Source organism: Solidesulfovibrio fructosivorans JJ], assembly GCF_000179555.1.
Classification (GTDB): Bacteria; Desulfobacterota; Desulfovibrionia; order Desulfovibrionales; family Desulfovibrionaceae; genus Solidesulfovibrio; species Solidesulfovibrio fructosivorans.
The window spans coordinates 223,171-315,934 of sequence record NZ_AECZ01000001.1; the positions used below are offsets into that span (position 1 = coordinate 223,171).

General features: G+C 63.9%; 96 protein-coding genes and 1 pseudogene (1 of these 97 cut by a window edge). 32 read left to right on the forward strand and 65 right to left on the reverse strand.

Annotated features, from left to right (window positions below):
- Nucleotides 1-379 carry the final stretch of a nitroreductase family protein gene (locus DESFRDRAFT_RS01045; protein ID WP_005990255.1) on the forward strand. Its footprint begins 443 nt before the window's first position, so the window shows 379 of its 822 coding nt (coding positions 444-822); the start codon falls outside the window, past its left edge; it ends in the stop codon at nt 377-379.
- 203 nt (nt 380-582) lie between these two features.
- On the opposite strand, the gene tgt is transcribed toward DESFRDRAFT_RS01045, so the two are convergent.
- On the reverse strand, nt 583-1,707 hold the full coding sequence (gene tgt / locus DESFRDRAFT_RS01050) for a tRNA guanosine(34) transglycosylase Tgt (protein WP_005990257.1): 1,125 nt from the start codon (nt 1,705-1,707) through the stop codon (nt 583-585).
- Between the two features lie 57 nt (nt 1,708-1,764).
- Here tgt and ade point away from each other — a divergent pair, with 57 nt between their 5' ends.
- A complete protein-coding gene (gene ade, locus DESFRDRAFT_RS01055; protein WP_005990259.1) occupies nt 1,765-3,501 on the forward strand; it encodes an adenine deaminase in 1,737 nt (578 codons plus the stop codon).
- Between the two features lie 348 nt (nt 3,502-3,849).
- Nucleotides 3,850-4,242 carry a hypothetical protein gene (locus DESFRDRAFT_RS23210; protein ID WP_144004877.1) on the forward strand — a complete coding sequence of 131 codons (393 nt, stop codon included), beginning with the start codon at nt 3,850-3,852 and terminating at the stop codon, nt 4,240-4,242.
- A 5-nt stretch (nt 4,243-4,247) separates the two neighbouring features.
- On the opposite strand, the gene typA is transcribed toward DESFRDRAFT_RS23210, so the two are convergent.
- The 5 genes from typA to elbB all read right to left on the reverse strand — a co-directional run bounded on the left by typA (nt 4,248) and on the right by elbB (nt 10,665).
- Nucleotides 4,248-6,089: a translational GTPase TypA gene (gene typA, locus DESFRDRAFT_RS01060; protein ID WP_005990262.1), complete on the reverse strand. Its 1,842-nt coding sequence runs from the start codon at nt 6,087-6,089 to the stop codon at nt 4,248-4,250.
- Between the two features lie 78 nt (nt 6,090-6,167).
- Nucleotides 6,168-7,898: a sensor histidine kinase gene (locus DESFRDRAFT_RS01065; protein WP_005990263.1), complete on the reverse strand. Its 1,731-nt coding sequence runs from the start codon at nt 7,896-7,898 to the stop codon at nt 6,168-6,170.
- The gene (gene ercA, locus DESFRDRAFT_RS01070; protein ID WP_005990264.1) at nt 7,870-9,051 is read right to left on the reverse strand and encodes an alcohol dehydrogenase-like regulatory protein ErcA; all 1,182 of its coding nucleotides are present in this window, start codon (nt 9,049-9,051) and stop codon (nt 7,870-7,872) included. Before ercA ends, DESFRDRAFT_RS01065 begins: the two co-directional genes overlap by 29 nt.
- 122 nt (nt 9,052-9,173) lie before the next feature.
- Complete coding sequence (locus DESFRDRAFT_RS01075) at nt 9,174-9,971, reverse strand: carbohydrate deacetylase (RefSeq protein ID WP_005990265.1); 798 nt, start codon at nt 9,969-9,971, stop codon at nt 9,174-9,176.
- A gap of 37 nt (nt 9,972-10,008) precedes the next feature.
- Nucleotides 10,009-10,665, reverse strand: coding sequence for an isoprenoid biosynthesis glyoxalase ElbB (gene elbB, locus DESFRDRAFT_RS01080; protein WP_005990266.1), 657 nt, complete (start codon nt 10,663-10,665; stop codon nt 10,009-10,011).
- Between the two features lie 158 nt (nt 10,666-10,823).
- On the opposite strand from elbB, the gene DESFRDRAFT_RS01085 reads away from it, so the two are divergent.
- The 7 genes from DESFRDRAFT_RS01085 to DESFRDRAFT_RS20575 all read left to right on the forward strand — a co-directional run bounded on the left by DESFRDRAFT_RS01085 (nt 10,824) and on the right by DESFRDRAFT_RS20575 (nt 17,734).
- Nucleotides 10,824-12,023: a LeuA family protein gene (locus DESFRDRAFT_RS01085; RefSeq protein ID WP_005990267.1), complete on the forward strand. Its 1,200-nt coding sequence runs from the start codon at nt 10,824-10,826 to the stop codon at nt 12,021-12,023.
- The gene (locus DESFRDRAFT_RS01090; protein WP_005990268.1) at nt 12,020-12,748 is read left to right on the forward strand and encodes a hypothetical protein; all 729 of its coding nucleotides are present in this window, start codon (nt 12,020-12,022) and stop codon (nt 12,746-12,748) included. The genes DESFRDRAFT_RS01085 and DESFRDRAFT_RS01090 overlap by 4 nt, the downstream gene beginning before the upstream one ends.
- On the forward strand, nt 12,745-14,571 hold the full coding sequence (locus DESFRDRAFT_RS01095; RefSeq protein ID WP_005990269.1) for an ABC transporter ATP-binding protein: 1,827 nt from the start codon (nt 12,745-12,747) through the stop codon (nt 14,569-14,571). Before DESFRDRAFT_RS01090 ends, DESFRDRAFT_RS01095 begins: the two co-directional genes overlap by 4 nt.
- Before the next feature lie 315 nt (nt 14,572-14,886).
- Nucleotides 14,887-15,129, forward strand: coding sequence for a hypothetical protein (locus DESFRDRAFT_RS01100; protein ID WP_005990270.1), 243 nt, complete (start codon nt 14,887-14,889; stop codon nt 15,127-15,129).
- Nucleotides 15,126-16,169 carry a selenide, water dikinase SelD gene (gene selD, locus DESFRDRAFT_RS01105; RefSeq protein ID WP_081458391.1) on the forward strand — a complete coding sequence of 348 codons (1,044 nt, stop codon included), beginning with the start codon at nt 15,126-15,128 and terminating at the stop codon, nt 16,167-16,169. Before DESFRDRAFT_RS01100 ends, selD begins: the two co-directional genes overlap by 4 nt.
- A 29-nt stretch (nt 16,170-16,198) precedes the next feature.
- On the forward strand, nt 16,199-16,540 hold the full coding sequence (locus DESFRDRAFT_RS01110; protein WP_005990272.1) for a DsrE family protein: 342 nt from the start codon (nt 16,199-16,201) through the stop codon (nt 16,538-16,540).
- A 15-nt stretch (nt 16,541-16,555) separates the two neighbouring features.
- Complete coding sequence (locus tag DESFRDRAFT_RS20575) at nt 16,556-17,734, forward strand: glycosyltransferase family 2 protein (RefSeq protein WP_005990273.1); 1,179 nt, start codon at nt 16,556-16,558, stop codon at nt 17,732-17,734.
- A 113-nt stretch (nt 17,735-17,847) separates the two neighbouring features.
- Here the strand turns inward: DESFRDRAFT_RS20575 and rpsT are convergent, their stop codons facing one another.
- The 11 genes from rpsT to DESFRDRAFT_RS01170 all read right to left on the reverse strand — a co-directional run bounded on the left by rpsT (nt 17,848) and on the right by DESFRDRAFT_RS01170 (nt 32,656).
- Nucleotides 17,848-18,117, reverse strand: a complete 270-nt coding sequence (gene rpsT / locus DESFRDRAFT_RS01120) for a 30S ribosomal protein S20 (protein WP_005990275.1) — start codon at nt 18,115-18,117, stop codon at nt 17,848-17,850.
- A 257-nt stretch (nt 18,118-18,374) separates the two neighbouring features.
- On the reverse strand, nt 18,375-20,468 hold the full coding sequence (glyS, locus tag DESFRDRAFT_RS01125) for a glycine--tRNA ligase subunit beta (protein ID WP_005990277.1): 2,094 nt from the start codon (nt 20,466-20,468) through the stop codon (nt 18,375-18,377).
- A gap of 13 nt (nt 20,469-20,481) precedes the next feature.
- Nucleotides 20,482-21,357, reverse strand: a complete 876-nt coding sequence (locus DESFRDRAFT_RS01130; protein WP_005990280.1) for a glycine--tRNA ligase subunit alpha — start codon at nt 21,355-21,357, stop codon at nt 20,482-20,484.
- Between the two features lie 96 nt (nt 21,358-21,453).
- Nucleotides 21,454-22,203: a DNA repair protein RecO gene (gene recO, locus DESFRDRAFT_RS01135; RefSeq protein WP_005990284.1), complete on the reverse strand. Its 750-nt coding sequence runs from the start codon at nt 22,201-22,203 to the stop codon at nt 21,454-21,456.
- Nucleotides 22,204-22,280: 77 nt separating this feature from the next.
- A complete protein-coding gene (locus tag DESFRDRAFT_RS01140) occupies nt 22,281-23,639 on the reverse strand; it encodes a RodZ domain-containing protein (protein ID WP_233489529.1) in 1,359 nt (452 codons plus the stop codon).
- Between the two features lie 90 nt (nt 23,640-23,729).
- On the reverse strand, nt 23,730-24,719 hold the full coding sequence (locus DESFRDRAFT_RS01145) for a SurA N-terminal domain-containing protein (RefSeq protein ID WP_043793569.1): 990 nt from the start codon (nt 24,717-24,719) through the stop codon (nt 23,730-23,732).
- A gap of 186 nt (nt 24,720-24,905) precedes the next feature.
- Nucleotides 24,906-26,636 (reverse strand): peptidyl-prolyl cis-trans isomerase, encoded by a 1,731-nt coding sequence (locus DESFRDRAFT_RS01150; protein WP_005990290.1) that lies wholly within the window; start codon nt 26,634-26,636, stop codon nt 24,906-24,908.
- Nucleotides 26,636-30,088, reverse strand: a complete 3,453-nt coding sequence (gene mfd, locus DESFRDRAFT_RS01155; protein WP_005990291.1) for a transcription-repair coupling factor — start codon at nt 30,086-30,088, stop codon at nt 26,636-26,638. Before mfd ends, DESFRDRAFT_RS01150 begins: the two co-directional genes overlap by 1 nt.
- Before the next feature lie 208 nt (nt 30,089-30,296).
- On the reverse strand, nt 30,297-30,773 hold the full coding sequence (locus DESFRDRAFT_RS01160) for a chemotaxis protein CheW (protein ID WP_005990293.1): 477 nt from the start codon (nt 30,771-30,773) through the stop codon (nt 30,297-30,299).
- Nucleotides 30,774-30,889: 116 nt separating this feature from the next.
- A complete protein-coding gene (locus tag DESFRDRAFT_RS01165) occupies nt 30,890-31,375 on the reverse strand; it encodes a hypothetical protein (RefSeq protein WP_005990295.1) in 486 nt (161 codons plus the stop codon).
- 81 nt (nt 31,376-31,456) lie between these two features.
- Complete coding sequence (locus tag DESFRDRAFT_RS01170; protein ID WP_005990297.1) at nt 31,457-32,656, reverse strand: aminopeptidase; 1,200 nt, start codon at nt 32,654-32,656, stop codon at nt 31,457-31,459.
- A 186-nt stretch (nt 32,657-32,842) separates the two neighbouring features.
- Between DESFRDRAFT_RS01170 and infA the strand changes: the two genes are divergently transcribed.
- The gene (gene infA / locus DESFRDRAFT_RS01175; RefSeq protein ID WP_005990299.1) at nt 32,843-33,061 is read left to right on the forward strand and encodes a translation initiation factor IF-1; all 219 of its coding nucleotides are present in this window, start codon (nt 32,843-32,845) and stop codon (nt 33,059-33,061) included.
- Nucleotides 33,062-33,312: 251 nt separating this feature from the next.
- Here infA and DESFRDRAFT_RS01180 read toward each other — a convergent pair whose 3' ends face one another.
- Nucleotides 33,313-34,920 carry an MBL fold metallo-hydrolase RNA specificity domain-containing protein gene (locus DESFRDRAFT_RS01180; RefSeq protein ID WP_005990301.1) on the reverse strand — a complete coding sequence of 536 codons (1,608 nt, stop codon included), beginning with the start codon at nt 34,918-34,920 and terminating at the stop codon, nt 33,313-33,315.
- Nucleotides 34,921-35,066: 146 nt separating this feature from the next.
- On the opposite strand from DESFRDRAFT_RS01180, the gene DESFRDRAFT_RS01185 reads away from it, so the two are divergent.
- The 3 genes and pseudogenes from DESFRDRAFT_RS01185 to DESFRDRAFT_RS20980 form a co-directional block, all read left to right on the forward strand.
- Nucleotides 35,067-35,723: an LOG family protein gene (locus tag DESFRDRAFT_RS01185; protein WP_005990303.1), complete on the forward strand. Its 657-nt coding sequence runs from the start codon at nt 35,067-35,069 to the stop codon at nt 35,721-35,723.
- Nucleotides 35,724-35,845: 122 nt separating this feature from the next.
- Entirely contained in the window at nt 35,846-36,337 is a 492-nt protein-coding gene (locus DESFRDRAFT_RS01190) for a GNAT family N-acetyltransferase (RefSeq protein WP_005990305.1), read from the forward strand.
- Nucleotides 36,338-36,512: 175 nt separating this feature from the next.
- Nucleotides 36,513-36,900 (forward strand): annotated as a pseudogene (locus DESFRDRAFT_RS20980) (transposase); the annotation flags it as partial.
- Here DESFRDRAFT_RS20980 and DESFRDRAFT_RS01195 read toward each other — a convergent pair.
- From DESFRDRAFT_RS01195 to DESFRDRAFT_RS01265, 15 genes are all read right to left on the reverse strand, one after another.
- Complete coding sequence (locus DESFRDRAFT_RS01195) at nt 36,893-37,645, reverse strand: hypothetical protein (RefSeq protein ID WP_005990307.1); 753 nt, start codon at nt 37,643-37,645, stop codon at nt 36,893-36,895. The pseudogene DESFRDRAFT_RS20980 and the gene DESFRDRAFT_RS01195 overlap by 8 nt on opposite strands.
- Nucleotides 37,646-37,693: 48 nt before the next feature.
- Nucleotides 37,694-39,244 carry a nitrilase-related carbon-nitrogen hydrolase gene (locus DESFRDRAFT_RS01200; protein WP_005990310.1) on the reverse strand — a complete coding sequence of 517 codons (1,551 nt, stop codon included), beginning with the start codon at nt 39,242-39,244 and terminating at the stop codon, nt 37,694-37,696.
- 461 nt (nt 39,245-39,705) lie between these two features.
- Entirely contained in the window at nt 39,706-40,689 is a 984-nt protein-coding gene (locus DESFRDRAFT_RS01205) for an SAM-dependent methyltransferase (RefSeq protein WP_043793572.1), read from the reverse strand.
- A 191-nt stretch (nt 40,690-40,880) separates the two neighbouring features.
- A complete protein-coding gene (locus DESFRDRAFT_RS01210) occupies nt 40,881-41,168 on the reverse strand; it encodes a hypothetical protein (RefSeq protein ID WP_005990313.1) in 288 nt (95 codons plus the stop codon).
- A gap of 95 nt (nt 41,169-41,263) precedes the next feature.
- A complete protein-coding gene (locus DESFRDRAFT_RS01215) occupies nt 41,264-41,806 on the reverse strand; it encodes a hypothetical protein (protein ID WP_233489531.1) in 543 nt (180 codons plus the stop codon).
- Between the two features lie 78 nt (nt 41,807-41,884).
- Entirely contained in the window at nt 41,885-42,421 is a 537-nt protein-coding gene (locus tag DESFRDRAFT_RS01220) for an SEL1-like repeat protein (RefSeq protein WP_005990317.1), read from the reverse strand.
- 62 nt (nt 42,422-42,483) lie between these two features.
- A complete protein-coding gene (gene ilvC, locus DESFRDRAFT_RS01225) occupies nt 42,484-43,473 on the reverse strand; it encodes a ketol-acid reductoisomerase (RefSeq protein ID WP_005990319.1) in 990 nt (329 codons plus the stop codon).
- 13 nt (nt 43,474-43,486) lie between these two features.
- Nucleotides 43,487-43,969 carry an acetolactate synthase small subunit gene (gene ilvN, locus DESFRDRAFT_RS01230; protein ID WP_005990321.1) on the reverse strand — a complete coding sequence of 161 codons (483 nt, stop codon included), beginning with the start codon at nt 43,967-43,969 and terminating at the stop codon, nt 43,487-43,489.
- 9 nt (nt 43,970-43,978) lie between these two features.
- Complete coding sequence (ilvB, locus tag DESFRDRAFT_RS01235; protein ID WP_005990323.1) at nt 43,979-45,667, reverse strand: biosynthetic-type acetolactate synthase large subunit; 1,689 nt, start codon at nt 45,665-45,667, stop codon at nt 43,979-43,981.
- 2 nt (nt 45,668-45,669) lie between these two features.
- Nucleotides 45,670-45,903, reverse strand: coding sequence for a DUF465 domain-containing protein (locus DESFRDRAFT_RS01240; protein ID WP_005990324.1), 234 nt, complete (start codon nt 45,901-45,903; stop codon nt 45,670-45,672).
- A gap of 24 nt (nt 45,904-45,927) precedes the next feature.
- Entirely contained in the window at nt 45,928-46,269 is a 342-nt protein-coding gene (locus tag DESFRDRAFT_RS01245; protein WP_005990326.1) for a DUF167 domain-containing protein, read from the reverse strand.
- Between the two features lie 242 nt (nt 46,270-46,511).
- The gene (locus DESFRDRAFT_RS01250) at nt 46,512-46,823 is read right to left on the reverse strand and encodes a YggT family protein (protein WP_005990328.1); all 312 of its coding nucleotides are present in this window, start codon (nt 46,821-46,823) and stop codon (nt 46,512-46,514) included.
- Between the two features lie 154 nt (nt 46,824-46,977).
- Nucleotides 46,978-47,655 (reverse strand): HAD family hydrolase, encoded by a 678-nt coding sequence (locus DESFRDRAFT_RS01255; protein ID WP_005990330.1) that lies wholly within the window; start codon nt 47,653-47,655, stop codon nt 46,978-46,980.
- Nucleotides 47,656-47,665: 10 nt separating this feature from the next.
- A complete protein-coding gene (locus tag DESFRDRAFT_RS01260; RefSeq protein WP_005990332.1) occupies nt 47,666-48,472 on the reverse strand; it encodes a hypothetical protein in 807 nt (268 codons plus the stop codon).
- Nucleotides 48,473-48,494: 22 nt separating this feature from the next.
- Complete coding sequence (locus DESFRDRAFT_RS01265; protein ID WP_005990334.1) at nt 48,495-48,869, reverse strand: hypothetical protein; 375 nt, start codon at nt 48,867-48,869, stop codon at nt 48,495-48,497.
- 87 nt (nt 48,870-48,956) lie between these two features.
- On the opposite strand from DESFRDRAFT_RS01265, the gene DESFRDRAFT_RS01270 reads away from it, so the two are divergent.
- Nucleotides 48,957-49,145 (forward strand): twin-arginine translocase TatA/TatE family subunit, encoded by a 189-nt coding sequence (locus DESFRDRAFT_RS01270; protein WP_005990336.1) that lies wholly within the window; start codon nt 48,957-48,959, stop codon nt 49,143-49,145.
- A 52-nt stretch (nt 49,146-49,197) separates the two neighbouring features.
- Here DESFRDRAFT_RS01270 and DESFRDRAFT_RS01275 read toward each other — a convergent pair whose 3' ends face one another.
- The 19 genes from DESFRDRAFT_RS01275 to DESFRDRAFT_RS01365 form a co-directional block, all read right to left on the reverse strand.
- A complete protein-coding gene (locus DESFRDRAFT_RS01275; RefSeq protein WP_005990338.1) occupies nt 49,198-50,349 on the reverse strand; it encodes an N-acetylmuramoyl-L-alanine amidase in 1,152 nt (383 codons plus the stop codon).
- Entirely contained in the window at nt 50,346-51,272 is a 927-nt protein-coding gene (miaA, locus tag DESFRDRAFT_RS01280; protein ID WP_005990340.1) for a tRNA (adenosine(37)-N6)-dimethylallyltransferase MiaA, read from the reverse strand. Before miaA ends, DESFRDRAFT_RS01275 begins: the two co-directional genes overlap by 4 nt.
- A gap of 2 nt (nt 51,273-51,274) precedes the next feature.
- A complete protein-coding gene (gene coaD, locus DESFRDRAFT_RS01285) occupies nt 51,275-51,790 on the reverse strand; it encodes a pantetheine-phosphate adenylyltransferase (protein WP_005990342.1) in 516 nt (171 codons plus the stop codon).
- Nucleotides 51,736-52,338, reverse strand: coding sequence for a 16S rRNA (guanine(966)-N(2))-methyltransferase RsmD (gene rsmD / locus DESFRDRAFT_RS01290; RefSeq protein WP_043793574.1), 603 nt, complete (start codon nt 52,336-52,338; stop codon nt 51,736-51,738). Before rsmD ends, coaD begins: the two co-directional genes overlap by 55 nt.
- A 2-nt stretch (nt 52,339-52,340) precedes the next feature.
- Nucleotides 52,341-53,354, reverse strand: a complete 1,014-nt coding sequence (locus tag DESFRDRAFT_RS01295; protein ID WP_233489532.1) for an acyltransferase family protein — start codon at nt 53,352-53,354, stop codon at nt 52,341-52,343.
- Between the two features lie 66 nt (nt 53,355-53,420).
- Nucleotides 53,421-55,472 carry an elongation factor G gene (fusA, locus tag DESFRDRAFT_RS01300; protein ID WP_005990348.1) on the reverse strand — a complete coding sequence of 684 codons (2,052 nt, stop codon included), beginning with the start codon at nt 55,470-55,472 and terminating at the stop codon, nt 53,421-53,423.
- 39 nt (nt 55,473-55,511) lie between these two features.
- Nucleotides 55,512-56,423: a hypothetical protein gene (locus DESFRDRAFT_RS01305; RefSeq protein WP_005990350.1), complete on the reverse strand. Its 912-nt coding sequence runs from the start codon at nt 56,421-56,423 to the stop codon at nt 55,512-55,514.
- A gap of 76 nt (nt 56,424-56,499) precedes the next feature.
- Complete coding sequence (locus DESFRDRAFT_RS01310; RefSeq protein ID WP_005990352.1) at nt 56,500-57,237, reverse strand: outer membrane protein assembly factor BamD; 738 nt, start codon at nt 57,235-57,237, stop codon at nt 56,500-56,502.
- A 188-nt stretch (nt 57,238-57,425) separates the two neighbouring features.
- Nucleotides 57,426-58,355, reverse strand: a complete 930-nt coding sequence (gene trxB / locus DESFRDRAFT_RS01315) for a thioredoxin-disulfide reductase (RefSeq protein ID WP_005990354.1) — start codon at nt 58,353-58,355, stop codon at nt 57,426-57,428.
- A 3-nt stretch (nt 58,356-58,358) separates the two neighbouring features.
- Nucleotides 58,359-58,679: a thioredoxin gene (gene trxA, locus DESFRDRAFT_RS01320; protein ID WP_005990356.1), complete on the reverse strand. Its 321-nt coding sequence runs from the start codon at nt 58,677-58,679 to the stop codon at nt 58,359-58,361.
- A gap of 118 nt (nt 58,680-58,797) precedes the next feature.
- Entirely contained in the window at nt 58,798-59,916 is a 1,119-nt protein-coding gene (tsaD, locus tag DESFRDRAFT_RS01325) for a tRNA (adenosine(37)-N6)-threonylcarbamoyltransferase complex transferase subunit TsaD (protein ID WP_005990358.1), read from the reverse strand.
- Nucleotides 59,917-59,922: 6 nt separating this feature from the next.
- Nucleotides 59,923-60,936, reverse strand: coding sequence for a class 1 fructose-bisphosphatase (gene fbp / locus DESFRDRAFT_RS01330; RefSeq protein ID WP_005990360.1), 1,014 nt, complete (start codon nt 60,934-60,936; stop codon nt 59,923-59,925).
- Nucleotides 60,937-61,108: 172 nt separating this feature from the next.
- On the reverse strand, nt 61,109-62,035 hold the full coding sequence (locus tag DESFRDRAFT_RS01335) for a hypothetical protein (RefSeq protein ID WP_005990362.1): 927 nt from the start codon (nt 62,033-62,035) through the stop codon (nt 61,109-61,111).
- 71 nt (nt 62,036-62,106) lie between these two features.
- A complete protein-coding gene (locus DESFRDRAFT_RS01340; protein ID WP_005990364.1) occupies nt 62,107-63,087 on the reverse strand; it encodes a hypothetical protein in 981 nt (326 codons plus the stop codon).
- Nucleotides 63,077-63,403 carry an FtsB family cell division protein gene (locus tag DESFRDRAFT_RS01345; protein ID WP_005990366.1) on the reverse strand — a complete coding sequence of 109 codons (327 nt, stop codon included), beginning with the start codon at nt 63,401-63,403 and terminating at the stop codon, nt 63,077-63,079. Before DESFRDRAFT_RS01345 ends, DESFRDRAFT_RS01340 begins: the two co-directional genes overlap by 11 nt.
- A gap of 1 nt (nt 63,404) precedes the next feature.
- Nucleotides 63,405-63,758: a hypothetical protein gene (locus DESFRDRAFT_RS01350; RefSeq protein ID WP_005990368.1), complete on the reverse strand. Its 354-nt coding sequence runs from the start codon at nt 63,756-63,758 to the stop codon at nt 63,405-63,407.
- Nucleotides 63,759-63,798: 40 nt separating this feature from the next.
- On the reverse strand, nt 63,799-64,356 hold the full coding sequence (gene pgsA / locus DESFRDRAFT_RS01355) for a CDP-diacylglycerol--glycerol-3-phosphate 3-phosphatidyltransferase (RefSeq protein WP_005990370.1): 558 nt from the start codon (nt 64,354-64,356) through the stop codon (nt 63,799-63,801).
- A 143-nt stretch (nt 64,357-64,499) separates the two neighbouring features.
- A complete protein-coding gene (locus DESFRDRAFT_RS01360; protein ID WP_005990372.1) occupies nt 64,500-65,384 on the reverse strand; it encodes an Mrp/NBP35 family ATP-binding protein in 885 nt (294 codons plus the stop codon).
- 17 nt (nt 65,385-65,401) lie between these two features.
- Entirely contained in the window at nt 65,402-66,061 is a 660-nt protein-coding gene (locus DESFRDRAFT_RS01365) for a protein-L-isoaspartate(D-aspartate) O-methyltransferase (RefSeq protein WP_005990373.1), read from the reverse strand.
- A 147-nt stretch (nt 66,062-66,208) separates the two neighbouring features.
- Here DESFRDRAFT_RS01365 and DESFRDRAFT_RS01370 point away from each other — a divergent pair, with 147 nt between their 5' ends.
- From DESFRDRAFT_RS01370 to DESFRDRAFT_RS01405, 8 genes are all read left to right on the forward strand, one after another.
- Complete coding sequence (locus tag DESFRDRAFT_RS01370) at nt 66,209-66,667, forward strand: CBS domain-containing protein (RefSeq protein WP_005990375.1); 459 nt, start codon at nt 66,209-66,211, stop codon at nt 66,665-66,667.
- Between the two features lie 226 nt (nt 66,668-66,893).
- Nucleotides 66,894-67,364 (forward strand): cytochrome c3 family protein, encoded by a 471-nt coding sequence (locus DESFRDRAFT_RS01375; protein WP_005990377.1) that lies wholly within the window; start codon nt 66,894-66,896, stop codon nt 67,362-67,364.
- Between the two features lie 195 nt (nt 67,365-67,559).
- On the forward strand, nt 67,560-67,958 hold the full coding sequence (locus DESFRDRAFT_RS01380) for a VOC family protein (protein ID WP_005990379.1): 399 nt from the start codon (nt 67,560-67,562) through the stop codon (nt 67,956-67,958).
- A gap of 54 nt (nt 67,959-68,012) precedes the next feature.
- Nucleotides 68,013-69,203, forward strand: a complete 1,191-nt coding sequence (locus DESFRDRAFT_RS01385) for a glycosyltransferase 87 family protein (RefSeq protein ID WP_005990381.1) — start codon at nt 68,013-68,015, stop codon at nt 69,201-69,203.
- A gap of 134 nt (nt 69,204-69,337) precedes the next feature.
- Nucleotides 69,338-70,435, forward strand: a complete 1,098-nt coding sequence (locus DESFRDRAFT_RS01390) for a FecCD family ABC transporter permease (protein ID WP_233489533.1) — start codon at nt 69,338-69,340, stop codon at nt 70,433-70,435.
- Nucleotides 70,432-71,202: an ABC transporter ATP-binding protein gene (locus DESFRDRAFT_RS01395; protein ID WP_005990385.1), complete on the forward strand. Its 771-nt coding sequence runs from the start codon at nt 70,432-70,434 to the stop codon at nt 71,200-71,202. Before DESFRDRAFT_RS01390 ends, DESFRDRAFT_RS01395 begins: the two co-directional genes overlap by 4 nt.
- Nucleotides 71,203-71,226: 24 nt before the next feature.
- Nucleotides 71,227-72,351, forward strand: coding sequence for an iron ABC transporter substrate-binding protein (locus DESFRDRAFT_RS01400; protein ID WP_005990386.1), 1,125 nt, complete (start codon nt 71,227-71,229; stop codon nt 72,349-72,351).
- Between the two features lie 40 nt (nt 72,352-72,391).
- Entirely contained in the window at nt 72,392-72,988 is a 597-nt protein-coding gene (locus DESFRDRAFT_RS01405) for an FmdE family protein (RefSeq protein WP_233489534.1), read from the forward strand.
- Between the two features lie 122 nt (nt 72,989-73,110).
- Here the strand turns inward: DESFRDRAFT_RS01405 and DESFRDRAFT_RS01410 are convergent, their stop codons facing one another.
- A complete protein-coding gene (locus tag DESFRDRAFT_RS01410; RefSeq protein ID WP_005990390.1) occupies nt 73,111-74,331 on the reverse strand; it encodes a M24 family metallopeptidase in 1,221 nt (406 codons plus the stop codon).
- 127 nt (nt 74,332-74,458) lie between these two features.
- Between DESFRDRAFT_RS01410 and DESFRDRAFT_RS01415 the strand changes: the two genes are divergently transcribed.
- Nucleotides 74,459-75,361 carry a DMT family transporter gene (locus DESFRDRAFT_RS01415; protein ID WP_005990392.1) on the forward strand — a complete coding sequence of 301 codons (903 nt, stop codon included), beginning with the start codon at nt 74,459-74,461 and terminating at the stop codon, nt 75,359-75,361.
- Here DESFRDRAFT_RS01415 and mqnC read toward each other — a convergent pair.
- On the reverse strand, nt 75,340-76,383 hold the full coding sequence (mqnC, locus tag DESFRDRAFT_RS01420) for a cyclic dehypoxanthinyl futalosine synthase (RefSeq protein WP_005990393.1): 1,044 nt from the start codon (nt 76,381-76,383) through the stop codon (nt 75,340-75,342). The two genes, DESFRDRAFT_RS01415 and mqnC, sit on opposite strands and share 22 nt — an antisense overlap.
- 80 nt (nt 76,384-76,463) lie before the next feature.
- Between mqnC and DESFRDRAFT_RS01425 the strand changes: the two genes are divergently transcribed.
- The 5 genes from DESFRDRAFT_RS01425 to DESFRDRAFT_RS21725 all read left to right on the forward strand — a co-directional run bounded on the left by DESFRDRAFT_RS01425 (nt 76,464) and on the right by DESFRDRAFT_RS21725 (nt 79,087).
- Nucleotides 76,464-76,877: a CoA-binding protein gene (locus tag DESFRDRAFT_RS01425; protein WP_005990396.1), complete on the forward strand. Its 414-nt coding sequence runs from the start codon at nt 76,464-76,466 to the stop codon at nt 76,875-76,877.
- A gap of 9 nt (nt 76,878-76,886) precedes the next feature.
- Nucleotides 76,887-77,378: a YkgJ family cysteine cluster protein gene (locus tag DESFRDRAFT_RS01430; RefSeq protein ID WP_043793519.1), complete on the forward strand. Its 492-nt coding sequence runs from the start codon at nt 76,887-76,889 to the stop codon at nt 77,376-77,378.
- Nucleotides 77,350-78,183, forward strand: coding sequence for a J domain-containing protein (locus DESFRDRAFT_RS01435; protein WP_005990400.1), 834 nt, complete (start codon nt 77,350-77,352; stop codon nt 78,181-78,183). The genes DESFRDRAFT_RS01430 and DESFRDRAFT_RS01435 overlap by 29 nt, the downstream gene beginning before the upstream one ends.
- 94 nt (nt 78,184-78,277) lie before the next feature.
- Nucleotides 78,278-78,769 carry a hypothetical protein gene (locus DESFRDRAFT_RS01440; protein WP_005990402.1) on the forward strand — a complete coding sequence of 164 codons (492 nt, stop codon included), beginning with the start codon at nt 78,278-78,280 and terminating at the stop codon, nt 78,767-78,769.
- An 87-nt stretch (nt 78,770-78,856) separates the two neighbouring features.
- The gene (locus DESFRDRAFT_RS21725) at nt 78,857-79,087 is read left to right on the forward strand and encodes a hypothetical protein (RefSeq protein WP_005990403.1); all 231 of its coding nucleotides are present in this window, start codon (nt 78,857-78,859) and stop codon (nt 79,085-79,087) included.
- A 184-nt stretch (nt 79,088-79,271) separates the two neighbouring features.
- Here DESFRDRAFT_RS21725 and DESFRDRAFT_RS01445 read toward each other — a convergent pair whose 3' ends face one another.
- The 10 genes from DESFRDRAFT_RS01445 to DESFRDRAFT_RS01490 all read right to left on the reverse strand — a co-directional run bounded on the left by DESFRDRAFT_RS01445 (nt 79,272) and on the right by DESFRDRAFT_RS01490 (nt 87,333).
- Nucleotides 79,272-80,159 (reverse strand): alpha/beta fold hydrolase, encoded by an 888-nt coding sequence (locus DESFRDRAFT_RS01445; protein WP_005990405.1) that lies wholly within the window; start codon nt 80,157-80,159, stop codon nt 79,272-79,274.
- Nucleotides 80,156-80,746, reverse strand: coding sequence for a DUF2087 domain-containing protein (locus tag DESFRDRAFT_RS01450; protein ID WP_005990407.1), 591 nt, complete (start codon nt 80,744-80,746; stop codon nt 80,156-80,158). Before DESFRDRAFT_RS01450 ends, DESFRDRAFT_RS01445 begins: the two co-directional genes overlap by 4 nt.
- Nucleotides 80,747-81,071: 325 nt before the next feature.
- Nucleotides 81,072-82,229 carry a SufB/SufD family protein gene (locus DESFRDRAFT_RS01455; protein WP_005990408.1) on the reverse strand — a complete coding sequence of 386 codons (1,158 nt, stop codon included), beginning with the start codon at nt 82,227-82,229 and terminating at the stop codon, nt 81,072-81,074.
- A gap of 18 nt (nt 82,230-82,247) precedes the next feature.
- Nucleotides 82,248-83,009 carry an ABC transporter ATP-binding protein gene (locus DESFRDRAFT_RS01460; protein WP_005990409.1) on the reverse strand — a complete coding sequence of 254 codons (762 nt, stop codon included), beginning with the start codon at nt 83,007-83,009 and terminating at the stop codon, nt 82,248-82,250.
- A 188-nt stretch (nt 83,010-83,197) separates the two neighbouring features.
- Nucleotides 83,198-83,566, reverse strand: coding sequence for a response regulator (locus DESFRDRAFT_RS01465; RefSeq protein WP_005990410.1), 369 nt, complete (start codon nt 83,564-83,566; stop codon nt 83,198-83,200).
- A gap of 150 nt (nt 83,567-83,716) precedes the next feature.
- A complete protein-coding gene (locus DESFRDRAFT_RS01470; RefSeq protein ID WP_005990411.1) occupies nt 83,717-84,856 on the reverse strand; it encodes an acyltransferase family protein in 1,140 nt (379 codons plus the stop codon).
- Between the two features lie 339 nt (nt 84,857-85,195).
- Nucleotides 85,196-85,399 (reverse strand): hypothetical protein, encoded by a 204-nt coding sequence (locus tag DESFRDRAFT_RS01475; protein WP_005990412.1) that lies wholly within the window; start codon nt 85,397-85,399, stop codon nt 85,196-85,198.
- A gap of 55 nt (nt 85,400-85,454) precedes the next feature.
- The gene (locus DESFRDRAFT_RS01480; RefSeq protein WP_005990413.1) at nt 85,455-85,748 is read right to left on the reverse strand and encodes a hypothetical protein; all 294 of its coding nucleotides are present in this window, start codon (nt 85,746-85,748) and stop codon (nt 85,455-85,457) included.
- A gap of 139 nt (nt 85,749-85,887) precedes the next feature.
- Nucleotides 85,888-86,799, reverse strand: coding sequence for an ADP-ribosylglycohydrolase family protein (locus DESFRDRAFT_RS01485; protein WP_005990414.1), 912 nt, complete (start codon nt 86,797-86,799; stop codon nt 85,888-85,890).
- Between the two features lie 183 nt (nt 86,800-86,982).
- Nucleotides 86,983-87,333 carry a hypothetical protein gene (locus tag DESFRDRAFT_RS01490; protein WP_005990415.1) on the reverse strand — a complete coding sequence of 117 codons (351 nt, stop codon included), beginning with the start codon at nt 87,331-87,333 and terminating at the stop codon, nt 86,983-86,985.
- A 313-nt stretch (nt 87,334-87,646) separates the two neighbouring features.
- On the opposite strand from DESFRDRAFT_RS01490, the gene acs reads away from it, so the two are divergent.
- From acs to DESFRDRAFT_RS01505, 3 genes are all read left to right on the forward strand, one after another.
- Nucleotides 87,647-89,629 carry an acetate--CoA ligase gene (acs, locus tag DESFRDRAFT_RS01495; RefSeq protein ID WP_005990416.1) on the forward strand — a complete coding sequence of 661 codons (1,983 nt, stop codon included), beginning with the start codon at nt 87,647-87,649 and terminating at the stop codon, nt 89,627-89,629.
- A gap of 951 nt (nt 89,630-90,580) precedes the next feature.
- Nucleotides 90,581-91,210, forward strand: coding sequence for a class I SAM-dependent DNA methyltransferase (locus DESFRDRAFT_RS01500; RefSeq protein ID WP_005990417.1), 630 nt, complete (start codon nt 90,581-90,583; stop codon nt 91,208-91,210).
- 19 nt (nt 91,211-91,229) lie between these two features.
- On the forward strand, nt 91,230-91,880 hold the full coding sequence (locus DESFRDRAFT_RS01505; RefSeq protein ID WP_005990419.1) for a class I SAM-dependent DNA methyltransferase: 651 nt from the start codon (nt 91,230-91,232) through the stop codon (nt 91,878-91,880).
- A 151-nt stretch (nt 91,881-92,031) separates the two neighbouring features.
- Here DESFRDRAFT_RS01505 and aat read toward each other — a convergent pair whose 3' ends face one another.
- Entirely contained in the window at nt 92,032-92,742 is a 711-nt protein-coding gene (aat, locus tag DESFRDRAFT_RS01510; protein ID WP_005990421.1) for a leucyl/phenylalanyl-tRNA--protein transferase, read from the reverse strand.
- Nucleotides 92,743-92,764: the final 22 nt, after the last annotated feature.

Genomic DNA, 92,764 nt, shown 5'->3' on the forward strand with positions numbered 1-92,764 from the left:
GGCCGAGGTCGCGGCCGATACCCAGCGCGCGGCCGATCTGCATCTGGCCGGCGCGGCCCGGGCCGTGGCCAAGGGCAAGGACGTGATCTTTCGCGGCGCGCCCCATGTGGTGGTGGTCCACGCGCCCGACGCCGGCATCACCCCGGCCCTGGACGCGGCCATCGCCGCCGCCTGGCTGGAAATCGCCGCCGCGGCCGGAGGCTACGGGGCTTGCTGGTGCGGCTACCTGATCTTTGGCCTGCACGCGCATCCGCCCCTCGGCGCGCTCCTCGGCATCCCGGAAGGGCACAAGGGCTACGCGGCCCTGCTCCTCGGCCAGGCCGCCATCCGGCCGCTTGCCGTCCCCCCCCGTGACATGCCGCCTGTGACGTTTTTTTGAGGGTGAGGGTGCCTCCGGCGGCCAGGGGGAAACTTTTTTCAAAAAGTTTCCCCCTGGACCCCCTTCAAAAACTTTCAACGGGGATCATTCGATCACCGTGACCAATTTTTTTGCGAAAATAGCCCGTGAGGAGTTTTTGGGGAGGGAGGGGGTCTGGGGGAGGGGACCCTTTTTTGCAAAAAAGGGTCCCCTCCCCCAGCGCCTTACGCATCCGTCTCCGGATACGCCGCTTCCATGGCGGTGCGGAAGGCCTCGAAGCGGCCTTCGCGGATGGCTTGGCGGGCCTGGGCCATGAACCGGGAGAAGAAGGTCAGGTTGTGCAGGGTGTTGAGCCGGTAGGAGAGAAGTTCCCGGGCGACGTAGAGATGGCGCAGGTAGGCCTTGGAGAAGGTGCGGCAGGCGTAGCAGGGGCAGTCGGCTTCCAGGGGGCTGTCGTCCTCGCGGTATTCGGCCCGCTTGATGTTGACCTTGCCCTGGAAGGTGAAAAGGGTTCCGTTCCGGGCGTTTCGCGTGGGCAGCACACAGTCGAACATATCGATGCCGGCGGCCATGCCGGCCAGCAGATCGCGCGGCGCGCCGACGCCCATGAGGTAGCGGGGCTTGTCGGCCGGGAGCAGGGGAGTCGCATCGTAGAGGATGTCGTACATCTCCGCGCGGCTTTCCCCCACGGACAGGCCGCCCAGGGCGTAGCCCTCGAAGGCCAGGTCGATAAGCTGTCGGGCGCTTTCGGCGCGCAGGTCTTTGAAGAACCCGCCCTGGACGATGCCGAAAAGGAGCTGGCCCCGGTCCAGGGGCGCGTGGGCCGCGCGGCAGCGCGTCGCCCAGCGGGTGGTGAGCCCCAGGGATTTTTCGGTGTAGGCCCGGTCCGCGCCGTAGGGCACGCATTCGTCCAGGACCATCATGATGTCCGAGCCGAGGTTGCGCTCGATGGAAATGACCTTTTCCGGGGAAAAGAGGTGCTTGGAGCCGTCGATGTGGGAGGAGAAGGTCACGCCTTCCTCGGTGATGCGGCGAAGCCCGGACAGGCTGAACACCTGAAACCCGCCGGAATCGGTTAAAATGGGCCCATCCCAGGCCATGAACCGGTGCAGGCCGCCCATCTTGGCCACGAGCTCGTCGCCCGGGCGCAGGTAAAGGTGGTAGGTATTGCCAAGGATGATCCGCGCCCCGATGGTGCGGAGATCGTCCGGGCAAAGGCTTTTGACCGTCCCCTGGGTGCCGACGGGCATGAAGACGGGAGTTTCGATTTCGCCGTGGGCGGTGGTCAGCCGGCCGGTGCGGGCACTGCCGTCGCCGGGGCCGAGCGTAAAAGTTCCTGGCAGGTTCATGTGCCATGATATAAGGGATTTCCCGACACCCATCAAGACGACGAGAGGAGCCACCATATGCTCGAGCCCGAGAAACTGGACACCTGGAGACGACGGTTGGCCGTGGCGCGCGGCGACGCGCCGGCGGACCTGCTTATAAAGGGCGCGCGCCTAGTCAACGTGCTTTCCGGGGAGATCCACGAGGCGGACGTGGCCGTGGCCGACGGCGTGGTGGTGGGCTTTTCCGGCCGGGAAGCGGCGCGGGTCGTCGATGCCGACGGCCGCTATCTTTGTCCGGGGCTCATCGACGGCCACATTCACATCGAATCGACGCTTCTATCTCCACCGGTCTTCGCCCGGGCCGTGGCCCCGCACGGCACCTGCGCCGTCATGTGCGATCCTCACGAGATCGCCAACGTCCTGGGACTCGCCGGCATCGAGTACATGCTGGCTTGCAGCCGCGACCTGCCCGTGACCTGCTATTTCATGATGCCGTCGTGCGTGCCGGCAACGGATATGGCCACGTCCGGGGCCAGGATCGGCGCGACGGACGTGGCGGCCATGCTGGCCCGGTATCCGGACCGCATCCTGGGGCTGGCCGAGGTCATGAACTATCCGGGCGTGGTGGCCGGCGACGCCGACATGCTGCGCAAGATACGGGCCGCGCGGGGTAGGGTCGTCGACGGCCACGCCCCGGGGCTCACCGGTCCGGCGCTCGACGCCTACGTCACGGCTGGGCCGGGCTCGGACCACGAATGCACGCATCTGGAGGAAGCCCGCGAAAAGCTGCGCAGGGGCATGCACATCATGATCCGGCAGGGGAGCACCGAGCAGAATCTCGAGGAGCTGATCCCGCTGGTCACGGCCGAAAACGCCGGCCGGTTCTCCCTGGTCAGCGACGACCGCGATCCGGTGGATTTGAGCCGCAAAGGGCACCTCAACGCCCTGGTCGCCCAGGCCATCGCCTGCGGCGTGCCGCCGGTCGCGGCCGTGGCCATGGCCTCGATCAACCCGGCCCGCTATTTCAACCTGCGCCGCAGGGGGGCCGTGGCCCCGGGATACAGGGCGGACTTCGTCCTTGTAAACGATATGGAATCCTTTGATATCACGGATGTTTTCTTGAAAGGGCGGCATATCGCCGACCTGGAATTTTCCGATTATTCGTGCCTGACGCCGCCGCGCGCCATGCATGTGGCCGGGGACGTGACCGAGGCCCGGCTGGCCATTCCGGCCCGGAAGGGCGCCCGGATAAAGGCCATCGGGCTTATTCCCGGGCAGATCGTCACCGAATGCCGCGTCATGGACGCGCTCGTCGAAGATGGGCTGGCCGTGGCCGATCCGTCGCGCGATCTGGCCAAGCTGGCGGTCATCGAGCGCCACAAGGCCACGGGCAACATCGGCCTGGGCTTTGTGGCCGGGCTCAAGCTGCAACACGGGGCCATCGCCGGCACCGTGGCCCACGACGCGCACAACCTGATTGTGGCCGGCACCAATGACGCGGACATGATACTGGCCGCCCAGGCGCTCATGGTCTCGGGCGGTGGCTTCGCCGTGGCCGGGGGCGGCAAGATTCTGGCCCAGGTGCGGTTGCCCGTGGCCGGGCTTATGAGCGACGCGCCGCTTGAGGTGGTCATGGAGGGCCTTGTCGCCTTGCGGGCGGCCTACAGACAGATAGCACGGCCCAAGCCCGAGGCCTTGGACCATCCGTTCATGGCCATGTCGTTCGTGTCCCTGGAAGTCATTGGGGCGTTGCGGCTTACGGACCAGGGGCTGTTCGACGTGACGTCGTTTTCTCGAACGCCGCTTTTCGTCTGAAGGACATCGGTCCAAATGGGGAAACCGCGCCAGCACGTGCTGAGCCCGCACGTGCTGATGACAAGCAGGCCATGTTGTTGATGACGTTTCGTATGACAGGACCGAGTGGGAAGCGGATACGAAACGCTGGCGGAGCCATCCGAAGGCGATCTCTGGAGGGCTCTTGGTCGGAGGGGAGCCCTTTCCGTCTTTTTATATTTGTCTCATAATGTAAATTATGTTAACTTTGGTATGGACAGGAGGGGGATTTCGGGCAAAAACTGCCGCATTCGCTCGTTTCTCCCCCCGTGCATTGTCCTTGGCCAAACGGCCATGTCCCAACCAGACGTTTAAACGGAAACATGGGCCATCGCCGGCACCGTGGCCCACGACGCGCACAACCTGATCGTGGCCGGCACCAACGACGCGAACATGTGCTCAAGCCCCACAAGCGCTTCCAAGGATGCTGCGCTTTGGCCAAGGCCGCCTGTCGGGATGCGTCGGACGCGAAGGCGTATTCTTCAAATATGCGCCGCACGCGGCTGTCGCATCCCGACAGGCGGCCAGCCCAAAGCTGCCTTTTCGTCCAATCGACCAGCTGATCATCATTGTGGGCTTGCCTGGGACCGAACAAACCTCGTCCACAAGCCAAGAGCCCTTCGCACCCCACCCATCCATCTCCAAACAACCTTGCCCAATAAAAAAAAGCCCGGAGATGTCCGGGCTTTTCTAATAATATCAATGATTTTCTGTATGTTTTAAGCGGATTAGCCGCGCTCCTTCTTTTTCGCGCCATCAAGCGTGTGCCGATCCTTGGCCGAAAGCACGCTCTTGCGCAGCCGGATGGACACCGGCGTGATCTCCACCATCTCGTCCTCGCGCACGAAATGCAGCGCCCGCTCCAGAGTCATGGGCAGAACCGGCGACAGGATGACGTTTTCGTCCTTGCCTGAGGCGCGCATGTTCGTCAGCTTCTTTTCCTTGCACGGGTTGACGTTGATGTCGTTATCCCTGTTGTGCTCGCCGACGATCATGCCTTCGTAAACCGGGTCGCCGGGGACGACGAAAAGCCGGCCGCGCGGCTCCAGGTTGAAAAGCGCGTACGGCACGGCCACGCCTTGCCGGTCGCAGACGATGGAACCGGTGAAGCGGCTGGGAAAATCGCCCCGGTATTCCTCATAGCCGTCCAGGGACGAGTTCATGATGCCCGTGCCCTTGGTGTCGGTCAAAAACTCGTCGCGGTAACCGATAAGTCCTCGGGATGGAATGGAAAATTCCACCCGCACCCGGCCCGAACCGTGGTTGACCAGGTTCAGCATGCGTCCCTTGCGGATGGAGAGCTTTTCCGTGACCACGCCCACGAAGGCCTCGTCGCAGTCGATGAAAAGATGCTCGATGGGTTCCTTGCGCACGCCGTCCTCGGTCTTGAAAATGACCTCCGGCCGCCCTACCGACAACTCGAAGCCCTCCCGGCGCATGGTTTCGACCAGGATGGCCATCTGGAACTCGCCCCGGCCCTTGACCGTGAAGCTGTCCTTGTCCTCGGTCTCCTCCACGCGGATGGCCACGTTGCGCAGTGTTTCCTTGTAGAGGCGCTCACGCAGCTTGGCCGACTGGACGAACTTGCCCTCCCGGCCGGCGAACGGCGAGGAGTTGATGGCGAAGCGCATGGCGACGGTCGGCTCGTCCACATGGATGCGCGGCAGGGCCTTGGGCGAATCCGCCGTGCAGATGGTGTCGCCGATGGTGACTTCCTCGACGCCGGAAAGCACGATGATGTCGCCCGACTCGGCCTCGTCGGTCTCGGTCAGGCTCGGGCCTTGATAGACCTGCAGCTTGGAGACGCGAAGGGGATTGGCCGTGCCGTTCTCGTCGATGCGGACCAGGGTTTCGTTGATGCGGGCCGTGCCCGAGATGACCCGGCCGATGGCCAGCCGGCCCAGAAAGTCGGAATAGCCGAGGTCGGAGACCAGCATGCGGAAGGGTTCGTCGGGATCATGGGACGGGGCCGGGATGTCGGCCAGGATGTGCTTGAACAGGGGGGCCAGGTCCTTGCCCTCCTCTTCCAGCGACTCCTTGCACATGCCCTCGCGGCCGATGGCGTAGAGCACCGGGAATTCGAGCTGCTCCTCGGAGGCGTCCAGGTCGATGAACAGGTCGTAGATCTCGTTTAAGACTTCCTCGGTGCGGGCGTCCTTGCGGTCGATCTTGTTGACCGCGACGATGACGGGAAGACCCCGGTCCAGGGTCTTTTTGAGCACGAAACGGGTCTGGGGCAGCGGCCCTTCGGAAGCGTCGACAAGGAGCACCGCGCCGTCGACCATGGACAGCGCCCGCTCGACCTCGCCGCCGAAGTCGGCGTGGCCGGGGGTGTCGATGATGTTGATCTTGACCCCTTCGGAGATCACGGCGCAGTTCTTGGCGGCAATGGTGATGCCGCGTTCGCGCTCCAGGTCCATGCTGTCCATGATGCGGTCGGCCACTTCCTGATTTTGCCGAAAAAGGCCGCTTTGGCGGAACATATGGTCGACCAGCGTGGTCTTGCCGTGGTCGACGTGGGCTATGATGGCGATATTGCGAAGCGATTCGTTGCGAATTTTCTGGCTCATGCGGGGGTCCTTGGAAAAAACGTTCCGACGCGCGGAGTGCCGCGCGCCGGGCTAGGGGGCATACCGTAATGCCCGCGGTTAGGCAATCGGCAGGGCGAAGGTGAATGTGCTGCCCGATCCGAAACGTGATACGTACGAAATGCGACCGCCGTGTGACTCGACGATGTGTTTGCAGATGGCCAGCCCCAGTCCCGTGCCCTTGGGCTTGTTGGTCAGTGTTGCGCCGATCTGGTTGAATTTTTCGAAAACCTTATGCTGCTCGGCTTCCGGAATGCCGATGCCGGTATCGGCCACGTCGATGACGACATAGCCGTCCGCGGTCCTGGCCCGGCAGGTGACGGAGCCCTGCTCGGTGAATTTGAGGGCATTGGAGACCAGGTTGACCAGCACCTGGATCAGCCGGTCGCGGTCGCCGATGACCTCGGGCAGACGGCCCTGGATGCTCGTCTTCAGGGCGACCCTGGGGGTGGCGGCCAGCAATCCTTCCGATGCGCTCATGACATGGCGCACCACCTCGGCCGGGTCCACCCGCTCGTGTTTGAAGGCCATCTTGCCGGCCTCGAGCTTGGCCAGGTCCAGGACGTCGTTGATGAGGTGCTTGAGACGCTCGCCCTCGGAGACGATGATCCCGAGGTTCTCCATGATCTGTTCGGCTTGCCGGCGCTGCCTGGGATCGTCGCCGAGGAGGCGATTAAACAGCTGGTCCAGGCGCTTTTCGATAATGACGGCAAACCCCATGACCGAGGTCAGGGGGGTGCGTATCTCGTGGGAGACCATGGACAGGAATTCGGATTTGGCCCGGTTGGCGGCGTCGGCCGCCTCCTCGGCCCGTTTGCGGATGGTCACTTCGTGGGTGAGGCGCTCGTTGGCGCGGGTCAGTTCCGCCGTGCGTTCGGCCACGCGGCGTTCGAGCTCGTCGTGGTAGCGCAGAAGCGTCTGCTCCGCCTGCTTGCGAATGGTCACGTCCTGGAGCGACCCGTCGAAGCGTTCCGCCTCCCCGGCGGCGTCCCGGATGCGCCGGGCGTTGATGAGGCCCCAGATCAGGTCGCCGGATTTGGTGACAAGCTGGACTTCCAGGTTCTTGACCTGGTCGTAGCGTTCCAGCTCGGCCCGGATGCGCTGACGGTCGTCCTCGCGGGCCACGGTCTGGTCGATGATGCTTTTGACGCGCCGCATCATCTCGCGCGGCGAAGCATAGCCCAAAATGGTGGCCACGGCCGGGTTGGCGCTGATGAGCCGTCCGTCCAGGGAACTTTGGAAAATACCCTCGGCCGCGTTTTCGACGATGCCCCGGTATTTTTCCTCGGCCCGGCGCAAGGCCAGTTCGCTTTTTTTGCGCTCCGAGACGTCCCGGGCCACGATGACGGCAATGGGCCCGTCCTCGCCCTTGGCCATGCGGAACGTCATTTCCACGGCCGGGGTCGTTCCCTTGCCTCCTGGCCTCGTGAGGACCGTTTCCAGGCGTCCGGCGGCGAAATCCCCGGAAAAAAGTCCATGGAGATGCTCCACGGCTTCCATGGGGAGCAGTGCGGCGAAAGGAAGCCCGAGGAGCGCCTCCCGCTCCTGGCGCAGCATGACTCCGGCCGCGCCGGCGGTGTCGGCGATGCGGCCCGTGCGGCCGTCGACCAGGAAAATGGCCTCGCCGGTCTGTTCGAGAAGCGAACGGAAGCGCTCCAACTCCTCGAGACGGCGCTTGAGCTCCGGGTAGTAGCTTTTGCTGACCGAGTGTTCGCCGAAGCCGAGCAGTCTGTCCCGACGGCCGGCGTCGCTGTCTGCGGCGTCAGCCGTTTGTCTGCCTGGCGTCTTCATAAATCGCTTCGATATCGGCTTGGCTCGGCTGCCGGGGGTTGGTCAAAAGGCACAGGTCGTCCAGGGCATTGTGGGCAAGCCGGGTCAGGGCTTCCGGGCCGACGCCGAGGTCGGCCAGGCCGATGGTGACGCCGGCGGCGCGCTTGAAGTCCCGCATGGCGGCGAGCACAGCGTCCTTCTTTTCGTCCGGCCCGGCATCGTCGGCGAAGCGCGCGCCCAAAAGACGTCCGATGTCCGCGTAGCGCTCCGGCGCGGCGCTGAAATTGTAGTCCGCCACGTGATCCAGCAAAATGGCGTTGCAAAGCCCATGGGGCAGGTCGAGCAGCCCGCCCAGGCTGTGGGACATGGCGTGGACCGCGCCGAGGATGGCGTTGGAAAAGGCCATGCCGGCGTACAGGCTGGCCAGGAGCATGCCGCCGCGGGCCTGCATGTCCTTGGGGTTGCGCATGGCCGGAAGCAGATGGGCGGCGATGAGGCGGATGGCCTCGCGGGCGAGCAGATCGGTCATGGGGCTGTTCGCGTTGGAAACGTAGGCCTCCATGGCGTGGGTCAGGGCGTCGAGTCCGGTATGGGCGGTCAGGGTTTCGGACATGGTCACGGTGGTTTCGGGGTCGATCAGGGCCGCGTCCGGGATCAGCGTCTTGCCGGCAATGGCGATCTTGACCCGGCGCTCGCTGTCCGTGATGATGGCGAACTGGGACACCTCGGCCCCGGTGCCGGCCGTGGTCGGCACGCACAAAAGCGGCGGGCCGGGCCGTTCCACGTTGTCCACGCCCTCGAATTCCCGGATGTGGCGCTGGTTGACGCTGACGATGCCGATGGCCTTGGCGCAGTCCATGGCCGAGCCGCCGCCGACGGCCACCAGGGCATCGCAGCCGGCGTCGCCGAAAATGCGCGATCCGGCCATGGACTCGTGATCGCGGGGATTGGAGGAAAAATCGGTAAAAAGGGTCGTTTCGACCCCGGCGGCGTCGAGGCTTTCCTGGACCCGCTGCGGCCAGCCGAAATCCATGAGGCCGGAATCGGCCACGAGCAAGGCATGGCGCACGCCGAGCCCGGCCGCCTGCCGCCCGGCCAGGGCCAGGGCTCCGTTGCCGAAAACAAATTCCGGGGCCACGAATTTGCGCATGGCAAGTAAAATATCGTCCCGCATGCGCCCTCCCCTGCGACGCGACATTGCGCCGGTTATCCCGGAGCCCCGATTGTTTGTCGAATACGGTCGGGCCATGCCGAGAAAACGGCGTCTGGCCCCAAGATACAGCGTTGACCGGGCCCTTACAAGGCTTGACGACGCGGCGCAACCGTCCGGCCGGACAGCTCCGCAGCGGTGACGACTTGGATGCCCCGCTCGGCCATGGCTTCGGCCAGCCCGGGTTCGGTGAGCGCCGCGAGTTCCAGCTCGCGTCCTTCGCTGTAGGTGCTGATCGCGGCCAGTGCGGCGTCGTGGCGGCCAGGGTGGACCATGACCTCCACCGTTCCCGAGCCGCCAAGGGCGGCGAAGGCGGCGTCCACCAGGGACAGAAACGTCGTGGCGCTCAGGTTCTCGCCGTAAAACCGGGTGAGGCACAAATCCGCATGGACCACGCCGGCTTCAGTCAGTGATTCGCGCATGGCGTCGGAAACGGCTCGTCCCGGCACGCCGAGTTCCCGGGCCAGCTCTACAAAGATCGGCATGGCTCCCGGCCGATTGTGGATATGATGATGGGAGTCGAGGTGGCTTGGCGTCAGTCCCGATTGCCTGAACCGGGCCAGCTGGGCCCGCCATTCCCGGCGCACCTCGTTCGGATCGATGTCCACGACCGCTTTCTTTTTACGGGGGAAAAGCCCCTCTTCCGTGACCAGGCTGGGGATTTGCTCCGGCGGCAGGCAGGGACGCCCCCCAGTGAGTTGCAAATGCAACCCGACCCGGCCGGCGATGCGCGGTCCCAGGCGGGTAAGCCGCTCCAGCCCGCCCTCGACGCAGACCATGGCGGTCGTGCCTCCGACGACGCCGGCGGCCATGGCCGTAAGAATCCCGGCGCTCACCCCCTCGGTCAGGCCGAAATCGTCCGCGTTGACGAAAAGCCGACGCATCCCCCCTCCTCTCCGCTCAAACCGCCGCAAGCCCGTCCTACGGATGCACCCGGGCCAGGACTTCGGCCACCAGCTTTTCGATGCCCTTGGCGATGTCCGCGATGCCCGGGCCGAGCATGTAGGCCGGGGTGCTGACGAGATTGTTGGCCGCGTCCACGTGGATTTCGTCCACGGCGCATGTGATGTGTTTCGCCCCGGCCGCTTCCAGGGCCTGGGCCGTGCCGGGATCGTTGCCGATGGTCAGTTCGGGATGAAACCGGCCCAGAGCCAAGGCCAGCACGGCCGGGGCGATGCAGATGGCGCCGATGGGCTTGCCGGCGGCATGCATGGCGTCAAGCAGCGTGGCCACGGAAGGGGAAACTGTTCCTTTCGCGCCTTTCTCGGCAAAATCGCAGAGGTTTTTTGCCGCGCCAAAACCGCCGGGCAAAATCAGCCCGTCCAGGGCGTCGGCCGTCACGGTCGCCACATCGGTCACCGCGCCCCGGGCGATGCGCGCCGCTTCCACGCGTACGTTGCGCGTCTCCCCGCTTGGGACCTTGGCGGCATGGTCCACGGCCGGTGCGGTCATCTCCGGAGCCAGGCACAGAACCTTGGCGCCGGCCTTGTTCAGAAAATAGAGGGCCAGCGTCGCCTCGTGGATTTCCGAGCCGTCCAGCACGCCGCATCCCGAAAGCAAAACGCCGATGGTTGGCATCACATCGCCTCCGTGCCGCAACAGGGTTTTACGCTGCGTTTTCGATCCGTTAAATCTTAGCCCCGGGGCCCGTTTTCGTCAAACCGGACCGGCGCGGTCACGTCTTCGTACAACATCACCCGCGTTGCCTTTGGGGTGAAAAGAGCGCAAAAAGCCCCATGTCCGAACATTTGCCCAATACTTTAACCGACCGCGTCACACCGCTCACCATTTCCGATACCACCCTGCGCGACGGAGCGCAGATGCCCGGGGTGCGCTTTTCCGTCGACGACAAGGTCGCCATCGCCAAGGCCCTGGCCGCGGCTGGCGTGGACGTCATCGAGGCCGGGTTTCCGGCCGTTTCCGACCGGGAAATCGAGGCCGTGCGCCGCATTGCCGCCGAGGTGGCCGGTCCCCGGATCATGGTCCTGTGCCGGGCCTTGACAGCCGATCTTGACGCCGCCTGGGAAGCTCTGCAAGAAGCCGGTCCCGACCGGCGCGGGGTGGGCGTTTTCCTGGCCACAAGCCCCCTGCACCGCCGCGACAAGCTCGGCAAGACCAAGGGCGAGTGCCTGGAGATGATCCGGCAGGCCGTGACGTATGCCCGCAAGCGATTTCTCAAAGTGACCTTCAGCTGCGAGGACGGCAGCCGCACCGAGCCGGCCTTTTTGCGCCAGGCCTATACCGTGGCCATGGACGCCGGGGCCACTGGCATCGGCTTTCCCGACACACTGGGCATCCTGACACCCGAGACGGTCAAGCGGCGGGTGCGCATGCTTACGCAACTCGCCCATCCGCGCGGTGTGCGCCTGCGGGTGCACTTCCACAACGACCTCGGGCTGGCCACGGCCAACACCCTGGCCGCCGCCGGGGCCGGCGCGGATATCGTGCATCTGACCGTGGGCGGCATCGGCGAGCGGGCCGGCAACGCCCCCCTCGAGGAAACGGTCATGGCCCTGCGCCTGCACAGCCGGCAGTACCGCCGAAGCGTCGGCGTCGATCCGATGCGGCTGACCGGACTGTGCCGGCTCGTTTCCGAGCGCTCGGGCGTGCCCATCGCCCCAAACAAGGCCGTGGTCGGGGGCAACATCTTCGCCACGGCGGCCGGGGTGCACCAGGACGGACTGCTCAAAAACCCCGACACCTACCTGCCTTTCCACCCCGAAGCCGTGGGCGCGCACGGCATTCGCCTGCCCCTTTCGCCCATGTCCGGCCGGGCGGCCCTGGCTTTGCGCCTGAAGGAACTGGGCATCGAGCTGACCCCGGACGAACTGGCTGTCGCCGGCCGGCTGGTCAAAAACGCGGACAAGGAAGCCTGGGCCGACGAGGAGGGGCTTGTGCGCCGGGCCGCCGCCAAGGCCAGGGAGCGTGGCGCGTGACCGGTGCCACCGGCATCATGGCCCTTTTCCTGGCGCTGACCCATCTCTACGTCCGCCTGCTCTCCCCGGCCATCGACACGCCACGGAGCCCCTGGCTGTCCCTGGCCGGCGGCGCGGCCACGGCCTACGTCTTCGTCCACATCTTCCCCGATCTGTGCGCGGGCCAGGAAGCGGTGCGGCGGGCCGGCTGGACCGTTTTGCCGGCGCTTGACCACCACGTGTTCCTGGTCGCCCTGGCCGGGCTGCTCGTCTTCTACGGCCTGGAGCGGGCGGCCATCCTGGCCCGGGGCGGCCGCGACGCCCCGCCGGCCGGGCCGGAGAAAAGCGGCGTCTTCTGGTTGCATCTGACCTCGTTTGGTCTGTACAATTTTCTGATCGGCTACCTGCTGGACAACCGGGAGGTGCCGGGACCGGTGAGCCTTGTCACCTACACCGTGGCCATGGCCCTGCACATGGCCGGAACCGACCACGGCCTGCGGCAACATTTCACCGGCGACTACCATCGCCTTGGCCGCAAGGTGCTGGCCGGGACGGTCCTTGGCGGCTGGGCCTTTGGTGTGGTCTTCCGCGTTCACGAGGCACTTTTGGCCGTGCTGTTCGCCTTTCTGGCCGGCGGCGTGGTCATGAACACCATGAAGGATGAAGTCCCGCTCGATGGATCGGGAAATTTCCCGGCCTTTGCCCTGGGCGCGGCCGGCTACGCCGCATTGTTGCTCCTCTTATGACACGAAACCAAGTCTCTCCCCCGAATAAAGACCGCCATGCCTTTCTCGGCCGGCAGGTCTGGCGGCTCTACACCTTCCTGCGTCCGTACAAAAAGGCCATGATCGGCGGCCTGGCCCTGAACATTCTGGCCCGGGCCTTCGACCTGCTTCCCCTGGCCATCGCCGGTCGGGTCATCGACGCCGCCGCGCGCGGCGAGTCCGGTCCCAAGGTCTACCTCTTCTACGGTCTGACCGTACTGGCGAGCTTCATCTTTCTGGCCGTGTTCCAAAGCGGCTCGGATTACATGCTTTCGGCCCTGGCCCAGAAGACCCGCCACGATATCCGGCTGGCGCTTTACGGCCATCTGCAATCCCTGGAGCCGGCCTTTTTCGAGGACCGCCAGACCGGCGACATCATGTCCGTGATCGTGGCCGACGTGGATGCCCTGGAAAGTTTCCTCACCGACTCCACGACCTCGATCATCCGCCTGGTCGTCACTTTCTGCGGCATCTACGGCTACCTGTTTTTCCTGGAATGGCGGTTGGCCCTGCTCCTTTTCGTTCCCCTGCCCCTGGCCATCTTCGCCGTGCGCCGCTTCGTGACCCGGGTCCAGCCCCGCTATCGGCAAACGCGCCGGGCCGTCGGGGCCATTGCCGGCATTCTCGAAAACAATATCAGCGGCATGGGCGTCATCCAGGCCTACACGGCCGAGGACAGGCTTTATGAGGCCGTGTCCGCGCGTTCGGCCAGCTACCGCGACGAGGCCATCGCCGCCGAGGGCGAGCGGGCCCGGTTTCTGCCGGCCATCTATGCCGTGGCCGGGCTGTCCTTCGGCGCGGTCTTCGCCGGTGGCGGCTATCTGGTGGCGGCCGGACTCGGCCCGACCGTCGGCGACTACACCACCTTCGTGCTCTTTGCCGCCCGGCTGGTGCTGCCGCTTTTCGTCTTCGGCATGCTCATTAACCAGATTCAGCGGGCAGAGGCCGCCGCTTCGCGCGTCAGCGAGCTGTTCGCCGTGCGCCCCCGCGTGGCCGATGCGCCCGGGGCCGTAGCCTTGAGAGGGAAGCCCAGCCGCCTGGAATTTAGGGATGTGCGCTTCGCCTACCCGTCGCGCGGACAGGTCATAAACGGTATCAGCTTCAGCCTGGCAAAGGGGCAGGTGTTGGGTGTGGTCGGCCCGACCGGGGCCGGCAAGTCCACTCTGGTCAAACTGCTCCTGCGCTATTTCGAGCCGACCGGCGGGGCCATCACCGTCGATGGCGCATCGCTTGCCGCCTACACGCTCAACAGCTATCGCGGCCACCTCGGCTACGTGTCCCAGGACGCCTTTTTGTTTCACGGCACCGTGGCCGAAAACATCCTGCTCGGCCGCCCGGAGGCGGACATGGCCGCCGTGCGCCATGCCGCGGCCGTTGCCGGAGCCGACGACTTCATCATGAAGCTCCCGTCCGGCTACGACACGGTCATCGGCGAACGCGGGCTCAAGCTCTCCGGCGGCGAACGCCAGCGGGTGTCCCTGGCCCGGGCCATCCTGCGCGATCCGGCCATCCTGATCCTCGACGAGGCCACCTCGGCCGTGGACACCCGCACCGAGGCCATCATTCAGCAGAATCTGTACGCCTTCCGCGAGGACCGGCTCACCCTGGCCGTGGCCCACCGCCTTTCCACCGTGCGCCAGTGTTCGCAGATTCTGGTCGTGGTGGACGGCTATGTGGTCGAGCGCGGCGACCATGAGACGCTCCTTGCCGCCGGCGGGGTCTACGCCGGCATGTGGGCCGTCCAAAGCGGCGCGGAGACTTTGGAGGAGGGGGGAGCCTCCGGCGGCTCGGGGGAAACTTTTTGAAAAAAGTTTCCCCCGAGACCCCCTTCAAAAACTTTCAAAGGGATCGATTAAAAAGTTAAACCATAACATGATGTGTTATTAAAAGTACAAAAATAAATCATAGTTATAGAACAATTGAGGGAATAATCAGGAGCGGTAGGCCAGACGCCGGGCGCTTCCCCGAGTCGGGAAATGCTCCCACAGAGGGACCGGATGATCAGGGCCGGCGGGAGGGGCGCGGACGCGAAGGCGTATTCTTCAACTATGCGCCGCACGTGGCCGCGCCCCCCCCGCCGGCCAAGCAAAAAATAATAATACAATACAAGACAATACAGTATGACAAATCGACAATACGAAAAACCTCCGCCGTTCGACCCGGAGGTCGCGACGGTCCTGGACGTGGTGGCGGCCCATCCGGCCACCCAGGATGTCTTTCGCGGCTACGACGCGGCGGCGGGCTGCTGCCTGCTGTGCCAGGGGCTTTTCGAGACGGTGGGCGGTTTGGCCGCGCGTTTCGGCCTTGACCGCGACGCGCTGGTGCATGATCTTACGATGGCAATCAACAAGGAAAATCCATGAGCATCGAACTGGTCAAGACCGTCACCGCCGCCGGCTGAGCGGCCAAGATCGCTCCAGGGGACCTGGAGGCCGTCTTGCAGGGCTTGCCGCCCGTATCTGATCCTCGCTTGCTGACCGCCTCCGGCGTCAACGAGGATGCGGCGGTGGTGCGCCTTCCGGACGGCCGGGGACTGGTCCAGACCGTGGATTTCTTCACCCCCATCGTCAACGATCCCTTCAAGTTCGGCCGCATCGCGGCGGTCAACGCCCTGTCCGACGTCTACGCCATGGGCGGCACGCCGCTTTCCGCCATGAACATCGTCTGCTTCCCCATAAAGACCATGGAACGGGAGGTGCTGGCAGAAATCCTGCGCGGCGGGCTGGACGCCGTTCTGGAGGCCGGGGCGGTCCCGGCCGGCGGGCATAGCGTGGAGGACCCGGAGGTCAAATACGGCTTGGCCGTGTCCGGGCTGGTCGACGCCGATGCCTTCGCCACCAACACCGGCCTTGCGGAAGGCGACGTGCTCATCCTGACCAAGCCGCTCGGCACGGGCGTCTTGGCCACGGCGCTCAAGGGCGATTTCGGCGATCCTGTAGCACTCGAGAACGAGCTTTTCACCTGGGCCGGGCGGCTCAACACGGCCGGCGGCCGGGTGATCCGGGAACTTTCGCTCAAGGCGGCCACGGACGTGACCGGCTTCGGCCTGGGCGGCCATCTGCTGGAGATGGCTGTCGCTTCGGGCGTTGCCGTGGAAATCCGGCTTGCCGATGTTCCCTTCCTGCCCCAGGCCGTGGAGCTGGCCGGGCTGGGGATGCTCCCGGCCGGCAGCTTCGCCAACCGCAACTACTGCGCCAAGACCGTTTCCGTGGCAAGCGGCCTCGATCCGATCCAGTCCGATCTCGTCTTCGATGCCCAGACCTCGGGCGGCCTCGTGCTGGCCGTGCCCGAGGCGAAGGTCGCGGCGGCGCGACGGATGTTGCTCGATGCCGGCGATCTGGCGGCGGTGGTCGGCCGGGTGGTCGCGGCGCGCCCGGATATGGCGCGGCTGCGCATCGTCTGATAGAGACTTCCGGCAAGGAGAGATCGTTTATGCGCTACGACGTTGTTTTCCATGTCGATGAGGACGCCGCCCATCTCGATGCGGCGCTGACCAATATTCGCAATTATTACGATGCACTGCCCCAGGAGCGTTTCACGGCCGTATTGCTGGTCAACGGTCCGGCCATCAAGCTTATGGGCGCGGACGGCGAACATGCGAAGGCGCTTGCGGAGGTCGCCGCGCTGGGGCTTACGGTCCGGGTTTGCCGTAATGCGCTGCGGCATTTTAGCCTCGCCCCCGAGTGGCTTTGCCCGGTGTGCGAGATCGTGCCGGCCGGCGTGGTGGAGCTGGTTGCGCGCCAGGCCGAGGGATACGCCTACATTAAGCCATAGCCGCCATTGGCCTCCATGGATTACCTGAGCCTGTGCTGCATCGCCAAAGACGAAAACGCGTTTATCGTCGAGTGGGCGGTCTATCATGCCATGCTCGGCGTGGAACGGCTCATCATCTACGACAACGATTCACGCGTCCCCCTGGCCGAAACCCTGGCACCCTACGCCGCCCACATCCCCTGCTCCATCGAGACCATCACCGGCCCGGCCCGGCAGCTCGACGCCTACGCCCATTGCCTGGAAACCCATGGCGCGAGCACCCATTGGCTCGGGTTCATCGATGTGGACGAATTCCTGCTGCCGCGCCGGGAAGACGACCTGCGCCTGCTTCTGACCGACTTCGAGGATCATGCCGGACTTGGGGTCAACTGGGTCATGTTCGGCTCCTCCGGCCATGAGGCCCCACCACTGGGACTTCTCCTCGAAAACTACACCCGGCGTTCGGACTACGCCGCTCCGATCAATCTGCACATCAAAAGCATCGTCAAACCGCGCGCCGTACACCAGCCCCTGTCGCCCCATCATTTCGCCTACAAAGTGGGAAACGGCTGCGTGGGCGAAGGTGGTTTTCCCCTGCCCGGGCCTTACGGACCGCACCACAACGAGCGGATACAGCTCAACCACTACTTTTTCCGGTCACGACAGGATTTTCGGGAAAAAATCGAACGCGGCCGGGGCGACATGCCAACGAGCGCCTTTCGGCACAACATGGCGGATTTCGACTACCAGTTGCGCCACTACACCATCCCGGACCGGGACATGGAGCGCTTTGTGCCGCAACTGCGGGAGCGCTTAGCTGGGAACTGGCCGTCTCCGGCCGTTCCCGCCGACTGGGAGGCGGACAGCGAACGGCTGCGCCTGCTTTTGGAGCGCAACCGCCCGGACTTGGCCGAATCCCTGTCCCGGAGACTGGTGGCCGCCCATGCCGCAAATTCCGGGGCTTGGAGCCTGCGCGCTCTGGCCTTGGCGCTCCTTGGCCGGCACGGGGAAGCGCATGAGGCCATGGCCCGCTCGTTTCGCATCGAGCAGACCGTCGAGAACCTCTATCAGCTCTTCCGCATCCAAACCCTGGCCGGCGATACGGACGAAGCCCGGCGCACGGCGCGCTATATCTCTTGGCGACTGACCGGCGTGGACGCGGAGCTGCAAAGCGAATGCGCCTGGATTCTGGAGGCGATCCGGCCTGTGCTCTAACCGGGCCGCATGCCGCACCAAAAGGAATGGACTTGGGTGAACGAACGCCAAAAGCCCGTCGCGGCGAACCGTGACGGGCGAAAAGGCGTAACAGCCGGGGCGAAGAAAAGGCCCTAGGCCTGTTTGGCTTTGTTGACGGCGGCGGACAGGCGGGAGACGTTGCGGGCAGCGGTCTTCCAGTGGATGATCTTCTTGCTGGCGGCCTTGTCCAACACCTTGGTGGCGGTAAGCAGAGCGGTCTCGGCGGCGGCGGTATCGCCACCGGCCAGGGCGACGCGGACGTCCTTGATGACGTTGCGCACGCGGGTCTTGACCGCCCGGTTGCGAGCCCGGGCCAAAAGGCTTTGACGATGCCGTTTCAGAGCGGATTTATGATTGGCCAAGGATCGTTCCTCCATGTAATGTTCGCTGAAGCAGAGTTACTTATGCGAACTCGTTAAATGCGTCAAGCAAAATATTGATCAAGCCGGGGGAGGGAACCCCACCCTCCCCAAAAACTCTTAACGGGTCATTTTCGTAAGAGTAAAAAAACTGGTCACGGTGACCGGATGATCCCCGTTGAAAGTTTTTGAAGGGGGTCCAGGGGGAAACTTTTTTCAAAAAGTTTCCCCCTGGCCGCCGGAGGCGCCCTCTTTCCCTCTTACACCTGCAACGCGGCGAAGTCCGCCACGCGGCCCAGGCGGTCGACCAGGGCCTTGAGCAGATTGAGTCGATTGAGGCGCACGTCCATGGCGTCGCACATGACCATGACGTTGTCGAAAAAGGCGTCCACGGTCGGGCGCAGTTCGTAGAGCACGTCGAGCACGGCGGCATAGTCGCCGGCGTGAAACAGTGCATCGTAGCGCGGAAAGACCGCTTCACAGGCCGCGGCGAGGTCTTTTTCCGCCTGTTCTTCCAGAAGCTCGGGCTTGATCGCGCCGGAAAGCGGCACCCCGGCCCCGACGCCCTGCTTGCGGATGATGTTGGCCGCGCGCTTGAAGGTCAGCACCGCCTGGCCGAAGTCCGGCGTGGCGGCAAAAGCGGCCAGGGCCGCCACGCGTTCGGCCAGGGCCGCGATATCGGTAAACGACGCTCCGACCGCCGCCTCGACCACCAGGGTGTCGAAGCCGCGCCCGGTGAAGTAGGCCCGCAGGCGTTGGCCGAAGAAATCGAGCAGCTTGGCCAGAAGGTGGGTGCGGTCCACCTTGAACTTCAGGTCGCCGTAGCCGTCGATGGCCGCCTGGAGCAGTTCCATGAGGTCGAAGCGCAGCCCGTGCTCGATGACGATGCGGCAAATGCCGAGCGCCGCGCGGCGAAGCGCATAGGGGTCGGCCGCGCCGGTCGGGGCCATGTCGTTACCGAAACAGCCGGCGAGCGTATCGGCCTTGTCGGCCACGGACAGGATCGCCCCGGCCAGGGTGGCGGGCACCGGGCTGTCCGGTCCGGCCGGCAGGTACTGTTCGCCGACGGCCCGGGAGACGGTCTCGGACTGGCCCTTGCGGCGCACGTAGATGCCGCCCATGATGCCTTGCAGTTCGGCGAATTCGCCCACCATCGTCGAAACGAGGTCCACCTTGGACAGGCCGCCGGCCTGGGAGGCCTCGAGCATGATCTCGGGCTTGCCGGAAAGCTCGGCCACCACGCCGCACAGCCGTTCGAGGCGGCGGGCCTTGTCGCGCATGCTGCCGAGTCCGGCCAGAAATACAACGCTTTCGAGCTTTTTCTGCCAGGTTTCGATGTCCGTGCCCAAATCGGCTTCCCAGAAAAAGCGCGCATCTTCCAGCCGGGCCGTCAACACCCGCTGCCAGCCCCGGCGTACCAGCTCGAGATCGGCCGGCATGAGGCCGAGTGTGGTGAGGAAGACCGGCAGCAGTCCGCCCTTCCCGTCTTGCACGGCGAAGCTTTTCTGGTGCGACTCCATGCTCGTGATGAGCACTTCGCGCGGCACGTCGAGGAATTTGGGGTCGAACCGGCCGAGGACCACCACCGGGTGTTCGGTCAGGCCCGTGACCTCCATGAGCAGCGTGGGATTGATGACCGCCGTGCCGCCGGCTTCGGCCGCCAGCTTCTCGGCTTGCGAACGGACCATGCCTTCGCGCTCCCGGGCGTCAAGGATGACCTTCCCCTGGTCGCGGATGACGGCGAAGTAGTCCTTGGCCGTGGCGATGGAAAACGGGCCCGGGCCCATGATGCGGTGCCCGCGCGTTTCTCGGCCCGAGGCGATGTCGTCCAGGCGAAACGGCACCACGGCGTCGTCGAGCAGGGCCAGAAACCAGTGCACCGGCCGGCCGAAGGCGAATTCACGGGAGCCCCAGCGCATCCGTTTGGGGAAGGACAGTTTTTTGACCACATCCTGGCAGATGCCGGGCAGAAGGTTCATGGCCGTCTCGCCGCCAACGGTCTTGCGCAGGGCCAGATAGCGGCCTTTTTCCGTCTCCATGACGAAGACGTCGGCGACGTCCTTGCCCTGTCCCTTGGCAAAGCCCGACGCGGCGGGCGTGGGGTTGCCCGAGGCATCGAAACCCACGCGTTCGGGCGGGCCGGTGACGACTTCCTCTTCCCGGGGCGAGGCTTCGGCCAGCTCCGGGATGCTCACCACCAGCCGGCGCGGGGTGGCGAAGGCGGCCACTGCGTCGCTGCCGAGTTTGACCTGGGCCAGCTCTTCGGAAAAAAGCGCCCGGGCCTCCTCGGTCAGGCCGGCCAGAAACCGGGCCGGCATCTCCTCGAATCCGATCTCGAACAGAAAATGGGGCATGGCGTGGAGTCCTTTATGCGCTTTGATTGAGGAGGGGGTAGCCGAGTTCCTTGCGCTGGGCGGCGTAGAGCCGGGCCAGTCCCGAGGCCAGGGCGCGCACCCGGCCGATGTAGCCGGTGCGTTCGGTGATGGAGATGGCCCCCCGGGCTTCGAGCATGTTGAAGGCGTGGGAACACTTGAGGCAGTAGTCGTAAGCGGGCCAGGCCAGCCCCATCTCGCAAAGCCGCCGGCATTCCTTTTCGCAGGCGTTGAAATGATTGAGCAGCATGGCGGCGTCGGATTCCTCGAAATTGTAGCGCGATTGCTCGTATTCGCCGCGCTGGTGGATCTGGCCGTAGGTCACCTGCCCGTTCCAGTCCAGGTCGTAGACCGAATCCTTTTGTTGCAGATACATGCAGATGCGCTCGAGGCCGTAGGTGATCTCCACGGAGACCGGCGACAGGTCGATGCCGCCCACTTGTTGGAAATAGGTGAACTGGGTCACTTCCATGCCGTCGAGCCAGACTTCCCAGCCCAGGCCCCAGGCGCCGAGGGTCGGCGATTCCCAGTCGTCCTCGACGAAGCGGATGTCATGCTCGCGGGCATTGAAACCGATGGCGGCCAGACTCTCCAGGTAAAGGTCCTGGATGTTGTCCGGTGAGGGTTTCAGGATGGTCTGAAACTGGAAATATTGTTGGAGCCGGTTGGGGTTTTCGCCGTAGCGGCCGTCGGTGGGACGGCGCGACGGTTCGACATAGGCGGCCTTCCAGGGTTCGGGGCCGATGACGCGAAAGAAGGTGGCCGGATTGAAGGTGCCGGCGCCGACCTCGGTGTCGTAGCCCTGGACCACGAGGCAGCCGGATTTGGCCCAGAAGTGTTGCAGCGTCAAGATGAGATCCTGAAAATACATGGTTGCTCCGATTTCAAGGTTACGCCGCCGGCCGGGCCGGGGCGCCGGGACGGAAAGAACGTCGGACATGGCCGCAGCCGAAAAATTTTCGCCGGGTCAGGCGCGTACGAAGCCCCCCTGCTCCCAGGCAAGACCCAGATGGAAACGCACGAGCAGGTCAACGGTCCGGGAAAATTCCCGAGCCGCCGCCGGATCGGGACGGCAGGCCGCCCAGGCGCCGGGATCGCCGGAGACGGCCGACTCGAGCAGAGACAAGGCCTCGGGGGCGAGGTGCTGACGCACGCCGTGATCCCCGCCGCGCCGACAATCCGGGCAGGTCAGCCGGCCGGCTTCCACATGGCAGACGGCTTCGTCATCGCCAAACGGCCTGCCGCAGACGGCGCATCGGTCGCAGACCGGAAAGGTGCCGTGCAGGGTCGCGAGTCTGGCCCGGAAAAAAAGCGGAAAAAGCGCCGCCGGGGCGGACGCGTTTTCCAGGGCGGCCAGCATGGCCCGCAGCAACGCGTAGGCATCGGCTGCGCCCTGGGGACCGATATGCACGGCCTCGAAAAATTTCAAGCAATTGATGGCCATGCCCAAGCGCGGAGGATCGTGGCGCAGGTTGGTCGGGGCGTCAAGCAGTCTGGCCTCGGTCAGGCAGTGATAGCCGCCCCGTCCCGAGCGACGCACCTTGAAGCGGACATGGTTGAGCGGGTCCAGGCAGCCGAGAAAGCGACGGCGGCTTTTCATGCCGCCGAACGCAAATGCCGTATACCCGCCGCGCACCGGGGAGAAAAGCCGCACCCAGGCGTCGATTTCCCGAAACCGCCCCACCTTGAGCACGAGCGCCTGTTCGGAAAATTCCATGGCCGTCTCGAAGCGTCGCCTTTTGGCCTCCCCCCGGCGAAAAGGGGTTCCCGCCGGAGGGGGGCACTGGGCCGATTTTAGGGGAACCGGATGGTCTTGCTTTCGCCTTTCTCGGTCGTGACCGGCGTTTCCTTGCCGGCGTACCGGAACACCACGCTGCTCGGATTGCCCAGGCGGATCTCGACCTTGTCCGCAAAGGGGACGGTGAGGCGCTGCCCCTTTTTCACGTAGATTTCCTTGGAAGGTCCTTTGTCCGGCGTGACGATGAGCCAGCTGCCATCCTGGCCGTATATCTCGACTTCCTTGGCCGTGGCGGCGGTGTCGCCGGAGGAGGCGGCAGCGGGCGTCGCCGGGGCCGCCGCGGGAACCTGCGCGGCAGGCGGCGTGGTTTCGGTGCTGGCCGGCGTCTTGGCGGCCTCGGATTCGGTCTTCTTGGCTACGAACTTCAGGGTTTTCACCGAGCCCTTGGTGGCCTGAAGCGGATAGAGCTTGTTGTCGAAGCGGATTTCCACCGCGCCGGCGTTGCCCAGGCGTACAAGCAGATAATCGGCGAAGCGGCCCTCAAAGGTATCGCCTTTGGTCAGCATGGCTTCGCGCATGGCGCCGCCGTCCGCGCCGGCTTGAATCCAGCAGCGGTCGTTGGCCGTGATGACGACGGTATGGGGGCCGGCTTCTCCCACGGACAGGGTCGGGGCGGCCGGAGCGCCGGGAGCGGGCGGAGCCGGTTCGGGCGCGGGAGCGGGCGGAATGGATGCGTGGGCGTCTCCCGCGGCCGGACCGCTGGTGGCGATATCCTGGGTGGCCTGATCCTCGGGGGTGGGGGCCGGCGCTGCCGGCTGGGCGGCCGGAGGGGGCGGCAGGGTCGTGGCCTCGGCCTGCGTTTGCGGCGCAGCCGGTGGCGTGGCCGGTTCGGCTGGTTCGGCCGTCTTGGCCGCGGGCACGGTCGGCACGGGGCGTTCCGGTTCCGGGGCGGGTTGCGGCGGCGCGGCCTTGGGGGCCGGTTCGACGGCGGCCTGCGGAGCCGGGGCTTCCGGTTCGACGCCGGACTTGTGCAGGACATGGCCGTAGAGATACCAGCCGAGGCCCGCCACGACGCACACGACGAGGACAACGACGAGGATCGGCCCGACCGGGAACTTCGGGGACGACCTGACGATGCAGTCGCAATCGTCTTCGGGGATGTTGTGCAGAATCGGCGTGTTATTGAGTTCCGGCTCCTCGGGTTGATAGACCTCGGCCAGCCGCTTGGAAAAATCGTCCAGATCCACGCCGAGCAGTTTGGCGTAGTTTTTTATGAAACCCTTGGCGTACACCGGGTGGGGCAGGTTGCTCTTGTTGCCCTCCTCAATGGCCGTCAGACAGCTGCGCGTGATCTTGATCTTGTCCGACACGGCCTCGATGGAAAGGCCCTGCCGCTCCCTTTCCTCACGCAGCATTGTCCCTAACTCGCGCAAATCCATAGAAGAAGCTCCTCTGAAACCACGGCGGCTGGGCGGGAGGGACACCCGTGAGGCGGACCGGGGTCGTTACAGCTTGACCTCGATGACCGCCTTGGACCGCAGATTGTCCATATAATCCTGGAAGAGTTTATCGAATTTCTGCTTGTACAGCATTTCCTGTATCTGGTTCCGGACGCTCTCGAAGGACGGACCGGCCGACGGCGCCGGCTGCGGCGTCTTGGCCGGAGCGGCGTTTTTCCCGGTACGCAGCTTGAGCAGCACGGCCTTGCCGTCGAGCATCACCGGCTGGCTGACCTGTCCGGCCGGAACGGCTGTCAAAGCGTCACGCAAAGGCGGGGCCAGATCCTTGACCTGCACGTCGCCCAGGTCACCGCCTTGGTCCCTGCCGGGGCCGATGGAAAACTTCCGGGCCGCGTCGGCGAAGGTGATCGTCCCCGCGCCGATCTTTTGGCGCAGTTCCTCGGCCTGCTTTTTGGTGGGCACCATGATGAAGCTGATGTTGCCGGACACCTTGGGGCCGAGGATCGACTTCGTGGTCGACAAGGTAGCCTTGTGTTTTTCGTAGTAGTCCCGGATCTCGTCGTCGGTGACCAGGACCTTGCGGTGCACCATGAAGCCGAGCAGCCGCTTTTTCATGTTGTCTTCACGCATGCGCTTGCGGAATTCCTTGAGGGTGAGCCCTTCCTTGGCCAGTTCGGCCTGGAACTGCGCCTGCGTCAGATTGTTTTTCTTCTTGAGCTCATCGATCTGGGAATCGAGTTCCGTTTCCGAAACATTGATTTTGAGCCGGGCGGCTTCCTGTTCGATGAGGATGTCGTTGATCATGGATTCCAGGACCTGACGCCGCAATTCCTCGGCCCTGGGGTCGCCGGGCGCGAACGAGATCCCTTGGGTCCGCTGCACCAGCTCGGCCACTCGGGAGTCGAGGTCGAACAGGGTAATGAGTTTGCCGTTGACCACGGCAACCACCCTGTCCACGAGCTGGGTCGCGTGGGCCAGGCCGGACAATGCAACCAACAGGCTTACGACAACGAGGCATTTGGGAAGGCGAGGCAAGGTATCCTCCATGCGGGGCTTTTCAGGCATGATCGGCAAGGTGCGCCTTCCGGGCTGACGCGCTCCCCGGTTGCAAAGCCGTGACCGCGTCCGCCTCCTCCCAGGCTGACGCAACCGCTTATCCGGGGCCTATAAACGTTTTTGTCAGCCCAGGCAACGGCGTCGACCGGACAAGTCGCGGGCGGTTTAAGGAAATTCAAGGCTTCGGTTTTCCTTGTTGCCCACGGCGACCGTTTCCTCATGACCGTCGTGGCTGTAGCGCACCTCACTGGGGCTGCCCAGCCTGACGAAAAGTTTTTTCGTGTATGCGATTTTGTAGGGCTTGCCGGGTTTGAGATAGACCCGCTTTTCCTCGCCCTCGTCCACGGCGTAGCGAATCCAGCTGGCCTTGATGGCTGTAAATTCCACAACGCCCCCGGAGGATTGCCTTTTGGGCGCGACCGGTTCGGGTGATGCCGGTTGGGCCGACGAGACGGCTTGGCTGTCTGCCGGCGCGCTTTCTCCGGGCGAAGCGGCTGCCGCGTCCGCGACGGTGGGCGTTGCTGCGGCCGGTTCGACGTCCTTGCCGGCTTCGGCGGGAAGACTCGTCGTAAAGGCCGGTTGGATCGGTCCGGCTTTGTCCGGGACGACGGGCGCGGCCTGGTCCGCTTGCTCAGGCGTCTTTTGGGGCGCGGCCGGCTGCTGGGCTTCGGTTGACGCGGGCTGTTCCGTTGACGGAGCCTGTGCCGGTTCCGTCGCGACGGGCGTAGGCGGCGTTGCCGTTGATGGGGGGACGTTGTCTTGCGCCTTCCTGGCGGCTTCCGGCAACGTCGGCTCGGGCGGTGACGCCGGCCGGGGTTCGGCGGACGATGCCTCCTTGGCGCGCCGGGTCAACTCCGACCGGACGTCCGAGCGCACGGCGGCGTCCTCCAAGCCCTGCCCCGCCTCGTCGCGCACCTCCGTCGCGGCCGCGGTCTCCCGCCCGGGGGACATGGCGGCCAGCAGCTCCTTGTTGATGGAAATCTTAGTGGTACGCAGGGTTTCGGCCAGCCAGGCGGCAAAGGCCTTGGCCGTCTTGCCCCCGGCCAGGATGGCTTCGACCCGGGCGTAGGCCTTGGCCGGATCGATCACCTTGGCGGGCAGACGTTCTTGCAGGATGCAAAAGAGGCTTTCCCCGCCTTCGGTCAGGATGGTGGTGGGCTCGCCTTCCTTGAGGCTTTTGAGCGCTTCGCGCCAGGGCGCGGGCAGATTTTTTTCCGGCAACACCGCGTCCCGTACCGTGATGCCGGAACGCCCTGCCAAGCTCTCCAGTTTGCGCCCGGATTTGCGGTAGGCGGCCAGGGCCGCCTTGACGGCCGCGCCGTCGCGTCCCTGGACCCGGGTCAAGCGCATCCGGGGGGCTGTGGTGAAGGCGTCGATATGTTTCTTGTAATAGTCCGCCGCCTCGGTCACTTCCACCCGCACCTCCAGGCGCAGCACCTCGCGGGTGAACTTTTCCAGGGCCAGCCGGTCGGCGAGCATCTCCCGCCAGCGGGCCAGGTCGATGCGTTCCTCCAGGAGCATGCGATCAAAGCTGTCGCCGGGGTAATCAGCGCGCACCCGCTTCTCGACGGCGGCGATTTCGGCTTCGGTGACGGATTCATGCCGCCGGGCCAACTCCTGGCGCACCAGCCGGGCCACGATCATGTCGGCCAAAACCTTGCCATAGGCGGCACGCAGCGTCTCCACGGGCGGATTGTCCACCTCAGGCAGGCCGATCTCCCCCAGGTCGTACCGGGCCTCCACATCGGCCAGCCGGATGGGGGCCCCCCCGACCATGGCCACCACGCCGGGCTCTTTTGCCGTGTCGCGGCCGCATCCGCCAAGAAGGGCCGACAAAGCGAAAAAGACCAGCAGGCACACGGCGAGGCCGCGAAAAGACGGCGCGGCAAGGCGCATTACGGCGCGACCTCCTCGGCCCCCAGGGCGGCCAGTTCCGCGGTCCAGGCGGCGATGGCTTCGGGCAACGGCGCGTTGGCGTCGAGCGGCAGGGACAGGCGGCCCGGAGGCAGAAGCCGCACGCCCTCGCCCCGCGTCGCGGCGAAATTGACCAGCCGCTCCGGCGAGACGGCCGCGCCCTCGGCCTCGAAGGAGACCACCAGCCTGGTCGGCGCGATCTCGGCCTTGGTGCCGCCGAGCCTGGAAAGCAGCTGCTTCAAGCCCAACACGGCCCGGAAATTTTCCACCTCAGCCGGCGGCGGCCCGAACCGGTCGCGCATCTCGGCCATGAGTTCGGCCAGCCCCTGTTCGGTCTTGGCCGTGGACAGGGCCTTGTAAAGCCGCAGCCGGTCCGAGGCCTCGGGCACGTAGCGTTCCGGGATGCGGGCGGCGACGCCGAGCGTCAGCTCCGGCTCGGTGCGTTCCTTGACCGGCTCGCCCTTGAGCCGCCCGACCTCCTCGGCCAGCATTTCCAGGAACATGTCGAGGCCGATGCGGGCGATGTGGCCGGACTGGGCCTCACCCAAGATATTGCCCGCCCCGCGCAGGCGCAGGTCTTCCATGGCCACCTGGAATCCGGCCCCGAGGTAGTCCATGTCCAGGATGACGCGCAGGCGCTTTCGGGCCAGTTCCGGTACCCGCTCGATGCTTGGCACCACGAAATAGGCGTAGGCCTGCCGGGGTGAGCGCCCCACCCGGCCGCGCAGCTGGTAGAGCTGGCCCAGGCCGAACATGTGGGCGTTGTCCACGACGAGCGTGTTGGCCCGGGGAAAATCCAGGCCGGACTCGATGATCGAAGTGCACACGAGGATGTCGGTCTCGCCGTGCCAGAAGCCGTGCATGGCCTCCTCGAGGCCCGTCTCCGACATCTGGCCGTGGGCCATAGCCACCTTGGCCTGCGGGGCCAGGGTCCGCACGAAGGCGGCCACCTCTTCCAGGCCCTGGACGCGGTTGTGCACCCAGAAGACTTGCCCCTGGCGTTCCAGCTCCCGGCGCAACACCTCGCGCAAAAAGGCCGGGTCGCGTTCGACCAGGGCCGTTTCCACGGTCTTGCGTTCGGCCGGGGGCGTCTCGATGACCGAAAGCCCCCGCACTCCGGACAACGACAGTTGCAGGGTGCGCGGAATGGGCGTGGCGGTGAGCGTCAACGCGTCGATATTTTTTTTGAACGCCTTGAGGCGTTCCTTGTGCTTGACCCCGAACCGCTGCTCCTCGTCGAGAATGAGCAGGCCGATATTGGGGATGGTCACGTCGGAGGAAAGAATGCGGTGGGTGCCGATGAGGATGTCCACCTCGCCGCGCGAAACGGCTTCCAGGACGACCTTGCGGCGCTTGGGCGAAACGAAGCGCGAGAGCATTTCCACCCGCACCGGAAAGCCTTCCAGCCGGGCCATGAAATTTTGATAGTGCTGCTCGGCCAGGACGGTGGTCGGACAGAGCATGGCCACCTGCTTGCCGTCGAGCACGGCCCGAAACGCGGCCCGAAGCGCCACTTCCGTCTTGCCGAAGCCCACGTCGCCGCATACCAGCCGGTCCATGGGCTCCGGGCGCTCCATGTCGGCCAACACCTCGTCAATGGCTTTTTCCTGGTCCGGCGTTTCCTCGAAGCCGAAGGTGGCCTCGAACTCCAGGTATAATTCGTTGGTGGGGCCATAGGCGTAGCCTTTGGCCACTTGCCGGTAGGCGTACATTTCGACCAGGTCGGCGGCGATGCGCTCGATGGCCTTTTTGGCCCGCTCCCGCACCGATTTCCAGCGCGCCCCGCCGAGGCGGTCCAGGGGCGGCGTCGCGCCTTCGGGGCCCTTGTAGCGCTGCATCAGCCCCAGCCGGTCGGCCGGGAGATACAGTTTGTCGTCGTCGGCGAAGACCAGGAGCAGAAAGTCGCCGCCGGTGGCGTCCACGGTCATGCGGGTGAGCCCTTCGAAGCTGGCCACGCCGTAGTCGCGGTGCACCACCAGATCGCCCGGCCGGATGTCGTCAAACGAGGTCAGTCCCTTGAAATCCTTGTCCCGGCCGCGCCCGGCCCCGGCCTTGGCGGCATCGGGATGCAGGATGTCCTCGGGCAGCACGCGCGTGTCGCGCCAGGCAAGCTCCATGCCCTGGCGCAGATCGGAGATGAGGGCGAAAAGGCCCGTCTCGCCGGCGCTGTAGCCGGTGCGGAAGGTGAGCCCCTCGGGCTCGATCATCTGGAGGAATTTCTTGCGGGAGCGCTCGCCATGAAAGGACAGGATGGTCTGGCCATGGCCGCTCCATTCCTTGAGCGCGGCGGTCAGGGTGGTCCAGGGCCGTTTGTCCGAGCCGGGTTTCCAGAAAAGATCGCCGAAACGCTCCAGGGCCTTTTCCGGCATGTCCGGGCCATGACGGCCCCGGCCCATGACCAGGTCCTCGAACAGGATGCGCCGGCCCGCGACCAGGGACTTGCGGGCCATGTTCTCCGGCCACAGCACCCGGGACGTGGGCCAGGGATGGCCCTGCTCCTTGGTCTGAGCCTCGAAAAATCGCCGCCAGGCGTGCTCGGTCTCCTCCAACCGCTCCTTCACCCGGGTGGGGTCGTCGACGATCCAGACGGCGTCGTCCGGGCACCAGGCGGCCAACTCCACCGGGCGTTCGTAAAAAAGGCCCGGCCAGATGCCGCCGTCCCCGGCCTCGACGGCGGTCTCGAGACGCGCCTTGGCCGTGCGGTGCAGTTCCCCGGTGCCGGCGATGGTCTCCCACATCGCGGCGGCCTGTTCCTTGAACGTCTCCGAGAGCACAGCCGGAGCCGCTGGCAGAAGCACCGCCTCGGTCAGTTCGGCCAGGGAGCGCTGGGACCCGGCATCGAAACGGCGGGCGGTCTCCACGGTGTCGCCGAAAAATTCCAGGCGCAGCGGCGTGTCGTAGCCCGGAGGGAAAATGTCCAGGATATCGCCGCGCAGGGAAAATTCACCGGGATTCGTCACCATGGGGGCGCGTTTATAGCCCCACAACACGGCCTGTTCGGCAATGAGGTCCCGGGGCAGCTCCTCGCCCACGGCCACGGTCAGGATATTGCCCTCGAGGGCTTGCAACGGCGGCCACTTGGGCAGCAGGTTGTCGGCGGAAAAAAGGAGCACGCGCGGCCCCGTGCCCATGGAGGCAAAGGCCAAAAAGGCCATGCGCCGGGCCCAAAAGGCCCCGCTCGGCAGTCCCGGGGCGTAGGACGGCAGGGACATGGACGATGCGCCCCAGAGCTGGCGCTTCGGCTTGGGCGCCACCAGGTCGAGCAGCGAGGCGATTTTGGTCAGCTCATGGATGCCCGGGGTCACCACCACGGCGGATTGGCCGCGGGAAAGGGCTTCGGCGGCCAGAAACGCCAGGGTGGCGGGGCCGCTTTTGTAGACCGAGGCGGAGTCGGGACTGGCGAGCAATTCGGAAAGCGCGGGAGTACGGGACAAGGCGTGCCTCGTGAAAAATACGGGATGGCCGCCGTCACAGACGCGTGACGGCGGCCGGAAACGCTCTTCGGTGTGGGTCCCCCGGAGCCGCAAGCCGCTTACGCGGCCGCATCGCTCCCGGTGGACGGTATGAAAAAGCCAACCATGCCCAAACGGTACGACACAGTCAGGGACTTCTTCCAATACTCCTTCCGGAACAGGCGGTCCCCTAGAAGGAACTCAACATATCGCGCTCTTCACCGGAAAGCAGCTTGTCGAGGTCGAGCAGGATCAGCAACCGATCCTCAAGCTTGCCCACGCCGCTGATGTACTCGGATTCGAGGCCGGAAACGACGGGTGGCGGCGGCTCCACCGTGCTGGCGGGTATGCGCAGCACCTCGGAGACGGAGTCGACCACGAAACCGACGATCATGTTGTTGATTTCGATGACGATGATCCGGGTGTGTTTGTCATGGTCCCGCGTGGACAGACCGAAACGGCGACGCAGGTCGATGATGGGAATGACCTTGCCCCGCAGGTTGATGACGCCCTCGACGAATTCCGGGGCGCGCGGGACCTTGGTGATATCCATCATGCGGATGATTTCCTGCACGCTGAGGATATCCACGCCGAACTCTTCCTCGCCGATACTGAACGTAACGAGCTGGAGCAGTTCGGCATCCTGTTTTTTGAGGGTTTCCTCCATGCGGCAAGCTCCCGTTGTTGGTGTGGCCGCGCGGGTGGCGGCAAAAGCGTACCTACCTGAGTTCTTATCCAATTGTTCCCGGTTTACGCAAGCGGCAAGCCGGGGGAACCTCGAAACTAGTCGCCGGAGGTCTCGGCGCGAAGCTCATCGGGGGGCATGCTCCAAAACGGGAAGCCATCCCTGGTACGACGGACCTTCAACTGGGTGTTTTCACCCTTTTTCACTTTGACGGCCAGCAGCACATCCTGCCCATCCACTTCGGCCCAGGCGCCGATGACCTTGACCTGATCGCCCTCCCTGAGGCCGATGGAGTCCAGGTTCACGAAATCCTTGGGTCCCAGATGGACGGTTTCCAGGCTTTTGTCCTTTTTGTCCTCGACCTGCAAGGCAATGCCCGGGGCCATGCCGGCATAAGGGGTGATCTCGTAAATCTTGACCACCCTGCCTTTCAGGGAATCGGCTTCCTTGGGATCGAAAAGCTTATCGTATTCGCCGCCTTTTTCCCAGCCTTTGATATCGGGATGGGCTTTGGGGCCGGCATGGGCGACGCCGGCCAGGCAGACGGCCATGGTCACACAGAGCAATACGGCGAGCTTGCGCATGGGCTTCTCCTCGGACACGATTCCATATAAGCGGCCCAAACCGCTGCGACAAGCAGGCGATACGGCGCATTGCCCGCCGCGTCAATAGCGGAACTGCCCGTCTTCATACAACGTCACGTCGCGTCCATCGGTCAGATGGGCGCGCACCCGTTTGGGTTCGGTGTTGACGAGGTCCCAGTGCAGGGCCGAGTCGTTAAACCCCAATTCTTCCTTGCGCGTGCCGTCGAGGCTGGCCGGGTCGCCGTCAAACGTGTCGGAGTAGGAGCTTCCCACGGCAACATGGCAATTGCCGTGCGGGCCGCCGAAGTTTTCGTCATAAAGCGTGTTGGCCATGAATTTGTCTATCTTGGAAAAGCGCTTGTCCGTGAGCGAAAATTCTCCCAGGCGTGAGGCCCCGGGGTCCATGGAAAGCTGCTTGCGCACGAATTCGGCGCCCTGGTCGGCCGCGATATCGGTCACCACGCCCTCCTCGAAGGTCAGGCGCACGCCGGTGACGTAGTTGCCGCTGCGATACGACGGCTGGTCGGCGTAGTAGCGGCCGGACGTGCCGCGCCAATCCGGGGAAGTGAAGATTTCGAAGCTCGGGATGTTGTGGCCGGAGAGCCCGAGCCAGCGCCGGTGCTCGCCGGGAGTCACCTTGAGGTCCACGTTGTCGGATTCGATGTGCAGGTAGCTGGCCTTCATGCCGTCGAGCCAGGCCTTTATCTCCCTGGCGTCCTCGTAAAGCTTGCGCCACAGGGCCACGGGCTCGGGCTCCTTGAGGAAGCAGGCGGCCGCGACCTGGGCGGCGTACTCCTTGGCCGTCATGCCGGCCTTGGAGGCCAGTTCTTTTGTGGGAAAGATGCACAGCGTCCAGCCGAATTCGCCCCGCTCCTCCCGGCGCACCAGGATGTCGCGCAGGGGTTTTCTGGCCAGGGCCGCTGTGGCGATGCGCTTGGGGTCGATGGCGCTTAAGTGGGTGAGGCTGTCCGGAGCGAGCAAATGCATGGCCCCGTGGATATTTTCATGAAGCACGGCCTGTCCCGGAGTCTGGAAAACGAGCTGGGCCTCGTCGGCTTTGCCGTAAAATTCCGTTTCCATGTGCGGGGTCAGGGTCAGGCGCGGGACGGGATTGAGGCCTCGGGCGAGCAGTTTGCCGTAAACGGCTTCGGCCAGGCGCAAGGCGGCCAGATCGAATTGGACAAGCACGACGTCGCCGGGCTTGTAGGGTTCGACCCGGGAGGTCGTCAGGCCCCACAGCAGGACGTCGGCGTATTTGTCGCATTGGGAGCGCGTCAGCACGGTTTGTTCCTTTTCGCCGCAACATAGCCCGAAAAGGAGACAGGCGGCAAGGACCGGGTCGGGCAACAGGCCTTTGTTCCCTTCTTGCTCTTGCCAGAAGGCAAAAAAACGACTATCTGCATACGTTCACACGAAAACACGCAGGCGGACGCCGTCTTTTCGCGCGCCGCCAGGAGGATATTTTTTATGGCTAAAGAAGGTGCCATCGAAGTCGACGGCAAGGTGCAGGAGGCCCTGCCCAACGCCATGTTCCGCGTGGAGCTGGAAAACGGCCATGAAGTGCTGGCCCACATTTCCGGCAAAATGCGCAAGTTTTACATCCGCATCCTGCCCGGCGACCGGGTCAAGGTCGAACTCTCCCCCTACGACCTCACCCGCGGCCGCATCACCTACCGCCTCAAGTAACAAGCCCCTCGCGGGCGCATTGCCACTTCGGGCCCTCACGTCCCATCTCGTATGTACGGAACGTGCGAGAGGGGACACCCCTTATAAAGAAGGGTTATCCCCTCTTGTGCTCTCCCCTTCCTAAAATTTTCGATGGTGATGTGTGCTGTAAGAGCAACACTCCGTCATCATGAAAAGTTTTTGGAAAGGGGGTCGGGGGGAGAACCTTTCCTCAGAAAGGTTTCCCCCCGGGAGTTCTCCCTCTCCCCGCACTACATCTCCGACAACACGCGCAGCATGTCGCCGTCCACGGCCGCGAGCCGGCGGCGGATGTCTTCCTGCTCCTCGGCCGTACGGGCGGTAAGCTTCTCCTTGCGTTCCTTGAGGAGCCGCAACCGGCCTTCCATGGCATTGAAGACGACGTCCCAGTCGATATGCGGCCGGGCCTTGGCCTCGTCGACGGATACCACCGGTTCCGTGCCCGGAGTGAGCGCGTACTCGTCGAGATAGCCCGGGATGCGCACTTTGAGGCCGAAACGCTCGCGCACCAGTCCGGCCAGCACGTCCAGGGCCTTTTGCTCGCCGTGGACGAGAAAAACCTGCGGGTGGTTCACTTTGAAGTGGGTGAGCCAGGTGAGAATCTGGCTTTGCCCGGCATGGGAGGAAAATCCGCCGATGGTGAACACCTTGGCGCTCACGGCCACCTCTTCGCCGAGCAGCCGGATGACCTTGGCTCCGTCCACGATCCTGCGGCCCGGAGTGCCCATGGCCTGGAAGCCGACGAAAACGACGCTCGATTCGGGACGCCAGAGGTTATGGCGCAGGTGGTGCTTGATCCGTCCGGCGTTGCACATGCCGCTGGCCGAGATGACCACGGCCGGCCCTTGGAGCGTATTGATCTCCCGGGATTGTTCCGTGGTTTGGGTGAAGCGCAGGCCCGGCAGGGACAAGGGGTCTTCGCCCCGGTCGTAATAGGCCCGGGCGGCGGCATCGAGGTATTGGGGATTGCGCCGGAAGATTTCGGTGGCCTTGATGGCCAGCGGGCTGTCCACGAACACCGGCATGTCGGCCGGCAGTTTGCCCTCCTTGAGGAGCAGGTGCAGGCAGTACAGCACTTCCTGGGTGCGCTCCACGGCAAAGGCCGGAATGATGACCTTGCCGCCCCGGGAATAGCTGTAGGCAATGGCCTCGGCCAGTTCATCGCGACTGGCGGATTCGTTTTTGTGGTCGCGGTCGCCGTAGGTGCCCTCGAGAAAGAGGTAGTCGGCGTCCACCGGCTTGGCCGGGTCGTTGACCAGAAGCTGGGAGGGCCGGCCGAGGTCGCCGGAAAAAAGCATGCGGGTGCGCGTCCCGTTCTGTTCGAGACTCAGTTCGATGAAGGCCGAGCCCAGGATATGCCCGGCATCGTGGTAGATGGCCGTGACGCCCGGGGTCGGGGAAAAAGGCTCGCCGTAAGGTACGGCCACAAGCCTGTCCACGGTGGCGGCGGCGTCGGCCCGGGTATAAAGGGCCTCAACCTGGCGTCCGCCATGGCGCCGGTTTTTCCGGCTGGCCCACTCGGCCTCCATTTCCTGGATGTGGGCGCTGTCCTCGAGCATGATCCCAAGCAGGTCCCTGGTCGGCGGCGTGCAGTAGATCTTGCCGGAAAAACCCGTCTTGACCATGCGCGGCAGAAGCCCGCAATGATCCATGTGGGCGTGGGTGACGATGAAGAAATCCATGCGCCTGGGGGCATAAACGTCCGTATCCTGGTTGCGGTCCTCGATGGATTCGCTGCCCTGGTGCAGGCCGCAGTCGATGGCGAACCGGGTATTGCCGGTTTCGATGACATGGCAGGAGCCGGTGACGGTCCCGGCCGCGCCGAGGAATTTGACCTTCATGGAGCCTCCGGATAATGGCTTGCCCGACTTGATCATCCATCTCCAAGGGAGCACAATCAGGATTGCGGGCAATTGGTCGAGGTCGCCGTGTACTGCGTTTGGCCGATCCTGAAAAGCCCCGGGACGCACAACCCTAGGGAGGACGCATGGGCGCGTCACGCCAATACCTGATCGACGACCTGTCGGTGACCGAATCCTGGCGGCTTTTCCGCATCATGGCCGAAATTGTGGACGGCTTCGAGGTCCTGGGCGACGTGCGGCCGGCGGTTTCCATTTTCGGCTCGGCCCGTGTGCCCGCGGACGACCCGCTCTACGGGGAGACGGGAAAACTGGCCGATCTTTTGAGCCGCGCCGGCTATTCGGTCATCACCGGCGGCGGTCCGGGACTCATGGAAGCCGCCAACAAGGGCGCGGCCGATGCCGGCGGCGATTCCATCGGCCTGCACATCCACCTTCCCCTCGAGCAAAAGCCCAATCCCTACCTGACGATCAAAAGCGACTACCGCTATTTCTTCGTGCGCAAACTCATGTTCGTCAAATACGCCATGGCTTACATCGCCATGCCCGGTGGGTTCGGCACCCTCGACGAAGTGTCCGAGGCGCTGGTCCTCATTCAGACCAAACGGATCAAGCCCTTCCCCATCATCTTTCTGGGTTCCGCCTTCTGGAGCGGGCTTATGGAATGGTTCCGCGGCACGCTGCTTTCTCGCGGCTTCATCTCCAAGGGAGACCTGGACCTCTTTACGGTCCTGGACACGCCGGAGGAGGCGGTGCAGTTCATACAGCGCCATGTGATCATTTAGGCATGACCGCCGGCGCGGCCTCGGGAAGACCCGAAGGCGCCGGCGGCCTACGCGTGGCTTATGGGGAAACGACGGCCTTGCCCCATCCGCAAGGCGCGCCAAGGGAGGCAAGGGGCGTTTCGATGAATAAGATACCGGTCTCGAAAACCCTGCAACTGGGCACCGGCATCGCCCCGGCCGCGGACATGGCCGTGGTGCGGCTGCTGTTCCAGGAATACGCCGCCGGATTGGGGTTCGACCTGTGCTTCCAGCGCTTCGATGAGGAGCTGGCGGACCTGCCCGGCTGTTACGCCTTGCCCGATGGCGGGGTGTGGCTGGCCTGGATGGAAGACATGCCGGCGGGGTGCGTGGCCCTGCGACCGCTTGCGGAGGGCATCTGCGAGATGAAGCGGCTTTTCGTGCGTCCGGCCTATGCCGGCCAGCGGCTCGGTCGGGGGCTGGCCGAAGCGGCCGTGGCCGGAGCCCGGGAACGCGGCTACGACGCCATCCGCCTGGATACCCTCGCCACCATGACCGCCGCCAACGCGCTCTATCAAAGACTCGGCTTCGTCCCCATCCCACCCTACTGCGACAATCCCCTGCCCGGTGCCTTGTTTTACGAGCTGAAACTGTAGAGGGGGAGCGGATGAAGAGGATGCGAGAGGGGAACCCTTTTTTCAAAAAGGGTTCCCCTCTCGCGCTCTCCCCTCCTCAAAACTTTCAACTTTTTCCGTATGGTGCCTAGCTGCATGTTGAAAAATTCCTCCGCGTGGCCGAGAATCCAGCCATCACGGTTCCGGAGGTGATCTGATGGGGCTTGGCCGCCAGGGTTATCAGCAGGGAACGATGTATCTGGACTGGGATGAGATTCCCCGATCCCGTGGGCGCGCTTTTTACGACCGTCTCCAGCAAATTTTCCGGAAATCCGGCTTCGACGCCTTCGCCGAGAAACTGTGCAAGCCCTTCTATGCCGACAAGGGGCGTCCCTCGATTCTTCCTGGTCGGTTTTTCGGATGCGCGTCGGAGGCTATTTCGAGGGCATCGACTGCAAGCGCGGCATTGAGTGGAGGTGCGCCGATTCGCTTTCCCTCGGGATTTTCTCCAGCTTTTGACCAAAGAGTCGGTCCCGGATCATTGTTCGCTGAGCCGGACACGGTCCCGTCCGCTGGCGATCAACGAGCTTGATCATTTTACGTGGGGCTCGACACTTTGATGAGATCTTTCGGCACGAGATCCATGTGGGTCCACAGCCAGAGCGTCACGGCGATGTTGGGGACCAGCATGAACCAGGTGCCGAACGGCGCGAGCACATAGCCCGCCGCTGGGGCGGGGAGAAGAACACCCACCCCCATCGTTACGACGAGTGTGCCGAGCGGCGACAGAATCACGAACCAGCGGGGGAAGATCGTCCGGCCGCTCAAGATGCCGATGGCTAGGAGAATCGCGCCAGCGTCGAGCGCGGTGGCCGCAGTCAGGTCACCCATGGCGAAATGCTCGATGATGTAGCGGTTGGCCAGATCGAAGAAATTCGGATCAGTGCAGCCCACGACGGCCTTGGCCTGTTCCAGAACGCTCAGAAAGGCAAATCCAGCATGTTGAATGCCGCCGATCATCATCAGGGCGTAAACGAGGAGTAGGACTGGAAGCGTGCCGAGCCAGAAGCCCGCCCGGCGCATGCCGATCCACCAGGGAAAATAAGTGAGCGCGAACAACGGGTAGAGCCAGCCGGCGGTCTGCGCGAGCAGCATCACCCAGTGCGGGCGTCCGTCCGCCGTGAGCACGGTCGTAATCACGGCGGGTGAGAAATATGCCGGCCCACTAAGCGTTGCGGAATAACCGTAGATCAGGTCGCAGACCCCGTTCCAAAGCATGAGGATAGATCCCCCGATTCCCAGTATCTTGAGATGGAGGCGAAGCCTGTCGGCATCGATCTTGAATTCCATCGGACTCTCTTTGTCTAAAGGTTGGGAAGAACCATCACGCCGCGCAGGTTAGGGATGCGGTCTTCGCTGCCGGACATGACCATTGCGACAGGCGACGATCAGCAGGACGAAAAGGGTTAGAAGCGCTAAATAGGCGAGGACATTGCCGATGCGGCTGTAAAGCGTCAGCGTTCTGCCCACCGGCATATAGGCGAGCATCACTCGGTCGTTGTTCCCGAAATTGGGCAGCGATGCCAGGATCCGGCCCCGGCTGTCGAAAGCCATGGACGTCGCGCCGTCCGCGGGACGGAGTATCGGGAAGCCGCCTTCGATAGCCCGCATTCGCGCCATGAGCGAATGGCGGCGCAACATGCCCCGCCAATCAAGGCCCGGCAGCACCACGAAGTCCGCGCCTAACCGGGCATAGGTGAGCGCGATCTGCGGAAAGTCGAAATCATAGCAGATGGCCCCGGCCATTTTGCCGTAGGCGGTAGAGATCACCCTGAGCGGAACTTGTCCCGGCACGCTGCCCTCGCCGGGGACGGGATGATGCTTGCGATAGGTTTCGGCGATCGCGCCGGTATCGGTGAGCCAGGTGAACTTGTTTTCGAGGTGATACGGCGAGCCCTCTGGCAGCAGGACCGCATAAGCCGCGACGATGGCGATGTGATCGGCCTTAGCGAGTTTGGTCAGTTGGTCGAGAAGCTGTGCTTCGCCGCTTGGCGTCACGATGGTCGAGGCCTCGGCCCAGACGGCGATAGCCGCGCCCTGATGAGCGGCCAAGATCGTATCTGCGATCAGCTTGTCAGTCGTGCTCGCGATTAAGGGGCTTTCAGGATCGGGCAATGCCCCGGTGAAGGTGTAGGCCGTGCCGATCGCCGCCGCGCGGATATAATTGCCAGTCGGCACCTGATTGAGGCGAAGATCCCCATAGACATTGAGCGCGACGAAGACGACAGCGAAGACCGCTATATGCGCCCTCAGCCTGGAAATGCCGCCCCTCAAGGCCATGGATGCCATCAGAACCGCGGCCCAGGCCATCATAGCGGAAATCGCGAGAAAACCGAACAGGGAAGCGGTTTGCAGCAGCGGCAGATTGGAAAGCTGGGTGTTGGCCAGCGCGCCCCAGTCGCCCAGGGGAGTGTAATTGGCTTGGAGGTATTCCAGGCTGATGATGACAACGGGAAAAGCCAGGATGCCGGCAATGTTTCCCGTTCTCTTGCGGATCCAGTCCCAGAGGACATAGGCGATGAAAAAGCGGAGCCCAGTGACCGTCCCGCTCATCACCGAAAACGCGACCGACATCAGGAGCGGGTCCGATGCGGTCTTGGCGAGTGTCAGGATCGATGCCACCACCAGGACCACCAACAGCCAGAGGCGGTTTCTGGCGCTACGAAAACGCGCGACGTAGACCAGAAACGGGATCGGCATGAACCAGGCAAGGATGTCCGCGCTACCCGGCATGTCCGAAAGGAGGGTGAGCACAAAGCCAATCAGCAGAAGGGGGCCGCCTCGTGTGATCCGGTTGTCATTCGAGGCAAGGCGCTTCGCCGATCGCTCACCGGCATCCACGACACTTCCCCCGTCGGCTGTTCGGGGGGCTGGCATATTGAAATCCATGGCTAGGGTTCCCGTCGTTAGACCAATAGTTATTATAACTAGACTAGATGTCAATAATGTCAACAGCGCTCCGTCTGCGGCGTCCTTCCACCCGCATTTTTCAAGGTGGCTGACGGGGGCTTCCAACGGACCGGGGGACAAGGAGGGCAGAGAGGAGTTAACCCCAAGCGGACGGAACTGGTTGAAAGGAGTTTCGAGCACACCCTGGACCACACGGGTCTGGCTCAGAGGGCGAGAGAACATCCGGAAACGCTATCTGCTCCATGTGGCCGGTTTCAATCTCGGATGATGCTGCGGGATCATGCCCATCGCCGTCATCTACGGGGGAGAATAGCCGGAAACAGCTTTGTGCAACGGCCTGCTAACAATCGCCCTTTCTCCTTTGAAAATCTTTTGAAGGGGGGCCTGGGGGAAAACTTTTCGTAAGACAAAGTGTTCCCCCAGCTTCTTCGAGAAATTGGCTACCAACGGCGTCCCAGGGCTTCCGCCCAGACGGGGCTGATCAGGGCTTGAAACGGCGCGCCGACCTGGTCGGCTGGGATGCGCTCCCCGGCGAGTTCCACATCGCGCATGTAAAAAAGACGCGCCGGCACCGGACTGGCTTCGCCGGCAAAAGCGTTTTCCGGGCTCAGACGCAGCCAGGTCCGCCTCGTCCTGTCCGAGGCCCAGACCGCCTCGGGCATGAAGACCGTCCGTTCGAGGCGACCGCTCAACGCGGCAAAGAGGGCGGCGCTGATGGCCGTAAACGGCTCCTTGTAGAGCCGGTGGGCGATTGACGGCAGGGTTTCATTGGTCACGCAGGCGATGTCCCCTTGGGGAACGTCGTTGTAGATTGCGGATGTGGTTGCGTCGCCATGGGCCACCCGCCCAATCCCTAATCCCGAAAGCAAGTCGTCGGCGCGGGCCGCCACCTGGGGCAGATGCTCCACCCCCCAAAGGCGGGGAGCTTCGTATCCACGTCGTCGGGCCAGCAGATATTGGCCAAGAAGCAAAATGCCCGTGCCGGCTCCAAGGTCCAGGCCGACAAACACCCCTCCCCCGGGCGCAACCTCGCGCCGCAGCAGCGCATCGAGGAGATGCACGGTCTTTGGGATGTCGAAAAGCATCTGCAAGGCAAAGCCGTGATGCAGCAACACCCGACGCAGCGCGTCCTGCCCCGCGAGCGACCGGCAGCCGCCCCGACGGCGGGCGAAACGGCCGGCGAGCAATGTGGCGTCTTCCAGGGTAACCGCTTCGCCAAGCCGCTCGGGATGGACGTAGGCATGGGCGTAGGCCAGGCACAGGCTGGCCAACCCCTCGGCCGTGACAGGCGTTTCACCCCGTCCAAGGCGTTCGATATGCCCGGCCAGGGAATCGGTCACAAAAGCGCTTTCGGCCATGACCGGCCCCGGTGGCGGCTCACGCTCCAGAAGCCGCAAAACAGCGGGTCGCAGGTCATCATCCATGGTGGGCATGCATTTGAAAAGAAAACCTTTGCGGGAGCGCCTTTCTGAAGAAAGGTACTTCACCCAGGCCCCCTTTCCAAAGAGTTTTCCTCAAAAAGAGGCATGTTGAAATCAGCGCAAAGGGAGAAAAGTGAGGGAAGGGAGAAGGCTTTTTAAAGGTGTTCCCTTCTCGCATGCTTTTCGCTCTTTTTCTAATATTGATAGAGTGCATCGAAGCAGGTGTAGGTGTCGTCAAATCCGTTTTGGTAGCACACTTGGGCCGCGTCGTCGATATAACGTACGTCGTCCATGGGGATGCGGTACTGCTTGCCCGCGATCCACATGCGGTACAGGCGTTTTTGGGTGTCGAGCACAAGCGGCGGATCGGCGTAGAAGGTTTTGTTGTCGTTGAGTTCGACGAGATAGGTGTGCCGGGCGCAGCCGGAGCAGAAAAGGGCCGACAGGGCAAGGCAGGCAAGCAACAGGCACATGGCGCGCATGGGACCTCCCCGCGCCGTCCGGGCGCGTGCTGATGGTTGCGGTGCGAACGAACGTATGCTCCCCGCGTAACCGGTCTTCAAGGGGCGGCGCCCGGTTACGGGGAAACGGGCTGGCGTGTCTGGCTGGCGCCCGCTTCCGGAAAAAGCGTCGCCGCCTGACGGAAATAGGTCGCGGCCGCCGCGATGTCCCGGCGGGCCTGGGTAAGCTCCACCGAAACGGGCAGGTCGCCCACGTTTTTTTCCGTCAGTCCCATCCATTCCAGCTCCTTGTCCAGCTTGCCGGCGATGACGCCGAGTCCGGTGCGGATCAGACCGCCCATGCGCGTCACGTCGGCGGAACAGCCAGGGTCGAGCTGGTTATAGACATAGATCATATCGCCGGCGTTGAGGAAGATCTCCCAGCAGGCGGACAAGGAGGCGCGAAGGGCCAGCACATCCTTGATGCGCTCGGTGTTGCCCTCCTTGGCCAGCGATGCGTAATAATCCGCGACCTTGAGCAGATGGTCGTAGATTTTGGCGCTCTGGGCCGAAAAGAAGGCGTTAAAGGCCCTGGTGTCGACCTTGGCCGCCAGGGCCCGCTCCGGCCCCAGGGACAAGGCCAGACCAGCCAGCACAAGAACGGTCGGGAGAAGGCGCATGAGGCGCCCGGCGAATCGGTATGAAAAACGGGCGTGCATCGGCGTACCTGGCGGCCGCATCCGCCGTCGGTTCGGCTCTCAATTGGCGTTGTCGACCATATCGCTCAGCGGCGCCAGAGCGGCCTTGGCCTGCAGGCCAGCCACCTTGGCCGGGCCCAGGCGTGCGGCACTGGCATCGCGCAGCTTGATGGCCCGATCCTTGTATTTTTCGCCAAGCGTGGAGGACGCGGCAGCCAACGTGGCATAATAATAGGCGTTGGCGTCGCTTGCCGGCACGCCGGCGTAACCTCGGCTGTACACATCGGCCAGGACGTAACGGGCGTAGGCGAATCCGGCGTCCGAAGCCCGGGAAAGCCAGGCAAGGCCCTGGCGAAAATCCTGGGACACGTGGTCGCCGTTCAAATAGGCCACGCCCACCTCACACTGGGCCCTGGGGTCGCCGGCCTGGGCCTTGGCCAGCATGGCGGCAAAGGACGCCGGGGCGTCAATGTCCGCGGCCTCGGGCGCATCGGCCGTTTTCTGGGCCGAAACGGCCGGGGCACAACACATGACGACGAGAAAAAGGGCGGCGGCGCAGGCCGCGAGGCGTCTTCCCGAGCGGACGCGATCAGGCATGAACATCTCCATTAAAACGCGGCCGCGCCCGAAGGCACGGCCGCGCCATCGCGTCAAAAGGACTATTTCTTGAGCCAGCCCATCATGTCGCGCAGCTTGGCGCCCACCTTCTCCACGGGATGGTCGGCGTTGAGGCGGCGCATGGACAGGAAATGGGCCCGGCCGGACATGTTCTCCACGATGAATTCCTTGGCGAACGTGCCGTCCTGGATTTCCTTGAGCACCCGCTTCATCTCCTTGCGCGTCTCGTCGGTGACGATGCGCGGGCCGCGGGTGTAATCGCCGTATTCGGCGGTGTCGCTGATGGAATAGCGCATGCGGGACAGGCCGCCCTCGTAGATCAGGTCGACGATGAGCTTCATCTCGTGCATGCACTCGAAGTAGGCGCTTTCGGGCTCGTACCCGGCTTCCACCAGGGTGTCGAAGCCTGCCTTCATGAGCTCGGCCACGCCGCCGCACAGCACGGCCTGCTCGCCGAAGAGGTCGGTCTCGGTCTCTTCGCGGTAGGTCGTGGTGAGCACGCCGCTGCGGGTGCCGCCGATGCCCTTGGCGTAGGCCAGGGCCATTTCCAGGGCTTTGCCGCTGGCGTTCTGGTGCACGGCCACGAGGCAGGGCACGCCGCCGCCCTCGGTGTAGACGCGGCGCACCAGATGGCCCGGGCCCTTGGGGGCGATCATGGTCACGTCCACATCGGCCGGGGGCACGATCTGCTGGTAGTGGATGTTGAAGCCGTGGGCGAACATGAGCATCTTGCCGGCCTTGAGGTTCGGCAGGATGTCTTTTTCGTAGAGCGCACGCTGGGTCTGGTCCGGGACCAGGATCATGATGACGTCCGCGGCGGCGGCGGCCTCTGCGGCGGACATGGGCGTGAATCCGTGCTCCTTGGCCAGATCCCAGTTGGGGCCGCCGGGGCGCTGGCCGATGACCACCTTGACGCCGGAATCGCGCAGATTCTGGGCATGGGCATGCCCCTGGCTGCCGTAGCCGATGATGGCGACGGTTTTGTCGGCCAGCAGGGAAAGGTCGGCGTCTTGGTCGTAATAAATCTTCATTGTAGCTCCTTTTTTATTCCTGCATGCCGCGCCGCATGGCCACGGCGCCGGTGCGGGCGATTTCCTTGATGCCGAAGCGCTGCAAAAGGCTTATCAGCGCGCCGAGCTTGTCCTGGGTGCCCGTGACCTCGATGATGAGTTCGTCGAGGCTCACGTCCACCACCTTGCAGCGGAAGATGTCCACGATGCGCAAGACTTCGGCCCGCTTGGATCCCTCGGCATCCACCCGCAGCAGCATCATTTCGCGCTCCACGGATTTGACGTCCGTCAGGTCCACGACTTTGAGCGTGGTGACGAGTTTGCGCAACTGCTTGATGATCTGCTCCACGATGGCTTCGTCGCCCTCGGTGGTGATGGTCATCATGGAAAGCCCCTCGGTCAGGGTCGGGGCCACGTTGAGCGTTTCGATGTTGTAGCCGCGACCGCTGAAAAGCCCGGCCACCCTGGAGAGCACCCCGGGTTCGTCTTCGACCAGAATGGAAAGAATGTGGCGCATGGGCGGCTCCTAGACGAGAATCATCTCGGTTATGGACTTGCCGGCCGGGACCATGGGCGCGACGTTCTCCTCGCGGTCGATGACGACGTCCACGATGACGGTCTTGGGCAGGGCGAAGGCCTCGGTCAGCACGGATTCGACTTGCCCCGGGTCGGACACGCGGTAGCCGGCCGCGCCGTAGGCCTCGGCCAGCTTGACGAAGTCCGGGGCCACGTCGAGGCAGGTGGAGCAGTAGTTTTTCGCGTAGAAAAGCTCCTGCCACTGGCGAACCATGCCGAGGTAGCCGTTGTTCAAAATGACGATCTTGACCGGCAGGCCGTAGCAGACGGCCGTGGCCAGCTCCTGGATGCACATCTGGATGGAGCCGTCGCCGGCGATGTCGATGACGAGGCGGTCGGGGAAGGCGGCCTGGGCCCCGATGGCGGCCGGAAAGCCGAAGCCCATGGTGCCGAGCCCGCCGGAGCTGATAAACGACCGAGGCCGGAGGAACTGGTAGAACTGGGCGGCCCACATCTGGTGTTGGCCGACCTCGGTGGTGATGATGGCCTCGCCCTTGGTCAGCCGGGAAATGGTCTCCACCACGTATTGCGGCTTGATGACGTCCGTGCCCTGGTCGTAGGTCAGGGGTTTTTCCTCTTTCCAGGCGGCGAGTTTGGCCAGCCAGGACGTGTCGTTCGGCGCGGCTGGGGCGGCGTCGGCCGAAAGCGACTGGCGCAGCGCCGTGAGAAAGCTCTTGCAGTCGGCCACCACCGGGATCTGCACGGCCACGTTTTTCTGGATCGAGGTGGGGTCGATGTCGATGTGCACGATCTTGGCGTTCTTGGCGAATTCGCTGAGCTTGCCCGTGACGCGGTCGTCGAAGCGGCTGCCAACGGCCAGGATCAGGTCGGCGCCGCTTATCGCCATGTTGGCGGCGTAGGTGCCGTGCATGCCGAGCATGCCGAGCCACAGCGGATCGTCGGCCGGAAAGCAGCCCAGGGCCATGAGCGTGGCCGTGACCGGGATGTTGAAGGTGCGGGCGAGCCAGGTCAGGTCCTCGGAGGCCCCGGAGGCGATGACGCCGCCGCCGGCGTAGATGATGGGCTTTTTGGCCTTGCGCACCACATCCGCCACCTTGGCCACCTGCTTGGGGTTGGGGGTATAGGTGGGGTTGTAGCTGCGCATCTTGATCTGCTTGGGATAGCTGTAGGCGCACTTGGCCTGCTGCACGTCCTTGGGCAGGTCGATGAGCACGGGGCCCGGCCGGCCGGTCGCGGCAAGGTAGAAGGCTTCCTTGATGACCTTCGGCAGGTCGCGCACGTCCTTGACCAGAAAGTTGTGCTTGGTGCAGGGGCGCGTGATACCGACGATATCCACTTCCTGGAACGCGTCGTTGCCGATCAGCGGCGTCGGCACCTGGCCGGTGATGATGACCACCGGCACGGAGTCCATGTAGGCGGTGGCAATGCCGGTCACGGCATTAGTGGCTCCGGGGCCCGAGGTCACCAGGCATACGCCTACCCTGCCCGTGGCCCGGGCATAACCGTCCGCGGCGTGGATGGCTCCCTGCTCATGGCGCGCCAGCACGTGTTGCAGCAGGGGGTAGTTGGGAAGCTGGTCGTAAATGTCGATGACCGCTCCTCCAGGGAAGCCGAAAACGACTTCCACGTCCTCGCGGCGCAAGGATTCGAGGAGTATCTGGGCCCCGGTGAGTTCCATGTCTACTGGTCCTCCGCCTTGCGATATTTTCTGAGGAGCGTTTCGATGCGAGTCTTTCCGGACAGCTTCTTCTTCTTGATTTCCTTAAGCTCTGTCTCTTCCGCGGGATTCAGAAAGGGCTTGCCTTCCATCTTCTCCAGAATCTTTTCGAACGCGACGTGCTCCTCGTACAGGCTCTTGAGTTCCGGGTCCGCCTCGCCGTATTTGGCAATAAGATCCAGATCGCGTTGATCCATGGCAAAGACTCCTTGTTGACGGTTCTAGTCACATCCCGTCCCGGCCGCGATGGACCAGTCGGGTTCGGACTCGGCGTTGATACGCACAATCTTTTTCCGGGATTTTTCCCCGGACACGATACGGACCTGTCGGGGGCGCACCCCGAAGCACTCTGCCAGAAACGCGGTGAGCGCGGCATTGGCCTGGCCTTCGACGGCCTTGGCCCGCAGCCGCACCCGCAACCTGTCCTCGGCCAGTCCGGCCAAGGCGTCCCGGCTGCCACCGGGGGCGACGGCCACCCGCAACGTCCAGCCGCCCTCCCCGGCCGCCGCGACGAAGACGGGAAGCGCCGGGGCTGTGGCTGTTTTTTTCGCCGGCGCGGCCATGTCAGCGCGCCTCCGCTGAACGGACCAAGGCCGCCGCAGCGCGCGAAAAGGCCACGACCAACGGACGGGTCGCAGTGCGCCGGCTGTTTCCGGACGGGTTACAGGAAAACATCCGATTCGTCAGGCTTCGCGTCTCAATGATCACGGCTATCGCGCCTGGACTGCAGACGGCTTACGGGGGGCCGTCTGGTTGGCGTCATTTCGGGCAAAGACACGCGCATGCGCGAACTCCGGTTCCGTGATTACATGCGCCCCAGTCCCATGCCGCCCAGCCGCATGAGGGTGGGCACAAGGAACCACTGCAGGAACTGCACGGCCAGGATGGCCACGATAGGCGAAAGGTCGAAGCCGCCGATGGACAGAAAAGGCAGCCAGCGCCGGATGCGGTAGAATACCGGATCGGTCATGGCCCGCAGGAATCGGACAATGGGATTGTAGGGATCGGGACGCACCCAGGACATGAGCGCGGCGATCACGATAATCCAGAAGTAGAGGGAGAGGACGATGTCCAGGACCCTGGCCACCGCTACAAAAAAATATCCAATGATATCCATGTAATTTCCTTTCGCATGCGGCGTCTGTACAAAAACGCCGTAACCCAAAAATGGCACAGCGACGGCCATTAATCAAGTCAATTCCCGCCAGCCAAGGCCCGGCGGGGGATTGCGGCCGTCCGCCGGTCCTGTCGCCCGGAGAAAAACGGCTCCCCTAGGCGTCCTTGTCTTCCGGTTCACCGGCCAGGCAGCCGCGCAGGGTGTCGAAGTCCGGGATGTACATGACCGCGGCCAGGGCCGGGTTTTTGTACGACCAGAAGGGCACGGCCGCCGCCTTGGCCGAGCGCTCGTCCAGGGCCGAGTCGCCGATGTAGGCCACGGATTCGGCCGGCAGCTTCCAGGCGTCGAGGATCGTGAACACGCCCTCGGGATCGGGCTTGGGCCGCTTCAGCCGGCCGGCGCTTATGACCGGGGCGAAGTACCGGTCGATTTCGAAGTGGCGCAGCAGGATTTCCACGGTGTTGGTCCGGTTGGTGTGCACGGCCATGCGCACCTTGCGCCGGGCGAACGTCTCCAGGAGCTCGAGCAAGCCGTCTTCCAGGTAGATGAACGGAAAAATCTCCTCGGGGTAATCGAGGTTGCGCTGGACTTCCAGGGCTTCCTCCATGCGGTCGGCCGGGATGATGTGGTTCAAGCACTCCTTGACGGAATGCATGTGCACGTAGTCCTCCTCTTCCGGCGTGAGCGACAGCATGCCGACGCCTTCGCGGATGAGGTTGTAGTACATGCGGTTGGCGTCGCGGGAATCGACCAGCACGCCGTCGCAGTCGAAGATGACGCCCCGCACCCGGTCGAGAAATGCCGGGGGGGATTTGGTATCGCACACGTACACCGGGCGCTCCTTACGGTTTGGGGATGACGATGGTCCGGGGGGCATCCAGCCAGGGGGCCTCGGGATCGGGCCGGGTGTTGCCGCGAAGCCGCCAGCCCGGAAGCGTGGCCGCAAGGAGCGGCGTCTCGGGCGCGCCTTCGGGGAAAAGCGTCGCCAGCGCATCGGCGCCAAGCGGCGCGAACGGCAGGCCGGCATCGAGCAGGCTGTCGGCGATCTCGGGATCGGCGATGAAAAGCCCGGCCCCTTCCGGCGCGATGGCCCAAAAAGGCGGCAGCAACTGTCGCCAGGGCGGCCGGAACTCCTCGGCCAGGGCGGCCTGGGCCGGAACGTGCGTCGCCGCCAGGGCGGCGATCAGCTCCTCGTCGGCGTCGTCCTCGGTCAGTCCCAGGCTTTCGGCCATGGCCACGGCGAAGCGCGCGTCGCATTCGCCCGCATCGACAAGTTCGAGCAGGCTTTCCTCGATCCGGTAGGCCAGGCACAGACTCAGTTGGGCGGCGCGCAGCCGGCGGGCGGCCACGCGCTCGGGATGAAGATGGTCCTCGATCTCTTCCCGGGCGGCAAAGGACGTGTCGGCGAAAAAATGTCCCGCGCCGTAACCGGCAAGCAGGGCCAGATCCTTGGGGTCCTTGGTTTCCCGGCGCAGCCGGTCGCATTCGCGCAGGCAGCCATGCAACTCCTCGGCGCGAAGCGGCAACGCGTCCGGGCGCAGCCGGGCTTCGTCCGCCTCGCCAAGGCCGGGATCGAGCAGGCGTACGCCGGCGGGGAGGTCCCCGGCCAGGCCGGGATGCAGTCCGGGAAAGAAAAGCAGGCCGTTCATGGGCAATCCTTTATTCACGGCATTATGGGGCTTGGCGTTTGAAAAAACGCCGACACCGGCCCGGGCAGGCCGGCAGGGCGAGCAGGCACAGTTCACCGGCCGCATTGGCGCAATCCGGGAACGACGTCGTATCACCGGGCAGGTAATCCCGACAAGAGCCCTCTCTGGCCAGGGTTTCCGGAAAACGGTTCCGCCAGGCCCGTCCGGCCTGCTCCTCGGTCAGGCCCATGGCCTCGGCCCGAACCAGGAAATCGTCGAATGTCCGGCCAAGGCGCGTGAGCACGCGGCAGCGCAATCCCTGGTCGAGGCCGGGGTTCAGGTGCTCCTCGTACAGGCAACGGCCGGCCAGGTAATGGCGGCAGCCAAGGCCCGACAGGGGCGTCAGCACGGCCGACATGACGCTTTCTCCATGTGTCCCGGGCTTTCTTGACCTGCCCCCAGGCGGCGTGTATAGCCTCGGCCAACCCATTCGCGGAGGCATGACATGTTTGGAATCGGATTTCCGGAGCTTATCATCATTCTGGTCATCGTGCTCATCATTTTCGGAGCCAACAAGCTTCCCGAGATCGGTGCCGGCATGGGCAAGGCCATCAAGAACTTCAAGAAGGCCACCAACGAGCCGGACGAAATCGACGTGACCCCGAAAGGCAAGGACGACGCCGATAAAAAATAGCCTGGTCCAGGATCGCCGACAAGGCCCCGGAAGTGATGCTTCCGGGGCTTTTTTATGGCGCGCCGACCGTTTCCTTGCCGGCTGTGGCCAAAACGGCCAGGGCCAGGGCTTCGGCCATGGCCTGCCGCTTCTCCGGCACGGCCAGCGCGGCGGCGTCTTGCGGATGAGACAGAAAGCCGAGCTCCACAAGCACGGCCGGGGCGTCGGCAGCGGCCAAAAGCGGAAACGGTCCCGAGCCGCCCCCGGCCACGGCAAGCGGCGCTCTCCCCTGCCGCAAGGCGTCGGCAAGCTCCCCGGCCAGTCTTTTTCCGGCCGCGATGCGTCCGGTCCCGGCGGCGCGCCGCGCGGCGGAAAGAAAGATGTCCTGTCCGGCCCGGCTTGCCTCGACCGGATGGAGGTTGCGCCCGCCTCCCTCGATCCGGGCCGTTTCCCGGGCCAGGGCATCGGAAGGCGTGCGCGCATAGGCGTACACGGCGATTCCGGCCGCCTCGGGACGGGGCACGCGGGCGGCATGCAGGGAGAGGAGCATGTCCACGCCGTAAAAACCGGCCAGGGCCGCCCGCGCCCAATCGGGCAGGGACACGTCGGCCGTGCGCGTCAGCGACAACGTCACCCGCTGCGGCGAAGCGGCCAATATCCGGGCCAGGCGCAAGGCGATATCAAGCGTCACGTCGGATTCGCGAAGCCCCTCGCCCGGCGCGCCGACATCCGCCCCGCCATGCCCGGGATCGATAAGCAGGCGCAGGGGCGCGTGGCGCTTGTCCCCAGCCGTCGGATGGATAAGCGCTTCACGCTCCGCCCTGGCCGCCGCGTCCGCTGCGGGCAGAGCGTGCCGGGACGGCGCGTCCCCGGGCTTTTTGCCCTCCGGCGGCAGGGGAAACTGGCCTATGGTTTCGACCATGATCCGCGACAGCGTATCCTCGGGATTGAGACGCACGGCCAGGGTGAAATGGGTCAATGCCGCGCGCGCGTCGCCGCGCTGGAAATAGGTCCGTCCGAGCAGGGCCTGGACGTGGTCGTTTCGCGGGTCCTTGGCCTGGGCGTCGTTGAGAAGGGACAGAGCCTTGTCCGTATCGCCGGCTTCCAACGCGTACTGGGCGCTTCGGGCCAGCTCGTCGGACGATTCGGCCAGGGAAAGGCCCGGCAGTCCGGCAACGAGGGCCCCGGACAGGAGCAGCAGGCGTAGCGCCTGGCGACGAGTCATGCCGCGCCTCCGTCAAGCCATCGACCGACCGCTTCGCATACCCCGGCCGCATCCCCGGGCGCGAACCAGCGCACCTCCGGCTCCTTGCGAAACCAGGTCATCTGGCGCTTGGCGTAGGCACGGGTGTTGGCCAGCCACCTGGCCTTGGCTTCCTCCAGGCCGTAGGCGCCGGAAAGGTAGCCGGTGATCTCCGGGCCGCCGATGCCGGTAAGCCCCGGAGCGTCGGGCGCATAGCGTTTATGCGCTTCCTGGACTTCCTCCACCGCGCCCTCGCGCGCCATGACCTCGATGCGGCTGGCCAGACGCGGCGTCAACATCTCCAACGACAAGGACAGACCGATGACCAGGGCGTCGTAATCCGGCGCGTCCGGGTCGCCGGCGGCCTGCCAGTCGGAAAGGGCGCGGCCGGACGCGGCATGGACCTCCAGGGCCCGGGTCACGCGCTGGCGGTCGGCCGGGGCGATGCGGGCGGCGGCGGCCGGGTCCACGGCCGCCAGGGCCTCGTGCATGGCCCGTCCCCCAGTGGCGTCGTAACGGGCGGCAACTTCGGCGCGGATGGCCGGCGGCACGGGCGGGATGGGGGCCAGCCCGCCGCGAATGGCCCGGAAATAGAGCCCCGTGCCGCCGACAAGCAGCGGCAGCAAATCGCGCTCGGCGATGGACGCGACGACCGCCCGGGCGCGTTTGGCGAACCAGCCCGCGCTGACGGCCACGTCGATCGGCGTGTCGCCATAAAGAAAGTGGGGACATCTGCCCTGCTCCGCGGTTGTCGGCTGGGCGGTCAGCACGGGCAACCCCGCGTAGACCTGCCGCGAGTCGACGTTGACCACGGCCCCGCCGTACGCTTCGGCCAGGGCCAAGGCCACGGCGGTTTTGCCCGTGCCCGTGGCCCCGAGCAGGCAGACGATGCGCGTCGCCGTCACGTTCACGCTTCCTTTTTGAGATCGGCCAGGCCGTATTTTTCCCGCATCCGTTCCCGCACCAGTTCCGGGACCATGCCGCGTATCTCGCCGCCGTGCTTGCAGACTTCCTTGACGATGGTGGAGCTGATGTAGAGCCACTTGTAGTCGGTCATGATGAAGACGGTTTCAATGCTGCGGTCGAGCTTGCGGTTCATGAGCGCCATCTGGAACTCGAATTCGAAATCGGATATGGCCCGCATGCCGCGCAGAATGACATTGGCCCGGCGGCGCCTGACGTAGTCCACGAGCAGGCCGTTAAACCCCTCGACCATGACGGAGGCGTCATGGTCGAACACGGCTTCGGCAATGGCCACGCGTTCGTCGAGGGAAAAAAGCGGCGTCTTGTGGGAATCGCCGGCCACGGCCACGATAATCGCGCCGAAAACCTTGGCCGCCCGGCGCACCAGGGACACGTGGCCGTTGGTCAGGGGGTCGAAGGTTCCGGGATAGACGGCGATGCAGTTTTGACTGGCGTCCATAGGATGATCCTCGTTTGACCGTAAGTCCGGTCGGTCAGGCAGGCGAGCGACTCCGGGACGTCCACGGGAGCAAGACGCGCGCCGGCCTCGATTTCCGCCGCGATGACTCCGTCCGGGGCGAGCAGGCCGCTTCCGACAAGGGCGGCCAGGGTCGGCGGGAGCAGGTCGTGGCCATACGGCGGGTCAATGGCCACGATATCGAAAGGCGTTTCGGCCAGCCGGGGCAATGCCCGGGCCACGTCCGCCTCCACTACTTTGGCTTCGCCGGAGGCCAGTCCCAGGCCGCGCAGGTTTTCGCGCAGCATTTTGGCCACGGCCGGATTTTTCTCCACGAACAGGCAAAAGTCCGCGCCGCGCGAGAGGGCCTCGATGCCCACGCTTCCGGCCCCGGCGAAAAGATCCAGCACCCTGGCCCCGGGGAAAATCGCCTCCCGGGCCGCCAGCATGGAAAAAAGCGCTTCCCGCACCCGCCCCGTGGCCGGACGCAGCCCCACGGCGTCCACGACCTTGATGCGCCGCCCGCCGAAACGGCCGGCAATGACCCGCATGCTCATCGCTGTCGCGACCCCGTGGCCACGGCATAGACGGCCGGGGCGTAACGCATAAGCAGGTTTCCCAACCCCACGCACAGGACAAAGGGCAGGATCGTCAGTAGCAGCACATAGCCGATGCCGGCCGCCGAGCCCGAGGGATGGAAAATGAAGCGCGTGCCGTAAATCAGATAGGACAACACCGGCTCATGGGTCAGATACACGAAAAAAGAGACGCCGGACAGGCGCAGCAGAAATGGCGAATCGCCGAATCGGGAATAGCCGGTCAAAAGCCACAGGCACACCGTGCCGAGGATCATCTCCTGCGGATAAAGCATCTGGTAGGCCGCGGCGACCGTTCCCTGCGTGTATTCCACGTAGCTGACGGTCAGCATCACGATCAGGTAGAGCAGGCAGACCGGTATGGTAAAGCGCCTGGCCCCGTCGAGGTCGGCCCTGGTGCGGGAAAGAAGGCAACCCAGGTAGAAAAAGAACATGCCGCTCAGTTCCACCGGCAGACCGTGCTGGGGAACATACATCCAGATGGTCCAAAAGACCACCAGCCCGAGCAGGGGAATTTCCACGGACACGACATAAAAGACCGGAGCCAATATAAAAAAGACATACAGGTCGCGCAGGAACCATAAGGTATAAACGGCCGGAAACCGGTAGATGCCGAACAGGTACTTGAGAATGCCGTCCCGGTGCAGGTCGTTGAAGTCGCCGATATAGGGGATTTTGTTGAAGATGAGGATCAGGGCGATGCTTATGGCGTTGAACAGCAGATATGGAACAAGGATGGTGCGGGCCTTTTTGACTAGCATCCGGCCGTAGGCCTCCACCGTCGGCTTGTAGGTCAGATAGAACAGGTAGCCGGAAATGCTGAAGAAAACCGGCACACAGAGCCGGAATATGTTGTGGGGCAAAACGACCAGATAGGCGCGCAGCACATCGGGCACCTGGGCGTAATAGGCCTGGATGCCTTTTTCCGCATGCACGCCGACGATAAAGACGACGAGCAGTGTGCGCAACACATCGAAACGTCGGGAGATCTCCGGGGGAACCAGGGCGCGTGTTGACATCGAGGATAGGGGGCGGGCTTAGGCCAGCAGGTCGAATTTTGAAAAACGCATGGTCATGGCGGCCCGGCCCTGGGTGGCCGAACGCAACTCCGTGGTAAAACCGAACATCTGTCGAAGCGGGGCCAGCGCCGCGACGAGCTTGTGCCCGCCCCGGTCGATCATGTTCTCGATTTTGGCCCCCTTGGAGCCGAGCAACCCGATCACATCGCCGACAAAGGCGTCGGGGACGCTTATTTCCAGGTCCATAATGGGTTCGAGCAGGGCCGGTTTGGCGGCGCTCAGGGCGGCCTTCAGTGCCTGGCTGGCCGCGAGCCGGCAGCCGACCGCCGAGGTCGCGCCCTCGACCGTGCCCACTCCCGTCACCCGCACCCGCACGTCCTGGACGGGGTAGCCCTTTATGGGCCCGCTTTGCAACCCGTCGGCAAGCCCCTCCTCCATGGCCGTGATCCAGGCTTGGGAATAGGGTTGGGTGTCGATGGCGAAGGCGATGTCGCGGCCCGTGCCCCGGGGCAGCGGCGAAACGGCCAGGGTCACCTGGCCGTGCTGGCGCTTGTCGCCAAGCTCCCGATCGAACAGCCCTTCTCCGACGCCCTCGGCGGCGACCGTTTCCTGGTAGACGACCTGCGGCTTGCCGGCCCGGGGGGAGACGCCGTATTCGCGGCGCACCCGCTCGAGCACCACGTCGAGGTGCAGTTCGCCCATGCCCGAAAGAATCATCTGGTCGGTGTCCGCGTCGTGGACGAGGGTCAGGGTCGGGTCTTCCTGGAGCAGCTTGTCGAGGACTTCCTTGAGCCGGTCGGACTCCTCGGCGTTGCGGGGTTCGAGGGCCAGGCTGATGACGGGCTTGTAGCCGGCGATGGACTCGAGCACGATGGGATCGGCCCGGTCGCACAAGGTATCGCCGGTTATGGCCTGGCGCAGCCCGGCCACGGCCACGATCTCGCCCGGACCTGCGGCTTCGAGCTTCTCCCGGTGTCCGGCGTGGAGCCGGAAAAGTCTCGCCGGCCGTTCGACGCAGTCCCGGGTGGCGTTGTAGACGTCCTTGCCGGCTTCCAGGCGGCCGGAATAGACGCGCACGAAAATCTGCTTGCGCCCGGTTTCCATGCTGACCTTGAAGGCGAGTCCGGAAAGGGGCGCGTCCGGGTCAGGGGGAAATTCCTTCTCGCTTTTGGTGCGGGGATCGAGGCCCGTGACCGCGCCCCGGTCGAGGGGGCTCGGCAAAAAGGCCAGCACGCCGTCGAGCAGCGGCTGCACGCCGATGTTTTTGAGCGCCGAGGCGGCATAGACCGGGACCAGGGCGTGGGACAGCGTGCCGACGCGAAGGGCCGCGACGAGCGCCGCCCGGTCGATGGTCTCCCCGGAAAGATAGGCCTCCATGAGGGCCTCGTCGTGCTCGCAGGCCGCTTCCACCAGCGCCTCGCGCCAGGTCGCGGCCAGCTCAGCCTCCCGCGGGGAAAGTTCCCGACGGGCGATCGCCTCGCCCCGGCTTTCCTGGTCGAAGTCCAGCCGTTCCATGGCGATCAGGTCGATAATTCCCGACAGCTCCGCCCCCTGGCCCACGGGAATGGTCACGGCCACGGGATTGGCCCCGAGCTTTTCCCGCATGCCGTCAAGGACGGCCTCGAAATCCGCGCCGAGACGGTCGAGCTTGTTGACGCAGGCGAGCTTGGGCACGCCGTAGGCCACGGACTGCCGCCAGACGGTCTCCGATTGGGGCTCCACCCCGGCCACGGCGCAAAAGACGCCCACCGCGCCGTCGAGGACGCGCAGGGAGCGCTCGACCTCGATGGTGAAATCCACGTGCCCTGGGGTGTCGATGATGTTGATGGAACTCCCCTTCCAGGAGCAGGTGGTGCAGGCCGAGGTGATGGTGATGCCGCGTTCCTGCTCCTCGGGCATGAAATCCATGGTGGCCGTGCCGTCGTGCACCTCGCCCATGCGGTGGATCTTGCCGGTGTAAAAGAGCATGCGCTCGGTCAAGGTGGTCTTGCCGGCGTCTATGTGGGCAATGATGCCGATGTTGCGGAGGCTTTGGAGCCTGTTCTTGCCGGCTCCCTTCTTGGCGCTCATGAAGGCTCCGTCGGGGTTGGCGCGTGTTGGCCGCTGGCGTTAAAAAACGCCTTGGGAGCTGTCCTTGACAGCGGCGGCAGTAGCAACACGGCGGAAGGCATCGGGCGAAAGTCGCGGCCACAACCAGAAGGTTTCCCGGCCGGGGGCGAGGACCAGAGGCGCTGCGCCAAGGGCCCGCCTCACGTCTCCCGGCGCGACGTACAGGGCATCATACCCGCATTCGGTCGCTTCAGCCAGCCCGCCCGGGGCAACGGCAAAGGGTGCGCCCCAATGTTCGTCATGGCTATGGACGGAAAACGCCATGTCCGGCTGGGCAAAGCGCAAGGCTTCGCGATCCAGCCCGTCATCCGGGCCGCACAGGATGCCGCAGCGGCCCGAGGTTTTGGCCGTGAGGCTTTGCAACGTCCCCGTATCGTCCGGCTTGGCCGGAGGGGCGACGCCGTCCAGGAGAACCACGGCCCCCCTGCCCCGCTGCCGGGCAAGTTCCCGCCACAGACCGGCCAGGGCGCGCACGCCGATGCGGCAGGCGGTCTCCACGCCGCAAAGTTCGAGCGTGGTCAAAAGCGGCTGAGGCCAGCTCCCGCCGCCGACACGCACGGCCGCGACCTCCGGCACCCGGGCGCAAAGGGCCGGGATGACGGCGGCGGCAAGGCGCGCCGGGGAGGCAAAGCCCGCACCGCACAGGACCACGGCGAAATCGAGGGGCGTATCCAGGCGGTCCAGGACCAGATCGTGGCCCAGAACGAGGCGCTCACGGCGATACGGAGGCATGGGGCCGCCGCAGGCGGCATAGATGGCGGCGATGCCGGTTTTCAAGAGCGAACGCTGCCGGTCCGTCACCGCGGCATAGGCCCGGGCGAAGGCGGCGTCGGCCACGCGGCCGCGTTCCATGGACGGCGGCCAGAAAGCGGCCGGCGCGTCACACTGCTCGGTATCCTGTTCCGGCATCATGGATTCTCGGAAATGTGAGCGAGAGGGGAACAAGCGGGCGGAACCAAGAACGGCACCGCCCGCCTCTTCCTTCGCATTACAACCAGCGTTTGAGCCAGTTGTGCCAGCTGCCTTCGATCTTGCGGCGCTCGGCTTCGCTCAAGGTCTTCTGGTATTCGAGGTAGGAAAGTTCGGCCCGCAGCTTGGAGTAGGCCACGACCTCCTCGAGGTCCTTGAAGTTCTCCACCGTGTACATGTAGCGCTTCCAGGCCGCGCCGTACTGGTCGGTACGCCAGTAGAAATCGGCCACGAAGAGCTCATGCTCGGCCAAGCGCTTGCGGCAGCGACGGATGTACTCCGCCGCTTCCTTGCCGTATTCGGTGTCCGGGAAAGTCTGTTGCAAAAGATAGAAGTATTGCAACGCCTCCTGGAGGTTTCCCTGCGGCATGTCGATGGATTCGGAACGCTTGAAGTTGGAAACGCCGATTTGATAGAGAACGTAGGGAATCTCTTCGCTACGCGGATGGACGGATTCGAACTCTTTGTAAGTTTCGGCGGCCGGCCCATAATCCTCGGTCAGGAAATAGGCATCGGCCAGGGCGATGGTGCCCATGGGAGTATAGGGGCTGAAGGGGTAACGGTCCTTGAGCTTGATGAAAAACTTGGCAGCCCCGTAGTAGTCCTTTTCCGACATGGCCTGTCGCCCGGCCTCGTAGAGTTCCTGGGCGGTGTCCTCCGGCGGCGGGAGGAAGTAGTAATCCATGAGCCCGGCACAACCGCCAAGAAGCAGCAGCAGGCAGGCCAACGGCAGAAAACGGCGCATCATCGCGTTCATGGTACATTCCCAAATACGGCCCGGAGGGGTCCGGGCGCATTGCGCCGGGCGCAACGCCCCCACATGGCGGCATCGCGTCCGGCGTTTTGATGCGCGTCCTCTTACCAGATGGACCAAGGGCGCACAATGGAAAAAACCGAACCCGTCCGGCCGCCTCCTTCGGAGCAACGTCCGTCCGGGTCCGGCTGTCAGCCTTGCGAGAAGCGCGAACTGATGTAGGCGTAGGCGGCATGGGCGGCGCTGGCGCCGTCGCCGACGGCCGTAGCCACCTGCCTGCAGGATTTGGAGCGGATATCGCCGGCGGCGAAAATGCCCCCGATATTGGTGCGCATTTCCGCGTCGGTCGTAATGAACCCATGGTCGTCGCGGGCCAACCCTTCGGGATAGAAGTCGCCCTGAGGCTCGAAGCCGACGAAGACGAACACGCCGTCGACGGGGATGACGTGGCAGTCGCCGCTTTTGACGTTGCGCACCTCAATGCCCGTCACGCTCTCCCCGCCCGTGATGGAACACACGATGGTCGAGCGCAGGATTTCGATGACCGGGCTCACCGAGCAGCGATCCTGGTAGCATTTCTGCCCCCGGAAATCGTCGCGACGGTGGATGAGGTAGAGCTTTTTGACCAGCCGGGACAGATAGAGGGATTCCTCAAGGGCCGAGTTGCCGCCGCCGATGACGGCCACGGTCTGTCCCCGGAAGAAGTTCCCGTCGCAAAGGGCGCAGTAGGATACGCCCTTGCCCGCGAATTCCTTTTCCCCGGGGATGCCCACCCGCTTGTAGCGGGCGCCGGTGCAAAGGACCACGGCCGTGGCCTCGATGGTCTCGTCGCCGACCGTGATGCGGTGGACGCCGTCGACGGTTTCGATGGCCCGGACCTCGTCCCCGACGCGGTCCACGGCGTAATGGCCGAGGTGGGCGGCCATGAGATCGGCCAGCTTCCAGCCCTCGATGCCGTCCGGAAATCCGGGATAGTTCTCGATCAGATGCGTCATGAGCATCTGACCGCCCGGGGACAGCTTCTCCACCATGGCCACGGACACATCGGAGCGGGCCAGATACAGGGCGGCCGTAATCCCGGCCGGGCCGCCCCCGATCACCACGGCGTCATAACGTTTCATGAACTACAAAGCCTTTTGGGTGAGCATTTCCTTGATGCTGCTTTTGGACACGGCGCCGGTGATCTGCTCGACCACCTCGCCGCCCTTGAAAAGGATCAGGGTGGGGATGGCGCGGATGCCGTACTTGCTGGGAGTGCTCGGGTTTTCGTCCACGTTCATCTTGGCCACTTTGACCTGGCCGGTGTACTCGTTGGCCAGCTCGTCGATGACGGGACCCATGGCCCGGCAAGGCCCGCACCACGGAGCCCAGAAATCCACCAGGACCGGCAGATCGCACTGCAGGGCTTCGGCCTCGAAATTCGCGTCGCTGAGTTGAATGGCCATGGTTGCATACTCCTTTTGTGGCTTGGCCGGCCGCCAGGCGGCCGGGTTATCTCCGAATTGGAATGCGGCGGAGCGTGGTCCGCCGCCTGACCGTTACGCAGTCTGCAACTTTGCAAACCTATTGCGGCTCGGGCCGCCTGTCAACAGATGGCCGCCCGAGGGAAGGCCCGGTTCGGTAATCCCAGGGCACCTTCCGCCCCCGCGGCACGGCATCGAGGTCGAGGCCGTGGGTCAGGCCGGCCCGCCCGAGCAGGCAGCCCGTGGCCGCGATCATGGTGGCGTTGTCGGCGCACAGTTTGGGTTGCGGCAAAAAAAGAGGCAGGCCGCGCCTGGCCGTCAGGTCCGTGAGCATCTCCCGGATGCGGCTGTTGGCGGCCACGCCGCCGGCGGCCAAAAGCGCGCGCACAGGCCCTGTGTCACGGGCGTCGAGCGCCCGCTCCATCTTGACGCGAAGGGTGTCCGCGATGGCGAAATTGAGCGCGGCGCAGACCTTGCGCATGGCCATGGGCCAGTCGAGCGGGTCGATAGGCCCGCCCGGGGACGGCATGACGTCCAGGCGCAACTCGGAATGGGCGGCAACGTACGTGGCCACGGCGGTTTTAAGGCCGCTGAAGCTGAAATCGAGGTTCCGGTTGTCGAGAAATGGTCTTGGGAAAAGGCCGCGCTCGGCTTCGATATCCCGGCCGAGCGCGTCGATGTAGACGCCGCCGGGATACGGCAGGTTCAGCGACTTGGCCGCCTTGTCGAAGGCCTCGCCGGCGGCGTCGTCGAGGGTGCGACCGAGCACCGCGATGTCGAGGGCCGATCGCAACAGCATGATCTGCGTGTGTCCACCGGAAACCAGCAGTCCCAGGGCCGGATACGGCACATCCCGGCCGATGGCCGCGGCCATGAGGTGGGCGTGGAGGTGGTCCACGCCGATAAGAGGCTTGCCGGCCCCCAGGGCGAGGGCCTTGGCCGTGGCCAGACCGATGAGCAGGCTGCCGAGAAGCCCCGGCCCCCGGGCCACGGCCAAGGCGTCGACATCGGCGAGGCCAAGACCCGTTTCGGTGAAAAGGGCGCGCAAAAGCGGCCCCATGCGGCGCAGATGCTCCCGCGAGGCCAGCTCCGGCACCACGCCGCCGAAAAGCGCGTGGACATCAATCTGGGAAGCGAGCTTTTCCGCCACGGGACGGCCGTCGTCGCACAGGGCCACGGCCGTCTCGTCGCAGGAGGTCTCGATGCCGAGACAAAGCATGGCGTCTTAGGACTGGCGCGCCTTGGCGTAGATTTCCACCACCTTGGCCACGTCGTTTTTGCTGCCGATAAAAAGCGGCACCCGCTGGTGCAGTTCCTCGGGTTCGATGGACAGGATGTCGCGCGCGCCGTCGCTGCCCATGCCGCCGGCCTGCTCGCACACGAAGGACAGCGGCGAGGCCTCGCACAAAAGCCGCAGCTTGCCCTTGGGCTTTTTGGGATCGCGGTGGTCGGCCGGATAGAGGAAAACGCCGCCGTAAAGCAGATTGCGGTGGAAGTCGGCCACAAGCGACCCGATGTAGCGTCCGGCGTAGGGCTGGCCGCGCAGGTTGTCCGAACCCTTGAAGTACCGGACGATCTCCTTGGTCGGTTCGTCCCAGAAATTCCAGTAGGCTTCGTTGACCGAATAGACCCGTCCGGTTTCGGGAATCTTGATGTCGGGATGGGAGAGCAGGAATTCGCCCACGCTCGGGTCCAGGGTGAAGCCGTTGACGCCCCGCCCGGTGGTGTACACCATCATGGTGGAGGTGCCGTAGAGGAAGTAACCGGCGGCCACCTGTTCGGAACCGCGCTGGAGCAGGTCGCACAGCTTGTCGCCGCCGCATTCGCCCTTGGTGCGGTAGATGGAAAAGATGGTGCCCACGTTGACGTTGGCGTCGATGTTGGACGAGCCGTCAAGCGGGTCGAAAATGAGGAAGTAATCGCCTTTGGGGAACTGGTCCGGGATGCGGACCAGGTCGGCGTTTTCCTCGGAGGCGATGGCGCAAAGCACCCCGGATCGCTCCATGCGGTGGATGAGCACCTTGTTGGCGTATTCGTCGAGCTTTTGGACCTGCTCGCCCTGGACGTTGATCTCGCCCGTAAATCCCAAAACGTCGACCAGGCCGGCTTTGCGGACTTCCCGGGAGATGATTTTGGCCGCCAGGATGAGCTCGTTTAAAAGCCGGGTGAACCGGCCGGAGGCCATGGGGGATTCCTTCTGGTGCAACAGCAAATGTTCGGTCACGGTAACTTGGGGCATGTGTTGTTCCTCCCGCCGTCATGGTTGCCGCTGGGTATGAAACGCCGACGGTGCGTGCGGTGTCGGCCTTTTTACAATGGCCCGGCGGTTCCCACAAGATTTTCCGGGGGTTGTCGCAAATAAAAAAGCCGGCGGCCCGGGCCGCCGGCCATAAAGGCGTATCGCCGCGGCGTCAGGGATTGGCCGGGGAGCCGTTCATCGGCACCCCGTGCGAAGCTTCGGGCGCGGGCGTTTGCGGCGTGGCCGCGTCCGGTGTCGCGGCTTCCGGCGCATCGGCCTTGGGCGCGGCTTTTTCATCGGACGACGCGGCGTTTGGGGCCGGTTCCGGTTTCGTGGCCCGGGCATCCCGGGCGTCGGTGACATAAATGAACTCGAGCTGGCCGACATAGCGCGCCTGCCAGAGGTACTCCCCGCCGCCGGAAGTGATTTCGCCGTTGACGGAGTCCTTGAGGAGTTCGTCCCATTTGAGCCCGGCCAGGGCCTCGCCCTGCCCGCCGCCGGCCCAGACCACGCCTTCGGTGGACAAGATGGACAGGGCATCGGGCTCCGGCGAAAATTTGGCCAGATTGCGCGGATCGAAGCTCGCGACCACAAGGCCGGCCCACTCGTTGTTCTTGAAATACGGCGCGGCCACCATGACCACGGTGCCGAATTCGTCGGTTTTGACCTGGGCCCCCATCTTGCGGACCTTGTAACGGTCGCCGAAGTCCACAAGCCCGGCGAAATCGAGCGGTCGCATGGACACGGCCGGAGCCTGGAACAGCACCGCACCGGAGGCGTCGAGCACGGACACGGCGGAGAGCCAGGCATGGTTGGTCAGAAACTGCTGGCACCATTCGTTTTCCGGGGGCGTATCCTGGCTGCCCAGGCCGCGCAGCATGGCCATGAGGCGCTCGTCCACGGGCATCATCAGGGCGGCCAAGCGTTGCAGCCCCTTATCGGTGATGCCCTGGGCGGAAAAGTCGATGGTGGGATCAGTGTTGATATACTCGCGGTACAGTTTCTTGGTGTCGCGCCACGAGGTCTTGATCGTGCCGCAACCGCCGAGAAAAAGAAGGCAACACATGGCCGCAAGGGCCGCGCTCACAGTGCGTTTCAAGGCCGTTTCCTCTTGAAGTTCCAGATTATGCTACGAGATGGGCGGCCGCCAAAGCGGCCAGCCGGGCGGCGTCAGTTATCGGCCCGGGCGTCCAGGCGTCCGGCCAGGGCCTCCAGGAAGCTTACGAGCTTGGCCGCGCTTTTGGGCTTGCCGGCCGCGTCGGCGGCATCGGACGCCGACGGGACCTCGGGCGTCGCCCCCCCCTTCCCGGGGGAAAGCGCCGCCATGCGGGCCTCGATATCCTGGCGTTCGGTTTCGGAAGGAGCCGAGTCGAGCAATTCCTCGTAGATGCCGAGCGCTCCGGAGATGTCGCCCTGCTCGGCCAACACGGCGGCCATACTCTTGGTGCACACGGCGGCTTCGCGGCCCTTGCCGGCACGCGCCCTGCCCTTGTCGCCGGCTTCCGCGGGCGGTTCCAAAATTCCGGCCAGCTCCATCACTTCCTTTGCCCCACGCAATTGCGGGGCGTCGTCATCGGCTTCGGCGGGCTTTTGTTCGGCCGCCGGGGGGGCGGGCGCGTCCTCCTGGGGCTCCACAGCCGGGACCGGTTCCCGGGTTTCCATGACCGGCTCGGGCTCAGGCGTCACCACGGGTTGCGCCGCGGTCGCGGCCCCCTCCGGGGCCTGTCCGGGCGTCTCCCCGGGCGAATCGCGGCGCAGGCTTTTGAGCCCCCGCTCCATGACCTCGGCCCAGGTAAGTGTCTGGTTTTGGAAATAGTTGGCCAGAAAGAGCATGGCCAAAGAGGGGTCCTTGGCCCGGGCGGCGGCTTCGCGGGACCACAGCAGCCAGACCGAGGGATAGTTGGAGAGCATCTTGCCGACATCGGCAAAGACGGCATCCGCCTCCCCCTGCCGGCCAAGGCCGGTGAGCAGTTCGATCAGGAAAAATTTGGCCTCGAGATGATCGGGATGAAAGGTGATGCCCTTGGCCAGCACGGCGGCCGCCTCGGTGGTTTCCCCCTGCTCGGCCAGCTTGCGGGCCAGGGGAAAGAAGATCTTGGAATTGGGTTCGATCTCCAACACTTCCCGATAAAAATCGATTTTATTGACCATCGGCCCTCTGCCCCTCCTGTTGCGCGGGTGCGGGGGTGTCTTTGGGAAATTGATAGAGGATTTCGTTTCCCTTGAGGTAGTTCATCTGGGATCGGGCCATTTTTTCGGTAAAAGCGCGATCCGTCTTGAGCCAGCGGATTTCCTGGCTGAGGTCCAGGGAATGGTCGTTAATGGTTTCCAGACGTTCCTTGAGTTGTTGATGACGGGCCTTGAGTTCCAGATAGGCAAAAATACCGTTATCGCTCCATATGAGATTATAGAGCAGAAAAATATTGAAGAATATAAGGCCCGTCAGCAGGAACCGTCGCCAGATCATATCATTGCACGACGTACTTTTTTGAACGTTTGTACTCGTTTTGCTCCAATGGTTCCTTGAGTTCCTTCAGGAAGTTCTCGGTGGCCGCCTCGATGCGGGCCACGTCCTGCTCCTGTACCTCGATTTCTTCAACGTGGGAAAGGAACATCTTGAGGATATTGAAGTCGCGCAGCAGATAATGGCCGAACTGGAGGCGCTCCAGATCAGGCTCGAGCTCCAAAATGGTATGCAGGCAATTCTCGATGCGGGCCGAGAGGTTCTCGTCGCGGCGGTGGGCGTTGCGCCCGCCCCGACCGCCCGGTCGCGCCACGCGGACCCGGCGTCTGGCCAGCTTGGATATGTTTTTGGCTTTCATGAGTGTCGTACTTGCTTTTTCCGTCCAGGCGGGCCGGCGTCTAATGGGAAGCATCCTTGGCCCAGATCACTTTTTTCCCGAATCCATAAAAGTAATTGCCCCCGGATACAAGGGTCAATACCACGGCCAGATACAAAAGAATATTGCCGAGCGGCACGGGATCGAAGCCGAACCAGGGGTAGTGCAGCACCAGCGGGCACAGGGCCAGCATTTGCAAAATGGTCTTGAGCTTGCCGAAACGGTCGGCCGCGATGACCACGCCGTGGTCGATGGCCATGGCCCGGAGCCCGGTGACGGCGATTTCCCGGCCGATGATGATGACCGCGACCCAGGCTTCCACCCAGCCGAGCTTCGTCAGCATGATGAGCAGGGAGCTCACGAGCAGCTTGTCCGCCAACGGGTCGAGGAATTTGCCGAAGGTGGTCACGAGATTGCGATGCCTGGCCACCATGCCGTCCATGATGTCGGTCACCGAGGCGGCAATAAAGAAAAGCAGGGCCACAAGACAGGTGATTCTCCCTGGAAAATACAGGAGAATCACGAGGATGGGCACAGCCGCAATGCGGGCGAGGGTCAGGTTGTTGGCAAGATTGAACATGGGGATTGGCCTTTGGGGTTAAAAAGGACGGCTCGCAGGCAAATAAAGCAATCGTCGCCCGGCGTAAAGTCTTGGGACCATACATCGGGTCCGGCGCGGGCGTCGCGGCCTTGCGCTCGCGGCATCGAGAACAGGCCGGTCCGTCAGATACAGGGCGACGCGGCGGCCTCGAGGCTGGCGCCGCAGGCGGCGGCGATGGACCGGGCCAGGGCCGTAAGCGCCAGCTTGGCCGGGCAGTCCTCTTCCAGGCGCACCACCGGCCGGCCCAGGTCCCCGGCCACCACCGTGGCCGGATCGAGAGGCACGGCCCCGAGAAATTCCAGGCCGTAGGCTTTGGCCAAGGCCTCGCCCCCGCCCTTTTTGAAAAGCTCGATTTCCTTGTGGCAATACGGGCAGACCAGCCCGCTCATGTTTTCCACCACGCCGAGGATATTGGCGTTGGCGTACTGCAGGAAATTAACGGTCTTGCGCACGTCGTCCAGGGAGATTTCCTGGGGAGTGGTCACCAGTACGCACAGGGCGTCGCGCACGGTCTTGAGTACCGCCAGATGCTCGTCGCCGGTCCCGGGCGGGGAATCGATGACCAAGTAGTCGAGCTCGCCCCAGTCGACATCGGCGATGAACTGGCGGATGGCGGTGGTCTTCATGGGACCGCGCCACAGCACCGCCTGGTCCGGATCGGTGAGCAGGGACTGCATGGAAACCACGAGCAGGTTGTCGCCCAGGCGCTTTGGGGAGATGGCCGCCGCGCCCCGGGCTTCCATGGCCCCGGAAAGGCCCAGCATGCGGGTGACGTTCGGGCCGTGGAGGTCCACGTCCAAAAGCCCTACCCGGGCCCCGGCGTCGGCCAGGGCGCAGGCCACGTTGACGGCCACGGAACTCTTGCCCACGCCGCCTTTGCCGCTCATGACGAAAAGCTTGTAGCGGATCTTGGCCAGGGCCTCGCCGATGCGTCCCTCGCGGGCGGCGTCACGTCCCGAAGTTTCGGACTTGCCGAAAGAGGACATGCCGGAACTTCCTTGCGCCATGCGCAACCTCCTTGCGGCTACCAGCCGTGAGCCCCGACGAGGTCCACGAACGTCACCTCGCCGAGCCTGCGGGCCACGACCCGGCCGTTTTCCTTGCGCACCACGTGCAGCCGCTGGCTGCGCCTGGTTTCGCCCACGGGAATGACCATGCGGCCCGGATCGGCGAGCTGTTCGATGAGCGGCTCCGGCACCTTGGGGCCGCCGGCCGTGACCAGGATGCGGTCGAACGGGGCCGCATCGGGCCAGCCCAACGTGCCGTCGTCGAGCTTGAAGCACACCTTGAGGTAGCGCAGGCCCTCCAGACGCCTGCGGGCGGCCGCCTGGAGGGGACGCACCCGCTCCACGGTGAACACGTAGGCGCCCATCTCCGCCAGGACCGCGGCCTGATACCCCGAGCCCGTGCCGATCTCCAGCACGCGGAGTCCGGGTTTCACCTCCAGCAGCTCCGTCATCCAGGCGACGACATAGGGCTGGGAGATGGTCTGGCCATGGCCGAGCGGCAGGGGATGGTCCTCGTAGGCCTGGGGGATGAGCGCCTCTTCCACGAACAAGTGCCGGGGCACCTTGCGCATGGCCCGCAGCACTTCGGGATCGGACACGCCCCGGGCCGCGATCTGGTCCCGGACCATGCGGTCCCGATTGCGCTTCAAATCGATTGTCGGCTCCGCCCCGTTCATCCTCCGCCCTCTGCCCGAACCGATGCCAGGCCTTTCCGCGCGCCGGCGCGATCCTATTTGGAAAACAGAATTTCCGCCTCAAGTCAACGCGGCCCGGCTTGACAGGGCAAGGCGGCAATGCCATCTCCGGCAGACAAGGAGGATTCCATGCTGCTCACCCGCGACCTCATGACCGAGGACCTCATTGCCCTGCGCGATACCGACAGCCTGCTTGCGGCCAAAAAGACCATGGAAGAGGCCCGCATCCGCCATCTCCCCGTCATCGACGCCGCCGGCGCCTTCGTCGGCCTGTTGACCCACCGCGACATGCTGGCCGCCTCGGTGTCCCGCCTGGCCGAAATCGACAAAGCCACCGAAGACGAAATCTACGACGGCATCCCCATCGCCGAGGTCATGCGCGCCGACGTGGCCATGGCCACGCCGGAACTCCCCCTGCGCCAGGCGGCCGAGGTGCTGCTGACCCAGAAATACGGCTGCCTTCCCATCGTCGAGACCGGCAAGCTGGTCGGCATCATCACCGCCTCGGACTTCATCCGCTTGAGCCTCGACCTCATGGACGCCCTGGAAGCCAGCGAAAAATTCGAGGAAGAAGAGCCCGCGGAATAATCCTATTCGCGGGCCGGAAAAGCGTGCTCTGGCGTCCTCCGGCCGGACCGGCGCATCCGCGTTGGGACAACGCTTTTTTCGGAAAATCTGTTGACTTCCGATTTGTGAAATTTTACGCTTTTTACTTGAATTACGGCGGCGGGGTTCACGCCTGCGACGGCCGCCTGTGTATTCGCAGCGGCAAGGTCCATTCACCGTTTGTTGGAGTTTTTAAGGAGGGAGTTGGATGCGTTCCAAGGTCATGTTTTCCATATTGGTCCTTTTCGTGTTCACCCTGGCGCTGGCCTCGGCGGCCTACAGCGAGGGCGGCAAATTCAGTGCGATCGTCGACGCCAAGTCCACGGTCTGTTATCCTCTGGAATTGACCTTCAAGCGCCCGGCCGGGGTGCTGAAGACCAGCTTTGCGCCCGTCAGTTTTTCCCACGGTCAGCACGCCAACATTCCCTGCGTCACCTGCCACCACATGTGGGACGGCAAAAGCAAGATCGAAGGCTGCAACACCGAAGGTTGCCACGACAATCTCAAGGAACGTCAGGACCCGATGTCCTACTTCCGCGCCTTCCATGACAAGGATGCCGCCAACAGCTGCCTCGGCTGCCACATGAAGACCAACATCGCCCGCAAGGAAAAGGGCCAAAAGCCCCTTCCCGTGTCCCCCTGCTCCAACAACGGCTGCCACCACGTCGCCCAGAAGTAACGCAGGGTTCACAAGGCTCCGCCGACAAAGCCCCCGCTTTTGCGGGGGCTTTTTTTATGGGCGATGCGACATCCGGCCCGAGAGGATCGCGCTTTGGCGCTGCCCCGCCTTGTTGCCAGTCCGCCCCCTTTTTCGTAGGGAAACCATGCGGGGAAGCCGATTGGCGGTCATCCCGAAAGAACGGGAGGTGCGATCATGGGAGAGGACTTCACCAAGCAGGGCGTTTTCAGCTGGAACGAGCTGATGACCACCGATGTGGAGGGGGCCAAGGCCTTTTATGGCAAGTTGCTCGGTTGGACCAGCGAGGACAAGCCCATGCCCGAAATGGGCATGACCTACACCATCGTCAAGGTTGGGGACGCGGCGGTCGGCGGCATCATGTCCATACCGCCGGAAGCGGCGAAAATGCCGCCGGTGTGGGGCTCGTACGTTTCCGTGGACGACGTGGACGCGGCGGCGAAAAAAACCGTGGAGCTTGGCGGCACCGTCTATAAGGAGCCGACCGACATCCCGGGCGTCGGGCGCTTTTGCGTGATCGGCGACCCCCAGGGCGCTTTTCTGTCGCTGATCACCTTCAAAATGGACCCCATGTAGGCCGGCACGACGAAACGGAGCGCCGCGGCATCGCGGTCGGACCGGATTTTATCGGTGAAAAATGCGCTGCTGACGCCCTGGCGGCTTCGGGTTTACCCGCGGTTGCTCCTTTTTGCCTTGGCCCTTGCCGTCGGGGCGGCGCTTGTGAGCGGTTCCGGGGCGGGCGTGGTTTCGGGCCGTCTGGGCGGGGATTTCGCCGAATTTTACGCCGCCGGCCGCATCGTGCGCTCGGGTGATGCCCGACGCCTCTACGACCCGGCCGTCCAGCGGGCGGCCCAGGTCGACCTCATGCTTTCAAGCGGCGGGGCCTATGTGCCCTTTGCCTATCCGCCCCCCTTTGCCCTGCCCTTCGCCCTGCTCGCCGCCCTGCCCTACCGGCTCGCCTACGCCCTGCATCTGGCCGTCATGGCGGCGCTCCTGTACGGCGCGCTATGGCTGGCCTGCCGCGAGATGGCTTGGGCCAAGCCCTATGTCCCGGCCGTTTTCTGCGCCGCCGTCCTTTTTTACCCTATGCTGCGGGCCCTGCTCGGCGGCCAGAACACGCCGTTGACCCTTGCCCTGTGCGTGGCCGCCTGGAGCCTGGAACGACGGGGGCGGACGCTTTTGGCCGGGCTTTGTCTGGCGCTTCTCTGTTTCAAGCCCCAATTCGGCCTGGCCCTGCTTGGACTCTTCCTTCTGGCCGGCCGTTGGCGCATGGCGGGGGCGGGCATTCTCGGCCTGGCCGGGCTGGGCCTTGTCGCCACCGTCCTTTGCGGCCCGACTTGGCCGACCGCCTGGCTGGGGCATGCCAAGTGGGTGGTCGCCACCTCCCTCGCCCTGGAAGGCGACAAGGCGGTCAGTCTGCTTGGCGTCAGTCGCCATTTGCTCGCCGGCAGTCCGCGCGCCGCCTTGGCCGTCGGCCTCTGCCTGTCGCTGGTCGTGACGGCCATCCTTGGCCGGGCCTTTTGGCGCAGGCGCGGCCGGGACATCCCCTTTTCCCTGCTCGGTCTGGCCGTAACCGGACTCGTTTTGCTTGCGCCCCACGCCTATTTCTACGACACGGGGCTGCTTATCCTGCCGGGACTCGCCCTGCTCGATGCCCGATTCCCCCATGGCCCGGCTCTTGTCTTCGGACTGTGGCTGGCCGGGTTGGCGCAGCTCGGCGCGGGACTCCTGGGCCTGAGCCCCCTTTTCCCAGCCGCCCTGGCCGTATTCATCCTCATGGAGGTGGCCATACGGCACACCGCCCCCCGTCGTGCGACCTGACCATTGCGCATCGCTTTTCTCTCAATACTCGTTTTACGGTGATGGATCGTACGTTTTTCAGATTGAATGGGTAGAAAATAATGAATAATTTTCTTGATGTTGTAAAATATTTAATTTCGTAATACGCACTCTCCATGCCGTCTTCCTGCATGGCCCCCACGACGTCCCTGGCCGGCGGGCACCTGGCCCGCCAGAAAGCCAAGCAGGCCAAGGCGTTCGCCCTGTGCGCCGCCCTTGTCGCCCTTGCCCTCTATGCCCTGGCCGCTGGCAGCTACGACCTCGGCCTGTCCGACATCTTAGCCGCCCTGGCCGGCACCCGGCAGGGACCGGGCGCGGTGGTGGTCACGGGTATCCGGCTGCCGCGCATCCTGGCCGCCATCGCCGGCGGCTTCGGCCTGGCCGTTTCGGGCGTTTTGACCCAAAGCCTGCTTTCCAACCCGCTCGCCTCGCCCTTTACCCTCGGCATCAGCCACGGCGCGGCTTTCGGCGCGGCCTGCGGCATCGTGTTCCTGGGGGCCGGGGCGTTTTCCGGCAACGCCCTGGCCACGTCGAGCGCCGAATTCGCTCGGATCGGCGGCGTGTTCACCATGTCCCTGTGCGCTTTTGCCGGGGCCATCGGCACCACGGCGCTGGTGACCGGGCTTGCCCTGGTCAAGCGGCTCGGGCCCCAGGCGATCATCTTGTGCGGCGTGGCGCTCTCCTCGCTTTTCACCGCCGGCACCATCCTCATCCAGTTCTATGCCGACGAACTGCAACTCGCGGCCATCGTCTTCTGGACCTTCGGGGACGTGTCCCGGGCGCGGGACGCGCAAATTGTCGTCATGGGCCTCGTCGCCGCCGCCACCGGCGGTTTTTGTCTCTATGCCCGCCAGGACTTAAACGCCCTGCTCGCCGGCGACGACGTGGCCAAGAGCGTGGGCGTCAACACCAAGTGCCTGCGCCTTGTCGGCATGGGGCTGGCCGCTCTTTGTTCCGGGGTGGTGGTGGCCGTATGCGGCGTGATCGCCTTTCTGGGACTGCTCGCCCCGCACATCGCCAGACGTTCGGTGGGCTGCGATCATGGCCCGCTGGCCATCCATGCCGGGCTTTGGGGCGCGCTCCTTTTGCTCGGGGCCGATACGGCCGGCCGGCTGCTGGCCGGGACGGGCGCGTTGCCCGTGGGCGTGCTCACATCCTTTATGGGCGCGCCGCTTTTCCTTTTTCTCTTGCTGCGCGGAGGGAGCCGGACATGAGCCTGTCGGCGCGAAATCTTTCCTTTGCCTACAACGGCGCGGCCGTGCTTACGGATGTGAGCTTGCGGCTTGAGCCCGGGCGCGTCACCGCCATTCTCGGCGTCAACGGTGCCGGTAAATCCACCCTGCTCAAATGCCTGGGCGGCCTGATCCGGCCCCAGCGCGGCGGTGTCGCGCTCGGCGAGAAAAAACTCGGCGAATTGTCCCGGCGCGACGCGGCCCGGCGCATCGCCTACGTGCCCCAGTCCCAGCAGGCCGAAGGCATGACCGTGTTCGAGGCCGTACTGCTCGGCCGCCGTCCCCACATGGGGCTTCGCCCGTCCCGGCGGGACATGGGCATCGTGGAAGGCGTACTCACGCGGCTCGGCCTTTCCGCCCTGGCCTTTCGCCGCCTCGACGCGCTCTCCGGCGGCGAGATGCAAAAAACCGCCATTGCCCGGGCGTTGGTCCAGGAGCCGGACGTGCTGCTTTTGGACGAACCCACGGCCAGCCTGGATCTCAAGAACATGCTCGAGGTCTTCGCCATCGTCCGGCAGGCCGTGACCGGCCAGGGCGTCGCCGCCGCCGCCGTGCTCCACGACCTGTCCCAGGCCATGCGCTTCGCCGACGACTTCGTGCTGCTTTCCAGGGGCGCGGTCCTGGCCCGTGTCGACGCCAAGGGACTGACGCCCGAGATCGTGCGCGCGGTCTACGGCGTGGACGTGGCCTTCGGCGAGGTGGGCGGCCATCCCGTGGCCGCGCCCCTGGGCGTTGCCGACGCCGCCTAACCCTTGCCCCAAAAGGAAGCCGCCATGCCGCATCCGTATCGCGTTTTTTTCCTGTGTTGCGCCCTTGTCCTCATGACCGCCACAGCTCCGGCCGCGGCGGACACGCCCGCAGGGACGCGGCAGGTGACCGACGCCGCCGGACGCCAGGTCACGGTGCCGGACAATCCCCGGCGCATCATCTGCCTCGGGCCGGGCTGCCTACGGCTCATCGCCTATCTCGACGCCACAAATCGGGTGGTCGGCGTCGAGCGCTTCGAAAAGGACAAGCGGACCGGCCGGCCATACAGCCTGGCCCATCCGGAGTTCATAAAGCTCCCGGTCATCGGTCCGGGCGGCCCCAAAAGCATCAACCAGGAGCCGGACCTCGAAGCCGTACTGGCCGTCGCGCCGCAAGTCATCTTCGTGACAGCCATGGACGCGGCCGTGGCCGAGGCCATGCAGGCCAAGCTGCGCATTCCCGTGGTGGTTTTGAGCTACGGCCAGTTCGCCCGCTACGATTACAAGGTGTTCGACAGCCTGGCCCTGGCCGGAAACATCCTGGGCTGTCCGGACCGGGCAGCGGCGGTGGCGGATTTCATGAAAAGGGCCGAGGCCGATGTGCGCGCCCGGGCGAAAAAGGGGCAAGCCGCGCCGGGTTACGTCAAGCCTACGGTTTACGTCGGCGGCACCGGTCTTCGCGGCACCCATGGGCTTACCAGCACCGACAACCCGTATGCCCCCCTGGAGTGGCTATCGGCCGACAATCTGGCCGGCCGCGTCACGAAAGACGGCCATGCCTTCATCGACAAGGAACAGCTCCTGGCCTTCAACCCGGATGTCCTTTTCGTCGACGCCGCCGGCCTGGCGCTGGTGGCCGACGAATTCACGCAGCAACCCGAATTCGTCGGGGCTCTTCGCGCGGTGAAGGACGGCAGGGTCTACGTGCTCTACCCCTTCACCAACTACCTGACCAACTTGGACACCATCGTGGTCGACGCCTATGCGGCCGGGAAAATCCTCTATCCGCAGGCGTTCGCCGATATCGATCCAGCGGCCAAGGCCGACGAAATCTACCGGTTTCTGCTGGGCAAGCCCGTCTACGCGCAAATGGCCCACGATTTCGGGCCGCTTGGCCAAAAGCCGGCATTTTTCAAAAATACCCAGCCGTAATGTGGGGACAGACATGGAAACGGAAAGAGCAAGAGATGATGTGGCTACCTTGACGACGCGGGCGGTGGATTACCACGGGCATATGTGTCCGGGGCTGGCCATCGGCATCCAGGCGGCGCGCATTGGCCTCGCCGTATGCGGCCATGACGGCGACGAGGACGTGGTGGCCGTGGTCGAGACGGACATGTGCGCCGTGGACGCCATCCAGGCGCTTATGGGCTGCACCTACGGCAAGGGCAACCTGATCCACCGCGATTACGGCAAAAACGCCTTCACCTTCCACCGCCGTCGCGACGGCGTTGCCGTGCGTTTGCTTGCCCGGCCGGACCTGCACAAGCTGGTGGACCCGGAGTTCGCGGCCGTGCGCGAGATCCTCAACACCGACCCCCAAAATGCCGGGGCCAAGGCCGAACTGCCGGCGCTCGCCATACGGTGCGCCAAACGGATTCTCGAAAGCGATCCCGAAACCTTTTTCACGCGCACCGAACCGGCCCGGGTGGCCCCCAGACGGGCGGCCATCCTGTCGAGCCTCGTCTGCGAGGCCTGCGGCGAATCCGTGATGGAGTCGCGCACCCGGCGTTTTGCCGGCAAGACCCTGTGCATTCCCTGCTTTATGGCCGTGGAGCAGAAAATCTGACCGGCGCCCTCTTCCCTCTCAACGTATCCCCCAACAGCCAACTCGTTCCAATAGATGTCTTTTGAAGGGGGCCTGGGGGAAACTTTTCGTAAGACAAAGTTTCCCCCAGCTTCTTCCCTCCCCTACTCGACGCAAATGATGTCGTACCTGTCGCCGGTCAGGCATTTGCCGCCCTGCTCGGTCACCTCGAAGGTGTTCTCCACCCCGACCATGCCGATGTCGGGGATGCCGAACTTGGGTTCGAGGGCCAGGGTCATGCCCGCTTCGAGAGGCTCGTCGAAACCCTTGGCGATCACCGGCCAGGCATCGATGGCAAGCCCTATGCCGTGTCCCAGGAAGCGCACCTTGTTTCCGTCAAGCCCCATAAACCCTACGTCCATGCCGGCTTCGGCGACGATGGACAGGGCCAAGGCGTAGAGCTCGCTCGGCTTCGCGCCGGGCGTAAGCCGCTTTGCCACGGCCTGCTGGACCCGCATGCACAGGTCGTGGCCGCGCCGCACGCTGTCCGGGATGGCGGAGGCCTTGCCGGCGAAATAGACCTGCGTCTTGTCCGTGACGTAGCCTTCGATGGTAAAACCGTTGTCGATGGTGAGCACGCCGCCCTTTTTCCAAACAGCGCCGGCGTAGCCGGAAAAAGGCAAGGCCGGATGCTCGCCGCGAAGTCCCACCGGGCCGTTGAAGACGCTCGGATAGTTACCGCTGTCCCCGGCCGCGATATGGCCGAGGAAGATTTCGTCGCCATTTGTCATGCGAAGCTGCCCCTGGTGGCCGAGGTCGAAAAAGACGTCCCAGCATTTGCGGGTGATCTCGCGCTCGCTCATGCCCGGCTGGATTACGGCCGGCAGGCGCTCCATGAGCCCTTCGGCGTGGCGCGCGCCGCACAGGCGGATTTTGGCGAGCTCCCAGGCCGATTTTTGCGCCTGGGCCATGGCCAGGGCCGCGTCGCCCGGCACGAAGCTGACGCCGGGGAGCCGCGAGGATAAAAGCGCGGCCAGATTCCAGGACAGTCCCGACTGCTCCGCGGCGCAAATGGACGTTATGGGGCTGCCGGCTTTTTCGCAAAGCGGCATCAGGTCGCCGTAGGAGCGAAAGCCGACGATGGTTTGCAGCGGGCTTTCGAGCAGCGCCCGTTCCTTGCCCTTGCGGCAGGCCAAGACCGGCTTGCCGCTGGCCGGCAGCCACAGCACGCCGTTGGCCCAGGTTCCGGTCAGATAATAGATGGCGAGCCTCGAGAAGACGAGCAGTCCGCCGGCTTCGGGCGCGACCTTGGCCAAAGCGGCCCGGCACTTGGCCAGGCGGTCGGCCATTTCCTCTTCGGGCAAACGTTCCAGGGCTTCAAACATCACGACTCCCCTTGTGTTTTCTTTTCCGACCCGACACGGTATAGCGGCGCTCCGGCGCGACGCCCGGATACGACTGATTGTCGGTCAAAGCTGTAACGCGCCGCACAACCGTCTTTCGGATAGGTGCATGGCAAACGATAGAGTGTCCTGGCGAGCCGCTCTCGCCCTCACCGCGGGCACGCTCCTCTGGGGCGGCTCGTTTATCGCCATGAAGATCGCCATGCGCGGCTACGCGCCGCTTCTGGTGGTCTTTTGCCGCATGGCCCTGGCCTCGCTGGTCTTCGGGCTCATGTGGCGGCGCATGGGCGGGTTCGGCGCGGCCAAGGGCGACTGGCCGGGGCTCATCTTCATGGCCCTTTGCGAACCGTGCCTGTATTTCGTGTTCGAGGCCAAGGCGCTCACGCTCACCCAAGCCTCGCAGGCGGCCATGGTCACGGCCATGCTGCCGCTTTTGACCGTTCTCGCCGCCGCGTTATTCCTTAAAGAAAAGCTTGAGAAAAAAGCTGCCTTCGGACTGCTGCTGGCGGTGGTCGGGGTGGTGGTCATGAGCGCTTCCGGCGGGGCGACCGGGGACGCGCCCCGGCCCGTGCTCGGCAACTTCCTGGAATTTATCGCCATGTGTTGCGCCGTGGGCTACATCGTCACGGCCAGACGCTTGGCCGCCCGGCACAGGCCGCTTTACCTCACGGCCATGCAGGCCTTTACCGGAACGGTTTTTTTCACGCCCGTGCTTTTCTTCGTGCCTTTTCCGGAGCGCATCGAACCGGGGCCGACCCTGGCCGTGGTCTTTCTGGGGCTTGGCGTCACCTTCGTGGCCTACGGGCTGTACAACTACGGCGTGAGCCTCGCCCCGGCCAGCAAGGCGGCGGCGTTTCTCAACCTCATTCCGGTCTTCGCCTGCCTGCTGTCCTATTTCATGCTGGACGAAAAACTTACCCCGACCCAGTGGGTCGGCGGCGGACTGGCCCTTGGCGGCGTGGCCTTAAGCGCCCGCCCCGGCCGGGATGATCAATCCTCGCGCCGGGAATAGTCCATATTGCGCCGCACAGGCGTAAATCCGGCCGAGATGGCCAGCCGGCGCAGCTCGTCTTCCTCCATGCGGAAATGGACCCCGGCCGCGGCCACCACGTTTTCCTCGATCATGGTCGAGCCAAGGTCGTTGGCCCCGAAAAAAAGCGCCATCTGGCCGACCATGGGGCCCTGGGTCACCCAGGAGGCCTGGACATTGGGCACGTTGTCGAGAAAAAGCCGCGAAAGGGCCAGCCAGCGCAGGTATTCCCAGGACGAGGCCTCGGGCACGGTCAGCCCCGTGTTGCCGGGCTGGAAGGTCCAGGGGATAAAGGCCGTGAATCCGCCGGTTTCGTCCTGCAGGTCGCGGATGCGCGACAGGTGCTCCAGGCGGTGGTCGATGGTCTCGCCAAGGCCGATGACCATGGTGGCCGTGGTGCGAAGTCCCAAACCGTGGGCCTGGCGCATGACCTCGATCCAGTCGTCGGCCGGGCACTTGTTGGGCGAAACGCTTCCCCGGATGGGGTCGGAGAGGATTTCCGCGCCGCCGCCGGGCAGCGAGGCCAGTCCGGCCGCCTTGAGTTCGGAAAGCACCTCGGCTATGGAGAGCCCTTCCATTTTGGCCAGAAAGACGATCTCCGGCGGCGAGAAGCCGTGCACGGCCACTTCCGGGAAGCGGTCGCGCAAAAAGGCCAGCATGCCGGTGTAGAAATCCAGATGCAGGTCCGGATGCATGCCGCCCTGGAGCAGGATCTGCCAGCCGCCGAGGGCCACGGTTTCGCCCACCTTGGCCGCAAGCTCCTCCCGCGAAAGGACGTAGCCTTCCGCGTGTCCGGGCGGGCGGAAAAAGGCGCAAAAGCGGCAGCCGCAGGCGCAGATGTTGGTATAGTTGATGTTGCGGTCGACGATGTAGGTGACGATCGGCTCGGGATGCAGGGTAAGCCTTGCGGCGTGGGCTATTTTGCCCAGCGCGAAGACGTTGGCGTCCTCCCACAAGGCCCGGGCCTCGTCGATGCTTATACGATCGATGGCGGAAACGGACATGCGCGCGAAACCTCCGGGCATGAATGCCGCCAAGCGGATACACCTTTTTCCGGCAAACGAAAACCTCTCGGAGGCAGGCAGTGCTGTACGCCGATGCGACGCTTCAAAAACTTCTCGCCCCGGGCGCGACCATCGCCCTTCTCGGGGCCAAGGACCGCCCCGGCACCGAAGTGGACATGGTCGGGCGCTATCTGCTCGAGGCGGGCTTTACCGTCATCCCGGTGCACCCGGCCAGAAACACGGTCTGGGGGCTGCCCGCCCGCAAAACCCTGGCCGACATCGATATCCCGGTGGATATCGTCAACCTGTTTCGGGCGGCGCAACATTGTCCGGCCCATGCCGCCGAAACGCTGGCCCTGACGCATCGGCCGCGTTGCTTTTGGATGCAATCCGGCATCGCCAGTCCCGAAGCCAGGACGCTTTTGGAGCCAAACGGCGTGGTCGTGGTGGAAGATCGTTGCATCATGGTTGAACACCGTCGTCTTTGGGGGTAGAAAGTCGCAATGCCGCAAGTCGTCGCCTTTACCTGCCGCCGTTGCGGCCATTGTTGCCAGGGAGTGGGCGGCATCATGCTGTCCCTTAGCGACATCACGCGTCTGGCCGAACATCTGGGGCTCACACCGGAGGCAATGCTGGCGCGTTTCGCCGAGCATGTCGGCGGCAAGGACCGTCTGGCCACGGGCGCGGATGGTTACTGCATCTTTTACAACGAGGGCTGCTCGGTGCATCCGGCCCGTCCCGACGTATGCCGGGCCTGGCCCTATTTCCGAGGCAACATCATCGACGCCGCCAGCCATGCCATGGCCGCCGAGGATTGCCCGGGCATAAATACCGAAGTTGATCACGCGGAATTCGCCCGCCAGGGCATGGAGTACCTGCGCCGCCACGGCTTGGCCCGTGTCCAGGGCGTGGGCGCGCCCGAAGCCCTGGCCGTCATGCCGCCACAGCCAGCCGAGGAGACGGAGCATGGCCCCTGCGGATGCGATGCGTCTTGATGAAGCGCGCGCCCTGCTTGGCGTTTCGAGTTCGGATGAACTTGAAGCCGTCAAATCCGCCTATCGCAAACTGGCGTTTTCCCTGCATCCCGACCTGCATCCCGACGACCCCGGCGCCAAGCGGAAATTCCAGCGGCTAAACGAAGCCTACCTGCTGCTGCGCCATTTTCACGCCAACAAGGACAACGAACCCGGTCCCCAGGCCTCTCCAGGCTCCAAGCCCGGGCGAAAGACCACGACCAGGACAAGCGCCGGCCCTCGTCCGACCGCCGGTCCGGGGCCCGGCCAGGCTCACCGCCAGCGCCAGGCCAAGGCCGCCTATACCCAGGCGTCCAAGCAAAACGCCGACGCCGGGTTCTACTTCCGACGCGAGGAAGTGCTCCAGGACCTGCTCAAGGACCCCTTCGCCCGGCAGGTGTTCCAGGACATCTACCAGCAGGTGCGCAACAAGTCCGCCGCCGCCAGCGGTCCGGTCACGGCCAAGGGACCGCGCAAAGTCTCTTTCCACTGGGGCGAGAAGGCGCTATCACTTGATATTACCAAAGGTTTTTGGGATTCCCTCAAGGGATACTTTCAAAAGCAGCTCGACGACGAACAGACCATCCATCTGCCGACGACAAGCCTTTTTCCCGGCACACGCATCCGGGTGGGCATCCGACACGGCCTGGGCAACAGCAAGCCGACCATGGTGGAAGTGACCCTGCCCCCGGATTTCGTGGTCGGCCGCCCCATACGGCTCAAAGGCATGGGCCGGCGCATCGGCCCCATGCGCGGCGACCTGTACCTGCGGCTGCTGGCCAAATAGGAGGTGGAGTTGGGAGCCTCCGGCGGCCCGGGGGAAACTTTTTGAAAAAAGTTTCCCCCGGGACCCCTTTCAAAAACTTTCAAAGGGGGGGACAATGGCGCGGACACCTGCCACCCTGGTCATCCCGACTCTAGCCTTGGCTTTTACCCTAACCTTCGCCTGGCTCGCCGCCTCGTGTTTCGAACCGACAATTGCCCTGGCTGGCGTTGCCGCCACCCGCGTCGGCGGTCCTTGCACCTATGCGGACTTTCCCGGTAAGGCGGTCATCGTCGCCGTGACCCCGCAGCCGAAAACTCCGGTCACCGGCGGCGGCATCCCCACACCCTACCCCGGTTTCGACATCACCTACACGTTTACCCCGGACACGCCGATTGCCGGGGAACCGCTCTATACTCCCGGCCGGACGCATACGCTGACGCTCGTCAATGGCATGGCCCCCGGCTCCAGGTTCCTGCAAAAATACGGCATCACAGCGGGAAAGGTCTTCCCCTGCCGGCTTCGCATCATCCGTCAGGGGACCTGCACGCCCGTGCTTTACGATTTTCCCGGCATCGACCGGGCGGATTATTTCGAGCTCAAAAAATAAGAAGGCGAGGTTGGACGACTGCCAATGTGTCTGATAACATCTTCATGGAGTTCACCTACCTATCTTTCAAAATTTAGGAGAAGCACCATGAAAAAAGAAGAGCCCGACAACCCTTTCCCGTGGTTGCTTGAGCGTAAACCGCCTCCATTACCGGTTCATGAATTGGAGAGCTTGAACATCACTTATGAAGTAACAAAAGATAAAAAAACTAATCGAATGGTCATGATTGCCAGCAGGGACGAACGGGCATGGACCTTTCATAACCTTGAAGAATTGGTGGTATTTTTGGCTGGAGTGGAATTCGGAAAAACTCTTTAAGAGATATTAAGTAGTTACCATATATGAATCTGGCGCAATAGTTTGCACCATAGACAGGTGGGGTTGTACAAGCATGCTTCTTGCGAGTGCTTTCAAGCGAGAAAGGCTCCAGGCACCTTAACACCGCCCGGGATCGGTGGAAAAAGCCGATCCCGGGCGATTTGCTTAAGCGGTTGCGCTGCGCTCAGGCTGGTAGCGTCGCCAGAAACGACGCCACTTCCGTGCGGATCATATCCCGGTGGGTGAACAGGCAGGCGTGTTCCCCGCCTTCGGCGGTGACCAAACGCGCCTGGGGAATGCGGGCGGCGAGCTGCTTCCCGTGTTGCGCGTAAGGCAGATGGGGATCGTTCGTGCCGTGGATGACGAGCGTCGGCGCGGCAATGTCCTCAAGCCGGTAGCGCGTGTTGCGCGTCACCGCGATATCGTTTCGCGTGCCGGCGGCGCGCCGGCCCAACCGGTCGGCCGTGCTGGCGACCAGGGACGCAAACAATCCGGCGGTGTGCGGATCGGCCAGCATGCGCTTACAAAGAGCCTGATCGCGCACGCTTCGCCGGGCCGCCCGGCGCACATCGGGCTTCCCGGCGCGCAACAGCGCGCCGCAAATCGGCCAGCCGGCCACGCGCAGCATCACCCGAAAGGTAAAGGGGATCGGCGTCTCGACGATGCCGGCGCAGGTCGAAACAAGGATCAGCCCCCGGCACCGTCCGGGATGGCGCAGGGCAAACTGGAGTGCGCAGGGACCGCCCCCGGAGATGGCCATGACCGCCGCCGTTTCGATACCGAGGGCGTCGAGCAGGGCCAGGCACAGGTCGGCTTGCGCCTCGGGAGCGCCATGCTCCCCGAGCGGCGTTCCCAGATACCCCGGCCGGGAGACGGCAATCGTGCGGGAACCGGACGGTCCGGCAGCCAGGGCGAGCAGCGCCGACTGGTCGTAGCCGCCCATGGCCCCGTGCAAGGCCAGGACCGCCGGGCCCTGGCCGAAGGTTGCGTATTCCACCGGCCCGCGACGCGTGGCGGCGATGGTCGGTTGCGGCAGTTCGGGCATGATCCAGGGAGAGGGCGCGGTCTTCATGACGCACCCCCGGCAACCGAGGCGTCTCCCGGCCGCGAGCCTGTCCGTCCGCCGCGCACCCGGTGGAGGAGTTCCAGTGCCTCGGGCGGAGGACGGCGTTCGATACGCCGGTAGACCCGGCAGTCGGGCGTGCGCCAGAGAAGCCCCATGTCGCACAGCTCACGGCGCAACAGCACCGGATCGCCGAACCCGTGCGCCGCGCCCAAAAGCCCGGTGACGGTCGGCTCGTCGAAATCCCGCCTGGGCGGCAAGACGGCCCACATCGTCCACAGGCAGGTCAGCTGCATGCCGCGTTTGGACGGCCAACGCGCCAGCCGCCCGTCGGCGTCATAGAGACGGACAAGACGTTTGAGCCGGTTCTCGTCCATCGGTTCGGGGGCCGGTGCGCGCGGCGCGGGAGCCGGCACGGCCTTGGGCGCGGCGGTCGCCCGGAAGTGCTGGAAGTTCTTGTAGCCCGCGGCCCGGGCCAACCAGTTGAGCAGCTCCAGATGGCTCGGCGCGGTCTCGTTTTCCATGATTCTGGCGCGCAACACGCGGGCAAAGGCCGCTATGTCGCCGACAGCCAGGGGCAAGGCGGTCCTGGACATCGCTTATCCTTATCAAGCGTGCCTGTCCGTAAAAGGGATGTCGGTGGTCGCCGGCTTCCGACGCGGCACGGATAAGGTGTCAGCGCGGAAAGAGGAAATGGCAGGTTTAGCTCCCCGTACGGGGCGGCGACGCCTGGGTGAACTGCCGACCGCAGCCGCCCCTTACCCCGTCCGGCCGCGTATGGCAAGGGCGGCGGGGGAAAAGAAATGCGAGAGGGGGACCCTTTTTGAAAAAAAGGTCCCCCTCTCGCGCTCTCCCCTCCCCAAAACTTTTACCTGCTATGGGGGCAATATTGTAGAAGTTTTGGGGAAGATATTTCTTTTGCTAGAACATGTCCTTTTGGGACTCCGCGATGGTCTTTTCGATGACGTCGTGGAGTTCCTTGGGCAGGCCCATGATGTCCACGTTGAGGAAGCCGCGCACGATGGTGGAGGTCGCCTCGTCCTCGTCCAGGCCCCGGGCCATGAGGTATTCGATCTCTTCCTGGTCGATCTTGCCCACGGCCGCCTCGTGGGACAGCTCCACGCCGTCCATGGTGCCCATCAGTTCCGGCACGGCATGGATGACGCCGCCGCCCAGGATGAGGCCCTTGCACTCGAGATGGCCCTTGGCCGGCACGGAGTTGCCGCCGATGAACCCGCGCGACACGATGGTGCCGCCCGAGGCGATGGTGCGAGCGATGACCTCGCCCCGGGTGTCCGGAGCGTTGAGTTCAATGCGGCTGCCGGAGTCGACGTAGGACCCCTTGGGCGCGACGATGACGGAATTGAACCGCGCCACCGCCCCCCGGCCGTTCAAGCGGATGGCCGGGTAGGATTGCAGATCCTTGACGGGCTTGAGCAGCACGTAGTTGTTTATAAACGCCCCGCCCTCCTCCACCACGCCGCCGGTACGGGGCCGCACCACTGTGGAATCGGCCCAGTTGTGGATCATGGTGAAGGTCAGCTTGGCGTTCTTGCCCACGAAGAATTCCGAAATGCCGAGGTGGGCCGCGCCCTTGGAGTCATGGGCCACCGAGCAGCCGGTGATGATGTGCAGCTCGGAATCGTCCTCAACGATAACCACGTTGTGGACGTTCTGGCCGACCATGTCGGACTTGAGGAACAGGCAGGACTGCACGGGCTCGGTGATCTTGGCGCCCTTTTCGGTGCGCACGAAATAACCGCCGTGCAGATTTTCGGCCGCGGCCCGGGTGAACTCATCCTTGTCCTTGTCCACCTGGGTCCAGAAATGGCCGGGCAGGCCGTCGTATTTCTTCAGGGCTTCCTTGATGTCGAGGATTTCCACGCCCGGCTGCAAGCTCTTGCAGTGGACGCTGCCGTGGTCCACCTGCAGGTAGGTGCCGGCGCGCTGGCGTTCTTCGACATCCACGCCGGACATGAGCATCTCGGCCTTGTCCGCCGGATCGAGGGTGCGCAGGTCGGGGATCTCGCCCAATGTGGAACCACTGAACCGAAAGTCATGCAGATCGATCTTTTCCATAACGCAAGGCTCCTTGGGCTAATTGAGGCAGCGCACGCATTCCTGGTAGCCGTACTGGCTGATGTGGTCGAGGATGTCGCGCGGGTTTGCCTCGCAGCACAGGTGGCCGTTGTAAAGCACCTGCCCCCGGTCGGCGTTGACGTATTCGAGAATGTAGCCGGTGTGGGTGATGATGAGCCCGGAAACGGGGCGCTTGGTCACCCGCTGCTGCTTCATGCTGGTCTCGGGCCTGGGCTCGATGCCGCCGGTGAGCACATCGCGCACCGTCGAGCCGATGAGCTTCATGTTTTCCAGGTCCACGCCCGATTCCGGTTCGTCGAAAAGCAGCAGATACGGCTTTTGGGCCATGAGCTGGAGCAGTTCCGACCGCTTGATCTCGCCGCCGGAAAAGCCGGCATTGATGTCGCGGTCGAGAAAGCTGTCCATGTTGACCTTCTTGGCCAGCCCTTCCACGTCGATTGCGCCGCCCCGGGCGCACATGGTGACCAGATGGCGCGTTTTTAGGCCGTGGATGGTCGGCGGCCGCTGGAAGGACATGCCGATGCCGAGCCGCGCCCGCTCGTAGATGGGCGCGTGGGTGATGTCGTGGCCGCGAAAAAGGATGCGGCCCTTGGTGATTTCGTAGTTGCCAAAGCCCATGAGCGTCATGAGCAGCGTGGTCTTGCCCGAGCCGTTGGGGCCGAACAGGATGAACGTCTCGTTTTCGGCGATGTGCAGATTGATGCCCGCGAGCACTTCCCGCTCGCCGATTTTCACATGCAGGTCTTCTATGCGAAGCATGCTTTCCTCGCTTGTTGCCGCCAAATGGCGTGATTGTCGCTCAAGCGGTCTACGGAAAAAGCCGGGGAAAGTCCACTGCCCCGGTAGGGAAGCCGGAGATACGACGCGGGAGAAATGGCCTTTGCCGGCCAGCAAAAAGCGCCCGGGCACAACAACGGCATGCGCGCGGTTGTGCGGCGAAGGCTTGGCTAGCGATGGTCGTAGGAACGGATGATGGTTGCGAGCTCGTCGCAGTCGTAGGGTTTGGCCAGATAATCGCGCACGCCGAAGCGCTTGAAGAAGTCCATGTGCTGGCGCAGGCCGTAGCCGGTCAGGACCACGATGGGAATATCGGCCAGACGGGTTTTATCGGCCCGCACTAGGCCGATGAATTCGCGGCCGTCCACCCGTGGCAGGCGCATGTCGAGCAAAATAAGGTCAAAGGGCTCTTTGGCGATGGTATCCAGGGCGACGCGGCCGTCGGGGACGGTCGTGACAAGATGTCCCTCTTCCTCCAGGGCCTGGCGGGCCAGCGTGGCATGGTTGGCATCATCCTCGGCAAGCAGGATACGCAACATAGGCCGTGATTCCTCCCTCCGTAACGGCAAGCATCTTCCGTGCCGTGGAACTTGGAGAAATTCCATCACTTTTCTTCAAGGATTTCAGGCCGCATGCGGCTAGCGATCACTGTCCGCGCATCCTGTTTTCCCGTAAAACAGGAAAATCGTTTAACGAGCCTGAGCAGCCAAGGGTGCCGGCAGCGGTTTCCGCTTGGGCAGGCGGGCCCCAGTGACCACCGCGTACACGCGCGGCAGAAACCGGGAAAAGACTTCGCCCACGCCCCATAAAAAGAAGGTCACGGCCACTCCCGTGATAAAGTAAAACATGGTTTGCTGCACATCGCTAGCGGGTACCCACACGGAAAGGAGCCTTGTCTGAAAAATGGAAACCGTGGGCTCATGGGCCAGATAAATGAAAAAACTGAACCGGGCCATGCGGTGCAGCATGGCGCTGTCCCGGATGCGGGGAAACGACGAGACATACCAGAAAAAGGCCAACCCGATCATGAGGTAGCATTTGAAAAGAAACCGCCATACCGCATCAGCCTTGAAACCGAACGAAACATGGGCGACCAGCACGACGGTCAGGACGACGAAAACAAGCGCCCCAAAGCGCTGCCACCAGGACCGGCCGGACAGGGACAGACGGGAACGGGCCACAAAGCCGCCGAGATAGAACATGAAGAAGTAGCTGTGGTACGAGTACGGATCGTGGTCAAGGCCGGTCCAGAGGACAAAGAGGGTGACAAGCCCCACCCCCGGGGCTTCCTTGAGAAACAGGAGCAGGACGGGCGACAGGACGAAGACCAGCATCAGGTCGCGCAAAAACCACAACGGATAGTTAACGGGGGTGGCATAACCGCCGACGCCGAATATCTTGGCCCAAAGGCCGTGCGCAACAAAGTAGTTCCAGGAGCCCATCGTCTCGATGCTGCCCACGAAGTAAAACCAGGCGACAATCCAGATATTGAACAGCACATAGGGAATGAACAGTGAGAAGAATTTCTTGCGCAGCATCTCGCCGTAGGCGGCCAGGGACAACTCGAATTTGCGCAGGAACAAGAATCCGGAAATGGCGAAAAAAAGCGGAACCGTCACCAGGATGATATGGTCGTTGAAAAGCGTCACCATCAGGGTCGTGAGCGGCCCGGGGTCGCCAATGCGCACGGTCACGCCCTTGGCTCCATGGTTGAGGACGATCAGAAACATGAGCAAGATGCGCAGGACATCAATGCGTTTGGAAACCTCCGGGGCAAGGGGCTCCCGGACCGGCCCGAGCATCCAGGCGGGTTTGACGGCTGTACTCACGAAAAACTCCCTGTCAGCGACGGATGCGGGCGCGGCCTGTCACCGCCGCGACCGGTGGGCATGATTCGGGATCGCCAACCGGCGACCGCGCGCGTGTTTTCTGGAAGAAGCCCAGGCGAACCGGGCCGTGGAGGCGCTTTCCCGGGTGCCGCCGGGCAGGTCGAAAGCGGTCGCCCCGTGCGCTGTGGCGTCTCCGCACCCATCCTTGCCGCTTTGCAAAAAAAGAAGCTCCTATCGGGCGCGCCAAACATTGTCCAGCGGCGCCCTCAGGCACGTCACAGGTACGGAAATTTCCGGGCAGAGAGGGCTGGCCCTTTGGAATACGCCGGACGCGTAGGCCTAATGGGCGTAGGCAAGCATCTTTTTGAGGCGGTTTTCCGTGAGGGTATAGCCTTCCTCGCGGAGAATGCGCACAAAGCTTTCAATGATGCACTGGGTGGCGAAAGCCTTGTTGGCGATATGCGGCGAGTTCATGATTTCCCGCAGGGCCAGATCAATCATGTAGACGCAGTGGGCGACGTCCTGAATATCCTTGTGCGGCATAGCGGTTGCTTTTCGAGGCGCCGGCGGCGGGATGGCCGGCAATACGGGTTGGAAATCATGCCTCCCGGTCGTCGGCGACCTGCTTGAAGCGCGTCCCGTCGACGAATCCCTGGCGGTAGGCCATGGCCACGAAGTCCCGACGGATGCGGTCGCACAGGCGCTGGATGTCCTCGCCGAGCTGGCGCACCTGGTCATCCGCGCTGCCGCCGGCCAGGGCTTCCAGTTCGCGGATGCGGCAGACAAGCTCCTTCATGTGGGCCGTCATTTCCTCGTCCGTGCTCTGGGCATTGACCAGGTCTTCGATCCGGCTTTGAAACATGTCGGGCAAACACGCCATGATGCTTTCCATGTTCCCCCCCTGGCCACCCGTCGGGGCGGACGGCCTTTTGCTCCGGCCTGAGCCGGCGGACTTAACACGATCCCACACCGCATACCCCAGAAGGGAACGCGTGTAAAATCCGACAAAGGCCAGCCCCCTTCCCGGATGCCTACCGCCCCCCGATGGCCGCCAGATCCCGCTCTATGGTTTCGCGGGCGGCGAGTCCCCGCTCCCACGCCTCGGGCAACGTGCCGCGTCCCAGGGACGCCCCGAGCAGCATGCCGGCCAGCATGCCCCGGGCGGCGCTGTCCCCCCCGGCCATGACGTTTTGGGTGAGGCCCGCGCGCGAGTCGTTGCCATGGCGAACGAGCAGATGGATCACGCCGGGCATGGCTTCGTCGATATGGCAGGACCGGCCGAGGCGCCCGATGGCCGCCACGGTGTCCTCGCCGGCCGACTCGCGGCCAAGGGTCAACCAGCGTTCGATGGGAGCGCTGGCGTAGCCGGCCTCGGCGGCGCTGTCCAAGGCGGCTTCAAGCGGTTTTCCGGACAGGAGGGCCCAGGCGACACGGGCGAAAAACTCGGCCGCCTCGATGACCTGGGCATGGTTGTGGGTCATCTTGGTCTGGGCGCGCGCCGCCTCGACCAGGGCGGGCAGGTCGTGGCGCAGGGCGAAGACGAGGGGGGCCACCCGGCTCGCGCCGGCCAGATCGTTGGAATTGGACCCTGAATTCTCGGGGGATTCGCCGAAATCGAAAATTTTGAGCGTCATGCGGGTGGCGCCGTCGATGTATCCGTCATAAGACGCCATCCGCTGCCGCCATTTGGCGCCGAAGTCATCCAGGTCGAATCCTTTCCGATCAGCCAGGGAGCGCAGCAAGACAAGGGTCTGATCGCCGTAATGGGTCAGTTCGCCGGCTTTTTTGCCGCCATGGTAGCCGGCGGGGGCCGGAGTCGTATAGCCCGTCACCTGGCCGAATCGCTGGGCAAGCGCCTCGGGGTCGTACTCCCAGTGCGGGCCGAGGGCCAGGGCATCGCCGATGAAAGAGGCCAGGACCATGGCGGTCGCGTTGTCGGACATGCTTCCTCCTCCTTTGAGCCAAACATCATACGAAATACATCGGAAATGTCCAAGCTGTTTGCGACGCGGCAGGCAGGTTTTGCCGAGGCAGGCGGACGGCGAACATACGGTGGGCGCATCACCCTCAAAAAGAAGCGTCTTCTCCTACGCGAATAAGCATTGCGCAATGCGTTGGGGAAAAGATCACATGACGGTTTCCGCCCGACGGATGAAGCAAAAAGGATCGGCGCGCATGGTGCGGGAAACGGGCCTGCCCCCTTTGGAACAGAGCCGGTACGTTTCCCCGTCTTCCCGTCGGCGTCCGTGGGGGGATCGCGCCCATTCCTCGCAGTCGCCGCAGATGTCCGCGCCGTTTATGACCGGTCCGAAAGCGTCGCCGGCAACGGGTTCGAAACAGGCCGCATCGGCCAGCATATTGCGGCAGACGCAACGGCTGCCTTTGATGCATACCCGTTCCATATACGCATCGTCCTTGCGCCGTCCGGGCAAGGTGCGCGCCCAGCAAGCGCATTCGCCGCATGTTTTCGGTTGCATGGCGTGGCCCTCCGGTAATCGGGAATGGGAAAAACAAACCATGCAGGCATCGTGCCAATGAATCCGACCACTTTGACCGACCGCCGGGACATGCTTTTCTCGCATTGTTTCGGCTTTCGGAACACGGCTCCGCCCGGATACGGTGCCTCCTTTCGACGAACGGCGCGGAATTCTCGATAAACGGCCTTTGCGCGCGGGACCGATAGGTTTATTGGTTGCAAGCCGCCTTTCATCGAAAAATTCTGGCCGGGCCGGCCGCTTTCCGGCAAGCTCGCCTTCGATTCGACCAACAATCCCAACCCGGGGGGAGAAAATGATCGCAGACAACATCGAAAGCCTCATGCACGAACAACGCCGCTACGAGCCGCCGGAAGAAGGCCGCGAACGCGCCCATGTCAAAAGCATGGAAGAATACGAAGCCATCTACAAGCGTTCCATCGAGGACCCGGACGGGTATTGGGGCGAATGCGCCGCCGAGCTGCTCACCTGGTTCAAACCCTGGGACTCGGTCCTGGAGTACGATTTCGACAAGCCGGAGATCAAATGGTTCGCCGGGGGCAAGCTCAACGCCACCTACAATTGCCTGGACAGGCACTTGACCGACGGCCGGCGCAACAAGGCGGCGCTGATCTGGCAGGGCGAGGACGACGGGGATGTGCGCACCTACACCTACCAGATGCTGCATGACGAAGTCTGCCGCTTTGCCAATGTGCTGCGAAAAATGGGCGTGAAAAAGGGCGACCGGGTAAGCCTTTATCTGCCCATGATTCCGGAACTGGCCATCGCCATGCTGGCCTGCGCCCGCATCGGCGCGCCGCACAGCATCGTGTTCGCCGGATTTTCCTCCCACAGCCTGCGCGACCGCATCAACGACTGCGAGGCCAAGGTGGTGGTGACAAGCGACGCCGTCATCCGCTCCGGCAAGACGATACCGCTCAAGCCCAACGCCGACGAAGCCGTCAAGGAATGCGCCTGCGTCGAAAAGGTCGTGGTGGTGCGCCATGCCGGCAACGAAATCGACATGCTCCCCGGCCGCGACCTGTGGTGGCACGACGTCATGAGCGACCACGACGTCCAGGGCTGCTGCGAGCCCGAGCCCATGGACGCCGAGGACGTGCTGTTCATCCTCTATACCTCCGGCTCCACGGGCAAGCCCAAGGGCGTCTACCACACCACCGGCGGCTACCTGACCTACGCCGCCCACACGAGCCAGCTCGTCTTCGACCTGCACGACGACGACATCCACTGGTGCACGGCCGACATCGGCTGGATCACCGGCCATTCCTACATCGTCTACGGACCGCTGGCGCTCGGGGCCACCTCGCTCATGTTCGAGAGCGTGCCCACCTACCCGGCTCCGGACCGGTTCTGGCAGATCTGCGAAAAGTTCAAGGTCAACATCTTCTACACCGCGCCGACGGTCATCCGGTCGCTGATGCGCTCCGGCCCGGCCTGGACCCAGAAGCACGACCTGTCGTCGCTGCGCATCCTCGGCTCGGTGGGCGAGCCCATCAACCCCGAGGCCTGGATGTGGTACCACGACCATATCGGCCACGGGAAACTGCCCATTGTGGACACCTGGTGGCAGACCGAAACCGGCGGGCTCATGATCTCCCCCCTGCCCTACGCCACGACGCTCAAGCCCGGCTCGGCCTCCCTGCCCCTGCCCGGCATCGACCCCATCATCGTGGACAACGAGAACAAGGAAGTCGGCCCCGACCAGGGCGGGTTCCTGGTCATCCGCAAACCCTGGCCGGGCATGCTGCGCGGCATCTGGAACGCGCCGGAACGCTTCAAGCAGCAGTACTTCGCCGGGTTCAAGGGCCGGTACGAATCCGGCGACGGGGCGCGGCGCGACACGGAAGGCTATTTCTGGATCATGGGGCGGGTGGACGACGTCATTAACGTCTCCGGCCACCGCATGGGCACGGCCGAAATCGAATCGGCCTTGGTGTCCCATCCGACCGTGGCCGAGGCGGCCGTGGTCGGCATGCCCCACGAGGTCAAGGGCCAAAGCATCTACGCCTACGTGACGCTCAAAGCCGGCTACGAGGAGAACGAGGAACTGCTCAAGGCGCTCAAGCTCCACGTGCGCAAGGAGATCGGGCCCATCGCCGCGCCGGAAGTGATCCAGTTCGCGCCGGGACTGCCCAAGACCCGAAGCGGCAAGATCATGCGGCGCATCCTGCGCAAGATCGCCTCCAACGAGGTGGAAAGCCTGGGCGACACCTCGACCCTGGCCGATCCGAGCGTGGTGACGGAGCTGATCGAAGGCAAGAAGAAGCTGTTCGGTTAGGGACAGTTACGAAAAGCCCGGGGGAAACTTTGTCTTACGAAAAGTTTTCCCCGGGCCCCCTTTCCAAGGACTTTGCCTCGATGCGGGCTCCCGCCAGCTTCACGTCGTTGATAAAGACGAAAGCGGGCGAGTAGGAGAAAACCACAACTCCGCCAGCGGCCGTAAGTCCTCCCTGCGCGCCATTTTTCGCATCTCATCCGCCGCGACCACTCAAGCCGTTTTCCAGTCCCCTGCGTCGATTCCCATCGGCGGCCGAAAGTATCCTGGCCGCCCACAGCAACACGCCGCCATGGATATTTTCGGCAGCGCTGCCGTTTTTGTTTGTTTTCGTCAGCGGACGGATAGCCGCCAGCCGCGTTCGGGGGGGAATGCCCCGCCGCATCCATGCGCCTGGGAAATCCGTTTCACCGCCTGCTGCCTGTGAAGCTGACGCACCGGCCACAACATCCTTCTTTTATGAAAGAAATTCGCACCGGGCGCAGCCGACCAAGGATGCGCTCCGCAACGACATGAAATCGGTGTTTGACGATGTTGCGGCACAGTGGTGACGTTTGAAAAGCGTCTTGTATTCTCTGATTTTTGGAATAGAATCTGCATAAATTGAAAAAATTTGAAATTTTAGCTCTATACGCCTTATTATTTTAAAGATTTATAAAAAAATTATAACTTGAGTCCATGATTTGACTTTTATTTTTATCTATGTTTGGCTTGTTCCAGTATGAGAATAAATATTTAAGAATAATACATTGCATGCAATTGCCGACAGTAAAATATTGTATAAAATATTTTTTATACTTTATAAAAATAATAAGTTCAAATACAACATGGATGTGAAAAATACAATATATCACTCTGTGGAAAAATCATCTTTGTACAAACCGTACAAAGAATAAAACATGCAACAAGTGCATCACTTCAGTCAAACAGATGCACGAGCGCCAAGGAGGTATCATGGGAAACGATTTGGAAATCTGGCACGCCACCTACGAGGCAAAGACGCCGGAATCGCTCCAGGCGGCCTACAAGGCCTGGGCTCCGCGCTATGACCAGGACACGATCGAAGGTATGGGCTATGTTGCGCCCAACCTCGCCGCGTCCCTTTTGGACAATTATCTGGAGTCCAAGGCGTCGTGCGTCCTGGATGCCGGTTGCGGCACAGGGCAAGTCGGCGAAGCGCTCCAAAAAATCGGCTACAGCAACGTGGACGCCATGGACTACTCGCCGGACATGCTCGACCAGGCCGAAAAGAAAAATATCTACAACGAGCTTATCCGGGAAGACATGGGTAGCGGTATACGACTGCCGGAAAACAGCTATGACGCCACCATCTGTGTCGGGGCGCTCACCTACGCCCATGTCGGTCCCAACGTCTTCGAGGAGTTCGTGCGCATCACCAGGCCGAACGGTTACGTCTGCTTTACCATACGTGACGGCGCATACCAGAAGTACAACTACCGCAAGACGATGCTGGAACTCGAGGCGAACAATTCCTGGGAGCTCATGGCCATGCTGGATTGGGACTATCTCATCAAAGAAAGCGTTACGGCCAAGTTCTGCGCCTACAAAGTGCTCGAAACCTGAAGCCGGAGGATAACCGACGATGATCAGTGACAAAAAGACTCTTGAAAAAGTGTATACAGCGCGAAATTCCGAACAGCTCATGGACGCCTACAAGGATTGGGCGGTCCACTACGAGAACGACACCCTGGGCGAGTTCGGTTATGTGGCCCCCAAAGCCACGGCGAAAACATTGCACACCTTTGCCGCGGAGGCCGACCAACGCATCCTGGATGCCGGCTGCGGCACGGGGCTTGTCGGGCAAGCCCTCCGGGAACTTGGCTACGCCGCCATCGACGCCCTGGATTATTCCAAGGAAATGCTCGACCAGGCCGCCGGCAAAAACATCTACGCGAAGCACATCCAAGCCGATTTGCGCCAGCCCCTTGAAATCCCAAACGACACATACGACGCGGTCGTGTGCACCGGCACCTTCACCTATGGCCATGTGGACGCCCGGGCCTTCGACGAACTGATTCGCATCACCAAGCCCCAAGGCGTCATCGTCTTCACCATCCGTGACGGCGCGTACCAGGAACTCGGCTACCGCAAGCGCATGATCGATCTCGAGCTGGCCGAAGCCTGGGAGTTACTGACGTTCCACGACGAAGATTACCTCAGGGCTGAAAACGTCATCTGCAAAATGTGCGCGTATCGGGTTTTGTCCCCGGACCGCGCCCGGCAAGAAGCCTAAGCCCCAAAAATCCCTCGCGCGTTCGCGACAGTCGGGGCCGCAAACGTCCGGCAGGGCTCAGGGCGTCCTTGCGCTTTTAGGCGGACGGGGATTTTCGCGTGGTCGCAACAGACCGCGGGCTGAAAGGAACGACAGCCGGTCCCTGCCACATTCAGGGATCGGCTGTTTCCATGCACGGGCGGGCCAGTGTCCAGTCGTGTTCCGGCTCGCCCTGCCGGGCCACGTCCAGTCGTTTTTGAAATTCGCTTCGCCGCACGGGCACAGCGCCAAAACGGGCCAGATGCCCGGTTTCCTGCTGGCAGTCGATGAAATGGAAGCCGCGCCCGTCCAGATGGCGGCACAGGGTCACGAAAGCGACCTTGGACGCGTCCGCGACCTTGTGAAACATCGACTCGCCGAAAAAGGCCCGGCCGATGGTCACGCCATACGCCCCGCCGACCAGTTCGCCCCCCAGCCAGGCCTCGACGCTGTGGGCATAGCCGGCCGCGTGCAGGGCCTCGTAGGCCGCGATCATCTCCGGCACGATCCAGGTGCCGTCGCCGACCGTGCGCGACACGCCGGCGCAGCCCCGGATCACGCCGCTGAAATCTTCATCCAGCGTCACCGTGAATTTTCCGGACCGGATCGTCCGGGCCAGCCGACGCGAAACGTGAATCAATCCCGGGAACAGGATGGGCCTGGGGTCCGGCGACCACCACAGGATGGGGGTGTCCGCGTCATACCAGGGAAAAATGCCCCGCCGATAGGCCGCGACCAGCCGTGTGACGCACAGATCGCCGCCAACGGCCAAAAGTCCGCCCGGCTCGGCCAATGACGGCCGCGGAAAAAGCATCGGGTCCTCGGTCAGCGAAAAAACCGGCATGCCGTTTAAATCCTGGAGGACT

Bases quoted from the DNA above. Each gene is read 5' to 3' on its own strand.
- tgt (WP_005990257.1), bottom strand. From the start codon at position 1,707: ATGAACCTGCCAGGAACTTTTACGCTCGGCCCCGGCGACGGCAGTGCC.
- ade (WP_005990259.1), top strand. From the start codon at position 1,765: ATGCTCGAGCCCGAGAAACTGGACACCTGGAGACGACGGTTGGCCGTG.
- typA (WP_005990262.1), bottom strand. From the start codon at position 6,089: ATGAGCCAGAAAATTCGCAACGAATCGCTTCGCAATATCGCCATCATA.
- DESFRDRAFT_RS01065 (WP_005990263.1), bottom strand. From the start codon at position 7,898: ATGAAGACGCCAGGCAGACAAACGGCTGACGCCGCAGACAGCGACGCC.
- ercA (WP_005990264.1), bottom strand. From the start codon at position 9,051: ATGCGGGACGATATTTTACTTGCCATGCGCAAATTCGTGGCCCCGGAA.
- DESFRDRAFT_RS01075 (WP_005990265.1), bottom strand. From the start codon at position 9,971: ATGCGTCGGCTTTTCGTCAACGCGGACGATTTCGGCCTGACCGAGGGG.
- elbB (WP_005990266.1), bottom strand. From the start codon at position 10,665: ATGCCAACCATCGGCGTTTTGCTTTCGGGATGCGGCGTGCTGGACGGC.
- DESFRDRAFT_RS01085 (WP_005990267.1), top strand. From the start codon at position 10,824: ATGTCCGAACATTTGCCCAATACTTTAACCGACCGCGTCACACCGCTC.
- DESFRDRAFT_RS01095 (WP_005990269.1), top strand. From the start codon at position 12,745: ATGACACGAAACCAAGTCTCTCCCCCGAATAAAGACCGCCATGCCTTT.
- DESFRDRAFT_RS01100 (WP_005990270.1), top strand. From the start codon at position 14,887: ATGACAAATCGACAATACGAAAAACCTCCGCCGTTCGACCCGGAGGTC.
- DESFRDRAFT_RS01110 (WP_005990272.1), top strand. From the start codon at position 16,199: ATGCGCTACGACGTTGTTTTCCATGTCGATGAGGACGCCGCCCATCTC.
- DESFRDRAFT_RS20575 (WP_005990273.1), top strand. From the start codon at position 16,556: ATGGATTACCTGAGCCTGTGCTGCATCGCCAAAGACGAAAACGCGTTT.
- glyS (WP_005990277.1), bottom strand. From the start codon at position 20,468: ATGCCCCATTTTCTGTTCGAGATCGGATTCGAGGAGATGCCGGCCCGG.
- DESFRDRAFT_RS01130 (WP_005990280.1), bottom strand. From the start codon at position 21,357: ATGTATTTTCAGGATCTCATCTTGACGCTGCAACACTTCTGGGCCAAA.
- recO (WP_005990284.1), bottom strand. From the start codon at position 22,203: ATGGAATTTTCCGAACAGGCGCTCGTGCTCAAGGTGGGGCGGTTTCGG.
- DESFRDRAFT_RS01140 (WP_233489529.1), bottom strand. From the start codon at position 23,639: ATGCTGCGTGAGGAAAGGGAGCGGCAGGGCCTTTCCATCGAGGCCGTG.
- DESFRDRAFT_RS01150 (WP_005990290.1), bottom strand. From the start codon at position 26,636: ATGCGCCTTGCCGCGCCGTCTTTTCGCGGCCTCGCCGTGTGCCTGCTG.
- DESFRDRAFT_RS01160 (WP_005990293.1), bottom strand. From the start codon at position 30,773: ATGGAGGAAACCCTCAAAAAACAGGATGCCGAACTGCTCCAGCTCGTT.
- DESFRDRAFT_RS01165 (WP_005990295.1), bottom strand. From the start codon at position 31,375: ATGCGCAAGCTCGCCGTATTGCTCTGTGTGACCATGGCCGTCTGCCTG.
- infA (WP_005990299.1), top strand. From the start codon at position 32,843: ATGGCTAAAGAAGGTGCCATCGAAGTCGACGGCAAGGTGCAGGAGGCC.
- DESFRDRAFT_RS01180 (WP_005990301.1), bottom strand. From the start codon at position 34,920: ATGAAGGTCAAATTCCTCGGCGCGGCCGGGACCGTCACCGGCTCCTGC.
- DESFRDRAFT_RS01185 (WP_005990303.1), top strand. From the start codon at position 35,067: ATGGGCGCGTCACGCCAATACCTGATCGACGACCTGTCGGTGACCGAA.
- DESFRDRAFT_RS01190 (WP_005990305.1), top strand. From the start codon at position 35,846: ATGAATAAGATACCGGTCTCGAAAACCCTGCAACTGGGCACCGGCATC.
- DESFRDRAFT_RS01195 (WP_005990307.1), bottom strand. From the start codon at position 37,645: ATGGAATTCAAGATCGATGCCGACAGGCTTCGCCTCCATCTCAAGATA.
- DESFRDRAFT_RS01200 (WP_005990310.1), bottom strand. From the start codon at position 39,244: ATGGATTTCAATATGCCAGCCCCCCGAACAGCCGACGGGGGAAGTGTC.
- DESFRDRAFT_RS01205 (WP_043793572.1), bottom strand. From the start codon at position 40,689: ATGGATGATGACCTGCGACCCGCTGTTTTGCGGCTTCTGGAGCGTGAG.
- DESFRDRAFT_RS01210 (WP_005990313.1), bottom strand. From the start codon at position 41,168: ATGCGCGCCATGTGCCTGTTGCTTGCCTGCCTTGCCCTGTCGGCCCTT.
- DESFRDRAFT_RS01215 (WP_233489531.1), bottom strand. From the start codon at position 41,806: ATGCGCCTTCTCCCGACCGTTCTTGTGCTGGCTGGTCTGGCCTTGTCC.
- DESFRDRAFT_RS01220 (WP_005990317.1), bottom strand. From the start codon at position 42,421: ATGCCTGATCGCGTCCGCTCGGGAAGACGCCTCGCGGCCTGCGCCGCC.
- ilvC (WP_005990319.1), bottom strand. From the start codon at position 43,473: ATGAAGATTTATTACGACCAAGACGCCGACCTTTCCCTGCTGGCCGAC.
- ilvN (WP_005990321.1), bottom strand. From the start codon at position 43,969: ATGCGCCACATTCTTTCCATTCTGGTCGAAGACGAACCCGGGGTGCTC.
- ilvB (WP_005990323.1), bottom strand. From the start codon at position 45,667: ATGGAACTCACCGGGGCCCAGATACTCCTCGAATCCTTGCGCCGCGAG.
- DESFRDRAFT_RS01240 (WP_005990324.1), bottom strand. From the start codon at position 45,903: ATGGATCAACGCGATCTGGATCTTATTGCCAAATACGGCGAGGCGGAC.
- DESFRDRAFT_RS01245 (WP_005990326.1), bottom strand. From the start codon at position 46,269: ATGGCCGCGCCGGCGAAAAAAACAGCCACAGCCCCGGCGCTTCCCGTC.
- DESFRDRAFT_RS01250 (WP_005990328.1), bottom strand. From the start codon at position 46,823: ATGGATATCATTGGATATTTTTTTGTAGCGGTGGCCAGGGTCCTGGAC.
- DESFRDRAFT_RS01260 (WP_005990332.1), bottom strand. From the start codon at position 48,472: ATGAACGGCCTGCTTTTCTTTCCCGGACTGCATCCCGGCCTGGCCGGG.
- DESFRDRAFT_RS01265 (WP_005990334.1), bottom strand. From the start codon at position 48,869: ATGTCGGCCGTGCTGACGCCCCTGTCGGGCCTTGGCTGCCGCCATTAC.
- DESFRDRAFT_RS01270 (WP_005990336.1), top strand. From the start codon at position 48,957: ATGTTTGGAATCGGATTTCCGGAGCTTATCATCATTCTGGTCATCGTG.
- DESFRDRAFT_RS01275 (WP_005990338.1), bottom strand. From the start codon at position 50,349: ATGACTCGTCGCCAGGCGCTACGCCTGCTGCTCCTGTCCGGGGCCCTC.
- coaD (WP_005990342.1), bottom strand. From the start codon at position 51,790: ATGGACGCCAGTCAAAACTGCATCGCCGTCTATCCCGGAACCTTCGAC.
- rsmD (WP_043793574.1), bottom strand. From the start codon at position 52,338: ATGCGGGTCATTGCCGGCCGTTTCGGCGGGCGGCGCATCAAGGTCGTG.
- fusA (WP_005990348.1), bottom strand. From the start codon at position 55,472: ATGAGCGCCAAGAAGGGAGCCGGCAAGAACAGGCTCCAAAGCCTCCGC.
- DESFRDRAFT_RS01305 (WP_005990350.1), bottom strand. From the start codon at position 56,423: ATGATGCCGGAACAGGATACCGAGCAGTGTGACGCGCCGGCCGCTTTC.
- DESFRDRAFT_RS01310 (WP_005990352.1), bottom strand. From the start codon at position 57,237: ATGAACGCGATGATGCGCCGTTTTCTGCCGTTGGCCTGCCTGCTGCTG.
- trxB (WP_005990354.1), bottom strand. From the start codon at position 58,355: ATGAAACGTTATGACGCCGTGGTGATCGGGGGCGGCCCGGCCGGGATT.
- trxA (WP_005990356.1), bottom strand. From the start codon at position 58,679: ATGGCCATTCAACTCAGCGACGCGAATTTCGAGGCCGAAGCCCTGCAG.
- tsaD (WP_005990358.1), bottom strand. From the start codon at position 59,916: ATGCTTTGTCTCGGCATCGAGACCTCCTGCGACGAGACGGCCGTGGCC.
- fbp (WP_005990360.1), bottom strand. From the start codon at position 60,936: ATGCCCCAAGTTACCGTGACCGAACATTTGCTGTTGCACCAGAAGGAA.
- DESFRDRAFT_RS01340 (WP_005990364.1), bottom strand. From the start codon at position 63,087: ATGGTCAATAAAATCGATTTTTATCGGGAAGTGTTGGAGATCGAACCC.
- DESFRDRAFT_RS01345 (WP_005990366.1), bottom strand. From the start codon at position 63,403: ATGATCTGGCGACGGTTCCTGCTGACGGGCCTTATATTCTTCAATATT.
- DESFRDRAFT_RS01350 (WP_005990368.1), bottom strand. From the start codon at position 63,758: ATGAAAGCCAAAAACATATCCAAGCTGGCCAGACGCCGGGTCCGCGTG.
- pgsA (WP_005990370.1), bottom strand. From the start codon at position 64,356: ATGTTCAATCTTGCCAACAACCTGACCCTCGCCCGCATTGCGGCTGTG.
- DESFRDRAFT_RS01360 (WP_005990372.1), bottom strand. From the start codon at position 65,384: ATGGCGCAAGGAAGTTCCGGCATGTCCTCTTTCGGCAAGTCCGAAACT.
- DESFRDRAFT_RS01365 (WP_005990373.1), bottom strand. From the start codon at position 66,061: ATGAACGGGGCGGAGCCGACAATCGATTTGAAGCGCAATCGGGACCGC.
- DESFRDRAFT_RS01370 (WP_005990375.1), top strand. From the start codon at position 66,209: ATGCTGCTCACCCGCGACCTCATGACCGAGGACCTCATTGCCCTGCGC.
- DESFRDRAFT_RS01375 (WP_005990377.1), top strand. From the start codon at position 66,894: ATGCGTTCCAAGGTCATGTTTTCCATATTGGTCCTTTTCGTGTTCACC.
- DESFRDRAFT_RS01380 (WP_005990379.1), top strand. From the start codon at position 67,560: ATGGGAGAGGACTTCACCAAGCAGGGCGTTTTCAGCTGGAACGAGCTG.
- DESFRDRAFT_RS01390 (WP_233489533.1), top strand. From the start codon at position 69,338: ATGCCGTCTTCCTGCATGGCCCCCACGACGTCCCTGGCCGGCGGGCAC.
- DESFRDRAFT_RS01395 (WP_005990385.1), top strand. From the start codon at position 70,432: ATGAGCCTGTCGGCGCGAAATCTTTCCTTTGCCTACAACGGCGCGGCC.
- DESFRDRAFT_RS01400 (WP_005990386.1), top strand. From the start codon at position 71,227: ATGCCGCATCCGTATCGCGTTTTTTTCCTGTGTTGCGCCCTTGTCCTC.
- DESFRDRAFT_RS01410 (WP_005990390.1), bottom strand. From the start codon at position 74,331: ATGTTTGAAGCCCTGGAACGTTTGCCCGAAGAGGAAATGGCCGACCGC.
- DESFRDRAFT_RS01415 (WP_005990392.1), top strand. From the start codon at position 74,459: ATGGCAAACGATAGAGTGTCCTGGCGAGCCGCTCTCGCCCTCACCGCG.
- mqnC (WP_005990393.1), bottom strand. From the start codon at position 76,383: ATGTCCGTTTCCGCCATCGATCGTATAAGCATCGACGAGGCCCGGGCC.
- DESFRDRAFT_RS01430 (WP_043793519.1), top strand. From the start codon at position 76,887: ATGCCGCAAGTCGTCGCCTTTACCTGCCGCCGTTGCGGCCATTGTTGC.
- DESFRDRAFT_RS01435 (WP_005990400.1), top strand. From the start codon at position 77,350: ATGGCCCCTGCGGATGCGATGCGTCTTGATGAAGCGCGCGCCCTGCTT.
- DESFRDRAFT_RS01440 (WP_005990402.1), top strand. From the start codon at position 78,278: ATGGCGCGGACACCTGCCACCCTGGTCATCCCGACTCTAGCCTTGGCT.
- DESFRDRAFT_RS21725 (WP_005990403.1), top strand. From the start codon at position 78,857: ATGAAAAAAGAAGAGCCCGACAACCCTTTCCCGTGGTTGCTTGAGCGT.
- DESFRDRAFT_RS01445 (WP_005990405.1), bottom strand. From the start codon at position 80,159: ATGAAGACCGCGCCCTCTCCCTGGATCATGCCCGAACTGCCGCAACCG.
- DESFRDRAFT_RS01450 (WP_005990407.1), bottom strand. From the start codon at position 80,746: ATGTCCAGGACCGCCTTGCCCCTGGCTGTCGGCGACATAGCGGCCTTT.
- DESFRDRAFT_RS01455 (WP_005990408.1), bottom strand. From the start codon at position 82,229: ATGGAAAAGATCGATCTGCATGACTTTCGGTTCAGTGGTTCCACATTG.
- DESFRDRAFT_RS01460 (WP_005990409.1), bottom strand. From the start codon at position 83,009: ATGCTTCGCATAGAAGACCTGCATGTGAAAATCGGCGAGCGGGAAGTG.
- DESFRDRAFT_RS01465 (WP_005990410.1), bottom strand. From the start codon at position 83,566: ATGTTGCGTATCCTGCTTGCCGAGGATGATGCCAACCATGCCACGCTG.
- DESFRDRAFT_RS01475 (WP_005990412.1), bottom strand. From the start codon at position 85,399: ATGCCGCACAAGGATATTCAGGACGTCGCCCACTGCGTCTACATGATT.
- DESFRDRAFT_RS01480 (WP_005990413.1), bottom strand. From the start codon at position 85,748: ATGGAAAGCATCATGGCGTGTTTGCCCGACATGTTTCAAAGCCGGATC.
- DESFRDRAFT_RS01485 (WP_005990414.1), bottom strand. From the start codon at position 86,799: ATGTCCGACAACGCGACCGCCATGGTCCTGGCCTCTTTCATCGGCGAT.
- DESFRDRAFT_RS01490 (WP_005990415.1), bottom strand. From the start codon at position 87,333: ATGCAACCGAAAACATGCGGCGAATGCGCTTGCTGGGCGCGCACCTTG.
- acs (WP_005990416.1), top strand. From the start codon at position 87,647: ATGATCGCAGACAACATCGAAAGCCTCATGCACGAACAACGCCGCTAC.
- DESFRDRAFT_RS01500 (WP_005990417.1), top strand. From the start codon at position 90,581: ATGGGAAACGATTTGGAAATCTGGCACGCCACCTACGAGGCAAAGACG.
- DESFRDRAFT_RS01505 (WP_005990419.1), top strand. From the start codon at position 91,230: ATGATCAGTGACAAAAAGACTCTTGAAAAAGTGTATACAGCGCGAAAT.
- aat (WP_005990421.1), bottom strand. From the start codon at position 92,742: ATGCCGGTTTTTTCGCTGACCGAGGACCCGATGCTTTTTCCGCGGCCG.